The organism is Streptomyces sp. NPDC048436 (genome assembly GCF_043200355.1).
Classification (GTDB): domain Bacteria; phylum Actinomycetota; class Actinomycetes; order Streptomycetales; family Streptomycetaceae; genus Streptomyces.
In genome coordinates, this window is record NZ_JBICXP010000016.1 from 1 (window position 1) to 114,053 (window position 114,053).

General features: G+C 70.8%; 98 protein-coding genes, 1 rRNA gene and 3 pseudogenes (1 of these 102 running past the window's edge). 65 read left to right on the top strand and 37 right to left on the bottom strand.

The window, feature by feature from the left end; genetic code table 11:
- Positions 1–211: 211 nt before the first annotated feature.
- The 3 genes and pseudogenes from rrf to ACGFX9_RS35430 all read left to right on the top strand — a co-directional run bounded on the left by rrf (position 212) and on the right by ACGFX9_RS35430 (position 2,507).
- A 5S ribosomal RNA gene (rrf, locus tag ACGFX9_RS35420) occupies positions 212–328 on the top strand.
- 697 nt (positions 329–1,025) lie between these two features.
- Positions 1,026–1,685 (top strand): annotated as a pseudogene (locus tag ACGFX9_RS35425) (tetratricopeptide repeat protein); the annotation flags it as partial.
- Between the two features lie 21 nt (positions 1,686–1,706).
- A complete protein-coding gene (locus ACGFX9_RS35430; RefSeq protein ID WP_393483372.1) occupies positions 1,707–2,507 on the top strand; it encodes a hypothetical protein in 801 nt (266 codons plus the stop codon).
- 90 nt (positions 2,508–2,597) lie between these two features.
- Here the strand turns inward: ACGFX9_RS35430 and ACGFX9_RS35435 are convergent, their stop codons facing one another.
- Positions 2,598–3,875, bottom strand: coding sequence for a DUF1015 domain-containing protein (locus ACGFX9_RS35435; protein WP_393482966.1), 1,278 nt, complete (start codon positions 3,873–3,875; stop codon positions 2,598–2,600).
- 72 nt (positions 3,876–3,947) lie between these two features.
- Between ACGFX9_RS35435 and ACGFX9_RS35440 the strand changes: the two genes are divergently transcribed.
- The gene (locus ACGFX9_RS35440) at positions 3,948–4,976 is read left to right on the top strand and encodes an HAD hydrolase-like protein (RefSeq protein WP_393482969.1); all 1,029 of its coding nucleotides are present in this window, start codon (positions 3,948–3,950) and stop codon (positions 4,974–4,976) included.
- A 30-nt stretch (positions 4,977–5,006) separates the two neighbouring features.
- Here the strand turns inward: ACGFX9_RS35440 and ACGFX9_RS35445 are convergent, their stop codons facing one another.
- Positions 5,007–5,840, bottom strand: a complete 834-nt coding sequence (locus ACGFX9_RS35445) for a siderophore-interacting protein (RefSeq protein WP_393482971.1) — start codon at positions 5,838–5,840, stop codon at positions 5,007–5,009.
- A 60-nt stretch (positions 5,841–5,900) separates the two neighbouring features.
- Between ACGFX9_RS35445 and ACGFX9_RS35450 the strand changes: the two genes are divergently transcribed.
- From ACGFX9_RS35450 to ACGFX9_RS35460, 3 genes are read left to right on the top strand one after another with little or no spacing between them, the layout of a single operon-like run.
- Positions 5,901–6,944 (top strand): FecCD family ABC transporter permease, encoded by a 1,044-nt coding sequence (locus tag ACGFX9_RS35450; RefSeq protein WP_393482974.1) that lies wholly within the window; start codon positions 5,901–5,903, stop codon positions 6,942–6,944.
- Entirely contained in the window at positions 6,941–7,969 is a 1,029-nt protein-coding gene (locus ACGFX9_RS35455; RefSeq protein WP_393482977.1) for a FecCD family ABC transporter permease, read from the top strand. Before ACGFX9_RS35450 ends, ACGFX9_RS35455 begins: the two co-directional genes overlap by 4 nt.
- A gap of 35 nt (positions 7,970–8,004) precedes the next feature.
- Entirely contained in the window at positions 8,005–8,877 is an 873-nt protein-coding gene (locus ACGFX9_RS35460) for an ABC transporter ATP-binding protein (RefSeq protein WP_393483375.1), read from the top strand.
- Here the strand turns inward: ACGFX9_RS35460 and ACGFX9_RS35465 are convergent.
- Positions 8,861–9,208, bottom strand: a complete 348-nt coding sequence (locus tag ACGFX9_RS35465; protein ID WP_393482979.1) for an alkyl sulfatase C-terminal domain-containing protein — start codon at positions 9,206–9,208, stop codon at positions 8,861–8,863. The two genes, ACGFX9_RS35460 and ACGFX9_RS35465, sit on opposite strands and share 17 nt — an antisense overlap.
- Positions 9,209–9,250: 42 nt before the next feature.
- On the opposite strand from ACGFX9_RS35465, the gene ACGFX9_RS35470 reads away from it, so the two are divergent.
- The 3 genes from ACGFX9_RS35470 to ACGFX9_RS35480 are packed head-to-tail and all read left to right on the top strand — an operon-like array spanning position 9,251 to position 11,287.
- Positions 9,251–9,559, top strand: coding sequence for a hypothetical protein (locus ACGFX9_RS35470; RefSeq protein ID WP_393482982.1), 309 nt, complete (start codon positions 9,251–9,253; stop codon positions 9,557–9,559).
- A 7-nt stretch (positions 9,560–9,566) separates the two neighbouring features.
- Positions 9,567–10,382: a TlyA family RNA methyltransferase gene (locus tag ACGFX9_RS35475; protein WP_393482984.1), complete on the top strand. Its 816-nt coding sequence runs from the start codon at positions 9,567–9,569 to the stop codon at positions 10,380–10,382.
- A complete protein-coding gene (locus ACGFX9_RS35480) occupies positions 10,379–11,287 on the top strand; it encodes an NAD kinase (protein WP_393482987.1) in 909 nt (302 codons plus the stop codon). The genes ACGFX9_RS35475 and ACGFX9_RS35480 overlap by 4 nt, the downstream gene beginning before the upstream one ends.
- A gap of 69 nt (positions 11,288–11,356) precedes the next feature.
- Here ACGFX9_RS35480 and ACGFX9_RS35485 read toward each other — a convergent pair whose 3' ends face one another.
- Positions 11,357–12,739, bottom strand: a complete 1,383-nt coding sequence (locus ACGFX9_RS35485) for an FtsX-like permease family protein (protein WP_393482990.1) — start codon at positions 12,737–12,739, stop codon at positions 11,357–11,359.
- Between the two features lie 227 nt (positions 12,740–12,966).
- On the opposite strand from ACGFX9_RS35485, the gene recN reads away from it, so the two are divergent.
- The 3 genes from recN to ACGFX9_RS35500 all read left to right on the top strand — a co-directional run bounded on the left by recN (position 12,967) and on the right by ACGFX9_RS35500 (position 17,305).
- Positions 12,967–14,694, top strand: a complete 1,728-nt coding sequence (gene recN, locus ACGFX9_RS35490; RefSeq protein WP_393483379.1) for a DNA repair protein RecN — start codon at positions 12,967–12,969, stop codon at positions 14,692–14,694.
- A 184-nt stretch (positions 14,695–14,878) separates the two neighbouring features.
- On the top strand, positions 14,879–15,655 hold the full coding sequence (locus ACGFX9_RS35495) for a hypothetical protein (protein ID WP_393482993.1): 777 nt from the start codon (positions 14,879–14,881) through the stop codon (positions 15,653–15,655).
- Between the two features lie 510 nt (positions 15,656–16,165).
- A complete protein-coding gene (locus tag ACGFX9_RS35500) occupies positions 16,166–17,305 on the top strand; it encodes a glycosyltransferase family 4 protein (protein ID WP_393482996.1) in 1,140 nt (379 codons plus the stop codon).
- Between the two features lie 22 nt (positions 17,306–17,327).
- Here ACGFX9_RS35500 and ACGFX9_RS35505 read toward each other — a convergent pair whose 3' ends face one another.
- The gene (locus ACGFX9_RS35505; protein ID WP_393482999.1) at positions 17,328–18,971 is read right to left on the bottom strand and encodes a PucR family transcriptional regulator; all 1,644 of its coding nucleotides are present in this window, start codon (positions 18,969–18,971) and stop codon (positions 17,328–17,330) included.
- A gap of 159 nt (positions 18,972–19,130) precedes the next feature.
- Here ACGFX9_RS35505 and ACGFX9_RS35510 point away from each other — a divergent pair, with 159 nt between their 5' ends.
- Both ACGFX9_RS35510 and ACGFX9_RS35515 read left to right on the top strand, forming a co-directional pair.
- Positions 19,131–20,639 (top strand): APC family permease, encoded by a 1,509-nt coding sequence (locus ACGFX9_RS35510; protein WP_393483002.1) that lies wholly within the window; start codon positions 19,131–19,133, stop codon positions 20,637–20,639.
- A gap of 11 nt (positions 20,640–20,650) precedes the next feature.
- Positions 20,651–22,270, top strand: a complete 1,620-nt coding sequence (locus ACGFX9_RS35515; protein ID WP_393483005.1) for a flavin monoamine oxidase family protein — start codon at positions 20,651–20,653, stop codon at positions 22,268–22,270.
- On the opposite strand, the gene ACGFX9_RS35520 is transcribed toward ACGFX9_RS35515, so the two are convergent.
- Positions 22,267–24,078, bottom strand: coding sequence for a glycoside hydrolase family 15 protein (locus ACGFX9_RS35520; protein ID WP_393483008.1), 1,812 nt, complete (start codon positions 24,076–24,078; stop codon positions 22,267–22,269). The two genes, ACGFX9_RS35515 and ACGFX9_RS35520, sit on opposite strands and share 4 nt — an antisense overlap.
- A 414-nt stretch (positions 24,079–24,492) precedes the next feature.
- On the opposite strand from ACGFX9_RS35520, the gene ACGFX9_RS35525 reads away from it, so the two are divergent.
- The 11 genes from ACGFX9_RS35525 (at position 24,493) to ACGFX9_RS35575 (ending at position 37,248) form a co-directional block, all read left to right on the top strand.
- The gene (locus tag ACGFX9_RS35525; protein WP_393483011.1) at positions 24,493–26,175 is read left to right on the top strand and encodes a CTP synthase; all 1,683 of its coding nucleotides are present in this window, start codon (positions 24,493–24,495) and stop codon (positions 26,173–26,175) included.
- Positions 26,176–26,261: 86 nt separating this feature from the next.
- Complete coding sequence (locus tag ACGFX9_RS35530) at positions 26,262–26,888, top strand: NUDIX domain-containing protein (RefSeq protein WP_393483012.1); 627 nt, start codon at positions 26,262–26,264, stop codon at positions 26,886–26,888.
- A 198-nt stretch (positions 26,889–27,086) separates the two neighbouring features.
- Positions 27,087–29,177 (top strand): tetratricopeptide repeat protein, encoded by a 2,091-nt coding sequence (locus tag ACGFX9_RS35535; RefSeq protein ID WP_393483015.1) that lies wholly within the window; start codon positions 27,087–27,089, stop codon positions 29,175–29,177.
- Between the two features lie 145 nt (positions 29,178–29,322).
- On the top strand, positions 29,323–30,438 hold the full coding sequence (ald, locus tag ACGFX9_RS35540) for an alanine dehydrogenase (RefSeq protein ID WP_393483382.1): 1,116 nt from the start codon (positions 29,323–29,325) through the stop codon (positions 30,436–30,438).
- 366 nt (positions 30,439–30,804) lie between these two features.
- Positions 30,805–31,938 carry a ParA family protein gene (locus ACGFX9_RS35545; RefSeq protein ID WP_393483018.1) on the top strand — a complete coding sequence of 378 codons (1,134 nt, stop codon included), beginning with the start codon at positions 30,805–30,807 and terminating at the stop codon, positions 31,936–31,938.
- Positions 31,923–32,516, top strand: coding sequence for a hypothetical protein (locus ACGFX9_RS35550; RefSeq protein ID WP_393483021.1), 594 nt, complete (start codon positions 31,923–31,925; stop codon positions 32,514–32,516). Before ACGFX9_RS35545 ends, ACGFX9_RS35550 begins: the two co-directional genes overlap by 16 nt.
- 17 nt (positions 32,517–32,533) lie before the next feature.
- Positions 32,534–33,469: a segregation and condensation protein A gene (locus ACGFX9_RS35555; protein WP_393483024.1), complete on the top strand. Its 936-nt coding sequence runs from the start codon at positions 32,534–32,536 to the stop codon at positions 33,467–33,469.
- Positions 33,470–33,501: 32 nt separating this feature from the next.
- Complete coding sequence (gene scpB / locus ACGFX9_RS35560) at positions 33,502–34,170, top strand: SMC-Scp complex subunit ScpB (RefSeq protein WP_393483027.1); 669 nt, start codon at positions 33,502–33,504, stop codon at positions 34,168–34,170.
- 10 nt (positions 34,171–34,180) lie between these two features.
- Entirely contained in the window at positions 34,181–35,362 is a 1,182-nt protein-coding gene (locus ACGFX9_RS35565) for a pseudouridine synthase (RefSeq protein ID WP_393483030.1), read from the top strand.
- A gap of 153 nt (positions 35,363–35,515) precedes the next feature.
- On the top strand, positions 35,516–36,244 hold the full coding sequence (locus ACGFX9_RS35570; protein ID WP_393483033.1) for an NUDIX domain-containing protein: 729 nt from the start codon (positions 35,516–35,518) through the stop codon (positions 36,242–36,244).
- Entirely contained in the window at positions 36,241–37,248 is a 1,008-nt protein-coding gene (locus ACGFX9_RS35575) for an ADP-ribosylglycohydrolase family protein (protein ID WP_393483036.1), read from the top strand. The genes ACGFX9_RS35570 and ACGFX9_RS35575 overlap by 4 nt, the downstream gene beginning before the upstream one ends.
- Positions 37,249–37,258: 10 nt before the next feature.
- Here ACGFX9_RS35575 and ACGFX9_RS35580 read toward each other — a convergent pair.
- From ACGFX9_RS35580 to ACGFX9_RS35595, 4 genes and pseudogenes are all read right to left on the bottom strand, one after another.
- A pseudogene (locus ACGFX9_RS35580) lies at positions 37,259–37,351 on the bottom strand (nucleotidyltransferase); the annotation flags it as partial.
- Positions 37,352–37,377: 26 nt separating this feature from the next.
- Positions 37,378–37,839 carry a Rieske 2Fe-2S domain-containing protein gene (locus ACGFX9_RS35585; protein ID WP_393483039.1) on the bottom strand — a complete coding sequence of 154 codons (462 nt, stop codon included), beginning with the start codon at positions 37,837–37,839 and terminating at the stop codon, positions 37,378–37,380.
- The gene (locus tag ACGFX9_RS35590; protein WP_393483042.1) at positions 37,836–38,429 is read right to left on the bottom strand and encodes a DUF6529 family protein; all 594 of its coding nucleotides are present in this window, start codon (positions 38,427–38,429) and stop codon (positions 37,836–37,838) included. The genes ACGFX9_RS35585 and ACGFX9_RS35590 overlap by 4 nt, the downstream gene beginning before the upstream one ends.
- Before the next feature lie 28 nt (positions 38,430–38,457).
- Positions 38,458–39,138: a hypothetical protein gene (locus ACGFX9_RS35595; protein WP_393483044.1), complete on the bottom strand. Its 681-nt coding sequence runs from the start codon at positions 39,136–39,138 to the stop codon at positions 38,458–38,460.
- A 282-nt stretch (positions 39,139–39,420) separates the two neighbouring features.
- Here ACGFX9_RS35595 and aroH point away from each other — a divergent pair, with 282 nt between their 5' ends.
- From aroH to der, 5 genes are all read left to right on the top strand, one after another.
- The gene (gene aroH, locus ACGFX9_RS35600; protein WP_393483046.1) at positions 39,421–39,783 is read left to right on the top strand and encodes a chorismate mutase; all 363 of its coding nucleotides are present in this window, start codon (positions 39,421–39,423) and stop codon (positions 39,781–39,783) included.
- The gene (locus tag ACGFX9_RS35605; RefSeq protein WP_393483049.1) at positions 39,780–40,865 is read left to right on the top strand and encodes a prephenate dehydrogenase; all 1,086 of its coding nucleotides are present in this window, start codon (positions 39,780–39,782) and stop codon (positions 40,863–40,865) included. The genes aroH and ACGFX9_RS35605 overlap by 4 nt, the downstream gene beginning before the upstream one ends.
- 133 nt (positions 40,866–40,998) lie before the next feature.
- Positions 40,999–41,694: a (d)CMP kinase gene (gene cmk / locus ACGFX9_RS35610; protein ID WP_393483052.1), complete on the top strand. Its 696-nt coding sequence runs from the start codon at positions 40,999–41,001 to the stop codon at positions 41,692–41,694.
- Positions 41,652–42,338 (top strand): lysophospholipid acyltransferase family protein, encoded by a 687-nt coding sequence (locus ACGFX9_RS35615; RefSeq protein ID WP_393483055.1) that lies wholly within the window; start codon positions 41,652–41,654, stop codon positions 42,336–42,338. Before cmk ends, ACGFX9_RS35615 begins: the two co-directional genes overlap by 43 nt.
- 70 nt (positions 42,339–42,408) lie before the next feature.
- Positions 42,409–43,881, top strand: a complete 1,473-nt coding sequence (gene der, locus ACGFX9_RS35620; protein ID WP_393483058.1) for a ribosome biogenesis GTPase Der — start codon at positions 42,409–42,411, stop codon at positions 43,879–43,881.
- Between the two features lie 85 nt (positions 43,882–43,966).
- On the opposite strand, the gene ACGFX9_RS35625 is transcribed toward der, so the two are convergent.
- Both ACGFX9_RS35625 and ACGFX9_RS35630 read right to left on the bottom strand, forming a co-directional pair.
- Complete coding sequence (locus ACGFX9_RS35625; protein ID WP_393483061.1) at positions 43,967–44,266, bottom strand: hypothetical protein; 300 nt, start codon at positions 44,264–44,266, stop codon at positions 43,967–43,969.
- 148 nt (positions 44,267–44,414) lie between these two features.
- Positions 44,415–45,218 carry a hypothetical protein gene (locus tag ACGFX9_RS35630; protein ID WP_393483064.1) on the bottom strand — a complete coding sequence of 268 codons (804 nt, stop codon included), beginning with the start codon at positions 45,216–45,218 and terminating at the stop codon, positions 44,415–44,417.
- 528 nt (positions 45,219–45,746) lie between these two features.
- Between ACGFX9_RS35630 and ACGFX9_RS35635 the strand changes: the two genes are divergently transcribed.
- Together ACGFX9_RS35635 and ACGFX9_RS35640 are read left to right on the top strand one after the other, a co-directional pair.
- The gene (locus ACGFX9_RS35635) at positions 45,747–46,397 is read left to right on the top strand and encodes a transglycosylase family protein (protein ID WP_393483067.1); all 651 of its coding nucleotides are present in this window, start codon (positions 45,747–45,749) and stop codon (positions 46,395–46,397) included.
- Positions 46,398–46,559: 162 nt separating this feature from the next.
- Entirely contained in the window at positions 46,560–47,210 is a 651-nt protein-coding gene (locus ACGFX9_RS35640; RefSeq protein ID WP_393483070.1) for a transglycosylase family protein, read from the top strand.
- Here the strand turns inward: ACGFX9_RS35640 and ACGFX9_RS35645 are convergent.
- From ACGFX9_RS35645 to ACGFX9_RS35655, 3 genes are read right to left on the bottom strand one after another with little or no spacing between them, the layout of a single operon-like run.
- Positions 47,203–47,880 (bottom strand): ATP-binding cassette domain-containing protein, encoded by a 678-nt coding sequence (locus tag ACGFX9_RS35645; RefSeq protein WP_393483073.1) that lies wholly within the window; start codon positions 47,878–47,880, stop codon positions 47,203–47,205. The genes ACGFX9_RS35640 and ACGFX9_RS35645 overlap by 8 nt on opposite strands.
- A 47-nt stretch (positions 47,881–47,927) precedes the next feature.
- On the bottom strand, positions 47,928–51,161 hold the full coding sequence (locus tag ACGFX9_RS35650) for an ATP-binding cassette domain-containing protein (protein WP_393483076.1): 3,234 nt from the start codon (positions 51,159–51,161) through the stop codon (positions 47,928–47,930).
- A 4-nt stretch (positions 51,162–51,165) separates the two neighbouring features.
- Complete coding sequence (locus ACGFX9_RS35655) at positions 51,166–51,678, bottom strand: hypothetical protein (RefSeq protein ID WP_393483079.1); 513 nt, start codon at positions 51,676–51,678, stop codon at positions 51,166–51,168.
- 199 nt (positions 51,679–51,877) lie between these two features.
- Here ACGFX9_RS35655 and ACGFX9_RS35660 point away from each other — a divergent pair, with 199 nt between their 5' ends.
- The 5 genes from ACGFX9_RS35660 (at position 51,878) to ACGFX9_RS35680 (ending at position 57,106) form a co-directional block, all read left to right on the top strand.
- Positions 51,878–52,399 carry a hypothetical protein gene (locus tag ACGFX9_RS35660; RefSeq protein ID WP_393483082.1) on the top strand — a complete coding sequence of 174 codons (522 nt, stop codon included), beginning with the start codon at positions 51,878–51,880 and terminating at the stop codon, positions 52,397–52,399.
- Positions 52,374–53,654 carry an ABC transporter substrate-binding protein gene (locus tag ACGFX9_RS35665; RefSeq protein ID WP_393483084.1) on the top strand — a complete coding sequence of 427 codons (1,281 nt, stop codon included), beginning with the start codon at positions 52,374–52,376 and terminating at the stop codon, positions 53,652–53,654. The genes ACGFX9_RS35660 and ACGFX9_RS35665 overlap by 26 nt, the downstream gene beginning before the upstream one ends.
- A gap of 164 nt (positions 53,655–53,818) precedes the next feature.
- Positions 53,819–55,099 (top strand): glycosyltransferase family 4 protein, encoded by a 1,281-nt coding sequence (locus tag ACGFX9_RS35670; protein WP_393483087.1) that lies wholly within the window; start codon positions 53,819–53,821, stop codon positions 55,097–55,099.
- Positions 55,096–55,971 carry a hypothetical protein gene (locus tag ACGFX9_RS35675; protein ID WP_393483089.1) on the top strand — a complete coding sequence of 292 codons (876 nt, stop codon included), beginning with the start codon at positions 55,096–55,098 and terminating at the stop codon, positions 55,969–55,971. Before ACGFX9_RS35670 ends, ACGFX9_RS35675 begins: the two co-directional genes overlap by 4 nt.
- 64 nt (positions 55,972–56,035) lie before the next feature.
- Positions 56,036–57,106 carry a helix-turn-helix transcriptional regulator gene (locus ACGFX9_RS35680; RefSeq protein WP_393483092.1) on the top strand — a complete coding sequence of 357 codons (1,071 nt, stop codon included), beginning with the start codon at positions 56,036–56,038 and terminating at the stop codon, positions 57,104–57,106.
- 46 nt (positions 57,107–57,152) lie between these two features.
- Here the strand turns inward: ACGFX9_RS35680 and ctaD are convergent.
- Positions 57,153–58,679 (bottom strand): annotated as a pseudogene (gene ctaD / locus ACGFX9_RS35685) (cytochrome c oxidase subunit I); the annotation flags it as partial.
- A 439-nt stretch (positions 58,680–59,118) separates the two neighbouring features.
- Here ctaD and ACGFX9_RS35690 point away from each other — a divergent pair.
- Positions 59,119–59,334, top strand: a complete 216-nt coding sequence (locus ACGFX9_RS35690) for an I78 family peptidase inhibitor (RefSeq protein WP_393483094.1) — start codon at positions 59,119–59,121, stop codon at positions 59,332–59,334.
- A gap of 132 nt (positions 59,335–59,466) precedes the next feature.
- Here the strand turns inward: ACGFX9_RS35690 and ACGFX9_RS35695 are convergent, their stop codons facing one another.
- Positions 59,467–60,477, bottom strand: a complete 1,011-nt coding sequence (locus ACGFX9_RS35695; protein ID WP_393483097.1) for a phosphatase PAP2 family protein — start codon at positions 60,475–60,477, stop codon at positions 59,467–59,469.
- 238 nt (positions 60,478–60,715) lie between these two features.
- Positions 60,716–61,876, bottom strand: a complete 1,161-nt coding sequence (locus tag ACGFX9_RS35700; RefSeq protein ID WP_393483100.1) for a glycosyltransferase family 39 protein — start codon at positions 61,874–61,876, stop codon at positions 60,716–60,718.
- A gap of 229 nt (positions 61,877–62,105) precedes the next feature.
- On the opposite strand from ACGFX9_RS35700, the gene ACGFX9_RS35705 reads away from it, so the two are divergent.
- Both ACGFX9_RS35705 and ACGFX9_RS35710 read left to right on the top strand, forming a co-directional pair.
- Complete coding sequence (locus ACGFX9_RS35705) at positions 62,106–63,809, top strand: MFS transporter (RefSeq protein WP_393483103.1); 1,704 nt, start codon at positions 62,106–62,108, stop codon at positions 63,807–63,809.
- Positions 63,810–63,953: 144 nt separating this feature from the next.
- The gene (locus ACGFX9_RS35710) at positions 63,954–65,150 is read left to right on the top strand and encodes an acyl-CoA dehydrogenase family protein (RefSeq protein ID WP_393483106.1); all 1,197 of its coding nucleotides are present in this window, start codon (positions 63,954–63,956) and stop codon (positions 65,148–65,150) included.
- 13 nt (positions 65,151–65,163) lie between these two features.
- On the opposite strand, the gene ACGFX9_RS35715 is transcribed toward ACGFX9_RS35710, so the two are convergent.
- On the bottom strand, positions 65,164–65,607 hold the full coding sequence (locus tag ACGFX9_RS35715; RefSeq protein ID WP_393483108.1) for a cell division protein SepF: 444 nt from the start codon (positions 65,605–65,607) through the stop codon (positions 65,164–65,166).
- 289 nt (positions 65,608–65,896) lie between these two features.
- Between ACGFX9_RS35715 and ACGFX9_RS35720 the strand changes: the two genes are divergently transcribed.
- The gene (locus tag ACGFX9_RS35720; protein ID WP_393483111.1) at positions 65,897–67,171 is read left to right on the top strand and encodes a DUF5685 family protein; all 1,275 of its coding nucleotides are present in this window, start codon (positions 65,897–65,899) and stop codon (positions 67,169–67,171) included.
- A gap of 92 nt (positions 67,172–67,263) precedes the next feature.
- On the opposite strand, the gene ACGFX9_RS35725 is transcribed toward ACGFX9_RS35720, so the two are convergent.
- On the bottom strand, positions 67,264–68,223 hold the full coding sequence (locus ACGFX9_RS35725; protein ID WP_393483113.1) for a transporter substrate-binding domain-containing protein: 960 nt from the start codon (positions 68,221–68,223) through the stop codon (positions 67,264–67,266).
- A 499-nt stretch (positions 68,224–68,722) separates the two neighbouring features.
- Here ACGFX9_RS35725 and ACGFX9_RS35730 point away from each other — a divergent pair, with 499 nt between their 5' ends.
- The 8 genes from ACGFX9_RS35730 (at position 68,723) to ACGFX9_RS35765 (ending at position 76,666) form a co-directional block, all read left to right on the top strand.
- Complete coding sequence (locus ACGFX9_RS35730; RefSeq protein WP_393483116.1) at positions 68,723–69,580, top strand: amino acid ABC transporter permease; 858 nt, start codon at positions 68,723–68,725, stop codon at positions 69,578–69,580.
- Complete coding sequence (locus ACGFX9_RS35735; protein ID WP_393483119.1) at positions 69,577–70,455, top strand: amino acid ABC transporter permease; 879 nt, start codon at positions 69,577–69,579, stop codon at positions 70,453–70,455. The genes ACGFX9_RS35730 and ACGFX9_RS35735 overlap by 4 nt, the downstream gene beginning before the upstream one ends.
- Positions 70,456–70,460: 5 nt before the next feature.
- Positions 70,461–71,213 carry an amino acid ABC transporter ATP-binding protein gene (locus tag ACGFX9_RS35740; RefSeq protein ID WP_393483385.1) on the top strand — a complete coding sequence of 251 codons (753 nt, stop codon included), beginning with the start codon at positions 70,461–70,463 and terminating at the stop codon, positions 71,211–71,213.
- Between the two features lie 49 nt (positions 71,214–71,262).
- On the top strand, positions 71,263–72,240 hold the full coding sequence (locus ACGFX9_RS35745) for an ABC transporter substrate-binding protein (RefSeq protein ID WP_393483122.1): 978 nt from the start codon (positions 71,263–71,265) through the stop codon (positions 72,238–72,240).
- Between the two features lie 7 nt (positions 72,241–72,247).
- Positions 72,248–73,099 carry a DUF1684 domain-containing protein gene (locus tag ACGFX9_RS35750; protein WP_393483125.1) on the top strand — a complete coding sequence of 284 codons (852 nt, stop codon included), beginning with the start codon at positions 72,248–72,250 and terminating at the stop codon, positions 73,097–73,099.
- 251 nt (positions 73,100–73,350) lie between these two features.
- Positions 73,351–74,247, top strand: coding sequence for a S1 family peptidase (locus ACGFX9_RS35755; RefSeq protein WP_393483127.1), 897 nt, complete (start codon positions 73,351–73,353; stop codon positions 74,245–74,247).
- A gap of 156 nt (positions 74,248–74,403) precedes the next feature.
- Complete coding sequence (locus tag ACGFX9_RS35760; RefSeq protein WP_393483129.1) at positions 74,404–75,306, top strand: slipin family protein; 903 nt, start codon at positions 74,404–74,406, stop codon at positions 75,304–75,306.
- A gap of 274 nt (positions 75,307–75,580) precedes the next feature.
- Positions 75,581–76,666: a S1 family peptidase gene (locus ACGFX9_RS35765; RefSeq protein ID WP_393483131.1), complete on the top strand. Its 1,086-nt coding sequence runs from the start codon at positions 75,581–75,583 to the stop codon at positions 76,664–76,666.
- Positions 76,667–76,791: 125 nt separating this feature from the next.
- Here ACGFX9_RS35765 and ACGFX9_RS35770 read toward each other — a convergent pair whose 3' ends face one another.
- Positions 76,792–77,820, bottom strand: coding sequence for a DUF3533 domain-containing protein (locus ACGFX9_RS35770; RefSeq protein WP_393483133.1), 1,029 nt, complete (start codon positions 77,818–77,820; stop codon positions 76,792–76,794).
- A gap of 163 nt (positions 77,821–77,983) precedes the next feature.
- Here ACGFX9_RS35770 and ACGFX9_RS35775 point away from each other — a divergent pair, with 163 nt between their 5' ends.
- Together ACGFX9_RS35775 and ACGFX9_RS35780 are read left to right on the top strand one after the other, a co-directional pair.
- On the top strand, positions 77,984–81,448 hold the full coding sequence (locus tag ACGFX9_RS35775) for a DNA polymerase III subunit alpha (RefSeq protein WP_393483136.1): 3,465 nt from the start codon (positions 77,984–77,986) through the stop codon (positions 81,446–81,448).
- A complete protein-coding gene (locus ACGFX9_RS35780) occupies positions 81,445–82,428 on the top strand; it encodes a hypothetical protein (RefSeq protein WP_393483139.1) in 984 nt (327 codons plus the stop codon). Before ACGFX9_RS35775 ends, ACGFX9_RS35780 begins: the two co-directional genes overlap by 4 nt.
- 9 nt (positions 82,429–82,437) lie before the next feature.
- Here the strand turns inward: ACGFX9_RS35780 and ACGFX9_RS35785 are convergent, their stop codons facing one another.
- Positions 82,438–83,292, bottom strand: coding sequence for an ABC transporter permease (locus ACGFX9_RS35785; RefSeq protein ID WP_393483142.1), 855 nt, complete (start codon positions 83,290–83,292; stop codon positions 82,438–82,440).
- Complete coding sequence (locus tag ACGFX9_RS35790; RefSeq protein ID WP_393483144.1) at positions 83,289–84,209, bottom strand: ATP-binding cassette domain-containing protein; 921 nt, start codon at positions 84,207–84,209, stop codon at positions 83,289–83,291. Before ACGFX9_RS35790 ends, ACGFX9_RS35785 begins: the two co-directional genes overlap by 4 nt.
- Positions 84,210–84,342: 133 nt before the next feature.
- Between ACGFX9_RS35790 and ACGFX9_RS35795 the strand changes: the two genes are divergently transcribed.
- From ACGFX9_RS35795 to ACGFX9_RS35805, 3 genes are all read left to right on the top strand, one after another.
- Positions 84,343–85,644, top strand: coding sequence for a sensor histidine kinase (locus ACGFX9_RS35795; protein WP_393483147.1), 1,302 nt, complete (start codon positions 84,343–84,345; stop codon positions 85,642–85,644).
- A complete protein-coding gene (locus tag ACGFX9_RS35800; RefSeq protein WP_393483149.1) occupies positions 85,641–86,369 on the top strand; it encodes a response regulator in 729 nt (242 codons plus the stop codon). Before ACGFX9_RS35795 ends, ACGFX9_RS35800 begins: the two co-directional genes overlap by 4 nt.
- A gap of 148 nt (positions 86,370–86,517) precedes the next feature.
- Positions 86,518–87,375 carry an esterase/lipase family protein gene (locus tag ACGFX9_RS35805; RefSeq protein WP_393483152.1) on the top strand — a complete coding sequence of 286 codons (858 nt, stop codon included), beginning with the start codon at positions 86,518–86,520 and terminating at the stop codon, positions 87,373–87,375.
- 78 nt (positions 87,376–87,453) lie between these two features.
- On the opposite strand, the gene ACGFX9_RS35810 is transcribed toward ACGFX9_RS35805, so the two are convergent.
- Together ACGFX9_RS35810 and ACGFX9_RS35815 are read right to left on the bottom strand one after the other, a co-directional pair.
- Positions 87,454–88,443: a lytic polysaccharide monooxygenase gene (locus ACGFX9_RS35810; protein WP_393483154.1), complete on the bottom strand. Its 990-nt coding sequence runs from the start codon at positions 88,441–88,443 to the stop codon at positions 87,454–87,456.
- A 229-nt stretch (positions 88,444–88,672) separates the two neighbouring features.
- On the bottom strand, positions 88,673–89,359 hold the full coding sequence (locus ACGFX9_RS35815) for a response regulator (RefSeq protein WP_393483157.1): 687 nt from the start codon (positions 89,357–89,359) through the stop codon (positions 88,673–88,675).
- A 204-nt stretch (positions 89,360–89,563) separates the two neighbouring features.
- On the opposite strand from ACGFX9_RS35815, the gene ACGFX9_RS35820 reads away from it, so the two are divergent.
- From ACGFX9_RS35820 to ACGFX9_RS35835, 4 genes are read left to right on the top strand one after another with little or no spacing between them, the layout of a single operon-like run.
- Positions 89,564–90,547 (top strand): Bug family tripartite tricarboxylate transporter substrate binding protein, encoded by a 984-nt coding sequence (locus ACGFX9_RS35820; RefSeq protein WP_393483388.1) that lies wholly within the window; start codon positions 89,564–89,566, stop codon positions 90,545–90,547.
- Positions 90,544–91,083, top strand: a complete 540-nt coding sequence (locus ACGFX9_RS35825; protein ID WP_393483161.1) for a tripartite tricarboxylate transporter TctB family protein — start codon at positions 90,544–90,546, stop codon at positions 91,081–91,083. The genes ACGFX9_RS35820 and ACGFX9_RS35825 overlap by 4 nt, the downstream gene beginning before the upstream one ends.
- Before the next feature lies 1 nt (position 91,084).
- On the top strand, positions 91,085–92,593 hold the full coding sequence (locus ACGFX9_RS35830; protein WP_393483164.1) for a tripartite tricarboxylate transporter permease: 1,509 nt from the start codon (positions 91,085–91,087) through the stop codon (positions 92,591–92,593).
- Positions 92,590–93,039 (top strand): GNAT family N-acetyltransferase, encoded by a 450-nt coding sequence (locus tag ACGFX9_RS35835; protein ID WP_393483167.1) that lies wholly within the window; start codon positions 92,590–92,592, stop codon positions 93,037–93,039. Before ACGFX9_RS35830 ends, ACGFX9_RS35835 begins: the two co-directional genes overlap by 4 nt.
- A gap of 22 nt (positions 93,040–93,061) precedes the next feature.
- On the opposite strand, the gene ACGFX9_RS35840 is transcribed toward ACGFX9_RS35835, so the two are convergent.
- On the bottom strand, positions 93,062–93,202 hold the full coding sequence (locus ACGFX9_RS35840) for a hypothetical protein (protein WP_393483170.1): 141 nt from the start codon (positions 93,200–93,202) through the stop codon (positions 93,062–93,064).
- 109 nt (positions 93,203–93,311) lie between these two features.
- Here ACGFX9_RS35840 and ACGFX9_RS35845 point away from each other — a divergent pair, with 109 nt between their 5' ends.
- Positions 93,312–94,790 carry a trifunctional class I SAM-dependent methyltransferase/NUDIX hydrolase/VOC family protein gene (locus tag ACGFX9_RS35845; protein ID WP_393483173.1) on the top strand — a complete coding sequence of 493 codons (1,479 nt, stop codon included), beginning with the start codon at positions 93,312–93,314 and terminating at the stop codon, positions 94,788–94,790.
- Positions 94,791–94,812: 22 nt separating this feature from the next.
- On the opposite strand, the gene ACGFX9_RS35850 is transcribed toward ACGFX9_RS35845, so the two are convergent.
- Both ACGFX9_RS35850 and ACGFX9_RS35855 read right to left on the bottom strand, forming a co-directional pair.
- On the bottom strand, positions 94,813–95,331 hold the full coding sequence (locus ACGFX9_RS35850) for a DUF402 domain-containing protein (RefSeq protein ID WP_393483175.1): 519 nt from the start codon (positions 95,329–95,331) through the stop codon (positions 94,813–94,815).
- Positions 95,312–96,241, bottom strand: a complete 930-nt coding sequence (locus ACGFX9_RS35855; protein ID WP_393483178.1) for a GNAT family N-acetyltransferase — start codon at positions 96,239–96,241, stop codon at positions 95,312–95,314. Before ACGFX9_RS35855 ends, ACGFX9_RS35850 begins: the two co-directional genes overlap by 20 nt.
- A 70-nt stretch (positions 96,242–96,311) precedes the next feature.
- Here ACGFX9_RS35855 and ACGFX9_RS35860 point away from each other — a divergent pair, with 70 nt between their 5' ends.
- Entirely contained in the window at positions 96,312–96,710 is a 399-nt protein-coding gene (locus tag ACGFX9_RS35860) for a GntR family transcriptional regulator (protein WP_393483181.1), read from the top strand.
- Positions 96,711–96,754: 44 nt separating this feature from the next.
- Here the strand turns inward: ACGFX9_RS35860 and ACGFX9_RS35865 are convergent, their stop codons facing one another.
- A complete protein-coding gene (locus ACGFX9_RS35865; RefSeq protein ID WP_393483184.1) occupies positions 96,755–97,849 on the bottom strand; it encodes a DUF5925 domain-containing protein in 1,095 nt (364 codons plus the stop codon).
- Between the two features lie 152 nt (positions 97,850–98,001).
- Between ACGFX9_RS35865 and ACGFX9_RS35870 the strand changes: the two genes are divergently transcribed.
- Positions 98,002–99,426 (top strand): xylan 1,4-beta-xylosidase, encoded by a 1,425-nt coding sequence (locus tag ACGFX9_RS35870; protein WP_393483187.1) that lies wholly within the window; start codon positions 98,002–98,004, stop codon positions 99,424–99,426.
- A 40-nt stretch (positions 99,427–99,466) separates the two neighbouring features.
- Here the strand turns inward: ACGFX9_RS35870 and ACGFX9_RS35875 are convergent, their stop codons facing one another.
- The 6 genes from ACGFX9_RS35875 to ACGFX9_RS35900 all read right to left on the bottom strand — a co-directional run bounded on the left by ACGFX9_RS35875 (position 99,467) and on the right by ACGFX9_RS35900 (position 107,911).
- On the bottom strand, positions 99,467–103,312 hold the full coding sequence (locus tag ACGFX9_RS35875; RefSeq protein ID WP_393483190.1) for a lipopolysaccharide biosynthesis protein: 3,846 nt from the start codon (positions 103,310–103,312) through the stop codon (positions 99,467–99,469).
- Complete coding sequence (locus ACGFX9_RS35880; RefSeq protein WP_393483193.1) at positions 103,305–104,105, bottom strand: polysaccharide deacetylase family protein; 801 nt, start codon at positions 104,103–104,105, stop codon at positions 103,305–103,307. Before ACGFX9_RS35880 ends, ACGFX9_RS35875 begins: the two co-directional genes overlap by 8 nt.
- 31 nt (positions 104,106–104,136) lie before the next feature.
- Complete coding sequence (locus ACGFX9_RS35885; protein ID WP_393483196.1) at positions 104,137–105,168, bottom strand: glycosyltransferase family 2 protein; 1,032 nt, start codon at positions 105,166–105,168, stop codon at positions 104,137–104,139.
- The gene (locus ACGFX9_RS35890; protein ID WP_393483199.1) at positions 105,165–105,998 is read right to left on the bottom strand and encodes a glycosyltransferase family 2 protein; all 834 of its coding nucleotides are present in this window, start codon (positions 105,996–105,998) and stop codon (positions 105,165–105,167) included. The genes ACGFX9_RS35885 and ACGFX9_RS35890 overlap by 4 nt, the downstream gene beginning before the upstream one ends.
- Positions 105,999–106,377: 379 nt before the next feature.
- A complete protein-coding gene (locus ACGFX9_RS35895; RefSeq protein ID WP_393483202.1) occupies positions 106,378–107,478 on the bottom strand; it encodes a GNAT family N-acetyltransferase in 1,101 nt (366 codons plus the stop codon).
- Position 107,479: 1 nt separating this feature from the next.
- Positions 107,480–107,911, bottom strand: a complete 432-nt coding sequence (locus ACGFX9_RS35900; RefSeq protein ID WP_393483205.1) for a hypothetical protein — start codon at positions 107,909–107,911, stop codon at positions 107,480–107,482.
- Positions 107,912–108,145: 234 nt separating this feature from the next.
- Between ACGFX9_RS35900 and ACGFX9_RS35905 the strand changes: the two genes are divergently transcribed.
- A complete protein-coding gene (locus ACGFX9_RS35905) occupies positions 108,146–108,970 on the top strand; it encodes an SGNH/GDSL hydrolase family protein (RefSeq protein ID WP_393483208.1) in 825 nt (274 codons plus the stop codon).
- On the opposite strand, the gene ACGFX9_RS35910 is transcribed toward ACGFX9_RS35905, so the two are convergent.
- Positions 108,937–110,583 carry a serine/threonine-protein kinase gene (locus tag ACGFX9_RS35910; protein ID WP_393483391.1) on the bottom strand — a complete coding sequence of 549 codons (1,647 nt, stop codon included), beginning with the start codon at positions 110,581–110,583 and terminating at the stop codon, positions 108,937–108,939. The genes ACGFX9_RS35905 and ACGFX9_RS35910 overlap by 34 nt on opposite strands.
- 522 nt (positions 110,584–111,105) lie before the next feature.
- On the opposite strand from ACGFX9_RS35910, the gene ACGFX9_RS35915 reads away from it, so the two are divergent.
- Positions 111,106–111,378, top strand: a complete 273-nt coding sequence (locus ACGFX9_RS35915; protein WP_393483210.1) for a hypothetical protein — start codon at positions 111,106–111,108, stop codon at positions 111,376–111,378.
- Between the two features lie 266 nt (positions 111,379–111,644).
- Positions 111,645–113,315 (top strand): amidohydrolase, encoded by a 1,671-nt coding sequence (locus tag ACGFX9_RS35920; protein ID WP_393483213.1) that lies wholly within the window; start codon positions 111,645–111,647, stop codon positions 113,313–113,315.
- 67 nt (positions 113,316–113,382) lie between these two features.
- On the opposite strand, the gene ACGFX9_RS35925 is transcribed toward ACGFX9_RS35920, so the two are convergent.
- Positions 113,383–114,053, bottom strand: partial view of a type ISP restriction/modification enzyme gene (locus tag ACGFX9_RS35925; RefSeq protein WP_393483216.1) — the 3' portion only. The gene runs 544 nt beyond the window's last position; the window shows 671 of its 1,215 coding nt (coding positions 545–1,215); its start codon lies beyond the right edge, outside the window; the stop codon is at positions 113,383–113,385.

Below are 114,053 nucleotides of genomic sequence, written 5' to 3' on the forward strand. Positions count from 1 at the left end.
GTTGATAGGCCAGATCTGGAAGCCCGGTAACGGGTGGAGGTGACTGGTACTAATAGGCCGAGGGCTTGTCCTCAGTTGCTCGCGTCCACTGTGTTAGTTCTGAAACAACGAACAGTTGTGTCGGCAGAACGGCTACACCACTTAATTGAAGAGTGTGCTTGTTCGCTGCCCTGTTTGAGATCCCGCTTTGCGGCGGGATATTTCATAGGGTTTCGGTGGTCATAGCATGAGGGAAACGCCCGGTTACATTCCGAACCCGGAAGCTAAGCCTCATAGCGCCGATGGTACTGCAGGGGGGACCCTGTGGGAGAGTAGGACGCCGCCGAACAATCTTTGGAGGACCCTTGGTCCCAGCGTCCACGCTGGGACCAAGGGTCCTTTTTTGTTTTTGTCGAAGCGCGCCGGCTACCCGGCTGCGCGAGAATGACTGCGGTACCGAAGACTAGGAGTCACCGATGTCCACCAACTCTCCCGACGAGCGACCGGAGCGCGAGCAGCGCGGCCGGGACGGTGGCGACCGGGGCGGATACCGCGGCGGCGCCCCGCGTCGAGACGATCGCAGCGGCGGCGGGCGCCCTCCGTTCCGCCGCGACGACCGCTCCACCTCAGGTGGTCCGCGCCGCGACGACCGTGACCGGGGCGCTCCGCGCCGCGACAACGACCGTGGTGGCGCCGGCGGTGACCGCGGTGGCTTCCGCCGTGACGACAACCGTGGCGGTGGCGGTGGTGACCGCGGCGGGTTCCGTCGTGACGACCGTTCGACTTCGGGTGCTCCGCGTCGTGACGACCGTCGAGATGACAACCGTGGTGGCGACAACCGTGGTGGCGGCAACCGTGGCGGTGGCGACCGGCCGCAGTTCCGCCGTGACGACCGGCGTGACGACCGTGGCGGCTTCCGGCGCGATGACAACCGCGGTGGCAGCAGTGGCGGTGGCGGTTACCGCGGGCGGGATGACCGTGATGGCGGTGGGCGTCCTCCGTTCCGTCGTGACGATCGCTCCACCTCTGGCGCTCCGCGTCGTGACGACCGCCGTGACGGTGACCGTCCCGCGTTCCGTCGTGATGACCGTTCGACTTCGGGTGCTCCGCGTCGTGACGACCGTCGAGACGACAACCGTGGCGGGGGCGACCGTCCCCAGTTCCGCCGTGATGACCGGCGTGATGACCGCGGCGGCGACCGTGGTGGCGATCGCGGCGGGTTCCGTCGTGATGACAACCGTGGTGGCGGCGACCGTCCCGGCTTCCGTCGTGACGACCGTGGCAGCGGTGACCGCGGTGGCTTCCGCCGTGATGACAGGCGTGACGACCGGCGCGATGACCGCCCCCGTGGTGGCGACCGCCCCGCTTTCCAGCGCGACGACCGGCGTGACGACAACCGTGGCGGCGGCGACCGTCCGCAGTTCCGCCGTGACGACCGGCGCGACGACCGGGGTGGCGACCGCGGCGGTGATCGTGGTGGCTTCCGGCGTGACGATCGCGGTGGTGACCGTGGTGGCGCCGGTGGTGACCGTGGTGGTTTCCGCCGTGATGACAACCGTGGTGGCGGCGGTGGCGGCTTCCGCGGGGGTCGCGATGACCGTGGGCCGCGGCGTGACGACAGCCGTGGTGGGCGGCCCGGTGGCTTCCGTGGGCGCGATGACCGGCGTGACGACGACCGTGGTGGATACCGCGGGCGTGACGACCATGACCGCGAGCCCGTCAAGCGGCTGCCGATCCCGGAGGACGTCACGGGTCGCGAGATCGACAAGGACGTACAGCAGGAGCTGCAGAGCCTCCCCAAGGGGCTCGCTGAGGAAGTCGCCAAGAACCTGGTGATGGTCGCCAACCTCATCGACGACGACCCCGAGCAGGCCTACGCGTACTCGCGGATCGCGCTGCGACTCGCCTCCCGCGTCGCCGCCGTACGAGAGGCAGCAGGCTTCGCCGCGTACGCGACGCAGAAGTACAGCGAGGCCCTCGCCGAGTTCCGCGCCGCCCGCCGGATGACCGGCAGTGTCGAGCTGTGGCCCGTGATGGCGGACTGCGAGCGCGGTCTCGGCCGGCCCGAGAAGGCGCTGGACATGGCCGGTGCGCCCGAGGTGCAGAAGCTGGACAAGCCGGGGCAGGTCGAGATGCGTCTCGTCGCCGCCGGTGCGCGGCGTGACCTGGGGCAGATCGATGCCGCCATCGTCACCCTGCAGGGCCCGGAGCTGGGGTCGAACTCCGTCCAGCCGTGGACCGCGCGGCTGCGGTACGCGTACGCCGACGCGCTGCTCGCCGCAGGGCGTGAGGACGAGTCGCGTGAGTGGTTCGCGAAGGTCATCGAGTCCGACAAGGACGGCAGCACCGACGCCTCGGACCGCCTCGCCGAGCTGGACGGCGTCGAGTTCGTCGACGTCCTCCAGGACGACGACACCGTGGCGGCGCCGGTCTCGGAGCCCGAGGTCGACGACGTCACCCCCGTCCAGGAGGACGAGGATGACGAAGATGACGAGGAAGACGAAGCAGGTGACGACGGCAAGGTCTGAGTGTTGTCCTGCTGACCTGGTCGCGTAGGACAACGGGCGGGATCCCATCAGGGGTCCCGCCCGTTGTCGTATGCGCGTGTTGCGGAAGGTTCAGAAGTCGAGGCCGCGCAGGACCAGGCCCGATGCCGGCTTGGGGCCGAAGGATGTCGACTTGCGGGGCATCGTCACGCCCTGGCGGGCGAGGTCGCGGACGACCTCCTCGCGGACCGGGTGCATCAGGATGGCCGTGCCGCCGTCGCGCTCCGCCTTCTCCACGGTCGCCTCGGTGCTGTGGATGTACGCGATGTGCTCCGGGGCGTCCGGGATCCGCCAGATGTGATCGAGGAGCGTGGAGTGCAGGACCGTCGCGTCCAGGGTGCGCCATGCCTCAGGGGGCTCGGCCGGGATCGTACGGGCGAGGAGGTCGTGGGACGGGCGGTCGACGAGGTGGAAGGCGCCGTCACCCGCGAGGACGAAGGCGTTGCCTTCGGCGGCTGCCTCGGCCAGGGCTTCGAGGGCGCGCGGCAGGGGACCTTCGACGGTACGTACGCGGAAGGAGCCGTCGAGGGCGGCGAGGGCTTCGGACACCGGGAGCCGGTGCAGGTAGCGGTGGATGGAGCGGACCCGGAGCGGATAGCGCGCCGTGTCGACGAGGAGGACCAGGCCGTAGTCCCACGGGCTGGGGGAGGGGTTCTCGGTGCGCAGCCGGAGGTTGGTCGCCCAGCGGTGGTGGCCGTCCGCGATCAGGGCCTGATGGTGGGAGAGATCCGACCGGATCTGATCGAGGTCGGCAGGATCGGTGACGGCCCACAGGCGGTGGCTGAAGCCGTCCTCCGTGGTCGTCGCCAAGAGAGGCTTGTTCAGTACGGTCCGCTCGACGACCGCCGACGCGCCCCCGGCGTCGCCGTCGCTGCGGTACGTCAGGAGCAGCGGCTCCAGATTGGCCTTCGTCGCGCGCATCAGGGCCGCGCGGTCCTCCACGACGTCCGACATGACGCCCTCGTGGGGAAGGACGATGCCGTCCCGCGCTTCGGAGAGGCGCAGCGCGCCTATGATGCCGCGCTGCAGCATGTCGCCGTCACGCTGCTCGTAGATGTAGAGGCTGGGCTGCGGGTCGGGCGCGAGGATGCCTCGGGAGAGCCAGTCGTCCAGGGTTTCCGCGGCCTGTTCGTTGCGGGCCGCCGGCGTGGTGGCCTGCGGGAGGATCAGCCTGACGATGTTGTGCGGGTCGGCGGACTCCAGGTGGAGCAGGCCGTCGGGCCGTACGACCACGTCGTACGGAGGGGACGTCACGGCGGCAAGGCTGCCGACCCGTTCGGGGACGTAGCGCACGCCTCTGAACGGGATCAGGTCGAGGCCTTGGTCGTCGGTATGACCCGCTGTGTTCATTGCTGCATCGTATGTGTGTCAGTGGCATGAGCGATGATCGGGGGAGTGGGATCGAACTAGGAGCGATGCGTAATGAGCCAGACCGTCAGGACGCGGCCCGAAGGCAGCCGGAGTGTGCTGAGCGAGGCGTATGACACCGCGCTGCTCGACCTGGACGGTGTGGTGTACGCGGGCGGGCACGCGATCGTGCACGCCGTGGAGTCGCTCGAGACCGCCCGCGCGGGCGGTATGCATCTGGCGTACGTGACGAACAACGCGCTGCGTACGCCGGACGCGGTGGCCGGGCATCTGACGGAGCTGGGGATTCCGACCGGGGCGTCGGATGTCATCACGTCGGCGCAGGCGGCGGCGCGGCTGGTGAGCGAGCAAATCCCGGCGGGGGCGCGGGTGCTGGTGATCGGCGGGGAAGGGCTGCGGGTCGCGCTGCGGGAGCGTGGCCTTGAGCCGGTGGATTCGGCGGACGACGATCCGGCCGCGGTCGTGCAGGGGTACGGCGGTCCCGACATGGCGTGGGGGCGGTTCGCCGAGGCCTGTTACGCGATCGCGCGCGGGGTGCCGTGGTTCGCGTCCAACACAGATCTGACGATTCCGAGTGCGCGGGGCATCGCGCCGGGCAATGGCGCGGCCGTGGAGGTCGTACGCATCGCGACGGGCGCGGAGCCGCAGGTGGCGGGCAAGCCGTTGCCGCCGATGCACCGCGAGACCATCCTGCGGACGGGCGCGGAGCGGCCGTTGGTCGTGGGGGACCGGCTCGACACGGACATCGAGGGCGCGTTCAACGGTGCGGTGGACTCGCTGCTCGTCCTGACCGGGGTCACGGACGGCGCCCAGCTGCTCGCGGCCCCGCCGGAGCACCGCCCGACCTACGTGGACGCCGACCTGCGCGGCATGCTCACCGGCCAGCCCGAAGTGACTTCGGCGGAGGACGGCTTCGGCTGCGGTGGATGGACCGCGTCGGCGCGGGGGGACGGGCTTGTGCTCGACGGCGAGGGCGACGCCATGGACGGGCTGCGGGCGCTGTGCGCGGCGGCGTGGACCGAGGCGGGGGACGGGGTGTGCGAGCTGGACGGGGGGAAGGCGTTGTCGCGGCTGGGACTTTGAGTGGCCGGGGAGCCCCCGGCGGGGAGTAGCTCAGGCCGTTTCGTTGCGTTCGATCAGGTCGTCCGTGGTCGTGCCTTTGCGCCAGTAGCCGGAGAACGACACCTTCTTGCGGTCCATGCCCCGCTCCTTGACCAGATGGCGGCGGACGGCCTTGACCGTCGAGGACTCTCCCGTCACCCAGGCGTAGGGGTTGCCCGAAGGCAGCTCCGCGTCCCGGATCGCCGCCGCTGTCGCGCCCTCCTCCGTGAGCCAGGTGATCTCGGCGTCGGCCTTCGTGGGCAGCTCTTGCCTGTCCGCGAGATCGTGGACCTCGATCCAGACGCGGGCCGGCGTGGTCGGCGGGAGCGTCTCCAGGATGCTCGCCACAGCCGGGAGCGCCGACTCGTCGGCGGTCAGCAGGATCCAGTCGGTGTCCTGCGGCGGCCGGAAGTCGTAGGCGCCGTTCTCCTCCTCGATCGGCGCGAGTACGCCGATCCTGGCGCCCGGCGAAGCGGCCCGCGCCCAGCTGGTGGCCGGGCCGTCGGAGGGTGAGGGAGCCGCGCCGTGGACCGCGAAGTCGACGATCAACTCATCGGGATCGCGGCGCAGTTCACGGGTGGTGTACGTGCGCATGATGCCCCGCACATCGGGGTCGAGCGCGCACCAGTCGGCGTACCAACTGGCCGCGTCCCCGCCCGACGTGTCCGGCATGACGGGGGCGTCCTGCCCGGGATGCGGCAGGAACAGCTTGATGCGCTGGTCGCGGCCGGCCGAGGCCATCCGTGCCAGGTCCGCGCCGCCGAGGGCCACGCGGATCATGGCGGGCGTGACGTACTCGGTGCGCAGCACGTGGACGTCGAAGAAGTGGTAGGGGGATTCGGTCATGACGTCACCTCTGCGTAACCGGCGTCGAAGTCCAGTGCGAGGGTAGGCTAACCTAACCTGGTGTTGGTCGACAGCCCCCCAGAAGCCGGCGCGGAGACCGCGCCCGCGCCACCCAACCGCCGCGCGATACGCAGTGCCGGGCTCCTCGTCTCGGTCTGTGTGCTGCTGCTCGTCGTCGTGGCGAGCATCGCGGTCGGTGCCAAACAGATGTCTCTGGACCAGGTCTGGCACGGTCTTTTCCAGGACTCAGGGACGTACGGCGATGTCGTGGTCGGAGAGCGGCTCGCGCGCACGCTGCTCGGAGTGCTCGTCGGGGTGGCCCTCGGCCTCGCCGGCGCCGTCCTTCAGGCGCTGACGCGCAACCCGCTGGCCGACCCCGGACTGCTCGGCATCAACCTCGGCGCGTCGGCCGCCGTCGTCACCGCCATCAGCTTCTTCGGCGTAACCTCTCTGACCGGTTACGTCTGGTTCGCCTTCTTCGGGGCGGCGGTCGTGGGCGCGCTGGTCTACGCCCTCGGCGGCACCCGCAACGCGACGCCGGTGCGGCTCGCGCTCGCCGGTACCGCACTGAGCGCCGCCCTCTACGGCTATCTGCAGGCCGTGATGATCACGGACAACGCCGCGCTCAACAAGATGCGCTTCTGGACGGTCGGCTCGCTGGCCTCGGCCAAGAACGAGACCATCATGCAGGTCCTGCCGTTCCTCGTGATCGGCATCGTGCTCGCGCTCGGCCTCGCCCGGCCGCTCAACGCGATGGCCATGGGCGACGACACCGCCCGCGCGCTCGGCGCCCATCTGAACCGCACCCGCGCCCTGTCCATGACCGCCGCGACGCTGCTCTGCGGAGCCGCGACCGCGGCCTGCGGGCCCATCGTGTTCGTCGGCCTGATGGTGCCGCACATCGTGCGCTCCTTCACCGGACCCGACATGCGCTGGATCCTGCCGTACGCGGCGATCCTCTCCCCGGTTCTGCTGCTCGGCGCCGACGTCGTCGGGCGCGTGGTCGCGCGGCCCGCGGAACTGCAGGTCGGCATCATCACCGCGTTGATCGGCGCTCCGGTCTTCATCTTTCTCGTACGACGGCGGAGGCTGGCTCAGCTGTGAAGGCGATACGCACCCGGGGCGGGCTCAGCTTCCGTCTCGACGTCCGCACGGCCGTGGTCGTCGCCCTGCTCATCGTGGCCGCGCTCGTCGCGAGCGTCGTCCTGATCGGCACCGGCGACTTCCCCATCCCCGCCGCCGACGTCATCCGCACCCTGCTCGGCAACGGCGACGCCGGGCAGGAGTTCATCATCAACGACCTGAGGCTGCCCCGGGTCCTCGTCGGCCTCCTCGTGGGCGCAGCGCTGGGGCTCGGCGGCGCGATCTTCCAGTCCATCTCGCGCAATCCGCTGGGCAGTCCGGACATCCTCGGCCTCGGGCAGGGGTCGACGGCCGGGGCGCTCATCATGATCGTCCTCTTCCAGGGCAGCGCGGTGCAGGTCGCGGGCGGCGCGCTGGTGGGCGGCCTGATCACCGGGTTCGCGATCTACGTCCTGGCCTGGAAGCAGGGCGTGCACGGCTTCCGGTTCGTCCTGGTCGGCATCGGTGTCTCCGCCTTCGTCACCGCCATCAACGGCTATTTGCTCACCAAGGCGGACCTCGTCGACGCCGCGCGCGCCGTCGTCTGGATGACCGGCTCGCTCAACGGCCGGGACTGGGAGCAGGTCTGGCCGCTGCTCGTCCTGTGCGCGATCCTCGTACCGCTCGTCATGACGTACGCGCGTCCGCTGCGGATGCTGGAGATGGGCGACGACGTCGGCTACGCGCTCGGCGTCCCCGTCGAGCGCACCCGCATCGTCCTGATGGGCTCGGCCGTGCTGCTCACGGCGGCCGCCACCGCCGCCGCGGGACCCGTCAGCTTCGTCGCGCTCACCGCGCCGCAGCTGGCCAAGCGGCTCACGCGCTCGCCGGGGCCGAACCTCGTGCCCGCCATGTTCATGGGCGCCACCCTGCTGGTCGTCGCCGACTGGGCGTCGCAGCGGGCCTTCGGGGCCGATCAGCTGCCCGTCGGCGTCGTCACGGGCGTACTCGGCGGCATCTACCTGCTGTGGCTGCTCGTCATCGAGCGCAAGGCGGGACGCATATGAAGACGCATATGACGCAGATGAAGACACGCATCGCCATGAACACGAATACCTCTGAGAGCACCGACAGGCAGGAGCGTGCCGCCGTGAACCGGCTCATCGCGGACGACGTGACCCTTGGCTACGACCAGCGCGTCATCGCGGAGAAGTTGTCCGTCGAGATACCCGACAACTCCTTCACGGTGATCGTCGGCCCGAACGCCTGTGGCAAGTCCACGCTGCTGCGCGCCCTGTCCCGGATGCTCAAGCCGTCGGCGGGCCGCGTCCTGCTCGACGGGAACGTCATCCAGTCGATGCCCGCGAAGAAGGTGGCCCGCACGCTCGGTCTGCTGCCGCAGTCGTCCATCGCGCCCGACGGCATCACGGTGGGCGACCTGGTGGCGCGCGGGCGCTATCCGCACCAGGGGCTGCTGCGTCAGTGGTCGGGCGAGGACGAGCGGATCGTGGGCGAGTCGATGGCGTCGACCGGCGTCGCCGAACTGGCGGATCGCTATGTCGACGAACTCTCGGGCGGCCAGCGCCAGCGTGTCTGGATCGCGATGGCGCTCGCCCAGCAGACCCCGCTGCTGCTCCTGGACGAGCCGACGACGTTCCTCGACATCCAGCACCAGATCGACGTGCTCGACCTGTGCGCCGACCTCCACGAGGAGCAGGGGCGCACGCTCGTCGCCGTCCTGCACGACCTCAACCACGCCGCCCGGTACGCCACCCACCTCATCGCCCTGCGCGAGGGCGAGGTCGTCGCCGAGGGGCCGCCGTCCGAGATCGTCACGGCGGAGCTGGTGCGGGAGACCTTCGGGATGGAGTGCCAGATCATCGACGACCCGGAGTCGGGGACGCCGCTCGTGGTGCCGGCGGCACGGCGGGGACGGGCGAAGGCGACGGCTGCCGGGGCTAGAGCAGCGACCTGAGGCGGAGCAGATCGCGCAGGCCCGCCTCCAGCTTGACCCGGCCGGAGGCCCAGGCCTTCGCGAAGTTCAGCTCGCCGTCCACCATCGCGACCAGATCGTCGCCGGACAGGGCGAGGCGGATCTCGGCCTTCTCGCGCGGTGGGCCGGGATGCGTGTCGAGCACCGTGATCCGGCCGTTCTCGAGGCGGCCCATGAAGGTCACGTCGAGATCGGTGATGCGGCAGCTCAGCGAGCGGTTGAGCGCGGCGGCGCTGCGTACGCCGCCTTCGGCGTCCGCCAAATTGTCCGAGAGTCTGCCGAGCGCCGCGCGGCACTCTTCGATCGTCGCCATCGTGATCGACGGTACCGCAGCGCTTCGAGGTAGCGTCGGGGCATGAGCGACTCGATGCCGGGCCCCGGGCCTGAGCCGGTGGAGCCGGAGGCGTACGACCCCGCGGGGCCCGCGCCCCTCGGGGTGGAGCGCGCCCCGACCGGGGACGCGGAAGTGGACGGTCTGCTCCAGCGTCTCGGCGACGCCGACCACCTCGCCACGGACGGCCACATCGAGGTGTACGAGGATGTACACCGGGGACTGCGTGACGCGCTGACCGCGCTCGACGCACGCCCCGGGCCGCCGACGCCCTCACCCATGGGGTCGCCCGCGGCTTCGTCCCCGGACTCACCCCCGTACAACAGGAGCTGAACAGAACGTGGCAGGAGTGGCACGCCTTCGCCTCGACGCCGAACTGGTCCGGCGCGAGCTGGCGCGCTCGCGCGAGCACGCAAGCCAGCTGATCGCCGCCGGGCGGGTGACCGTCAACAAGAACATCGCGACGAAGCCCGCGACGCAGGTGGAGACCGCCGCGGCGATCGTGGTCGCGACCGATGACAGCGACCCCGACTACGTCTCGCGTGGCGGCCACAAGCTGGCGGGCGCGCTCGCCGCGTTCGTGCCGCAGGGTCTGGTCGTCGAGGGGCGGCGCGCGCTCGACGCGGGCGCGTCCACCGGCGGTTTCACCGATGTGCTGCTGCGCGCCGGTGCCTCGGGCGTCGTCGCCGTGGACGTCGGGTACGGCCAGCTCGCCTGGTCGCTGCAGAGCGACGACCGGGTCACCATCAAGGACCGTACGAACGTACGGGAGTTGACGCTGGAAGCCATCGACGGGACCCCGGTGGATCTGGTCGTCGGTGATCTCTCGTTCATCCCGCTCGGCCTGGTGCTGCCCGCCCTCGTGCGGTGCGCCGCCCCGGACGCGGACCTGGTCCTGATGGTCAAGCCGCAGTTCGAGGTCGGCAAGGAACGTCTCGGCAGCGGTGGCGTGGTGCGCAGCACGGAGCTGCGGGCGGACGCCGTGCGCGGTGTGGCGCGCCAGGCGTGGGGGCTTGGGCTCGGCGTGCGTGGCGTGACCGCGAGCCCGCTGCCCGGGCCTTCCGGGAATGTCGAGTACTTTCTGTGGCTGCGTGCCGGGGCGCCCGAACTCGACCCGGCGGACGTTGACCGCGCCGTGGCGGAGGGGCCCCGTTGACTCAGACCCGAGCTCGTACAGTTTTCCTTCTCGCGCACACCGGACGGCCTGCCGCCATCCGCAGTGCCGAACTCGTCGTCCAGGGGCTGCTGCGCAGCGGCATCGGCGTACGGGTCCTGGAGGCGGAGGCGGCCGACCTGCCGCAGCTGCCGGACGAGGTCGGCACGGTGAAGGAGGCGACTCCTCAGTGCCTTGACGGCTGTGAGCTGCTCGTCGTCCTCGGCGGCGACGGCACGCTGCTGCGCGGTGCCGAGTTCGCCCGCGCCTCCGGGGTGCCGATGCTCGGTGTGAACCTGGGGCGCGTCGGCTTCCTCGCCGAGGCCGAGCGCGACGATCTCGACAAGGTCGTCGACCGGGTGGTGACGAGGGCGTACGAGGTCGAGGAGCGGATGACCATCGACGTCGTCGTGCACAGCAACGGCGATGTCGTGCACCGCGACTGGGCGCTCAACGAGGCCGCCGTGCAGAAGATGTCGGCCGAGCTGATGCTGGAGGTCGTCCTGGAGATCGACGGGCGCCCGGTCACCGGCTTCGGCTGCGACGGCATCGTGTGCGCCACCCCGACCGGATCCACCGCGTACGCCTTCTCCGCGGGCGGGCCCGTGGTCTGGCCGGAGGTGGAGGCGCTGCTCATGGTGCCGATCAGCGCGCACGCCCTGTTCGCCAAGCCCCTGGTGACCTCGCCGGACTCGGTGCTCGCCGTGGAGGTCCAGCAGCACACGTCCCACGGGGTGCTGTGGTGCGACGGGCGGCGGACCGTGGAACTGCCGCCGGGGGCGCGGGTCGAGGTACGCAGGGGCGAGGTGCCGGTGCGGCTCGCGCGGCTGCACCACGCGTCGTTCACCGACCGGCTCGTGGCCAAGTTCGCGCTGCCGGTCTCGGGGTGGCGCGGGGCGCCGCACTAGCGCTCCGCTGGGGGGCGGCGGCAGTCGTCTGCGGGTCCGCTCCGGCTGGGCGCGCCCGCGCGGCGGAGGTCACGCCGCCTTCACCACGGAGATCGCCCGGCGCCGCATCACCGAAGCCACCGGGAGCCCGGTGGAGAGCAGCGTCAGGAGCAGGGTGCCCGCGGCGATCCCCGTCGGCACGCTCCACGGCAGGTGGGGGAGTGCGGAGCCGAAGGCCGATGCGAGGATCGGGGCCAGCGTGCCGAGCGCTGTCGCGGTGCCGAGCAGCAGCGAGGTCCCCGCGACGACCACGGCCTCCCAGGCCGCCATCGACCGCACCTGGGCGCGCTGACTGCCCACCACCCGCAGCAGGGCGACATCGCGGCGGCGCTCGAAGGAGATCATGGCGAGGGTGTTCGCCGCGGCGATCGCGGCGAAGCCCGCGTACAGACCCGTGCCCACATAGTCGAGCCAGACCTCGCCCTTGCTGCCCGCAGAGCCCGTGCAGTGCTCCGCCGTGGTGTGCATGCCGATCTTGGTGAGGCCGAAGCCCACGACGAGGACGAGCGGCACCACCGCCGCGGAGAAACGGCGGGGCTGGGTGCGGACGTTGAGCATCGCGAGGCGCGCGCTGCTGCCGAACCGGCCCACCAGAGCGGACACCAGCCAGGCCACGGGCCCGATGATCCGCGGGCCGAGCAGCCCCGCGCCGACACAGAACAGGATCAGGACGAGGAACGCCCCCTCGCTCGCCTCTGCCGCGGGCTGCTTCGACAGGAGTACCGAGACGGCGCATGCCCCCGCGACCGCTGCCAGGCCGAGCGGCGCCCGCAGCATGCCGAGCCCCCGCCGGCCCGTCGCCGCCTCGCTCAGGGCGAGGGCCGGGCGCAGCAGCGAGAACCGCAGGGCCGAGAGGAGTGCGGCGAGCGTCGTCGTCACCACGGCCACGCCGAGGCACACCGGCAGGGCGAGCCAGCCAAAGCGGAAGTGGGCCTCTGCGGGGAGCAGCCCGTGCGAGATCATGCCCGCGTGCCACCAGCGGGCGACGAAGCCGCCCATGACGAAGCCGGCGAGCGCGGCGGGGGTCGACGCGGCGAGGGCCTGGACCGCCACCGCGCGGCGGATCTGCCGGGGCTCGGCTCCGATCGCGCGCACCATCGCCAGCTCGCGGTGCTGTTGCGTGACCGCCGTGCCCATCGTCGAAACGACCACGAATATCGACATGTAGATGGAACCGATCAACAGGACGACGGCCATGTCGCCGACGCCGTTCTCGCTGATCTGCTCGCGTGCGCGTGCGGAGAGCCCGTCGGTGCCCGTGCCCGCCGTGCCCGTGCCCGTGTCCGTGCTCGTCGAGCCGAGCATCATCGTCGAGGCGCTCACCACCGTCGCCGCGAAGAGCGCGGCCACCGCCGTGCCCACGAACGCCGGGCGGTGCGCCCGCAGCGCCGCCTGTGCCAGTCCCGTTCCCATACCGATCATGGTGGGGTGCCAGGGCCCCCGGCCACCAGGAGGCCAGCAGGAAGATCCTCCTGGGGGAATCCCCCCAGGACCCCAGGATCCGCACCCCCCTGCGGGTGACAGCGTCCGTTCGGTCCGCGTTTGCCACCTGCGTCTTCGCCGAACGGAGGCGGAAGGAAGCCAGGGCCCGTCGCACACCTGGCCCATGACCTCGTAAGGTCGTGTCCGTGTTGGAGGAGATGCGGATACGGTCGCTCGGAGTCATCGACGACGCAGTGGTCGAGCTGTCGCCGGGGTTCACCGCGGTGACCGGCGAGACCGGTGCGGGCAAAACGATGGTGGTCACCAGCCTTGGCCTGTTGCTCGGCGGGCGCGCCGACGCCGCCTTGGTGCGAATCGGGGCCAAGGCGGCGGTGGTGGAGGGCCGGATCACGGTGCCCGCTGGTGCCTCGGCAGCCGTGCGCGCGGAGGAGGCGGGTGCCGAACTCGACGACGGGGCGTTGCTGATCAGCCGTACGGTCTCGGCGGAGGGGCGCTCCCGAGCGCACCTCGGCGGGCGGTCGGTTCCGGTGGGTCTGCTGTCCGAGCTCGCCGACGACCTCGTGGCGGTGCACGGTCAGACGGACCAGCAGGGGCTGCTCAAACCGGCCAGGCAGCGCGGCGCGCTCGACCGGTACGCGGGCGACGCGGTCGCCGTGCCGCTGGCCAAGTACACGGCGGCGTACCGCAGGCTGCGGGCCGTGACGACCGAGGTCGACGAGATCACCACGCGGGCGCGGGAAAGGGCCCAGGAGGCCGATCTGCTGCGCTTCGGGCTCGACGAGGTCGCGGGCGTGGAGCCGCGGGAGGGCGAGGACACCGAACTGGCCGCCGAGGCCGAGCGGCTCGGCCACGCGGAGGCGCTCGCCTCCGCCGCCACGGCCGCGCACGCCGCTCTCGCGGGCATCCCCGAGGACCCGGAGGGCGTCGACGCCACCACGCTCGTGGCGGGCGCGCACCGGGCGCTCGAAGCGGTGCGTTCCCATGATCCCGCGCTTGCGGCGCTGGCCGAGCGGATCGGCGAGATCGGGATCCTGCTGGGCGATGTGTCGGGGGAGCTGGCTGGGTACGCCGATGACCTCGACGCCGATCCGCTGCGGCTCGCCGCGGTGGAGGAGCGGCGGGCCGCCCTCACCCAGCTGACCCGGAAGTACGGCTCCGACATCGACTCCGTGCTGGCCTGGGCCGAGGAGGGGGCTGCACGCCTCACCGAACTCGAGGGCGACGACGACCGTCTTGGCGAGCTGACCGTCGAGCGGGACGCGCTGCGGGGTGAACTCGCGGGGCTCGCTCAGGCGTTGACCGACGCGCGTCAGGAGGCGGCTTCGCGGTTCGCGGCGGCGGTCACCGAGGAGCTGTCCTCGCTGGCGATGCCGCACGCGCGCGTGACGATCGACATCACCAGTACTGAGGTGGCCGAGGGTGCGGACGGGGTGCCGGTCGGGGACCGCTTCGTGGCGTACGGCCCTGCGGGCGTCGACGAGGTGGAACTCCTCCTTGCCCCGCATCCGGGCGCCCCGCCGCGGCCGATCGCCAAGGGGGCGTCCGGTGGTGAGCTGTCGCGCGTGATGCTCGCGGTCGAGGTCGTCTTCGCGGGCACGGATCCCGTTCCGACGTACCTCTTCGACGAGGTCGACGCGGGTGTCGGTGGCAAGGCCGCGGTCGAGATCGGGCGCAGACTCGCCAAGCTCGCCAAGTCCGCGCAGGTCGTGGTGGTGACCCACCTGCCGCAGGTGGCGGCGTTCGCCGACCGGCAGCTGCTGGTCGAGAAGACGAACGACGGGAGTGTGACGCGGTCCGGTGTCCTCGTGCTCGAAGGGGAGGACCGGGTACGGGAGTTGTCGCGGATGCTGGCGGGGCAGGAGGACTCGGAGACTGCGCGGGCGCATGCGGAGGAGCTTTTGGCTACCGCCCGGGGGGACGTCTAGGGGGTTCGGGGCGGCTGCGGGGCTTCCCGGCAGCCGCCCTGGCCCCTTCCTCCCCGCGGCTTTTGGCTCCACCGGGTGGGGCGCACCGCAGATCACCGGCTTCGCCGAGTTCGTCCTCAAACGCCGGACGGGCTGAATAAGCTCCGGGCCCGGCTCGGATCTTGGCCCCCGTACCCTGATCCGCATGATCAGCCGCAAGCCCGCCCCACGCCTCACCGCCCTCCTCTCCGCAGCCGCCGTGACCCGCGCCGCGACCGCCACGCTTCGTTCGTGTGCTCCCGGTGGCCCCGGTCGCTGGGAGCGGGAGAACTACGCGGGGCGGACCGTGGAGTTGTACGCCGGGCCCGCCGCGGCCGTCGGGGCGGTGGCCGGAGCCGTGGCGCTGCCCTCCCGGCACCGCGCAGCCGCCGCGCTGGCCGTGCTCGCCGCCGGGGCCTGTGGCGCGTACGACGACATGGCGGGGGAAGGCGATACCCGCCGGGGCTTTCGCGCCCACCTCTCGGCTCTGCGGGGCGGTGAAGTGACCAGCGGGGCCGTGAAGTTGTTCGGGGTCGGCGCGGCGGGTCTTGCCGCCGGTGCGCTGCTCAAGGAGCGGCCCCTGGACAAGTTCCTCGCCGGGGTCGTGATCGCGGGCACCGCCCATTTCGTCAACCTCGTGGACGTGCGCCCGGGAAGGGCCGCCGGAGCGGTGCTCGGCCTGGCGGCGCCTGGGCTGCTGCGCGAGGGCTCGGCCGGCGTCCTCGCGGCTGCTTCGGCGGGGGCGGCAGCGGCGGTGCTCCCGGAGGACATCGGGGAGCACGCCATGATCGGCGACGCGGGAGCGCATGCCCTGGGTGCGGCGCTCGGTGCGGCCATCGCCGCGGGCAACGGCCGCGCGGGGCTGGCCGCCCATGCCGCGGGGCTGGTGGCGGCTGCGGCGTACGGAGAGAAGGTCAGCGCGGTGGCGGGGGCTCAGGGATAGCTGGGCTTGGCGGGGCGGAAGGGGGCGGCCGGGGCTGGTGGGGCGGGGCAGAGGGGTTGAGGCTGCCGGGAGGCAGCGGGTGGCCGGAGCCAGTGGGGGTGGAACGGACAGGCCGGGGCTGGCGGGGCGGGACAGAGCCGGAGCTTGGCGGGGCAGGGTTGGGGGTCGGACGGACCCGGCGCGTGGACAAGGGGAGCCGAGCCTGTCCGGGTGGTGTGGGTGACCCGAGCCTTCCGCGAGGTAGCCCCCGTTTCCCCGTGGCCCGGTAAATCCTTCCGGCCACGCCGAGCTTTCCGAAAGCCTTTCGCGTGGTCGGCCCCCGCTGCGAAGATGCGGAGGCCGTAGGGTCATCCGCGGTGCTGAAACCCCGGCGTCCTCACCCGTGTGGGTGATCCGGGTCAGGGAGTTGCCCGTCCCGGTGCGGAAGAGACCTTTCGGCGGTGCCGGAACGTCCGTACGGACTGGCATCCTTGGCGCAGCCCCCGACGCCTACCCAGGAGCCCCCGCTACGTGAGCCACGTGAGCAGCCACTCACCGCACGGTCAGACCCCGCTGCACACCGTGCAGGTACTCGGCGGTGGCAGCGCGGGCAGCAGTGCCCACGTCAGATCGCTCGCCGCGGGCCTCGCCGCGCGGGGCGTGCGGGTCACGGTGTGCGCCCCTTCCGAGGCGGCCGGCGACTATGACCTGACGGGGACCGGCGCCCGGCACGTCCACGTGCCCCGCCGCGGCGACCCCGCTTCCGTCGCCTCCCTGCGCGTGGCCTGCGCCGACGCCGACCTCGTGCACGCGCACGGACTGCATGCCGCACTCCGCGCCGCCCTCGCGCTCGCCGGCCGCCGTACGCCCCTCGTCGTCACCTGGCACACCCGGGCGCACGCGGAAGGGGCCCGCGCCCGCGTCCTGCACCTCCTGGAGCGCCGCGTCGCCAAGGCCGCCGCCGTGGTCCTCGGCACCTCCTCCGACCTCGTCGACCGCGCACGCAGCAGGGGCGCGCGGGACGCCCGCCTCGCCCCCGTCACGCTTCCCGCGCCGCGCGCGGTGCCGGGGGCGGCCGAGGAGCCCGAAGGGCACCGGCACAAGGTCCGTGCCGAACTCGGTGCCGTCGACCGGCCGTTGATCGTCGCCGTCGGCGCCCTTGAGCGGCAGCGAGGCTATGACGTCCTCCTCGGCGCCGCGCGTACCTGGCGGCACCTCGACCCCCTGCCGCTCCTCGCCATCGCCGGTGAAGGGCCCGAACGCGGCGCCCTCCAGCGTCGTATCGAAGCCGAAGGGCTTCCTGCCCAGCTCGTCGGACGGCGCGACGACGTGCCCGAGCTGCTCGCCGCGGCCGACCTCGTGGTCCTGCCCAGCAGTTGGGAGTCCCGCTCCGTACTCGCCCAGGAAGCCCTGCACGCGCGCGTGCCGCTCGTCGCGACCGCTGTCGGCGGCATCCCCGAACTGGTCGGCGACGCGGCCGTGCTCGTCCCCTACGGCGACCCCGAGGCCCTGGCCACAGCCGTCGCACGCCTCCTCGCCGACCCCGCCCTCAGGGAGCGGCTCAAGGACAAGGGCACGGCCCAGGCGGCCACCTGGCCGACCGAGGACGAGACCGTCACCCAAGTCCTCAGCGTCTACGACGAGTTGACGCAGCGAATCATCGTGCACTGATCATGTAGCCCGCCGGTAACCCCTACGCCACATGCCTGCGCGCCCGCAGCGCCAAGCTCAGCGCCAGCACCGTCTGCGGGTCGTCAAGATCCGTCCCCAGGAGTTCACTGATCCTGGCGAGGCGGTTGTAGAGCGTCTGGCGGTTCAGGTGCAGTTCGCGCGCCGTCTCCGCCTTGCGCCCCGCATGCGCCAGGTACGTCTGCAGCGTCGGCAGCAGCGGTGGCTTCGAGCGCTGGTCGTGGGTGCGCAGTGGGCCGATCGCGCGGTCCACGAACGCCGCCAGGGCCGAGTCGTCGTAGTTGTGCAGGCGCCAGAGCAGCAGGTCGATGTCCAGGCGCCGCGCGTCGTACCACGGGCGGTCCGAGAGCCCCTGCGCCGCCGTCGCCGTCTCCGCGGCGTGCCGCAGCCCCGCCGAAGCCGCCGCCCAGCCGCCCGCGACGCCGACCACCACGACCGGCGGCAGCGCCCCGGCCCGCTGCATCCCCGCCCGCTCCACGCCTGCCCGCAGCGCCGCGGCGACCCGGTCGGCCACCGCGGCGCGCTCCGACTCCGTACGGAGGCCAAGGAGCAGCGGAACGCGCCCCTCCACCGGCCGCACGCCGAGCAGCACCGGCACCCCCACCGCCGCGAGCTCCTCCGCCACCGCCCGCGCGAGCACGGCCCAGCCGCCGCCCGGCGGCAGCCCGTCCGCGAGCCGCATCACGACCGGCAGCAGCGGGCTCTCGCCGGGCTTGAAGCCGAGGACCCGGGCCTGGGCGGGCGCGTCCTCGGCCCGGATCCGCCCCTCCGCCAGGTCGGTCAGGAAGTCGCCGCGGCCCCGCGCCGCGAGCTCCTCCTCCTGCCGGGCCTGCATCAGGACCACCGCGAGCGAGCCCGCCGCCCGCTCCGCCGCGATCCGGTGCACCGGAAGCAGCGCGGACTCCACGGCGAGCAGCACGAGCCGGGCGCGCACCGACCCCGAGCCCGGACCCCCGCCCGGCACATCGACGAGCAGCGCGCTCGCCGGCGGCCCGTCCCGGTCCACGGTCCGGCCCCGCAGCCCTTCCCACACCTGGAGAGGATCGGCGCACTCGGTGCCCGCCCCGGCGGCGTACAGAAGCTGTCCGTCCGCCGTCTCCAGGAACACCGGGTTGCCGCTGAAATCGGCGAGGACGTTCAGGACCTGGGGTACGCCGCCCCCGCCGAGCAGCGCCTCCGTGCAGCGGCGGTGGACCTCCTCGGCCCGCTGGAGCAGGGCGTAGTGGCCGTTGACGATCTCCGTGTGGACCTCCTCCGTGACCGTCACGAACGGCACCTCGCGATGCAGCTGCACCAGCGGAAGCCCGGCCGAGCGCGCCGTCTCCACGATCGCCGCGGGGAGCCGCGTGAAGCGCGGGCCCAGCTCGACGACGAGGGCCGCGATGCCGCGCTCGGCGAGCTTGCGCACGAAGGCGCGCTGCTCGGCGGGGCGTGCGCCGAGGCCGAGGCCCGTGGTCAGGAGCAGCTCGCCGCCCTTGAGGAGCGAGGCGATGTTCGGCACCTCACCCGCGTGCACCCACCGCACCGTGCGCTGCAGCCGCTCAGCCCCCGCGACCACTTCGGGGAGTCCGCCGCGCAGCCCCGGAAGTTCCAGGGCCCGCTGCACGGTGATGCCGCCCTGAGTGCTCTGCGTGCCCTGACTGTCCATGTGGCGGACGCTACCTGCGCGCACGTTCCTGGAACATCTCCGACCGGTTACGGGAGTGATCTCGTCCGGTCTTGACCCGACAACTCGTCGTGCCCGCACGCCCATTGCGCGACCCCCTGTCGGTTGTGGCGTACGTCACGCCACGGCAGGGTGCCCGCCATGCCAGAGCAACGAACCACACCCGAGGTCCACCGACTCAAGGCGAACTCCGTCGGTATCGTCGGCGTCGTCTTCATGGCGGTCGCCACCGCCGCGCCCATCACGGCGATGACCGGCAACCTCCCCATCGCCGTCGGCGCGGGCAACGGCACCGGAGCACCGGCGGGGTATCTCTTCGCGACCCTCGTCCTGACCGTGTTCTCGGTCGGATACGTGGCCATGGCCAAGCGGATCACCGCCGCCGGCGCCTTCTACGGCTATATCTCGCACGGCCTGGGCCGTATCGCGGGCATGGCGTCCGGGATGCTCGCCGTACTCGCGTACGTCGTCTTCGAGGCGTCGATCGTCGGCGTCTTCGCCTACTTCGCCAAGACCACCGTCCACGACCAGCTCGGCGCCGACCTGCCGTGGATCCTCTACGCGGCCGCGATGCTCGCCGTCACCGTCGTCCTGTCGTACTTCGACATCAACCTCACCGCGAAGGCGCTCGGCGTGATGCTGATCGCCGAGATCGCGGTCCTCTTCGCCGTCGCCACCGCCGTACTCATCCACGGCGGCGGCCCCGACGGCATCCCCCTCGAACCGGTCAACCCGAAGAACGCCTTCACCGGCACCTCCGCGGGGCTCGGCCTCTTCTTCGCCTTCTGGTCCTGGGTCGGCTTCGAGTCCACCGCCATGTACGGCGAGGAATCCCGCAACCCCAAGAAGGTCATCCCGCGCGCGACCCTCATCTCGGTCGTCGGCGTCGGCCTCTTCTACATCTACGTCTCGTGGATGACGATCGCGGGCAACGGCCTGGCAGGTTCGGTCAAGATCTCGCAGTCCACCAGCCCGCTCGACCTGTTCTTCGACCCGGCCCACACCTTCATCGGGGCCTGGGCGGTCGACACCTTCCAATGGCTCCTGATCACCGGCTCGTTCGCCTGCGGCATGGCCTTCCACCAGTGCGCCTCGCGCTATCTGTACGCGATCGGCCGCGAGGGATTCCTGCACCGCGGCCTCGGCCGCACGCACCCCACGCACGGCTCCCCGTACATCGCCTCCTACGTCCAGTCCGCGATCGCGGTGACGCTGGTCGCCGCGTTCTGGCTCACGGACCAGGACCCGTACATCCACCTCTACACGCTGCTCGCGATCCTCGGCACGATGGCGATCCTCATCGTGCAGACCCTCTGCTCGTTCGCCGTCATCGGCTACTTCCGCAAGAACCACCCCGAGGACCGGCACTGGTTCACGACCCTGGTCGCCCCGCTGCTCGGCGGCATCGGCATGATCGCCGTCGTCGTCCTGCTGGTGATCAACATGGACACCGCTGCGGGCACGGCGGCGGACTCGCTCTTCTTCAAGGCCATCCCGTGGATCGTCGGCCTCGTCTTCTTCGGCGGGCTCGGCCTCGGCCTGTATCTGAAGGTGAGGCACCCCGCCCGCTACGCGATCATCGGCCGGATCGTCCTGGAGGACGCGACCGAACGCACGACCGACACCGAGCCATCGTCCGCCACCGTCTGAGGAGATCTCCCATGTCGCGTACGCATCTCATGCACGCCCTGAAGAGACTGGCCGCAGAGCACGGCGAGGCCCGGCGCCTCCAGGTCCCCCTCGCCGAAGTCCGTGGCGCCGCGGGCTTGTCCAGCCGAAGAACAGTCCTCAAGGGGGCAGCGGCAGCGGGCCTCGCCACCGGCGTCGGCCTCGCGGCCGCAGCCCCCGCCAGAGCCGCCAAGGCAGCGCCCCGCATAGCCGTCGTAGGAGCCGGTATCGCGGGCCTCACCGCCGCCCTCACGCTCCACGACGCCGGCCTCGACTGCACGCTCTACGAAGCGAACCCGGACCGCGTCGGCGGGCGCATGTACTGCCAGCGCGACCACTGGGCGTACGGCCAGACCTCCGAGATCGGCGGTGAACTGATCGACACCAGCCACAAGAAGATCCTGGAACTCTGCCGCCGCTTCGGCCTCCCCGTCGAGGACTTCCTCGGCGGCGGCCCCAACGGAGCGGAGGAGATCCTCTGGTTCAACGGCGCCTACTACCCGCGCGCCCAGGCGGACGAGGACTTCAAGGAGGTCTATCAACTCCTGCACCGCGACCTGTCGGAGGCGGGCGAGGTCTACTGGAACCGGACGACGCCGACCGGCACGGCCCTGGACAACATGTCGATTTACGAATGGATCGACTCCCGGGTGCCGGGCGGGCACGGCTCTCCGCTCGGCCGCTGGTTCGACGTCGCCTACAACGTCGAGTACGGCGCCGACACCACCGATCAGTCCGCGCTCGCCCTCGTCCTGCTGATGGGCTACCAGACCAACCCGGGGCACTTCAACATCTGGGGCCTGTCCAACGAGCGCTACCACATCACCGGCGGCAACGACCAACTCCCGCACGCCATCGCCGACTTCCTGCCCGACGGCACCCTGCGCCCCGGCTGCTCCCTGACCGCCGTACGCGCCAACGCCGACGGCACCCAGACCCTCACCTACACCGAGGCGGGCGCCACCCGCACCGCCACCGCGGACCACACCATCCTGTGCGTGCCGCTGCCGGTGCTCAAGCAACTCGACCTCACCAAGGCCAAGTTGGACACCCGCATGACGAACCTGCTGCGCGACGCCCGCATGGGCCACTGCACCAAGCTCAACATGCAGTTCTCGAGCCGCCCCTGGCGCGGCACCGGCGCCTGGCCAGGAGTGAGCGCGGGTGACTGTTTCACCGACGCCGACTTCCAGCAGACCTGGGACACCACCAAGGTCCAGCCGGGCACCGGCGGCATCCTCATCCAGTACGGCGGCGGCACCCTCGCCAAGTCCCTGTCACCGGCGGGCCCGTTCAGCTTCGAGACGGACCCCTACGTACGCGACCTGTCATCCCGCTACCTCGGCCAGATCGACCGGGTGTTCCCCGGCACGAAGGCGGCCTGGACCGGCAAGGCCCAGCTCTCCGCCTGGCACAAGAACCCGTACGCGCTCGGCGCCTACTCGTACTGGCCCGTCGGCTATCTGCACCGCTACGCCGGCTACGAAGGCACCCCGCAGGGCAACCTCCACATCGGCGGTGAGCACTGCAGCTATGACTTCCAGGGCTTCATGGAGGGCGGCGCGACCGAGGGGGAACGCGCCGCCCGTGAGGTGATCGGGAAGCTGATCTAGCCTCCGTACGCCCCCGACGCCGTCAGCCGCAGTGCCGTGTCGATCAGCGGCACGTGGCTGAACGCCTGCGGGAAGTTGCCGACCTGGCGCTGCAGCCGCGGATCCCACTCCTCGGCGAGCAGCCCCAGGTCGTTGCGGAGCGCGAGCAGCTTCTCGAAGAGCTTGCGGGCCTCGTCCACCCTGCCGATCATCGCCAGGTCGTCCGCCATCCAGAACGAACAGGCCAGGAAGGCGCCTTCGTCACCCTCAAGGCCGTCCACACCCGCGTCGTCGCCCGTGGTCGGGTAGCGCAGGATGAAGCCGTCCGACGTCGACAGCTCCCGCTGGATCGCCTCGATGGTGCCGATGACGCGCTTGTCGTCGGGCGGCAGGAAGCCCATCTGCGGGATGAGCAGCAGCGAGGCGTCCAGCTCCTTGGAGCCGTACGACTGCGTGAACGTGTTCCGCTCCTTGTCGTAGCCCTTCTCGCAGACGTCCCGGTGGATGTCGTCGCGCAGCTCGCGCCACTTCTCCAGCGGGCCGTCGGCGTCGCCGGACTCCAGGAGCTTGATCGTCCGGTCGACGGCGACCCAGCACATCACCTTCGAGTGGACGAAGTGCCTGCGCGGGCCGCGGACCTCCCAGATGCCCTCGTCCGGCCGGTCCCAGTTCGACTCCAGGTAGCGGATCAGCTTGAGCTGGAGCAGCGAGGCGTAGTCATTGCGGGCCAGGCCCGTCATGTGCGCCAGGTGCAGGGCCTCGGTGACCTCGCCGTACACATCGAGCTGGAGCTGGTGGGCGGCGCCGTTACCGGCCCGGACCGGGGTCGAGCCCTCGTACCCGGGAAGCCAGTCCAGTTCGGCCTCGCCCAGCTCACGCTCGCCCGCGATGCCGTACATGATCTGCAGGTTCTCGGGGTCGCCCGCCACCGCGCGCAGGAGCCACTCGCGCCAGGCGCGTGCCTCCTCGCGGTAGCCGGTGCGCAGCAGCGAGGAGAGCGTGATGGCCGCGTCGCGCAGCCAGGTATAGCGGTAGTCCCAGTTGCGGGAGCCGCCGATGTCCTCGGGAAGCGAGGTGGTGGGCGCCGCGACGATGCCGCCCGTGGGGGCGTACGTCAGGGCCTTCAGCGTGATCAGCGAGCGGACCACGGCCTCGCGGTAGGGACCGTGGTACGTACAGTGCTCGACCCAGTCGCGCCAGAAGTCCTCCGTCGCCGTGAGGGCGTTCTCGGGCTCGGCCGGCGCGGGCGGCTCCTTGTGCGAGGGCTGCCACGAGATCGTGAACGCGACCCGGTCACCGGGCGAGACCGTGAAGTCCGAGTACGTCGTGAGGTCCTCGCCGAAGGTCTCCGCCGACGTGTCCAGCCACACGGAGTCGGGCCCCGCGACGGCCACCGTGCGGTCGTCGACCTTGTGCACCCAGGGCACCACACGACCGTACGAGAAACGCATCCGCAGCGCGGAGCGCATCGGCACCCGGCCGCTGACACCCTCGACGATCCGCACGAGCTGCGGGGCGTCCGTGTCGCGCGGCGGCATGAAATCGGTCACGCGGACCGTGCCGCGCGGGGTGTCCCACTCGGATTCCAGGATCAGCGAGTCGCCGCGGTAAGTGCGCCGCGCGGCTGTCGGCGGCGGCGCGTCGGGGGCGTGTGCGGGCCCCAGGCGCCAGAATCCGTGCTCCTCCGTGCCGAGCAATCCGGCGAAGATGGCGTGAGAATCGAAGCGGGGCAGGCACAGCCAGTCGACTGTGCCGTCCCGGCAGACCAAAGCAGCGGTCTGCATGTCTCCGATGAGTGCGTAATCCTCGATGCGCCCGGGCACGTGCATCTCCAGTCAAACGGCCACGTCGCCCTCTCGGGGCGCTCGCTCTACGGTCAAGGGTTCGCTGTAAAACGAACTGCACGAGCCTCTTGTTCCGCGGGAACGGACGGGGGTGGTGCCGTTAGTCGGTCTGGTCTGGCTCTGCAGCGAATGTCCGAGCAGGATACGACGCACCTCGGTGATCTGCGCGCCGCTCCCGGCAACGGAGCTGCGCCGAACGGGTGAGCGCCAGGTGAGGGAGGTGTGACGTGAGTGTCCGAGCGTGGCCGGAAGCAGCCTCGTCCCGTCGCTGATACCCTGGTAGCCCGTGAGCCGGTGGTCATTGAACCCCCGAACCGCAGCGACGGCACCTCCTCCAAAACCTTGGACGACGCCGGTACGCACCCTTCAGACCGCGACCACGGGAGCCCCCTCTTGGCCATGCAGCCCGCTGCTTTCCGAAACAGCACAGCCACGACGACCAAGCACATCTTCGTCACCGGGGGTGTCGCCTCTTCCCTCGGCAAGGGGCTGACGGCGTCCAGCCTCGGCGCGCTGCTCAAGGCCAGGGGTCTTCGGGTCACGATGCAGAAGCTCGACCCGTACCTGAACGTCGACCCGGGCACGATGAACCCCTTCCAGCACGGTGAGGTGTTCGTCACGAACGACGGCGCCGAGACCGACCTGGACATCGGCCACTACGAGCGCTTCCTCGACGTCGACCTCGACGGCTCGGCCAACGTCACCACCGGCCAGGTCTACTCGCAGGTCATCGCCAAGGAGCGGCGCGGCGAGTACCTCGGCGACACCGTGCAGGTCATCCCGCACATCACCAACGAGATCAAGCACCGCATCCGCCGCATGGCCGCCGACGACGTCGACGTCGTCATCACGGAGGTCGGCGGGACGGTCGGCGACATCGAGTCCCTGCCGTTCCTGGAGACCGTCCGCCAGGTCCGCCACGAGGTCGGCCGCGACAACGTCTTCGTCGTGCACATCTCGCTGCTTCCCTACATCGGCCCGTCCGGTGAGCTGAAGACCAAGCCGACCCAGCACTCCGTCGCGGCCCTGCGCAACATCGGTATCCAGCCCGACGCCATCGTGCTGCGCGCCGACCGCGACGTACCGACCGCCATCAAGCGCAAGATCTCGCTGATGTGCGACGTCGACGAGGACGCGGTCGTCGCCTGTGTCGACGCCAAGTCGATCTACGACATCCCGAAGGTCCTGCACACCGAGGGCCTCGACGCCTACGTGGTGCGCAAGCTGGACCTCCCGTTCCGCGACGTGAACTGGACCCAGTGGGAGGACCTCCTGGACCGGGTGCACAACCCGAACCACGAGGTCACCATCGCGCTGGTCGGCAAGTACATCGACCTGCCCGACGCCTACCTCTCGGTGACCGAGGCGCTGCGCGCGGGCGGCTTCGCCAACCGCGCCCGCGTCAAGGTCAAGTGGGTCACTTCCGACGACTGCAAGACCCCGGCCGACGCCGCCAAGCAGCTCGCCGACGTCGACGGGATCTGCATCCCCGGCGGCTTCGGGGACCGCGGCGTGACCGGCAAGGTCGGCGCCATCACCTTCGCCCGCGAGAACAAGATCCCGCTGCTCGGCCTCTGCCTCGGCCTGCAGTGCATCGTGATCGAGGCCGCCCGCAACCTCGCGGACATCCCCGACGCCAACTCCACGGAGTTCGACTCCGCGACCGCCCACCCGGTCATCTCGACCATGGCGGAGCAGCTGGACATCGTCGCGGGCGAGGGCGACATGGGCGGCACGATGCGCCTGGGCATGTACCCGGCGAAGCTCGCCGAGGGCTCCATCGCGCGTGAGGTGTACGACGGCAAGGAGTACGTCGAGGAGCGCCACCGCCACCGCTACGAGGTGAACAACTCCTACCGCGCCGAGCTGGAGAAGAAGGCGGGCATCCTCTTCTCGGGCACGTCCCCGGACGGCAAGCTCGTCGAGTACGTCGAGTACCCCCGCGAGGTCCACCCCTACCTGGTCGCCACCCAGGCCCACCCGGAGCTGCGCTCGCGCCCGACGCGCCCGCACCCGCTCTTCGCGGGCCTGGTGAAGGCGGCAGTGGCAAGGCAGGAAGAAGCACGCCAGACGGGTAAGTAACACAAGAGCGATACGGTTGCCGGGGTACGAGCCTTATGGGGCGCGTGCCCCGGTTTCTGTTTGCACGTGTGGGAGGACAGGGCGACATGACGATCAAGGACACTGCCGAGGAGTGGCAGGTCACGGCGACCACGACCCCGTTCGTCGGGAACAAGACCTCTGTGCGCACCGACGACGTGGTCATGCCCGACGGCACCGTCGTCCACCGTGACTACCAGGTGCACCCCGGCTCGGTGGCCGTACTCGCCATCGACGACGCGGGACGGGTCCTGGTCCTGCGGCAGTACCGCCACCCCGTCCGCCACAAGCTCTGGGAGATCCCGGCCGGGCTGCTCGACATCCCCGGCGAGAACCCCCTGCACGCCGCCCAGCGCGAGCTCTACGAAGAGGCGCACGTCAAGGCCGAGGACTGGCGCGTCCTGACCGACGTCTACACCACGCCCGGCGGCTGCGACGAGGCCGTGCGCATCTTCCTCGCCAGGGACCTCTCCGAGGCCGATGGGGAGCGCTTCGAGGTCTCCGAGGAGGAGGCCGACATGGAGCTGGCCCGCGTGCCGCTCGAGGAGCTCGTACGGGGAGCGCTCGCCGGAGAGCTGCACAACAACTGCCTCGTCGTGGGCGCCCTTTCGCTCACCGCGGTGCTGAGCGGCGACGGCGTGGACGCCCTGCGCCCGGCCGAAGCGCCCTGGCCCGCGCGGCCCTTCGAGGCCTGAGGGGGCCATCCGAGGCCCAAGGGAGCCATCCGAGGCCCAAGGGGCCATTCGAGCTCTCCGGTATGAAGATCTACTGATCCGATCGGGGGACTTGTGCGCGCCGCACGTCCGGGGAGGCCCCAGGGCCTGAACTAGGCTCTGGAAGCGTCCCGACCGGAGTCCCGGCGGGTTCGCGCGCAGGCGGACGGAGCATGGCCCGTGACGGATCAGGCGATCGACACGGACGGTTCGGCGGCGGGCGGCGCGGTGCCGCGCCCCGCTTCGGCCCAGACTTCCGGCGGCGGTCAATTCGTCGGCCGGCGCCGGGAGTTGAAAGAGCTCCGCGCCGACATCGGCCGTGCGGGGCTCGACACCATCTCGGGCCGCAAGGCGCCCCGCGCCCGCGTGCTCCTCATCGCGGGCCGCCCCGGCTCAGGCCGCACCGCACTCGCCGAGGAACTGGCGCGGCAGGTCGCCGACGACTACCCAGACGGGGTGCTCCGCGCCCACCTCACCGAACCCGACGGCACCCGCGTACCCACCGAACGCACCGCCCGTGAACTCCTGGACGCCCTCGATACCCCGGCGCCCGCGGGGGCCGACGAGGACGAGCTCGCCGAAGTCCTCAGGGAGGCGCTCGCAGGCCGCCGGGTCCTGCTCCTCCTGGACGGCGCCGTGGACGCCGAGCAGGTCGACCCGCTGCTTCCGGACGCGCCCGAATGCCTGGCCGTCGCCGTCTCGGAGGGCCCGCTCACCGGGATCCCGGACGTGCGGCCCTGCACGGTCGGCGGCCTGGACACCGCGGCAGGGGTCGAGCTGCTCTCCCGTGCGGCCGGCCCGGTGCGCATCACCGTCGACCCGCGGTCCGCCGAAAGCCTGGCCGAGGCCTGCGGAGGGCACCCCGCCGCGCTCGTCCTGGCCGGCGGCTGGCTCGCCGCGCGGCCCAAGGCCGCCGTCGCCGACCTGGCCAAGCAGGTGCACGACCGCCCCGGGGACGAGACCGCCCTGGCCCGCGTCTTCCAGCACTCCTACGCTTTGCTGCCGTCGGCGGCGGCGCGGATACTGCGGCTCCTCTCCCTCGCCCCGGTCGGCCACGTCGACCCGCACACCGCCTCCGCGCTCGCGGGCTGCTCGGTCTCCGCCGCCCGCAGGACCCTGGACGACTTCACCAAGCTCGGCCTGGTCAGGGAGGTGGGATCGCAGCTTCCGCAGTACGAGCTGCCGGGCTGTCTTGTGCCCCTACTGCGCGCCCTCACCGAGAGCGAGGACCGGCCGGGCGAGGTGCAGCTGGCGCGGGCCAGGATGCTGGAGCGGACCGTGCGCCTCCTCCAGTCCTGCCGGGCGGTCACGGAACCGGACGACACCGCGGCCCGCAAAAAGCTGGCGGGGATGCCGCGCGCCCTGCGTTTCCCCAGCCCCGGAGCCGCCGCCGAGTGGCTGCGCGTGCGGCAGCCCGCACTGCTCGGCGCCGCCCGCCTCGCGGTCGCCGACGGTGAGCTCGACACCCTCGCGCGACGCCTGATGGCGGCTCTGACGCGGGCCCTGGTCGCCCACCGCGGCACGGAGGACGCCGCCCCCGAGCTGTACGGCATCCACCAGCTCGTCCTCGATGTCGCCGAGCGCCGGAACCTGCCCCGCGAGAAGGCCGCCGCCCTCCTGAACCTCGCGGATCTGGACGCCCGCACGGGCCGCACGCACGAGGCGCTGGTGCGCTACCGGGCGGCTCTGGACGCCGGACGGGAAGCAAATGACCCGTACGCGACCGGCCGAGCGATGGAATCCGTAGGCGGTGCCTACCAGGAGCTGGGGGACTGGTCCCGGGCCTCGGACTGGTTCGGCCGCGCCCTCGCCCAGCGGCTCACGCGAGGCGAGCGCACGGACGCCGCCCGCCTCTACGGCCGCATCGGGACGGCGCACACCTACGCGGGCCGCTACGGGGAGGCGCTGCGCAACTGGAGTTCGGCCGTCACCGGGTACCGCAAGAGCGGTGATGTGGGGGGCCAGGCAAGGGCGTTGAGCGAACTGGCGCGGGTGCAGGAGTACGCGGGGCGGCCCGAGGAGTCGCTGCGTACCTGCGAGGAGGCCGTCGAGTGGGCGCGGCAGGCGGGCGACGTACGTCTCCAGGCCGCGCTGCAGCTCAGGCTGGCCGACACCCTGGACCGGCTCGGCGACCCGGCGGCGGCCCGGCTGCACCGCGCTGCCGCCGAGCGAATGCTGGGAACAGGGGCCGAGGAGGTCACAGGGCTTGCATCGAAAGCTGGAGTCGCACCTTCCGCCTACGAAATCCGTAGCACTTCCGCAGAAGATTGATGCATTGAAAGGCTAGACAGCGAGAAGTCCTTCATTAGACTGGCTCCGCCGCGTACTTCCGTGGTGTCTTCCGATGCGCCCTCTTGTGTGTCGGTACGTAGTGCATCGCCCCAAAAATCCCTGAGCCAAGAGGACCGTGATCGACGTGAAGGTCGGCATCCCCCGCGAGGTCAAGAACAACGAGTTCCGGGTGGCCATCACCCCCGCCGGTGTGCACGAGCTGGTGCGCCACGGCCACCAGGTCGTCATCGAGCGGAACGCCGGTGTCGGCTCCTCGATCACCGACGCGGAGTACGTCTCCGCGGGCGCCCGGATCCTGGACACCGCCGACGAGGTCTGGGCCACCGCCGACCTCCTCCTGAAGGTCAAGGAGCCCATCGCGGAGGAGTACCACCGCCTCCGCAAGGACCAGACCCTCTTCACCTACCTGCACCTGGCCGCGTCCAAGGAGTGCACGGACGCGCTCCTGGAGTCGGGCACCACCGCCATCGCCTACGAGACGGTCGAGACCGCGAACCGCGCGCTCCCGCTGCTCGCCCCGATGTCCGAGGTCGCGGGCCGCCTGGCCCCGCAGGTCGGCGCGTACCACCTGATGGCCGCCCAGGGCGGCCGCGGTGTGCTGCCCGGCGGCGTCCCGGGTGTCGCGGCCGGCAAGGCCGTCGTCATCGGCGGCGGTGTCTCCGGCTGGAACGCCGCGCAGATCGCCATCGGCATGGGCTTCCACGTGACCCTGCTCGACAAGGACATCAACAAGCTCAAGGAGGCGGACAAGATCTTCGGCACGAAGATCCAGACCGTCGTCTCCAACGCCTTCGAGCTCGAGAAGGCGTGCGTCGACGCCGACCTCGTCATCGGTGCCGTCCTCATCCCGGGCGCCAAGGCCCCAAAGCTCGTCACCAACGAGCTCGTCTCGCGCATGAAGCCGGGAAGTGTCCTTGTCGACATCGCGATCGACCAGGGCGGCTGCTTCGAGGACTCGCACCCGACGACGCACGCCGAGCCGACCTTCCCGGTCCACAACTCGGTGTTCTACTGCGTCGCCAACATGCCCGGCGCGGTGCCCAACACCTCGACGTACGCGCTGACCAACGCGACGATGCCGTACATCGTCGAGCTGGCGAATCGCGGCTGGGTCGAGGCGCTCCGCCGCGACCACGCACTCGCCCTTGGCCTCAACACCCATGATGGCCAGGTCGTTTACAAGGAGGTCGCCGAGTCGCACGGCCTCGAGCACGTCGAGCTGGAGACGCTCCTCGGCTGAACCTGACCGCTTTCGTCAACGAAAGTCGTCAATCTCACGCCAACGGCCGGACCTTGAGAGGGGTCCGGCCGTATGCGTATGTCCGTGGACATGGTCAACTCGCCTTGAACGTAACCCTTTAACCGATTCGCCCACCCCGTAATCGTGGTGATGACGCGCCGCACACCCTTGACATGGGGACGTTCGATTGCCGACACATCGGGCCGGGTCCGGCGGATTGTGTTGCTGCGGACCGGTGACACGCCATAGAGTCGCCAACCGTCGGCATGGTGCCACGCTGACCTATCGAGAAATTTCCTGGTCACCAAGGAGGTAAGACGACTTGTGAATGAGTCGACATTTGCTCCCGGGGGTGGTCAACCAGGAATGTCTGAGCGGGGCCAAGGACCCGTGGGACTCGAGGTTGTCGGCTCCGTCGCTGTCCGCACCTTCGAAGCCCGCCAGAAAACGCAGCCGACCCCGTCTGCACCCCAGAGCATGGATGGCCATCACGTGAACGCCATGGCCGGCGACCGGAGTGGCGAGAACACCACCCACACCCAACTCGCCGACTACGAGAAACTGCCCCAGGGGCACTTCTACGACCCTGACGCCGAGTACGAGCCCGATCCCGAGTACGCGGCCACGCTGGCCCCGGACGCGGCCCGTCAGCGCCGTGAGCGCGTCGGTCCCACCGGACGCCCGCTGCCGTACTTCCCGATCCCGGGCCCGCTGACCGATCACGGCCCCGCGAAGATCATCGCGATGTGCAACCAGAAGGGCGGCGTGGGCAAGACGACGTCGACCATCAACCTGGGTGCCGCGCTCGCGGAGTACGGACGCCGTGTCCTGCTCGTCGACTTCGACCCGCAGGGCGCCCTCTCGGTGGGCCTCGGGGTGAACCCGATGGAGCTGGACCTGACGGTCTACAACCTGCTCATGGAGCGGGGCATGTCGGCCGACGAGGTGCTGCTGAAGACGGCTGTCCCGAACATGGACCTGCTGCCCAGCAACATCGACCTGTCCGCCGCCGAAGTGCAGTTGGTGAGCGAGGTCGCGCGAGAGTCCACGCTCCAGCGGGCGTTGAAGCCGCTGATGCAGGACTACGACTACATCGTGATCGACTGTCAGCCCTCACTCGGCCTGCTCACCGTGAACGCCCTGACGGCGGCTCACAAGGTGATAGTGCCGCTGGAGTGCGAGTTCTTCGCGCTGCGCGGTGTGGCCCTGCTGACGGAGACCATCGAGAAGGTCCAGGAGCGGCTCAACCCCGACCTGGAGCTCGACGGCATCCTCGCCACCATGTACGACTCCCGCACGGTGCACAGCCGTGAGGTGCTCGCGCGCGTGGTCGAGGCCTTCGACGAGCACGTCTACCACACGGTGATCGGGCGCACGGTCCGCTTCCCGGAGACCACGGTCGCCGGTGAGCCGATCACGACGTACGCGTCCAACTCGGTCGGCGCCGCCGCCTATCGTCAGCTCGCCAGGGAGGTGCTCGCCCGGTGTCACGCCGAGTGAGTCTGCCGGGGGCCGACGAACTGTTCCGCACGACCGGGGGGATGGCGCTGACGTCGTCGTCCCCACGGCGCCAGGCGAACGGCGAGGCACGGGTGCCCCCGCCCGCGGGCGAGAGCGACGAGACCGCCGCCGGTGACGCACACGGCGGTGCCGTGGCGGGAGATGGCGGCGAGGCCGCCGAACACGGCGCCGCCGACGCGGAGTCGGGGGAATCCCGCAGCCGCTCGGCCGCCGATGCCGACAAGGACGGGCGCCGTCCGGCCCAGGGCCAGGAAGGCGCCGCCGCGCAGAGCGCCGGCGGCCGGTCCGCGAACGCCTCCACGGCGCAGGCGCGGCGGCGCGCACGGGCGGCCAACCGGCGCCCCAGCGGTCGCGAGCGGCACGACGAGAAGATCACCGTGTACGTCTCCGCGGAGGAGCTGATGGACCTGGAGCACGCACGCCTCGTGCTCCGGGGTGAGCACGGACTCGCCGTCGACCGCGGGCGCATCGTCCGCGAGGCGGTCGCCGTCGTTCTCGCGGATCTTGAGTCGCGGGGGGACGCGAGCATTCTCGTACGACGACTTCGCGGGCGGTAGCGGTAGCGTTCCCGCCGATGCCCCAGAACGACGATTCCGCACCGGCCGTCCGTCGGCGTGCGCTGGGGCGTGGCCCCGGGGAGGCGGTCGCGGAGCCGGAGCCGGAGGTCGCGGCTGCCGAGCCGGAGCCCGCGGAGCCCGACGACGGCAGGTTCAAGGTCCGGCTCGCGAACTTCGAAGGCCCCTTCGATCTGCTGCTTCAGCTCATCTCGAAGCACAAGATGGACGTCACCGAGGTCGCGCTGTCCAAGGTGACGGACGAGTTCATGGTGCACATCCGCGCCATGGGCCCCGACTGGGACCTCGACCAGACCACCGAGTTCCTCGTGGTCGCCGCCACCCTGCTCGACCTCAAGGCGGCCCGGCTGCTGCCCTCCGCCGAGGTCGAGGACGAAGCCGACCTGGCGCTGCTCGAAGCGCGGGACCTGCTCTTCGCGCGACTGCTGCAGTACCGCGCGTACAAAGAGATCGCCGACATCTTCAGCGCCCGGCTGGAAGACGAGGCACGGCGCTATCCGCGGACCGTCGGCCTTGAGCCGCACCACGCGGAGCTGCTGCCCGAGGTGGTCATCAGCATCGGCGCCGAGGGGTTCGCCCGGCTCGCCGTGAAGGCGATGCAGCCAAGGGCCAAGCCTCAGGTGTACGTCGACCACATCCATGCCCCGCTCGTCTCCGTGCAGGAGCAGGCCGGGGTGGTCGTGGCGCGGCTCCGTGAGCGGGGTGAGCTGAGCTTCCAGGTGCTCGTCGAGGACGCGGGGGACACCCTCACCGTCGTCGCCCGCTTCCTGGCGCTCCTGGAGCTGTACCGCGAGAAGGCGGTGGAGATGGACCAGAAGGACGCCCTGGGGGAGCTGATGGTGCGGTGGACCGGCGGGGACGGCGCCGATGAGCCGACGGTGACCGACGAATTCGACCGCGCCCCCGAGCCGGCGAGTGAGGAGAAGGCCCCATGAGCCCCATGAGCCCCATGAGTCCCATGAGTCCCATGAGTCCCATCGGCGCGGAGAGCCCCGCGGGAGACCTGGCGGGCGCCGTCGCCGATCTGGAGCTGCGGCCCGCCCTGGAAGCCGTACTCATGGTCGTCGACGAACCGGCCACCGAGGAGCATCTGGCCAAGATCCTCGACCGGCCCCGGAGGCAGGTCGCCGATGCGCTGCGGGATCTCGCCGACGAGTACACCGTGCAGAGGCGGGGCTTCGAGCTGCGGCTGGTGGCCGGCGGCTGGCGGTTCTACACGCGGCCGGAGTACGCCGCAGCCGTCGAGCGCTTCGTCCTCGACGGGCAGCAGGCACGGCTCACCCAGGCGGCTCTGGAGACCCTCGCGGTCGTCTCGTACCGCCAGCCGGTCAGCCGTTCCCGGGTCTCCGCGGTGCGCGGAGTGAACTGTGACGGCGTGATGCGGACGCTTCTCCAACGGGGTCTGGTGGAGGAGGCGGGCGCGGAACCCGAAACAAGTGCGATCCTGTACAGGACGACGAACTACTTTCTGGAGCGGATGGGCCTGCGCGGCCTTGACGAGCTCCCGGAGCTGGCGCCCTTCCTTCCCGAGGCGGAGGCGATCGAGGCCGACACACTGGAAGGCGTTCCGTCGTTCGACCCGGACGCGCCCGACGCACCGGGTTACGGGTACACCGAGGGCACAACAGTCGACTAACGGAAATTTGATGCGAAGCAGCAACGGCAGGAACAGCAGCGGAAACAACGGCGGGAGCCGTGGTGGCAACAGCGGCAGCCGTGGCAGCAGCGGTGGGCGCGGAAGCGGTGGCGGTCGCGGAAGCGGCGGCGGCCGTGATTACCGGGGTTCCGGTAACAGCCCCCAGCAGGGACGCGGCGCCGGTGGCGCGCGCGACGACCAGCCGCCGAAGCGGGAGAGCAGGCCCCGTCCCGAGGAGCGCCGCTACGACGTAGGCGGCGACGCCTCGAAGAAGGGCCGCGGCGCGGCGGCGCGCGGTGGTGCCAAGGGCGGCCCCAGGGCGCCCCAGAGCGCGGACAGGGGCACCCGGCGCGGCGCGGGAGCTCCCGCGACGTCCCGTGAGTACGACGCACGTCAGGAAGAGCGCAACCGCGAGCGGTACGCGGGCAAGCCGAAGGTCAGCCCGCCCAAGACCTTCCCGGGCGCCGAGCAGGAGGGCGAGCGGCTGCAGAAGGTCCTCGCCCGCGCGGGCTACGGCTCGCGCCGTGCCTGTGAGGAGCTGGTGGAGCAGGCGCGCGTCGAGGTCAACGGCGAGATCGTGATGGAGCAGGGCCTTCGGGTCCAGCCGGAGCAGGACGAGATCAAGGTCGACGGCCTCACGGTCGCCACCCAGTCGTACCAGTTCTTCGCGCTGAACAAGCCCGCCGGTGTCGTCTCCACCATGGAGGACACCGAGGGGCGCCAGTGCCTGGGCGACTACGTGACCAACCGCGAGACGCGGCTGTTCCACGTCGGTCGGCTCGACACGGAGACCGAGGGCGTCATCCTGCTCACCAACCACGGTGAGCTGGCCCACCGCCTCACGCACCCGAAGTACGGCGTGAAGAAGGTCTACCTCGCGCACATCGTCGGCCCGATCCCGCGTGACCTGGGCAAGCAGCTCAAGGACGGCATCCAGCTCGAGGACGGGTACGCCCGCGCGGACCACTTCCGCGTCGTCGAGCAGACCGGCAAGAACTACCTGGTCGAGGTGACCCTGCACGAGGGGCGCAAGCACATCGTGCGCCGCATGCTCGCCGAGGCCGGCTTCCCGGTCGACAAGCTCGTGCGGACGTCCTTCGGCCCGATCGCGCTGGGCGACCAGAAGTCGGGATGGCTGCGACGGATGTCGAACACCGAGGTCGGCATGCTGATGCAGGAAGTCGACCTCTAGGCCTTACCGCCGAACCGAGGTCAGCGAAGGCGGCCGGTCCCCGCGAGTGCGGGGACCCGGCCGCCTTTTCATGTCTTGCGGAGTGCCCTGTCTTGCGGAGCGCCCACCCCTCTCTTTATAGTCGAGTTGACCATAAAGAGAGGGGGCCGGGCCATGCAGGGCTACGACAAGTACGCCTTCGAGCCGTTCGCCGTCACCGTCGACCTCGCCGTCTTCACCGTCCGCGAGACCCGGCTGCACGTCCTGCTCGTCGAGCGCGGCCAGGAACCGTACGCGGGACGCTGGGCACTGCCCGGCGGATTCGTGCTCCCCGACGAGTCGGCGGAGACCGCCGCGGGGCGCGAGCTGGCCGAGGAGACCGGCCTCGCGGACAGCGCCGGACTCCACCTGGAGCAGCTGGCCACCTACAGCGAACCGGACCGTGACCCGCGCATGCGCGTCGTCTCGGTCGCCTTCGCGGCGCTCGTCCCCGACCCGCCCGAGGCACGCGCCGGAAGCGACGCGGCTCGCGCGGAGTGGCTGGCGTACGGCACCCAGGGGCCGCTCGCCTTCGACCACGACCGGATCCTCGCCGACGCCCACGACCGCGTCTGCGCCAAGTTCGAGTACACCGGCCTCGCCACCGCCTTCTGCCCGCCCGAGTTCACCCTCGGCGAGCTGCGGCAGGTCTACGAGAGCGTGTGGGGCGCGGAGCTCGACCCCGCCAACTTCCGGCGCAAGGTGCTCGGCACGTCCGGCTTCGTCGAGGCGATCCCGGGCGGCGCGCGTCTGACGGGCGGCCGGGGCAAACCGGCGGCCCTCTACCGCGCGGGACCGGCCGCCGCCCTGCACCCGCCGCTCCTGCGCCCCTCGACGAACCCCTCGGAAGGACAGACCTCATGAAGCGTGCCGCCACCGGATCCCTCATCGGGCTCGCGCTCGGGGACGCGCTCGGCTTCCCGACCGAGTTCAACGACGTACCCTCGATCCTCGCCAAGTGCGGGCCCTGGCGGGAGATGGAGCTGCCACGGCCCGCGATCGTCACGGACGACACGCAGATGACGCTGGCCCTTGCGCGCGGTCTGCGGACCGCCATGGACCGCGGCCCGCTCGGTCCGAAGCGGATGGAGCGGCCGGTACGTGAAGAGTTCGTCGAGTGGTACCAGTCGCCGGAGAACAACCGGGCGCCGGGCAACACCTGCCTGGAGGCCTGCTACCTCCTGAAGACCGGGAAGCCGTGGGAGGAGGCGAGCCAGGTGCACTCCAAGGGCTGCGGCGCCAACATGCGGGTCGCGCCCCTCGGGTTCATCCCGGGGCTGAGCGATGAACAGCGGGCGGGCGCCGCGCAGTTGCAGTCCGGGCTCACACACGGCCACCCGACGGCGCTCGCCGCGTCCGACCTGACCGCGCACGCCGTACGGCTGCTCACCCAGGGAGTCGAGCTCACGGGGCTCGTGGGGCTGCTGCGCTCCTACGCGTACGACAACCGGGAGACGTACCACCACCGCTGGCTCGGCGACCTGTGGACGCGCGCCGGGGCGACGGCCCCGGAGGCCTTCATCGCCCAAGGCTGGGACGAGTGCCTCGCCGTCCTGGAGCGACTCGAAGCCGCCCTCCGTGACGCCAACCCCGAGACCGACCCCTGCCTCGCCACCGGCGCGGGCTGGATAGCCGAGGAAGCGCTCGCCACCGGCCTGCTGTGCCTCCTGATGTTCCCCGGCGAACCCCTCACCGCCCTGCGCAGGGCCGCCTGCACCTCGGGGGACTCCGACTCGATCGCCTGCCTGGCCGGGGCCTTCGCGGGCGCTCACCTGGGCGCGGACGCCTGGCCCGCCGAGTGGGCCGAGCGGATCGAGTACCGGGGTGAGCTTCTTGAGCTCGGGGCGCTGTGGGACGGGGAGGCCTAGGCCCGGCGGGTCACGCCGCGGCGGCCGACGCGCGGCGGGTACGAAACAGGAAGTCCTCGACCCGGCGGCGGTCCGGCTCCGGGGGCAGGGGCGTGCGCGTGGAGCATGCGGGGAGCGTACGGGGACGGGCTAGCCGAGCGTGATCGAATTTCCGGTGACGTTGATGTTCCGCGGGGGGAGCGGGCGTGGCGCCGGGCCGTCCGCCACGGAGGCGTCCGCCACGCGGTACTTGCTGCCGTGACAGGGGCAGTTGATCGTGCCCCCCTCGACCGCGCTGACTGTGCAGCCCGAGTGGGTGCAGACCGCGGAGAATGCCTTGAAGTCACCTTTCTCCGGCTGGGTCACGACGACCTTCTTGTCCTTGAAGATCTTCCCGCCGCCGACCGGGATCTCGGAGGTCTTGGCCAACTCCTCGCCTTTGGGCGGCGGTTGCTTCTTCCCGCCCGATTTCGACGGCTCGGAGGAGGAGGCCTCCGACTTCGGCGGCTCCGGTTCCGCGCCCTCGTCGCCGTACTTGCTGCACCCGGCGGTCAGCGCGACCGCGCCGCTCGCGGCGATGACCGTACGCCGCGTAGGTGTCGCGCCGCTCATGTCGTCACCCCGAACGTGCGGAAGAACCACAGCGCCGACGTCAGCCAGACCACCGTGAGGACCACGAAGACCAGGCCGCCGACCAGCGGAAGCAGCCAGCCGGGCAGCTTCTGGGTGCGCAGCAGCAGCATCTTGGCGCTGAACGCGCCGAAGAAGAAGCAGCCGAGCAGCGAGTGCCACATCACCCGGGACGAGTACGTCTGATAGCCCAGCGCGTAGAGACAGTGGACAGCCACCGGGACCGCCACCAGGAACGCGATCCTGCCGGACCAGCGGTGCACCACCGCCGACCAGGACGGCCCCGGCAGACGGCCGTACACCATGAGCGCCGATACGACCTGGACCAGCGCGAAGGCGAACGCCGTCGTGCCGAGCCAGGCCTTGACCGCGCTCGTGCTGCTGAACCCGGCGAGGTTGAACGCCGTGCCCCCGGGGTCGTGCGTCTTGCCGTACACGCCTAGGCCCACCGCGACCGCCGCGGCGACCAGAGCGGGGACGAGATAGCGGGCTGGGTGCGGGCGGCGGTGGTCGCCCATCGCGGGTGGCGGGCCGAAGCCGCCCTGTGTCGCGGCGTTCGGGTCGACGCTCATGGCGGCTCCCTGGTCGGGGCGGAGCGAATCAGGGCACGACGGGGCTGGCGGTGAGTCGGTCGCCGTCGACCATGACGGCGCCGGTGTCCGGGTCGAGGCGGGGGGCCTTTTGGGGCTTGCCGTCACGCTTGAGGATGCCGACCTGCCGCCCGTCGGGCAGGACGATCCAGCCGCCGTCGATCTTCGCGCCCCGCACCTCGGTGGTCGCGCGGTACAGGCCGGACGGCTTCTTCGCCCTGGCGGCGGTGAAGTCCCGTGCCTGTTTGTCGATCTCGACCTTGCCGCGGACCGCGTTGCCGGCGAGGGTGCCGTTCAGCTTCGCGCCATGTTTGCCGGTGAGGCGCATGGAGCCGTCGTCCTCGACATTGCCCTTCAGCCAGGACTCCGCGTCGTGGCCGTCGCAGTAGTACGCGATGGCCTTGCCGTCACGGATCGAGACGGAGACCGCTGCGGCGTCGTCGGCGGTGCGGCCCGCGTACTCGGCCTTGGCGGGCGGTTTCTTCGACGGGCTCTTCGTCGCGCTCTTCGTGGGCGTCGGGGACGCTTTGCCCTTGCCGGGCGCCGAGGACGTGGGCGCGGGCGAGGCGGCGCCGGGTGAGTCCCCTCCGTACGACGAATTGCCGGTCCCTGTGGTCGCGTTGAGCGACAGCATGAACAGGGCGAGCAGCAGTCCCCCCAGAAGCGTGTACAACGGGCCTGAGCGCTTCATGCGGCCTCCCCCGAGGCGTGGGCCTTGCAGGCCCCTCCATGCAAGCGGACCGTGCCCCCGGCGTCCATAGGTGAACGCTCACCAATCGGCCCAAGTGGCGACAGGCTGCGATTGGGGCGACATTGTCATGGTCTGAGGTCCGCGCCCCTTCGAGGTGCCGATCCCGCCCCGGTGAGACACTCGACGTCCGTCTCGGCAGGCGGGCGCCGCGCGCTCGTCCCCGGGGCCCTGACTACCCTTGTCGGTACATCAGTCATACGTACGCGAGCGAGGAGCAGCACTGTGGCGGTACGAGCGGTCCGGGGCGCCGTCCAACTGGAGCGGGACGCGGCCGACCACATGGACGAGCAGGTCAGCGAGCTGCTCACCGCCATCCTTGAGCGGAACGAGCTGACCCAGGAGAACCTGATCAGCATCTGGTTTACCGCGACGCCCGATCTGCACAGCGACTTCCCCGCCGCCGCGGCCCGCAAGCTCGGCATCGTCGACGTCCCGCTGATCTGTGCCCAGGAACTGCAGATCGAGGGCGCCATGCCGCGGGTCGTCCGTGTCCTCGCGCACATAGAGTCCGACCGGCCCCGTAACGAGATCACGCACGTCTACCTCGGCGCCGCGGCCACCCTGCGCAAGGACATCGCCCAGTGAGAACCGCCCTCGTCATCGGCACCGGCCTGATCGGCACCTCCGCCGCCCTGGCCCTGGCATCCCGCGGTGTGACCGTGCACCTCGTCGACCACGACCCCGGCCAGGCCCGCACGGCCGCCGCGCTCGGCGCCGGCACCGACGAGGAGCCCGAGGGCCGCGTCGACCTGTGCGTCGTCGCCGTGCCCCCCGCACACGTCGCCGCGACGCTCGCGGACGTCATGCGGCGCGAGGCGGCCCGCGGCTACCTCGACGTGGCGAGCGTCAAGGGCGGCCCGCGCCGGGAGCTCGAGGCGCTCGGCCTCGACCTGGCCCCGTACATCGGCACGCACCCCATGTCGGGCCGCGAGCGCAGCGGCCCCCTCGCCGCCACCGCCGACCTCTTCGAGGGGCGGCCCTGGGTCCTCACGCCCACCCGCGACACCGACACCGAGGTCCTCAACCTCGCCCTGGAGCTGGTCGCCCTCTGCCGTGCCGTGCCGGTCGTCATGGACGGCGACGCGCACGACCGCGCGGTCGCGCTCGTCTCGCACATGCCGCACCTGGTCTCCAGCATGGTCGCCGCCCGTCTTGAGAACGCCGAGGAGACGGCGGTCCGGCTGTGCGGGCAGGGCATCCGTGACGTCACGCGCATCGCCGCGTCGGACCCGCGGATGTGGATCGACATCCTGTCCGCCAACCCCGGCCCCGTCGCCGATCTGCTGGCCGACGTCGCCACCGACCTCGACGAGACGGTGACGGCGCTGCGGGCGCTTCAGTCGGCCGACGACACCAAGCGGCGCGAGGGCGCCGCGGGCGTCGAGAGCATGCTGCGGCGCGGTAACGCCGGGCAGGTGCGGGTACCCGGCAAACATGGGACCGCGCCCGCGACGTACGACGTCGTCGCGGTGCTCATCGACGACCAGCCGGGACAGCTGGCGCGGATCTTCGCCGACGCGGACCGGGCCGGGGTGAACATCGAGGACGTACGCATCGAGCACGCCACCGGCCAGCAGGCGGGTCTCGTCCAGCTGATGGTGGAGCCGAAGGCCGTGCCGGTGCTCACCGCGGCGCTGCGGGAGCGGGGCTGGGCCATCCGGCAGTAGACGCCGCGAAGCGGGCGGGACAGGGGCGTCCCACCGGGCAGTAAGAGACGTCCGTGGGAGCCAGTAACCTTATCCGGGGCAGGAAGGCCGCCCCTGCTCCAGCCCTGTGCACACAGAAAGGTGTCCGCACCCCGTGGAAACCGTGGAAACCGCCGCCCCGGCAAGCGTGATCGTCGCCATCGACGGACCCTCCGGCACGGGCAAGTCGAGCACCTCGAAGGCCGTCGCCGCCCAGCTCGCCCTCAGCTACCTGGACACGGGCGCCCAGTACCGGGCCATCACCTGGTGGATGGTGAGCAACGGCATAGACCTGACGGACCCGACCGCCATCGCCGCGGTCGCGGGCAAGCCCGAGATCATCTCCGGCACCGACCCGCTCGCCCCGACCATCACGGTCGACGGCACGGACGTCGCGGCGGCGATCCGCACCACCGAGGTCACCTCCAAGGTCAGCGCCGTCAGCGCCGTCCCCGAGGTGCGCGTGCGCATCACCGAGCTGCAGCGCTCCATCGCCGCTTCCGCGGAGAAGGGCATCGTCGTCGAGGGACGCGACATCGGTACGACCGTCCTGCCCGACGCCGACCTGAAGATCTTCCTCACCGCCTCGCCCGAGGCGCGCGCCGCCCGCCGCAGCGGAGAGCTCAAGGGCGCCGACGTCGCCGCCACGCGTGAGGCGCTCATCAAGCGGGACGCGGCCGACTCGAGCCGCAAGACGTCCCCGCTGGCCAAGGCCGACGACGCCGTCGAGGTGGACACCACCGAACTCACGCTGCAGCAGGTCATCGAGTGCGTCGTCACCCTCGTCGAGGAGAAGCGGGCAGCGAAGTGAAAACGGCGCCATCGGAACGGGGAGCGGAGGTCGGCCGCCGCATCGGCGTCGGCCTCATGTACGGGCTGTGGAAGCCCCGCGTCCTTGGCGCCTGGAAGGTTCCCGCGGCCGGCCCGGTGATCCTGGCCGTGAACCACTCGCACAACGTGGACGGGCCGATGGTGATGGGCACGGCGCCCAGGCCGACGCACTTCCTCATCAAGAAGGAAGCGTTCATCGGGCCCCTTGACCGTTTCCTGCACGGCATCGGGCAGGTGAAGGTGGACCGCGAGATCGCCGACCGCACGGCGATCACCCGCGCCCTTGGCGTGCTCGACGACGGCGGCGTCCTCGGGATCTTCCCCGAGGGCACCCGGGGCGAGGGCGACTTCGCCTCGCTGCGGGCGGGCCTCGCCTACTTCGCCGTACGGAGCGGCGCGCCGATCGTCCCGGTCGCCGTGCTGGGAAGCACGGAGAAGCGCGGACGGTTGTTGAAGGGGCTGCCCCCGCTGCGCAGCCGGGTCGACGTCGTCTTCGGTGATCCCTTCGAAGCGGGCGACGACAGCGGACGGCGTACGCGCAAGGCGCTGGACGAGGCGACCGTGCGCATCCAGGAGCGGCTCACCGCCCACCTGGAGAACGCCAGGCGCCTGACCGGGCGCTGAGCGAGACTTTCAGTAGTGGCCCGTCGTGAGGCGGCCCACCGATCACGAACACGACAGAGGTACGGACTTCATGAACGACCAGATCCAGCCCGAAGGCTCGGCTGAACACGAGCACGGGGCGCTTGGCGATGCCGAGTACGCGGAGTTCATGGAGCTCGCCGCGGAGGAGGGCTTCGACCCCGAGGACGTCGAAGGCGCGATCGGGGAGGCGGGCCACGGCCCGCTGCCCGCCCTCGCGGTGGTCGGCCGCCCCAATGTCGGCAAGTCGACTCTCGTCAACCGCATCATCGGCCGCCGCGAGGCCGTCGTGGAGGACCGCCCCGGCGTGACCCGCGACCGCGTGACGTACGAGGCGGAGTGGGCGGGCCGCCGCTTCAAGCTCGTCGACACCGGCGGCTGGGAGCAGGACGTCCTCGGCATCGACGCCTCCGTGGCCGCCCAGGCCGAGTACGCGATCGAGGCGGCCGACGCGGTCGTCTTCGTCGTGGACGCCACGGTCGGCGCCACCGACACGGACGAAGCCGTCGTGCGCCTCCTGCGCAAGTCCGGCAAGCCGGTCGTCCTCTGCGCCAACAAGGTCGACGGCCAGTCCGGCGAGGCCGACGCCACCGCCCTGTGGGCCCTCGGCCTCGGCGAGCCGCACCCCGTATCCGCGCTGCACGGCCGTGGCACCGGCGACATGCTCGACGCCGTCCTTGACGCGCTGCCCGAGGCGCCCGCCCAGACCTTCGGTACCGCGCTCGGCGGTCCGCGCCGCATCGCGCTCATCGGCCGCCCGAACGTCGGCAAGTCGTCGCTGCTCAACAAGGTGGCGAACGAGAACCGCGTGGTCGTCAACGAGGTCGCGGGCACCACCCGCGACCCGGTCGACGAGCTCATCGAGCTGGGCGGCATCGTCTGGAAGTTCGTGGACACCGCGGGCATCCGCAAGCGCGTCCACCTCCAGCAGGGCGCCGACTACTACGCCTCGCTGCGCACGGCCGCCGCCGTCGAGAAGGCGGAGGTCGCGGTCATCCTGATCGACGCCAGCGAGCCGATCAGCGTCCAGGACCAGCGCATCGTCACGATGGCCGTCGAGGCGGGCCGCGCCATCGTCGTCGCGTTCAACAAGTGGGACACCCTCGACGAGGAGCGCCGCTACTACCTGGAGCGGGAGATCGAGACCGAGCTCCTCCAGGTCGCGTGGGCGCCCCGCGTCAACGTCTCCGCCGAGACCGGCCGCCACATGGAGAAGCTCGTCCCGGCGATCGAGACGGCCATCGCGGGCTGGGAGACGCGCGTCCCGACCGGGCGGCTCAACGCCTTCCTCGGCGAGCTCGTGGCATCCCACCCGCACCCGATCCGCGGCGGCAAGCAGCCCCGCATCCTCTTCGGCACGCAGGCGGGCACGAAGCCGCCGCGGTTCGTGCTCTTCTCCTCCGGCTTCATCGAGCACGGCTACCGCCGCTTCGTCGAGCGCAGGCTCCGCGAGGAGTTCGGCTTCGAGGGCACGCCGATCCACATCTCGGTGCGGGTGCGGGAGAAGCGCGGCCGCAAGAAGTAGGCACGGACGCACGCGTCAATGGGCTGGGCCCCGCCTTCATTAAGAAGGCGGGGCCCAGCCCATTGCTGTCGGCGCTTCAGGCGCTTCAGCGCTCCCTGCGCGGCCCCGGCGGCAGCGCCGCGGGGACCTGCTGGTGCCCCGTGCCGTACTGCTCCTGGCCGTACCGCGTGACGTGCAGCTGACCGAAGGTGTTGTACCGCGGGTCGTGCCGGTCGACGCCGCGGCGCGAGCTGTACGCCGATGCGCCGAAGGACCTGAACCCCAGATCCTCCTCGCCGGTCCGGTCTCCCGGGAGGGCCTTGAACGACCTGCGGTACTCCGAGTAGAGCGCGTCGTAGATCGGCGTGGCCGAGTGGTCGCCCCCGGTGTCCTGCGGCGAGCGCATGGACGGGATGGGGGTCTGGTACGCGGGCCGGGGGCGGGAGGGGTCGTATGTGTGCACGTATGTGCCAACGACACCATGCGCGTACGGATGCGGGGGCCGCGTCGCTTTCACGGGGCGCCGGGGTTGTGACCGGCGCGCCCGCTCGGGCTCAGGTGCCGGCCAGCGGCATCGCCGCCGCGACCAGGCGCCCGTGCTCCGCGGCCCTGTCCAGGGCGCCGCGCAGCACGTCCTCGCGGGGCTGGCGGCCGATGGAGCCGACCGGCGCCGCGAACAGGAGCACCGTCTGCAGCTTGTTGGCCGCGGCCCGCCAGGCGTCGGTGACCTGGAGCGGGTGGTGCGCCTGCCACCAGGCGACGGGGGCGCCGCCGCCGGTGCCGGGCTGCAGCACCGCGTGCAGCTGCCCCATGGCGAGCAGCACCGACCAGCCGTGCAGCACGGGCGGTACGCCGTCGAGCGAGGCCACCGGCGTGAAGCCCTGCTCGACCAGGAGCGACAGGAAGTCGTCGCCGCCGCCGGGCGCGGAGCCGGGGCGGGCGATGGCGCCGGTCGGCTCGACCACGAGCGCCGGCCGCAGCTCGCCGTCGATGAGGACGAGTCCGCTGGTCACGCCCAGGACCGCCTGGTCGGGGGTTCCTTCGCCGGGGCCGGGGATCCCTTCGGCGAGGCCGGTGCCGTCCTCGCCGGTGATCGAGCGCACGGCACCCTGCAGCTGCTCCTCGGAGACCTGGACGATCTGGGAGGGCAGGCAGGTGGCGTGGGCGAAGGCCAGCACGGCGGTCTCGTCGCCGATGAACAGGACCGTGCTGGTGCGTTCCTGCTCCGAGTCGCCGGGGGTGCGGCAGGAGGTGCAGTCGTAACTGCCCGGGGCGTTTTCTCCGGCGAGCAGCCGGTCGGCTTCTTCGTCGCCGATCTCGGCGCGTACGTCGTCGCCGACGTCGAGCATGCGCGGCACGGGGGGCTCCTCGGATTCGTTGCGTGGGGACCGGGGGGTGCCCGGCTCATAAAGAAGACAACGGGCGATCAGTGGCGCAAGTCACGCGCGAAGGCGAACGGAATCGAACCATCCGCAGCAGAGGGTGAGTTGCCCGGCGGAATGTGTCACTCCGCGCCAACAGCTGCTGGGGGCAAGGAAGTTGCTCCGGTGACCCGAGTCACAGATCGCTGTGGCGACAGGTCGACAAATATGGAAATCAGCGTATTAAGTGGCTGGCTGAAATTCGCCGATACTCCCGGTAACAGTCAACTGGCCTGGAATGACAAGGAGTTGGTTGATATCGGGCTGAGCGGGCGCCTAGATTCCACCGCTGTGTGCAGCGAGCACCGCTCGGGTACGTCCGCCGGCCGCACCAGCAGCCAGCTCGAGCACCACGGCACGAACGCGTGCCGAACCCCGGCGGACGGGGTGGACGGGCCTTCGGCGTCAGATGCGCCAGGGGCCCGGGACACCTGGGGGAGCCCGGGTCCTTCGAGAGGGATATTCATGTCCGCACGTCCCAAGTACGTTCGCAGGACAGCAGTGATCGGCGGAGCGGCGTTGCTCGCCCCGCTGGGACTGCTCACCGCCACAGGCCAGGCCCAAGCGGCGGACAGCGGAGTATGGGATCGCATCGCCCGGTGCGAGAGCGGCGGAAACTGGCAGATCAACACAGGTAACGGCTACTACGGAGGGCTCCAGTTCTCCGCCGGTACCTGGCGTGCTTACGGCGGAGGCGCCTATGCGGCGACCGCCGACAGGGCGTCCAAGGCGCAGCAGATCGCTGTCGCCACGAAGGTCCAGCGTGCTCAGGGGTGGGGCGCGTGGCCGAGTTGCTCGGCGCGGGCCGGGGCGTCCGGCGGTGCGCCGGGGGCAGCGGCTCCCAAGGCGGCGCCTGCCGCTCCCAAGGCGGCTCAGGCCGCCCCCAAGGCCACGAAGGCGCCCAGGGCGCCCAAGGCCGTGCAGCAGCCCCGCAGCGCGCCGGGTCATGCCGACCGGGGTTCGGGGCGCGGTGACTACACCGTCCGGCAGGGGGACACCCTCAGCCGGATCGCGTCGGCGCACGGCGTCAACTGGCACAAGGTCTACGCCGCCAACAAGGCGGTCGTCGGCGGCGATCCGAACGTGATCGTGCCGGGGCAGCGGCTCGAACTCTGAGTTCCGCTGTGTGCGGCTGACGCCTTGGGGCGCTGTACGGCTCAGGGCCGGCCGCTGTATGGCTCAGGGCTTGGCCCCGCCCGGTCGTCCGACCGGGTGGGGCCGTGTCCGTCGCGGCGCGGCACGGCTAGGCGGCGCGGCGGCGCTGCCTAGCTTTGCCGGATGTATCCGATGCCGATCAAGAGTCCTCGGTCGTTGTGGCCCGCTGGTCTGGTCGTCGCGGCCGTCTCCTCGCTGCTGCTGCCGTTCTCCGCTTCCGCTTCCGCTTCCGCGTCTACGTCTGCGTCCGCGGCCGCGGTGCCGCCGCTGCCCTCGCCGGGGCCCGGCAAGGCCTCCGCCGCGTACGACTGCTCCCGGACGGAGGGGCCGTGGAGCTGCCTCGCGCAGTGCGAGAGCAACGGGCGGTGGCATGTGAACACCGGGAACGGCTTCTACGGAGGGCTGCAGTTCCGGCAGTCCACCTGGGAGGAGTACGGCGGCCTCAAGTACGCGCCGCGTGCCGATCTCGCCACGCGCAAGGAACAGGTCAAGGTCGCCGAGAAGGTGCTGCGTGTGCAGGGCTGGAAGGCTTGGCCCACGTGTTCGAAGAAGATCCCCAAGGACATCCGTGAGGGCTGGGGCGTGGTGCACGTGGTGAAGGCCGGGGAGACGCTGAGTTCCATCGCTCGCGAGTACGAGCTGAAGGGCGGGTGGAAGGGCCTGTACGAGGTCAACCGCGAAACTGTCGGAAGCCGTCCCGGCGAGCTGGGTGTCGGCACCCGGCTGGTCATCCCGAAGAAGGCGGCGCGGACCGAGGCCGATTCTGTCAGCTGAGTTCACTCGCCTCGCCGCTGAATGCCACTGCGCCGCGGCGCAGTTCGTGCACCACCACTGCCGTCCGGCTCGCGTGTTCACGCAGGCCGGGCGGCAAGCGTTGTTCTGCGGTGACGACGCAGGTGTGGGCACTGAGGGAGGTGAGGAGTTCGTAGGTGCGGGCCGCGGTGGTGGGGGACATGGCCTGGACGGGTTCGTCTATGAGGGTCACCCGGGCGTGGGCCGCCAGGAGGGTGCGGGTCAGGGCCAGCATGCGTTGTTCTCCGCCGGAGAGGGTGCCTGCTCGGCGGGGGAGGAGGGGGCGTAGCTCGGGGTACGCCTTCAGGGCTGGGGTGATGTCGGCCTTGGGACCACCACCGCCGTACAGATGGAGGTTCTCGTCGACCGTGAGGTGGCCGAACACCGCTTGCCCCTCCGGTACGAAGGCCAGGCCCCGCCGCGCGCGTTCATGCGCGGAGAGGTGGGTGACGTCGGTTCCGTCCCAGGTGACGGTGCCGGTGGTGAGGGGGGCCGTGCCGGCCAGGGCGCGCAGGGCTGTGGTGCGGCCCGAGCCGTTGCGGCCCAGGAGGATCGTGAGGCCGGGGGAAGGGGCGGCGAGGGTCACTCCGTGCAGGGCTTCCAAGGGGCCGTAGTGGACGCGGGCCTGGTGGAGTTCGATGCCGGTTCTCATGGATGCGTTGTCGTCATGGGTGCCGTGTCCTCGTGGGTCTCTTGTCCTCATGGGGTCGCCCTGTGGAGAACCTCGTCCGCCGGGCCCGACGCGATGATGCGGCCCGCCGTCATGACGTGGACCGTGTCGGCAAGGTCCGCCACCAGGTCCAGGTCGTGCTCGACCACCAGGAGGGCCATGCCGTCGGCTGCGAGGGCCTTCAGGATGCGGGCCAGGGCGGATACTTCGGCGGTGTCCAGGCCTGCGGTGGGCTCGTCCAGGAGGAGGGTGTGGGGGTGGCCTGCCAGGGCTCGGGCCAGTTCTACGCGTCTGAGGGTGCCGGTGGGGAGGTTGGCTGCGGGGTGGTGGCGGGTGTCGTCGTGGAGGGAGAGGAGGCGGAGGGCCTGGGTGGTGGCTTGGGGGTGTTGGCATCTGCCCTGTTCCGCGCCTACTTGGACGTTCTCCGTGATCGTCAGGGACGGGAAGACGGCCAGTTGCTGGAACGTGCGGGCTATGCCGAGCCGGGTTCGGGTGTGGGCGGGGGCGTGGGTGAGGTCGCGGCAGCCGAGGGTGATGCGGCCGGAGTCGGGGCGGAGGGTGCCGGCGAGGCAGTGGAAGAGGGTGCTCTTGCCTGCGCCGTTGGGGCCTACTACCGCGGTGATGTGGCCAGGGGGTACGTCGAGGTCTATGCGGTCCAGGGCTGTGAAGCCGTCGTAGGTGGCGGTGAGGTGGTGGGCGGTGAGGGTGGCGGGCTCGTGAGGGTCGTGAGGGTGCGGGTCTTCGCCTCGGGTCCGTCTTGGGGGCGGGGCCGCGCCGGTATGTCCGTCCTCGCCATCGTCCGGTGGCCGCGTTGCCACTTCGCTCCCGGAGTGCCACGAACCGTGCTCCGGGCGGAAATACCGCCACGTCCCCTCGGGCCGCGTCGGCGACTGCGGGCTGTCGTGGGTGGCTCCGCTACCGGCCCCGTCGCGTCGCGTGGGCGCCTGCGGGCCGTCGTGGGACGCCCCGTCGCGTCGCGCTGGCGTCTGCGGGTCGCCATGGGGGGTGCCGCTACCGGTCTCCTCGCGTCGCACGGGCGTCTGCGGGCCGTTGTCGGTGGTGGCGGTGCCGGGCATTGGGCCGGGTGGGCGGGATGGCTCGTTCGGCCGCTCGCGTCGCGTCGGTGACTGCGGGCTGTCGTCGGTGGTGGCGGTGTTGGGCATTCGGTCGGGTGGGTGGGGCGGGTTGTTCGTCCGCTGCCGGTGCGTCGGTGTCTGCGGGGCGCTGTCGGAAAGCTCGTTCGTTGAGGTGGTGCTGTGGGGCAATCGGGTGGGTGGGTGGGAAAGCTTGTTCGTTGAGGGGGTGCCGCGGGGTGAACGGGCGGGTGGGTGGGGGAGCTTGTTCGGCCACGGTGTGATGCGGGCGCGGCGGGGGAGTCCGTTCGGCCGTGGCGAGGGACGGCGGGACCCCGGCCCAGGCTGGGGCAGAGCGCCGCGGACCCCCCTGCCCAGGGGGGTGAGCGAGGGGCGGCGGGCCAGGCCGGCCGCGGCCAGCCGCAGCGCCTCGTACAAGCCCCCGGGAAAGCGGCCCAGCAGCACCGCAAGGACCCCGATCAACGCCGCGGCCACCCCGCCCCGCGCCCCCGCATCAAGCCCCACAAGCAGCGCCGCCGCCACCAACGCCCCCAGGAGACTGTCCGCGCCAAGGACCACTACCGCCGCGAACCACAGGAGCCCGCGCACGGGGTCGTACGCGGTGGGGTCGAAGGCCCGCAGGCCCATCGCCAGCATCCCGCCGCCGAGCGCGGCAAGCGCGGCCCCGGCCACGAAGGCCGTGAGCTTCAGGGTGCGTACCGGAACGCCGGCCGCCGCCGCCCCCGCCTCGTGATCCCGCATCGCGGCCAGCGCGCGCCCCATGCGGCCCCTGCGCATGCCGGCGGCGAACAGCAACGCCGCGGCGAGCAGGACCAGTTCCAGTACGTAGTACGCGCGGTCGCCGCCGAAGCCGGCGGGCCGCTCCAGGGCCAGGCCCGACGTCGCGTACGGCTGGGCGAAGACGAAGCGGCTGACGCCGACGCCGACCGCGAACGTCGCCAGGGCGAGCGCGAGGCCGCGGCGGCTGATCGCGGGCCAGCCGGTGAGGAGGCCGAGGGGCGCCACCAGGAGTACGGCAACGGCCAGGGCGGGGAGGTGGGGGAGCGGCGGCAGGCCGGGGAAGCGGCCCGCCGCCAGGAGCGCCGTGAACAGGGCGCCGAGACCCGCGTACGCCGCCTGGCCGAGGGAGATCTGGCCGCCCCTGCCGGTGACGATCACCAGCGAGAGGAGGATCACCGCAAGGGCCGGGACCTGCACGGACGTAGTGAGGTCCGAGCCCGCGAAGCCCAGCGGGATGAGGAAGAGGACCCCCGCCACGATCCACGCCCCCGGCGGCACGGACACCCGCGCAGTCGCCGTGCGGGGCAGCATGTTCCGCGAGCCGATGCCCGGGAGCGCGAGCGCGGTGACGAGCAGGGCCACCACGAAGAGGTTGGCGCCCAGCGCCTGGAGGAGGGGTTCTGCCCGGCCGCCCGGGTGAAAGCGTGTCAGCTGGCTCTGGGCCACCCCCAGGCCGAGTGCCGCCACCACCGCCACGAGCAGGCTCCGCATGCGGGCCGCCACGGCGACGGCCACCACCTCCATGACAAGGAGCGGCATGCCGTAGGGGTCGAGTCGTACGAAGGGGGCGAGCAGCGCGCCGGTGAGGCCCGCCGTGAACGCGCCGAACGCCCAGCCCGCCGACGCCACCCGGTCCGCGTCGATTCCGCTGAGGACCGCGAGGGGCCGGTTGTCGACCACGGCCCGCAGCTCGCTGCCGAAGCGGGTCCAGCGCGTGACCGCCCAGACCGTCGCGGCGAGGACGATCGTCACTGCCAACGGCGTCCAGGGGTCCGCCGATACGAGGGTGGGGGCGTCGGCCCGCGCTCCTTGGCCCCAGATCAGGGCGGCGCCCCCGACCAGGAGGATGAAGACGCCGATGGACGCCACCAGGGTCTGGGCCGGGTCGCTGCCCAGGACCGACAGGGGGCGGAAGACCGCCTTCTCCAGGAGGAGGCCGATGGCCGGGGCCACCAGGAGGAGCGTGACCGCTGTGGCGAGTGGAAGCGGCCAGTTCCAGTCCACCGTCAGCTGGCGCAGGACGTACGCGCAGACCATCGCGATCGCGCCGTGCGCGAAGTTGAGCACACCGGTGGCGCGGTACGTGACGATCAGGCCGATGCCGGTGAGGGCCGCCGCGCTGCCGATCGCGAGCCCGGCCAGTGTCAGGTCGTAGCTCAGGGAGGCCACCGGGTCATCGCTCCGGCGACGGGTCGGCGGGGGCCTGCCGGGGTTCGCAGATGGGGCAGGGGCTCAGGTCGCCCGTCGCGAGGATGCGGGCGTCCGCAGGGACCGCTTCCGGTTTTCCCGCCACCAGGGGGCAGTCCGCCCGGTGCCAGAGGGTGCCGCCGGGGACCATCAGGAGGTCGCCGCTGGTCGCCATGGGGGGCGGTTGGTGCGGGGTGGCGGTGGGTGTGCCCGCCGTCACCAGGAGCTCGTACAACTCCTCCACGCGGGAGGCGGCCAGCGTGCTCCGGCCGTGAGTGAGGAGCACGGCCCCGGCGATGATGAGCGCCGCGCCCGGCACCGTGCACGAGGCCAGATACGGGAGTTGGCGCTCGGCGAAGCGTTCGCCCGACATGCCGTACCAGCCGATGACGCAGAGCACCGCCCCGGTGGCGAGAGCGGCGAAGGCCGCCCACAACAGGGGTCGCACGGCGCGCAGTTGAGACGTGTGAGTTGTCTGAGCCGATTGAGCCGTCCGCATCTGGGCCCCCTGGGACGTCCGTAGCGTCGGTGGGCTGTCCATGTCAGCCGATGGCTTGCACTATGCCTTCTGCAAGCTGACCCTGAAAGCTCCGGGCCCTGATGGTCCGGACCGAGACCCGGTGGTGAGCCAGATGGTTCTCTGGACCAACCCCAAGCGGGGGAGCGATCTCAGGCGGGGAAGGGTGCGGAGCGCGGCGATGGCGGCTGCCGCGGTCCTGCTCGTCGCCCCGGCCGCCGTGGCATGCGGTGACGACAGCGGCGGGGGCGGGGACAGCGATCCGCCCAAGCCGTCCGCGGAGAAGTCGACGCAGGAAGCCCCTTCGGACTCGGAGGCGCCCTCGGACGATGCGACCGCGCCCGCGGACCCCGCCGCCGCCGAGAAGCAGGTCAAGGAGAACTGGGAGAAGTTCTTCGACCCCGCCGTCTCCTTGAAGGAGAAGGAGACGGTGCTGGAGAACGGGGCGAAGATGCGTGGCGTCCTGAAGAGCTTCAGCGGCGACGAGCGCGGCAAGCAGGTCAGCGCCGACGTCGGCAAGGTCGAGTTCACCTCCGCGACCGAGGCGGACGTGACGTACGCACTCATGCTGAAGGGAGCCACCGCGCTGCCCACCGCATCGGGGACCGCCGTCAACGAGGACGACACCTGGAAGGTGTCCGTCAAGACCCTCTGTGCGCTGGTGAAGCTGAGCGGCAATGAGTCGCCAGGTCCTGGCTGCTGAGGCCCTCGCCGCGGCCGCGCTGCTCGTGGCGGTGGCGGGATGCGGCAGCCGGCTCCCCGAGAGCGACTTCGGGGGCCGGAGCACGGCGCCCGCCTCGCCGGGGGCGCCGGTCCGGGTCGGCGTCATCACCAGTGCGACAAGCCCGGTCGGCGGCTCCGCGTTCACGGGGCCGCGGGACGGAGCCAAGGCGTACTTCACGCGCCTGAACGCGCGGGGCGGGATCGACGGCCGCAAGGTCGAGGTGCGCACGTGCGACGACGGCGGCAGCGGCGTCGGCAACAACGAGTGCGTGCACAAGCTGGTCGACGAACAGCGCGTGGTCGCACTCGTCGCGACCTCCTCCCTCGACTACGCCGGCGCCTCCCGCGTCTCCGGCGCGGGCGTGCCCGACATCGGCGGGCAGCCCATCGGCGCCGCCTACGACACGTATCCGCATCTGTACGGGATCTACGGCAGCCTCGCCCCGCGGAACGGGAAGCCGGGCTGGGGCGGCACGCTGTCCGGCGGTACCGAGATCTACCGCTACTTCAAGCGGGAGCAGGGGGCACGCACCGCCGCCGTCGTCTCCTACAACCAGGCCGCCTCCGCCGCGTACGCCCGTCTCGTCACCCGGGGCCTGAAGGCAGAGGGCTACAAGGTGGTCACCGAGCAGGTCGACTTCGCGCTGCCCAACTTCCGCGCCGCGGCGGCCGACCTGAAGGAACAGGGCGCCGACCTCGTGTTCGACGCGATGGACACCCACGGCAACGCCCAGCTGTGCGAGGCGATGGACGACGTGGGGGCCGAGGTCACCGCCAAGGTCACCAACGTGCAGAACTGGACCTCCTCCGTGGCCGACGACTACAAGGACGCGCCGCACTGCCGCAACGCCCTGTGGGCCACCGGCGCGAGCCGCAACTACGAGGACACGGGCCACCCGGCCGTACGCGAGTTCCGTGCCGCCATGAAGGGGTACAAGGCGCTCTCCCAGTGGCAGCTGGAGGGCTGGGCCGCCGCCATGTGGTTCACGGACGCGGCGAAGTCCTGCCGGGGCGACGTCACGCGCGCGTGCGTCGACCGCTTCATGAACCGCGGCCGGCCGTATGGCGCGCGCGGGCTGCTGCTCCCGGTGACGTTCGAGAAGCGGGCCGAACCGCCCGGGTCGCGCAGGACCTGTGTGTCGGTGGCACGCTGGAAGGACGGTGAGGGCTGGGTCACACAAGGAGACATGAACCGCAACTGCTTCGAGGTGCCCCAGCTCTCCTACCAGCCATGATGGGTGTAGCCAGCAAGAAAGTTCCCGAAACCGTCTTTCAATGGCACAACTGTTCAGAAACAAGATGATGATGAAACCCAACCCTCTGGCCGGAATCCCCGTCTAACCCTGCGGTAGGCGGACGAGAGGGACTGTCCGCGCGGAAGCGTGGGATACGGGGTCGCATGCACATCTCTTTCCTTATTCACAACGCGTACGGAATCGGCGGGACGATCCGGACGACGTACAACTTGGCGAACACCCTCGCCGAGCAGCACGACGTCGAGATCGTCTCCGTCTTCCGCCACCGTGACCACCCCGTTTTCTCCCCCAGCGCCCGCGTCAGGCTCAGCCACCTGATCGACATGCGCAAGGACAGCCCGGGGTTCGAGGGGGAGAGCACCGACGCGCTGCGGCCCGCCAGGACGTTCCCGAGCGCGGAAGGCCGCTACGACCAGTACAGCGCCCTGTCCGACCGGCGCATCGCCGAGCATCTCGCCTCGGTCAGCGCCGATGTCGTGGTCGGCACACGGCCGGGCCTGAACGTGCACATAGCCCGCGAGACCACGCGCGGCCCGCTGCGCGTGGGCCAGGAGCACCTCACGCTCGACAGCCACTCCAAGGAACTCCGCCGCCAACTGCGCAGCGTCTACCCCCGCCTCGACGTCCTGACCACGACGACCGAGGCCGACGCCCGCGACTACCGCCGCATGATGCGACTGCCCGGCGTCCACGTCCAGGCCGTGCCCAACCCCGTCCCCGCGCCCGGCATCGAGCCCGCGGACGGCTCCCAGAAGTGGGTCGTCGCGGCCGGCCGGCTCGCGCCCGTCAAGCGGTACGACCTGCTGATACGGGCCTTCGACAAGGTGCGCGCCGAGCGCCCCGACTGGCGCCTGCGGATCTACGGCGGCGGCAAGCAGAAGGACAAGCTGCGCGCCCTGATCGACGAACTCGGCCTCTACAACCACGTCTTCCTGATGGGACCCGCCCACCCCATCGAGCCCGAGTGGGCCAAGGGCTCCATCGCGGCCGTCACATCGAGCCTGGAGTCCTTCGGCATGACGATCGTGGAGGCGATGCGCTGTGGCCTGCCCGTCGTCGCCACCGACTGCCCGCACGGTCCCGGCGAGATCATCGACAACGGCGTCGACGGCCGTCTCGTCGAGGTCGGCAACCCCGACGCGATCGCGGGCGGACTGCTCGAACTGATCAACAACGACAGCCTGCGGCACCGGATGGCGGGCGCCGCCCTTCAGGACTCCGAGCGCTTCGACCCGGCCCGCATCGCCGAGCGCTACGACGCGATGTTCACCGGCATGCTCGACCGCGGCAGCTCCTTCGGCGGCCGGATGCGTGGCTCACTGCACCGCACCCGGGGCGCGCTGCTCGGCGGGGCGTACGCCGTACGGGACATGGGACAGGGTGCGGCGAACAGCGGCATACCGACGAAAGGATCTCCCGCATGACGGCCTTGGCCACCTCGGACGCCGCATCGCCCTGCGACACCGGTGCCGATCAGCACGTAGCCGCGGCACCCCGCGCCGACTGCATAGCCGACTCCGCCGGCGGCCTGACCTTCGACGTCACCGACCCCGGCGGTGAGGGCGCGGCCTATCTGCTGCTGCGCCGCCGCGAAGCCACCTCCTCAGAGGACTACGTACGGCTGCCGCTGTCCCCGGCGGCCGACGGCAGGCTGCGGGCCGCGCTGCCCAGCAGCGTCGAGCTGCCCGAGGGCCGCTGGAACGCCTACGCGGAGGTCGCGGGAGGCACCCCGCGCCGTCTGGCGCCCGGCGTCAACGACCTGCGCTCCCTGGTCGACCGCGCCCCCAGCGGCGCCCGCGGCCACATCGCCGTACGCATTCCGTACGCGACCAAGCAGGGCAACCTCTCCGTACGAAGCTGGCTGCGCGCCCCGCACGCCGAGGTCGGCGAGATCCGGATCGACGGCACCTCCGTGACCGTGCGGGGCCGCGTCTACGGCACCGAGCTGACCGGCGCCGCGTACACCGAGGCGACCCGCCGCGCGGAGCCCGACCGGATCGAGCGCTACGAACCGACCGCCGACGGCGTGGAGTTCAGCTTCACCCTGCACTGCGATGTGCTCGCCGAGAGCGGCCCTGGGCCCTGGGACCTCTGGCTGCGTCCGGCGGGGGAGAGCGGCCCGCGGGTGCGCCTCGCCCGGCTCCTGGACGACGTACCGGACAAGAAGACGATCTTCACCTACCCGGCGACGCGGACCGGGACGGCGGCGTACGGCCCGCTCGAGGCGGGGCCGTACTACACGAACGACAACGACCTCGCGCTGCGGATCCGTGAGACGGGCGCGGTCGAGGACTGACGCCCGTCCTCGCCTGCGTTATCGCGGACCGTGGCTGTCCGCGACGGCAGGCACAATCAGGCCCATGTTGGAGACCTCCGCACGACTGCTCCGCCTGCTCTCGCTGCTGCAGGCCCACCGCGACTGGTCGGGGGCGGACCTGGCCGACCGGCTCGGCGTCACCCCGCGCACCGTGCGCCGCGACGTGGACCGGCTGCGCGAGCTCGGCTACCCCGTCAACGCCAGCCCCGGCACCGGCGGCGGCTACCAACTGGGCGCGGGCGCGGAGCTGCCGCCGCTGCTCCTGGACGACGACGAGGCGGTCGCCGTGGCCGTCGGCCTGCGCACCGCCGCCGGACAGGGCATCGAGGGCATCGGTGAGACGTCCGTACGCGCCCTGACCAAGCTGGAACAGGTGCTGCCGGGCAGGCTGCGCCGCCGGGTCGGCGCGCTGACCGCCTTCACCGTGCCGATGCTCCGGACGCCGCAGCCGCAGGCGGTCGACCCCTCGGTCCTGACCGAACTCGCCCACGCCTGCCGGGACGCGGAGCGCCTGCGCTTCGACTACCGCGACCACGGCGGCAGTTCGACCCGCCGTACCGTCGAACCGCACCGCCTCGTCTGTACCGAGCGCCGCTGGTACCTGGTCGCCTGGGACGTCGACCGCGACGACTGGCGCACGTTCCGCGCCGACCGCGTCACCCCGAGGCCGCCGCACGGCCCGCGCTTCGCGCCGCGCACCCCGCCCGCAGAGGATCTCGCCGCGTACGTCTCCAAGGGCGTCTCCACCCGCGCCTACGCCGCCCAGGCCGTGGTCCGCCTCCTGGCACCCCTGGATGTCGCGGCCCAGCGGATCTCGCCGTCGGACGGCACCCTGGAGGCCGAGAGCGAGCACACCTGCCTGCTGCGCACGGGCGCCACGAGCCTGGACGTCATGGTGATCCATGTGCTGCTGATGGGCTTCGAGTTCGAGGTCGTCGAGCCCGCGGAGTTCACCGAGCGGCTCAGCCGGGCGCGGGACCTCCTCAGCCGGGCCCTGGACCGGGGTGCTCGGCCTGCGGATCCGGCTGCTGCGTCTTCGACGGCTGCAGGGCCGCGTACCGCGGATGGTGCAGGTCGAACGCCGGGGACTCGGAGCGGATCCGGGGCAGCGTGACGAAGTTGTGGCGCGGCGCCGGACAGGCCGTCGCCCACTCCAGGGAGCGGCCGAAGCCCCAGGGGTCGTCGACGTCGACCTTCTCGCCGTACTTGGCGGTCTTCCAGACGTTGTAGAGGAATGGCAGCGTGGACATGCCGAGCAGGAACGCCCCGATGGACGAGATGGTGTTGAGCACCGTGAAGCCGTCCGCCGCCAGATAGTCGGCGTACCGCCGTGGCATGCCCTCCGCGCCCAGCCAGTGCTGGACGAGGAACGTCGTGTGGAAGCCGACGAAGAGCGTCCAGAAGTGGATCTTGCCGAGCGTCTCGTCGAGCATCTTCCCGGTGAGCTTCGGCCACCAGAAGTAGAAGCCGCCGAAGGTCGCGAAGACGACGGTGCCGAAGACGACATAGTGGAAGTGCGCCACGACGAAGTACGAGTCGGTGACGTGGAAGTCCAGCGGCGGCGAGGCCAGGATGACGCCGGTGAGCCCGCCGAAGAGGAAGCTCACCAGGAAGCCGATCGCCCAGAGCATCGGTGTCTCGAACGACAGCGAGCCCTTGATCATCGTCCCCGTCCAGTTGAAGAACTTCACGCCTGTGGGCACCGCGATCAGGAAAGACATGAAGGAGAAGAAGGGCAGAAGCACCGCCCCTGTGGCGAACATGTGGTGAGCCCACACGACGATCGACAGTCCGGTGATGGTCATCGTCGCGCCGATCAGGGACAGATAGCCGAAGATCGGCTTCCTGCTGAACACCGGGATGATCTCGGAGATGATCCCGAAGAACGGCAGCGCGATGATGTAGACCTCCGGATGCCCGAAGAACCAGAAGAGGTGCTGCCACAGCAGTGCACCGCCGTTCTCCGGGGCGAAGACCATGGATCCGAAGCGCCGGTCCGCCTCCAGGACGAGCAGCGCCGCGGCAAGCACGGGGAACGCCAGCAGGACCAGGACCGAAGTGAACAGGACGTTCCAGGTGAAGACGGGCATCCGGAACATCGTCATCCCCGGTGCCCGCATCCCGATGATGGTCGTCAGGAAGTTCACCGAGCCGAGGATCGTGCCGAACCCGGAGAGCGCGAGCCCCATGATCCACAGGTCGGCGCCGACCCCGGGCGTCCGTTCAAGGCTGTTGAGCGGGGCGTAGGCGAACCAGCCGAAGTTCGCCGGGCCGCTGGGCACCAGGAGCGAGCCGAGCACCATCAGGCCGCCGAACAGGAACAGCCAGTACGAGAGCATGTTGAGCCGCGGGAAGGCGACGTCGGGGGCGCCGATCTGCAGCGGCATGATCTCGTTGGCGAAGCCCGCGAAGGTCGGCGTCGCGAAGAGCAGCAGCATGATCGTGCCGTGCATGGTGAACATCTGGTTGAACTCGTTGTTCGACATCAGCTGCAGCCCTGGGCGGGCGAGTTCGGCCCGCATCATCAGGGCCATCAGCCCCGCGATCAGGAAGAACGCGAACGATGTGATCAGGTACAGATGGCCGATCTTCTTGTGGTCGGTGGTGGTCAGCCAGTCCACGAGGATCCGCCCCGGGCTCTTCTTCCGGACCTCTCGCGCCTGCGCCGCCGCGGTATCCGTCCCCATCGCTCGCCCCTTCGCCGTCGCGCGCCCTGGGCCTGTCTGCCGTGCCCCGGGGTAACTCCCGGACCGGGGCCATGATGCTCGCGTCACACCCGACTCCGACAGGGGGCGTACGGGGCCCGCTGTGCTGGAACGGTGAATTCCCTATGCGGCGTCACATCCCGTCAGGCGTCGAGGATTCCGAAATGCGGGGCCCGTGTAAAGGCGACTCGCCCGCTTTTCCGCCGTGCCAAGACGGTCGTTTCGGGACACCGTAGGGGAGCCTTCGATAAATGCGGTAATGGCGTCGAGACAACTGGGGAACCGCCCGTACGTGTGACGGAGTTAGGGCGAAACGCGCGTCGAGAGGCTGTGACAAAAGCGTGACCGGAGGGGGACCGGTGACCCATGGTGTGCGGCTACGGCCTTCCGTGGCCGGGCCGCGCCGCCTAACGTGGCGCCCATGGCACCTATCCCGACCCCTCCGCCCGAACCCCAGGACACCCCGGACGCCTACGTCGGCCTCGCCGCCGAGGGCGCCGAGGAGCAGGCCCGCGCGCGCGGCTGGTCCACGGTCAGGTCGCTGCCGCCTGGCGCGATCATCACCATGGAGTACCTCGCGGGGCGGCTCAACTTCGAGGTCAAGGAAGGCGTCGTCATCCGCTGCTGGAAGGGCTGACTGACCGCGCCCCTGGGCCGACGTACGACGGCACGGCGGAAGGCCCCGGTTCCTGGACGGAACCGGGGCCTTCCGCCGTGCGGGGGGCTGGCCTGTGCGTACCGACCCCCGCGGTCTTCGCCGCCTGTGGGGCTAGCCGCCCGCCACGGGGCGGGGCGACGTGGCGCGTGAGGCCCGCTCGGAGTGCGGTGGGCGGCGGCTGCCCGCCGGGGTGACCGGGCTGCGCTCGGAGCGCGGTGTGTGCGGGCCCGGAGCGAGGTAGGCGGGGGCGCGGGCGGGGCGTGCGGCGCCGACCGGCTCGCGGACCTGGGGCCCGCCGGCCGGTGCGGCGACGGGTTGCGTCGGCACGTTGGGGACGGGGGCGACAGGGGCGGCGACGCCAATGCGGCGGTCGCGCCACAGCTCGCGCAGGTCGAAGATCCAGCCCTCGACCCGGGTGAGCAGCGGCTCCACCCAGGGCAGCGCGAGGAGGACGAGCAGCCCCGCGGCCCAGCCGAGGAGGACATCGCTCAGCCAGTGCGTGCCGAGGTAGACGGTGGTCAGGCCGACGCTGAGGGAGACCACGGCCGAGAGCGCGGAGAGATACCGGCGGGTGCGCGGGGTGGAGGCCATGTAGGCCAGGATTCCCCAGGTCACCACGGCGTTCGCGGTGTGGCCCGACGGAAATATATCGCCGCCGAGCCACATCTCGTTGGCGCCGATCGTGGTGGCGTAGTGCGGGCCGAGGCGACCCATGCCGATCTTGGCGGCGCCGACCGTGAGGTTGAGCAGGAGCAGGGCCGCGCCGAACGTCAGGAGCGGGCGGATCGTGTGCTGACGCCAGGAGCGCCAGCCCAGCCAGGCCGCGACCATCACCGCGGTCGGGCCGCGCTGGCCGAGGACCACCCAGTAGTCGAGGAAGGCGTGGATCTCGGGCCACTGCTGGTAGGGCCGGAAGAACATGACCTGCCAGTCGAACCGCACCAGCCACGACGTGGCAAGCACGGCGACCACGATGGCGAGGTAGAAGGCCAGGGTCGCGCTGAAGAGCACGATCCTGTGCCTGCTCATCCTCGGCACATCGAGGCCGGCCGGTCGTTCCGGCTCACGGTCAAGACGGGCGAAGACCCGGTCCAGACGGGTGAGGTTTCGTTCGGTACGCACCCAATCGACGTTACAGCGAGTGAGTGAGGGACTAGGCCGAATCAGTGGCTTTGTGATGACGATGTGATGTGGCATTGATCTCAGAACGGGCCTTATTCCGCCGCGATTTATTATTCGGCGACGAGCCCCATACCCAATTCATTGATCATTGCCGCGGCCGTTTTATGGCACTTATGAATTCGTTCACCGGGGCCTGGTGCGGAATTTCCCTCGCGCTCACCGGGCCCGCCGGAAACGATCATGGCGGACCCGAGCCGTTCAGCCAGAACGCCCCGTACACCGCGCTCGCCACGGCCACACCCCCGAGCACCAGCGCCGACCTGGACGTTCGCAGCCGGGCAAGGCCCACCGCGAGAGGCAGGAGCAGCGGGAAGGCGGGCAGCAGGAGGCGCGGCTTCGAGCCGAAATAGCCCGCGGCGCACAGGGCAAGGGCCACGACGATCCCGGAGTAGGCGAGCAGCGGCAGCGGCTGCCTCTTCCGTACGCAGATGACGTACAGCCAGACCACCAGTGCGACCCCGACGATCAGGCCGGCCCCCGCGAGGGCCGCGGGGAAGCCGGTGAACTTCTCGCCGACGAAGCGGGCGAAGGCGTAGCCGAAGTCGAAGCCGTTGCCCCAGCCCGCCTGGACGTCGAGATAGCCGAAGAGGCCGTCGCCGGTGCGGTGGCCGACCCACAGGACATAGCCCGCGGCGCCGAGCGGCGCGAGGACCACGCCGAGGATCACGCGCCGCTCGGCCTTCCGCTCGCGGTACAGGCGGACGGCCGCCGTCACCCAGATCGCGGCGACGACCGCGGCGCCGACGGGCCGGGTCAGGCCCGCGAACGAGGCGAGCACACCCGCCCACACCCAGCGTCCGGTGAGCACCGCGTACAGCGACCAGGCCGCAAGCGCCGTGAACAAGGACTCGCTGTACGCCATCGACTGCACGATGCCGACCGGCAGCACCGCCCACAGCGCGACCGCGCAGACCCCCGCCCGGCGCCCGTACAGATGGTCGGCGATCGCGAAGATCCCCGCGGCGGCGCAGAGCGAGGCGAGCCAGCTCACCACCAGACCGGCATCGGCGTACGACAGGGGACTGATCGCCGAGACGAGTCGCTCCAGCCAGGGCAGCAGCGGGAAGAACGCGAGGTTGGAGTGGACGCTGCCGTCCGGGAGCCGCACCTCCCAGCCGTAGCCGGACTCGGCGACGCGGGTGTACCAGAGTGAGTCCCAGCGGGCGGTGAGCAGCGTGTGCGGGCTCTTGCCCGCCGCCGCGCTCCACACCGCGAGCACCGCCACACCCAGGGCGCGCACCCCGGCGTAGGCCAGGAGCGCGGGCGCCATGCGGCGCAGCGCGGCGCTCGCACGGGCGCCGTACGACGGCGGCGGCAGGCGTTGATCAAGGTCGGTCACGGGCTCGATTATCGGCGTCGGCGGGAACCGCGCGCCCGCCGGGTGCGTGGTCCAGACGTGGAGAGCGTGGCGCACGCCACACTGTCTCGGCACAACCATGAGAGGTCCGCCACGCGCCACAGCCGTGAACTCGCGTACTCTGACGGCTCACTCGCCTATAGCCGCCGCCAGCTGGGAGATCACGTTCCGCGGGGCCGCCGATGCGAGGGATCACTGGGAGGTATCGCACATGTCGGGTTCAACCACGGCCACCGCTCCTTCCCCCGGCCGTCGGGTACCCGGGTCGCAGGGTGGCGCCAACCGCTGGCTGGTGCTCGTCGTTCTCTGCGTAAGCCTGCTGCTCGTCGCCGTCGACGCCACCGTGCTGCACGTGGCGGTGCCCGCCGTCACGGAGGACCTGAAGCCCGGCGGCATCGAACTGCTGTGGATCGTGGACGTCTATCCACTGGTCTGCGCCTCGCTGCTCATCCTCTTCGGCACCCTCGGTGACCGGGTGGGCCGCAGACGGGTCCTGCTGCTCGGATACGCGCTCTTCGGTGTGGCATCGGCCGTGGCCGCCATGGCGGACAACGCCCAGATCCTCATCGCGGCCCGCGCCCTGCTCGGTGTCGGCGGCGCGATGATCATGCCCGCGACCCTCTCGATCCTCCGCCAGGTCTTCCCCGACCGGCGTGAGCGCGCCGTCGCCATCGGTGTGTGGAGCGCGGTGGCCGGCATCGGCGCCGCGGGTGGACCGCTGCTCGGCGGGTTCCTGCTCGAACACTTCTGGTGGGGCTCGGTCTTCCTCATAAACATCCCGCTGATGCTGGTCAGCCTGCCCATCGGCCGCCTGGTCCTGCCCGAGTCGACGGGCGACCGCGACGGGCCGTGGGACGTGGTCGGCGCGCTGATGGCCGCGGGCGGTCTCTTCGGGCTCGTCTTCGCGGTGAAGCGGGCGGGCGGCGGCGAGTCGCCGTTCGGCATGACGACCCTGCTCTCCTTCTTCATCGGCGCGGCCCTCCTGGTCGGCTTCGTCCGCAGGCAGCGGCGGCGCAAGCACCCGCTCATCGACCTGTCGATGTTCGCGCGCCCCGCGTTCAGCACCTCGCTCGGCTGCATCGTGCTCGCGATGCTCGCCCTGGTGGGTCTGGAACTGGTCGCCGCGCAGTATCTGCAGCTGGTGCTCGGCCTCTCCCCGCTGGAGACCGGCCTGCGGCTCGTGCCGCTCACCGTCGCCGCGATGGCCGCGGGCCTCGCCGGATCGAAGCTCCTGCACCGCTTCGGCCCACGCGCGATGGTCGCCTCCGGCTTCACCCTCACCGCGGTGGCCGTCCTGGTGCTCACCGGCCTGGGCGAGCAGGTCAACGACCCCCTCCTGCTCGTCAGCTTCGTGCTGCTGGGCCTCGGCCTGCAGACCACGCTCTTCGGCTCGTACGAATCGATGCTCAGCGAGGCGCCCCCGGCCCAGGCGGGCGGCGCCGCCGCGATCGGCGAGACGTCCTACCAGCTGGGCGCCGGCATCGGCATCGCGCTGCTCGGCAGCGTCATGAACGCGGCATACGCGCCGGGTCTCTCGTCCGTGCGGGGCGTGCCGGCAGAGGCGAGCGCCGCCGCGAGCCACTCGCTGGGCGAGGCGTACGAAGTCGCGTCGGGCCTGGGTGGCGGGGCGGGGGAGGCGCTGCGGGACGCGGCGCGCGAGTCGTTCGTGCACGGGCTGCACGTGACCCTGCTGGTCAGCGCCGGGCTTCTGCTGCTCGGCGCGCTGATGGCGCTGAAGCTGCCGCGGGTCATGGAGTGCGGGGCGCCTGCGGAGCAGCTTGAGCAGGGGGCGTCCGAGCAGGGGGCGTCCGAGCAGGCGGCGGGCGAGTCGGGGGCGTCCGGGTCAGGGGCGGCCGAGCAGGGGATCCCGGCGCCCCGTGACGCGGCGGGGGTTCCCGCGGAATCCGTCCGCTGAGGCGAACCCGGTCGGCGGTCGGGGTGGCGGCCGGGGCGGCGGACGGGGCGGCGGGCCACTCTGGACGTGCGGGATGCTGCGTCGTAACGTCAGCCGAGCCGTAGCTAACTACCACTGCTAGTTTTCGTGTCGCCGGAGGCCCGCATGTCCGCAAGCGCCCGCACCCCTCTGCCGCCCTTCGACCCCGCCGACCCCCTCGGCATCGACGATCTCCTGGAGCCTGAGGACCTCGCGATCCGCGAGACCGTCCGCTCCTGGGCGGCCGACCGCATCCTGCCGCACATCGCCGAGTGGTACGAGAAGGGCGAGCTGCCCGGCATCCGTGACCTGGCCCGCGAGCTCGGTTCGATCGGCGCGCTCGGCATGTCCCTTGAGGGCTACGGCTGCGCGGGCGCGAGCTCCGTCCAGTACGGGCTCGCCTGCCTGGAACTCGAGGCCGCCGACTCCGGCATCCGTTCCCTCGTCTCCGTGCAGGGCTCCCTCGCCATGTACGCCATCCACCGCTTCGGCTCCGAGGAGCAGAAGCAGCGCTGGCTGCCGGGGATGGCCGTGGGGGAGATCATCGGGTGCTTCGGGCTCACCGAGCCCGACCACGGCTCCGACCCGGCGTCCATGCGCACCTTCGCGAAGAAGGACGGCACCGACTGGGTGCTCACCGGGCGCAAGATGTGGATCACAAATGGGTCCGTGGCCGGGGTCGCCGTGGTCTGGGCCCACACCGACGACGGGATCAGGGGCTTCGTCGTCCCCACCGGGACGCCCGGCTTCTCGGCGCCCGAGATCAAGCACAAGTGGTCGCTGCGCGCGAGCGTCACCAGCGAGCTCGTCATGGACGAGGTCCGGCTGCCCGCCGACGCCGTGCTTCCCGAGGTCACCGGGCTCAAGGGCCCGCTGAGCTGTCTCTCCCACGCGCGCTACGGCATCGTCTGGGGAGCCATGGGCGCCGCCCGCTCCTCCTTCGAGGCCGCCGTCGAGTACTCCAAGACCCGCGAGCAGTTCGGCAGGCCCATCGGCGGCTTCCAGCTCACCCAGGCCAAGCTCGCCGACATGGCGGTCGAACTGCACAAGGGCATCCTGCTCGCACACCACCTCGGCCGGCGTCTCGACGCCGGAAGGCTCCGCCCCGAACAGGTCAGCTTCGGAAAGCTCAACAACGTACGAGAAGCCATCGAGATCTGCCGCACGTCCCGGACGATCCTGGGCGCGAACGGGATCTCCCTCGAGTACCCCGTGATGCGGCACGCGACGAACCTCGAATCGGTGCTCACCTATGAGGGCACCGTCGAAATGCACCAACTCGTCCTGGGCAAGGCGCTCACCGGCCTTGACGCTTTCCGGTGAGCGGCCTCGCCCGCTAGCTCTGGTTGAAGAATCCGTCCGATGGGCGGCTCGTGGCCTCGCCGTTGACAATCAGCGTGTCGGCGGGGGTGAGCAGGAAGACCCGCGTCGCCACGCGCTCGATGGAGCCCCGCAGACCGAAGGTCAGGCCCGCCGCGAAGTCCACGACGCGCTTGGCGTCGCCGGGCTCCATCGACGTGAGGTTGATGATGACCGGGACACCGCTCCGGAAGAGTTCACCGATGCCGCGCGCGTCCCGGAAACTGTCCGGGGTCACGGTCCCGATCCGGCGCCCCTCCTCCTGCGCGGACTCGGCCGCCACCCGCACCCGCGGGTCGGTGACCCAGGCCTCGCCGGGTCCCTCGGCCTCGTCATCGTCGTAGCCGTCGTAGTAACGCTCGTCATTGTTGTTGTCGTCGACGAGGCCAAGCCAGGCACTCGCCTTGCGCACCGATCCCATGGACGCCTCCTCTCACAGCGGGCTTTCTGCGTTCCCTGTCCCCATGTTCGTCCATGATGCGGATGGGGCGCCAAGTGGATAGTCGCCGCGCGGGGTTTTCGTGACGGTACTGGTGCAGAGTCAACACGCTGACTCTCGTTGCTACCCAAGGGTCGTACAGAGTATGGCTGCTGACAGTGAGTGAAATATGATTTCTCACGGCGTATGGGTGACGACAGGTGCGTCCGGGTGAACGGAACCCTCGATACGATGCCCGAGTTGATCAGCGGAAGGCTCACGGGGGAGTCGTATGTTCGGAATCGTCAGGCCCTGCAGTCATCGTCTCGGTGAGGGGCTGAAGACGCAATGGATGGCGCACCTCTGCGGGCTCTGTCTCGCCCTGCGCAGTGACCACGGGCAGTTCGCCCGGGTCGTGACCAACTACGACGGCCTGATCATCTCGGTTCTGACGGAGGCTCAGGCCGCCAAGTCGACCGGCTGGCGGCGCACCGCGGGGCCCTGCCCGCTGCGCGGCATGCGGACCGCGTCCGTCGCCCAGGGCGAGGGAGCGCGGCTCGCCGCCGCAGTCTCCCTGGTCCTGGCCTCGGCGAAGGTGCGCGACCACGTCGTCGACGGGGACGGGCTCTTGGCGCGCAGGCCGGTGGCCGCCGCCGCGCGCAAGGTCGCGAGCAGCTGGGACCGGGCGGGCGCGCGGACCGGCGCCGATGTGGGATTCGACACGGCGGTCCTCCTCGACGCCGTCGAACGGCAGGTCGGCATCGAGACCTTGGCCGGCCCCGGCACCTCTCTGCTCACGGTCACCGAGCCGACCGAGACAGCCACCGCCGCGGCCTTCGCGCACACCGCCGTCATCGCGGGCAGGCCGGGCAACGCCGCGCCGCTCGCCGAGGCGGGGCGGCTCTTCGGCAGGCTCGCGCATCTCCTGGACGCCGTGGAGGACAAGGAAGCTGACGCCGCGTCGGGTGCCTGGAACCCGCTCACGGCCACGGGCACCGGCCTCGCCGAGGCCCGGCGCCTGGCGGACGACGCCCTGCACGGCATCCGGCTCGCGCTGCGGGACGCCGAATTCACCGACGGCAAGCTGGCGCATGTGCTGCTCGCGCATGAACTGGGGCGCTCGGTGGACCGGGCCTTCGGGACCGGTTCGTGCGGGCACTCCCATGAGGTGACGGCCCATCAGGGCGGTTCCTTCGGGCCTCCGCCGCCGTCGTCGCCCGGACAGGGCGGGCCGTACGGACCTCCCTCCAGCGGTCCGTACGGCCCGCAGTCCCCGTACGGAGGTGGCAATCCGTACGGAGGCGGGGTGCCGGGTGGCCCTGGTGGGCCTGGCGGTTTCGGGCCCGGCCCCGAACCCCAGCCGCCGAAGCCGGGCAAGCGGGGCTTCTGGGCGGGATGCGCGGTCGCCATCGGGCTCTGCTGCACCTGCAAGGTGTGCTGTGCCGATTCCTACGAGGGCCCCTGGTCCCGCAAGAAGCGGGAGGGATGCTGCAACAATTGCGGCGATTGTGACTGCGGGTGCTGCGGTATCTGCGAGTGCTGCTCCTGTTGCGACTGCGGGCTGTAGGAACGCTGCGGGACTGCTGTCGTCCGCGGGTGCGTGGGGGCTTGTCGCGCAGTTCCCCGCGCCCCTTCGGGGGCGCTACCGCTGACGGGCGGTCAGTCCTTGATCTCCGGCGGTGAGATCTGTGACTTCTCGATCGCCGAGTCCTTGGTTCCCCACTTCTTCAGGATGCGGTCGTACGTCCCGTCCTCGATCAGCCGGTTCACCGCCGCCCGGAACGCCGGCGCCAGCTTCGTGCCCTTCTTGAAGGCGAAGCCGACGTCGAGACGGTGGTACTCGCCGAGGAACTTCAGGCCCTCCTGATGGGCGACCGCGTACCGCAGGCCGTTGATGGTGGACATCACCACATCGGTGCGGCCCTGCTGGAGCGAACCCCAGATCGCGCCCTGTTCCGCGTAGGTCTTCACGCTGTACGGCTTCTTGCCCGCGTCCTCGCACACATGCTTGTTGTCCTCAAGGGTGACCTCGAAGGTGGTGCCGGCGCCGGTCGCCACGTTCAGGCCGCACAGCTGCTCGAAGTCCGTGACCTTCTTCAGCTTGCTGTCCTTACGGACGGCGAAGCCTTGGCCGTCGTTGATGTACGTGACGAAGTCGATGGTCTTGCGCCGCTCGTCCGTGACGCCGAAGTTTCCGGTGCCCAGGTCGTACTTGCCGCTGTCCAGGGCGGGCAGGATCGCCTCGAAGCTCGCGGCCTCGCGCTTCAGCTTCAGGCCGAGCGCCTTGGCGACGGCATCCGCGAAGTCGGCGTCCTGGCCGACGATCGTTCTGCCGTCCTCCAGATAGGTGTTGCCCGGCGGGCTGCCGCCGACGGCGGTCGCCAGATTGAGGGTCCCCCGTTCTCGTACGTCCGAGGGGAGCAGCCGCGCCGCCGCCTCGTCCTTCTTGACCGAGGACACCACGTCGGCGGTGGGGATCTTGTCGCTCTTGCCCGCGGGCGCCGCGCCGACCGTGGTGTCGGCGGAGCCGCCGGAACCGCAGGCGGTGAGCGTGAGTGTGGCGGCGGTGATCAGGGCGAAGGCCGCAGGGATACGGCGGGAATACGGGGACTTGCTCATGGCGTGACGTTCTCCATCAGGCGGCAGGGCAGGGCGGAGCGGACGTACGAAGGCATGACGAGGGAGGGGTGCCGGCGTGCGCAGGGGCGCGGCGGCGGGAGGCGCGTGTGAAGGCAGGGGTCAACGGCGCGTGGGCGCCGGGCGATGCAAGGCGGAAGAGCCCTCGGGAAAGAGAGGCTCAGCGCGCAGGGGGTCGGCTCAGAGAGTCGTCGAACAAGACGCCGACCACACTCGACCGAAGTCGATGTGGGAGCGCGTGACCAGCCACTGCTGCGGATGCATGGGGCAAGTGGAACAGGCATCCGTTTTTCCGTCAACTGCCGTGAGACGTACCGCTCAGATCCTGGACACCCTTGACAGCGGGCCGAAAGCGCCCCGTACTCTCAAGGCGGATCGTGCTGAGGGGCTCGGTCCGTGTGAAGGCACCACCCGTGTGTGATCTCCCGCCGCGCGTTCCGACGCGTGCCCGGGGGTCTCCTGTATCCACGGAGCCTTCGCCATGTCTTCCGACACGCTCACCAAAGCCGCGACCGCCCCTCCCCACGACCCTCCTCCCGACGCCCCGCGCATCGTGCCGCGCCGCCGCGCCGGTCAGTGGGTGGCCGCCGCCGCGGTCCTTCTCCTTCTCGCGCTCGCCGCCAACTCGGTCGTACGCAATGACGCGTTCCAGTGGGACGTGGTCGGCGACTACTTCACCTCGGCGTCCGTGCTGCGCGGCCTGTGGCTCACGCTCTGGCTGACCGCCGTCGTCATGGTGCTCGGCTTCGCGCTCGGCACCGTGCTCGCCATGGGGCGGCTCTCCTCCAACCCCGTGCTGCGCGCCGTCAGTTGGGGCTATGTCTGGCTCTTCCGGTCGATGCCGATCCTGGTGCAGCTGCTGTTCTGGTTCAACATCGGGGCGCTGTACCCCTACCTCTTCGGCGTGAAGACGGTGAACCTCCTCGGGCCGATCACCATCGCCGTCATCGGTCTCACCCTGCACGAGGCCGCGTACGCCGCCGAGGTGGTGCGCGGCGGCATCCTCTCCGTCGACCGTGGACAGATCGAGGCCGCACAGGCCATCGGGCTCAGCCGGTGGCGCAGATGGCGGCGGATCGTGCTTCCGCAGGCCATGCGCTCCATCGTGCCGCCCGCGGGGAACATGCTGATCGGCACGCTCAAGGGCACCTCGATCGTCAGCGTCATCGCGGTGCAGGACCTGCTGTACTCCGTGCAGCTCGTCTATCACCGCACCTATCAGGTGATCCCGCTGCTGCTGGTCGCCACCCTCTGGTACGTCGTGGTCACCTCGCTGCTCAGCGTCGGCCAGTACTACGTGGAGCGGTACTACGCGCGCGGATCGGAGCGCACCCGATGAGCGTCACGGAACGCCCGGTGGCCGACGGCCTCGCCAAGGACGACGACTACAGCGCGCTGAAGGTCGTCCCCGTGCGCCACCCCTGGCGCTGGGCGGCCGTCGTCGCGACAGCCGTCCTGGTGGCCCAGTTCGCACACGGACTCGCCACCAACTCCGGCTGGGAATGGGAGGTGTTCGCCGAGTTCTTCACCGCCGACGTGATCCTCAAGGCGGTCTGGGTCACCCTCCAGCTCACCTTCTACGGCACGGCCGTCGGCTTCGCGCTCGGCATCGTGCTCGCCTTCATGCGGCTCTCGGCGAGCCCCTTCCTCAAGGCGGTGGCCTTCGCCTACATCTGGGCGTTCCGCTCGATCCCGCTCATCGTGCAGCTGCTCTTCTGGTTCAACCTGGCCTATCTGTACAAGGAGTTGCAGTTCGGCATCCCCTTCGGGCCCGGCTTCTTCTCCTTCGACACCATGGGGCTCGTCGGCGCGATGAGCGCGGCGGTCCTCGGGCTCGCACTCCACCAGGCCGCGTACGCCGCCGAGATCGTACGGGCGGGCGTACTGGCCGTCGACAGCGGCCAGTTGGAGGCTGCGGCAGCGCTCGGCATCCCCCGCCTGAGGCAGATCCGCCGGATCGTCCTGCCGCAGGCGATGCGCTCGATCCTGCCCAACGCGGCCAACGAGATCATCTCCCTCTTCAAGGGCACCTCGATCGTCTCCGTGATGGCGATCGGCGAGCTCTTCTACCAAGTCCAGGTCATCTACGGCCGCAACGGCCGCGTCGTGCCGCTCCTGATGGTCGCCACCGCCTGGTACGTCCTGCTCACCACCGCACTCTCCGTCCTCCAGCACTACGTCGAACGTCACTTCTCAAAGGGGGCATCGCGATGAGCGCGATGGTCGAACTCCGGTCCGTGCACAAGTCCTTCGGATCCCTGGAGGTACTGCGGGGCCTTGATCTGGAGGTGCGCAAGGGGGAGGTCACCGTCATCCTCGGCCCCTCCGGATCCGGCAAGTCCACACTGCTGCGCGCCATCAACCACCTGGAGAAGGTGGACAAGGGCTGGATCAGCGTCGACGGCGCGCTCGTCGGCTACCGGCGCTCCGGCGACAAGCTGTACGAGCTGCGCGAACGCGAGGTGCTCAAGCAGCGCACCCAGATCGGCTTCGTCTTCCAGAACTTCAACCTCTTCCCGCATCTGACGGTCCTGGAGAACATCGTCGAGGCGCCCATCTCGGCGCTGAAGAGGCCACGCAAGGAAGCCGTCGCCGCCGCCGGGACCCTGCTCGACCGGGTCGGGCTCGCCGACAAGGCGGACGCCTACCCCAAGCAGCTCTCCGGCGGGCAGCAGCAGCGCGTCGCCATCGCCCGCGCGCTCGCCCTCGAACCGAAGCTGCTGCTCTTCGACGAGCCGACGTCCGCGCTCGACCCCGAACTGGTCGGTGAAGTCCTCGACGTCATCAAGGACTTGGCGAGCCAGGGCACCACGATGATCGTCGTCACCCATGAGATCGGCTTCGCGCGTGAGGTCGCCGACACGGTCGTCTTCATGGACGAGGGACTGATCGTCGAACAGGGCGCCCCCGGCGACGTACTCGACCGGCCGCGGCACGACCGCACCCGCACATTTCTCTCCAAGGTCCTCTAGACCAAGGTCCTCCAGGTTCTCCCAGCCACGGTTCTCCAGGAGCTCTCGCATGCTTTCCCGACGTACCCTCTCCGCCTCCATCGCCGCCCTGGCCCTCGCACCCCTGCTCAGCGCCTGCGGCGGGGACAGCGACGCCGCGACCGGCTCAGGCAAGCCCGGCACCAAGAAGGTCGGCAACATCAACATCGGGCCCGACCAGAACCGCGTACGCGGCAAGAAGGTCGACGCCATCGCCGCGCTCGTACCCGAAGAGGTGCGCGGGCGCGGCACGCTGCGGCTCGGCGGCGGCGCCGACTCGACCGCGCCGCTCGGCTTCTACGCCACCGACGACAAGACGCGGATCGGCTCCGAGGTCGACATCGCGATCCTGGTCGCCGACATCCTCGGTCTGAAGCCGAAGTTCGAGCAGGTCTCCTGGGAGAACCTCTTCGTCGGCCTGGACAGCGGGAAGTTCGACGGCGTCTTCGGCAACGTCACGGTGACCGAGGAGCGCAAGGAGAAGTACGACTTCGCCACCTACCGGCTCGACAACATCGCCTTCGAGGCACGCAAGGACGCCACGTGGACGGCGAAGAAACCCGCGGACGTCGCGGGCAGGACCATCGCGGTCTCCTCGGGCACCAACCAGGAGAAGATCCTCGTCGACTGGAGCAAGGAGAACGAGAAGGCAGGGCGTGAGCCGGTCGACATCAAGTACTTCCAGAAGGACTCCGACTACTACCTGGCCCTCCAGTCCGGGCGCATCGACGCATACCTCGGCCCGAACCCCTCGGCCGCGTACCACGTGGCGTCGGCGGGACAGACGAAGATCATCGGTACGTTGTCGGGCGGGGGAGCCGCCGTCCAGGGCGAGATCGCCGCCACCACGAAGAAGGACAGCGGCCTGGTCGACGCCTACGCCGCCGCGCTCAACCACGCCATCAAGGACGGCAGTTACGCCAAGGTCCTGGGGCGCTGGGGTCTGGCGAGCGAAGCCGTGAAGAAGTCGCGCGTCAACCCCGAGGGCCTCCCCAAGCAGAAGGGCTGAACAGCACATGACGACGGACACGCCTACGGGCACGTCTACGGACGCGGCACGCGACTGGAAGCACTGGCACGAGCAGCGGACGGAGACGGTGTCGGCGCCCTATGGCCCACTGGCTCTCACCGGCACGCACTGGCTCGCCGACCATCCGGACGGCCGGCTCCCGGGCATCCCCGGGCGCTGGACCGAGGCGGGCGACGAGATCGTTCTGACCGCCGACGCCGACGCCGACGCCGACGACGGACTGACAGTCGACGGGCGGCTCCTCAGCGGAGAGGTCCGGCTGGGCGCCGACCCCGGCCAGGTCGCCGCGGCCCGCGTCGCCCTGGGGGAGCGCCGCCTCGTCGTGCTGCGGCGCGAAGGGCTCTGGGCGGTACGCGACTTCGACCCCGAGTCCGCCGCGCGCCGCGCCTTCCAGGGCATCGAGGCCACGGAGTACGACGCGCGCTGGGCGGCGGTGGGGCGCTTCACGCCGTACGCCGCCGACGGCACCGGCAGCGGGGTGCGCACCGTACGGGTCGGCAACGCGGACGGGGTGGAGCGCGGGCTCGGCCTCGGCGGTGAACTTGCCTTCACCCTGGCCGGAAAGGAGCACACGCTCCAGGTCTCGGTGGAGGGCGACGGCTCATTGTGGGCGGTCTTCGCCGACACGACCGGCGGGGTGTCCAGCCACCGGTTCCGGTTCCTGCGTCCCGCAGCGCCCGACGCCGAGGGGCGCACGACGGTGGACTTCAACCGTGCGCTGCTTCCGCCGTGTGCCTTCGCCGACCACTTCCTCTGCCCCTTCCCGCCCCCGGGCAACACGCTTGACGCCGAGATCGCCGCCGGTGAGCGGAACCTTCTTGCCCGCCGACACGTCTGAACGAGCGCCGATGACCCCAGCCCCGGTGGCGTACGAGAGATACGACAGCCGCCGGGGCCGGTCGACATGTATCCGGCTGACGGCTGAAAGACGCCCTTGTGCGTGCTGTCCTTGGCCCGAATACTCCCGAGCAGCGCTTGTCAGGGGCACGGCGTATCCGGAACCCGGACCGTCTTTTGTGCTCTATGGCTGCGCCTCACGGGCCTGCAACCCACACGGGCCCACTGACTTCCCCTCGGGAGGAACAACAAGTGAGGAACAAGCGCACCACCCCCCGCAGCGGCATAGCGAGACGTACTCGTCTGCTCGCCGTGGCCACCGGACTTGTGGCCGCCGGCGCGCTCGCCGTCCCCGCTGCGAACGCCAACGACGTCACCACCTTCAGCTCGGCGCAGCTCACCAAGGCGGGCGACGCGGTACTCGACGCCAATGTGGCGGGCACCGCGTGGAGCGTCGACAAGGCGACCAACCGTCTGGTCGTCACTGCCGACAGCACTGTCTCCAAGGCCGAGATCGCCAAGATCAAGGCGGCGGCGGGCAGCAACGCGGGTGCCCTCAAGGTCGAGCGGACCCCGGGCAAGTTCAGCAAGCTGATCTCCGGCGGCGACGCCATCTACGCATCGAGCTGGCGCTGCTCGCTGGGCTTCAACGTCCGCAGCGGCAGCACCTACTACTTCGTCACCGCCGGTCACTGCACCGACGGTGCGGGCACCTGGTGGTCCAACTCGGGGCACACCACGACGCTGGGGACCACGACGGGTTCCAGCTTCCCGACCAACGACTACGGCATCGTCAAGTACACCGGCTCGGCCAGTCACGCGGGCACGGTCGGCAGCCAGGACATCACCAGCGCGGGCAACGCCACCCTGAACCAGACCGTCACCCGGCGCGGCTCCACCACCGGCATCCACAGCGGTAAGGTCACCGGCCTGAACGCGACCGTCAACTACGGCGGCGGCGACATCGTCTACGGCATGATCAAGACCACGGTCTGCGCCGAACCCGGCGACAGCGGCGGTCCGCTCTACGCGGGCACCAAGGCACTCGGCCTGACCTCGGGCGGCAGCGGCAACTGCTCCTCGGGCGGCACGACCTTCTTCCAGCCGGTCACCGAGGCGCTGAGCGCGTACGGCGTGAGCGTCTACTGATCCACGTACGACCCGTTCTGCAGCCAGCGGCTGAGAGCCCCCGCCCGGAGTCACGGGCGGGGGTTCTCCCCTGTCTCCCGTCTCCCTTTGTGCGTCGTGCGGCGCTACCTTCGAAGTGCACGCCCAACACGCCCAATTCGGACCCTGGGGGCCGGCATGGTCGAGGAGCTGGTGGTGGCGGGAGCGACCGTCGGGGCTGTCGGAGTGGTCTATGTGATGGCCGCGGCGCGTGTCGTCAAACAGTACGAACGGGGTGTCGTGCTCCGGCTCGGACGGTTGCAACGCGCGGTGCGCGGGCCCGGGTTCACGATGGTCGTGCCGGGTGTGGACCGGCTCCGTAAGGTCAACATGCAGATCGTGACGATGCCGGTGCCCGCGCAGGACGGCATCACGCGGGACAACGTCACCGTCCGGGTGGACGCGGTCATCTACTTCAAGGTGGTCGACGCGGCCGAGGCCGTCGTCCAGGTGGAGGACTACCGTTTCGCGGTCTCGCAGATGGCACAGACGTCGCTGCGCTCGATCATCGGCAAGAGCGACCTCGACGATCTGCTCTCCAACCGGGAAAAGCTCAACCAGGGCCTGGAGTTGATGATTGACTCGCCCGCGCTCGGGTGGGGTGTACAGATCGACCGGGTCGAGATCAAGGACGTATCCCTTCCGGAGACGATGAAGCGGTCGATGGCCCGGCAGGCCGAGGCGGACCGTGAGCGGCGGGCGCGTGTGATCAACGCGGACGCCGAGCTGCAGGCCTCCAAGAAGCTCGCTGAGGCCGCGCACGAGATGGCGGCCGAGCCCGCCGCCCTCCAGCTGCGGCTCCTGCAGACCGTCGTGGCGGTCGCCGCGGAGAAGAACTCGACGCTCGTACTGCCCTTCCCCGTGGAGCTGTTGCGCTTCCTGGAGCGGGCCCAGCCGGCGCCGCAGCCGCCCGCGGCGGCGCCCCAGCCCTCCGTCGCCACGCCACCACCGCCTGCCGTCGCACTGCCGGATTCCGGTACGGCGGATTCGGAAGGCGGAGAGCCGGACGCGCCCGCAGGGTCGAGAACCGGACAGGACTAGTCCTTACCCGCTGCCGATCGTCCGCTCGCACGCGGTGTTTGCAGCGGGAACCGACGTGGTGCGACCCGCAGCGGTGAAGAGGTGGGGGGCGCACGGTGGTTGTGGCGTGCGCGTCCTGAAGTAGACCTTGTGTGCTACCCGGCGGTATCGGGATAGTGGGCCCAACCTTTGGCATGGACGCGGCTTTTGCAGCGTGAGCGACTCCGTGCTGGTACGCCTTCCGGCCCTCAGGTCCCCACACCGAACGGGCCGACCCCCCACAGGAGGACGTGACGTGAAGCACCGACGCATATCCAAGCGACGTGCCGCCGTGGCAGGTGCGGGCATCACCGCACTGATCGCCGCCGGAATCACCTTCCAGACTGCGAACGCGAGTGAGAGTGCCCCGACCCCCACGCCGGACACCCTCTCGGTCGCGAAGGCCGGAAAGCTCGCCTCGTCCCTCGGCAAGGGCCTCGGCGCGGACGCCGCGGGTACGTACTACGACGCCAAGGCCAAGAACCTGGTCGTGAACGTCCTCGACAAGAGCGCGGCGGACGCCGTCGAGTCGGCGGGCGCCAAGGCCAGAATCGTCGAGAACTCCCTCGCCGAACTGAAGAGCGCGCGCTCCACGCTCAGCGACAAGGCGACCATCCCCGGCACCTCGTGGGCGGTCGACCCGGCCACCAACAAGGTCGTCGTCACGGCGGACCGCACGGTCAAGGGCGCCGCGATGGACAAGCTGGACGCGGTCGTGAAGGGGCTCGGTTCCAGGGCCGAACTCCAGCACAGCAAGGGGGAGTTCAAGCCCTTCATCGCAGGTGGCGACGCCATCTGGGGTGGCGGCGGCCGCTGCTCGCTCGGCTTCAACGTGGTCAAGGACGGTGCGCCGCACTTCCTGACCGCCGGGCACTGCACCGAGTCGATCACCAGCTGGTCCGAGGAGGAGGGCGGCCCGGTCATCGGTGAGAACGCGGGCTCCAGCTTCCCCGACAACGACTACGGAATCGTCAAGTACAGCGGTGACACCGCGCACCCGAGTGAGGTGAACCTCTACAACGGCTCGACGCAGGCCATCACCAAGGCGGGCGACGCGACCGTGGGCCAGAAGGTGCAGCGCAGTGGTTCGACCACGCAGGTGCACGACGGGACGGTCACCGGTCTCGACGCCACCGTGAACTACGGAAACGGCGACATAGTCAACGGGCTCATCCAGACCGACGTCTGCGCCGAGCCGGGCGACAGCGGCGGCTCGCTCTTCGCGGGCGACACGGCGCTTGGGCTGACCTCGGGGGGCAGTGGTGACTGCTCCGCCGGCGGGGAGACGTTCTTCCAGCCGGTGCCGGAGGCGCTTGCCGCTTTTGGGGCGGAGATTGGTTAGGCCCTCCCGGCAGGGGTAGCAGTACGGGGTCGGTTCGCCTTGGGTGGGTCGGCCCCGTTTGCTTTGATTCCTGCGGGCCGTATGTGGCTGGGCGCGCAGTTCCTCGCGCCCCTATGGGGCGCCTCTTACGGGGCGCCCAGCGTTTTATCCCTGCCCGGCTGGCGGTCCCCCCGTAGTGCTGACATGACCAGGGTGATGGCGGTGCCCAGGACCGCCCAGGCGGCGAGTACCAGCATGGGGCCGGTGATCGCGTTGCCCTTGAAGTACGCGATGGAGCGCGCCGCCCAGGTGCCCGCGCCCGGCGGCAGCCAGGGGCCGATCGCCTTCCAGAACGGCGGCAGCATCGGCAGCGGGAAGGCGCCGCCCGCGCTCGGGTTGCCCGCGATCACGACGAGCAGGACGGCGAGGCCGATGCCCACGATGCCGGTGAGCGACTGCAGGGCGAGCGTGATCATGCCGACCGAGAAGACGACGAGCGAGCCGAGGCCCCACAGGCCCATGATGCTGCCGGGCAGGGCGCCGAGAATGGGCCCGATGATGAGCGCGCCGCCCAGGCCCCCCGCGATCGAGTAGAGCGCCATGGCGCCGGTCCTGATCAGTGCGCGCTGGCGGTTCGTGGCCCGGGAGCCCGCGCTGATCGCCAGGATCGAGGCGCACAGATAGCCGCCGACGCACCAGCCGACGACGAGGTAGAAGGACGAGAGCCCGTTGAAGTCGTCGGGGGACGCCGGGGCCACGTCCACGGCCTTGACCGTCCGCTGCTGGTCCGCTTCGACCTGGGTGGCGATCTTCTCCAGGGCGGTGGCGAGGACGGTGCCGCCGCCGGAGCCGACAAGGAGGGTGTCGTCGGTGCCCCGGGGGTCGAGGAGCAGGGCGCCGTCGATGTCGCGGTTCATGATCTGGTCGCGGGCCGTGGCCTCGTCCTTGAGTACGCGGGGGTCGAGCGGTTCACCGGGGAGTTTCCTGAGCTTGGCCGCGGTCTCCTTCGCAGCGGGCCCCGGAGCGACGACCCCGAAGGGTGCGTCCTTCAGCTTCGGGTCGTGCAGGGCACCCACGTAGGAGGCGATGAACAGCAGCTGCAAGGCCAGTACGCCGATGACCAGCAGGGCTGCTCGTGGAGTGACGGCGCTCTTCAACTCATCGGTGAAACTCATGCCCCCACGCTCCGTGGCCCCTGCCGTTCCCGCAGGTGGGCGGGTCCGAATGGGCGAAGCGGGGTGTGGTCCGGCCCGGGTGTCGTACGTACGTTCGAAACTTGGTCTATGGTGGAGGCGGGGGATGTGAGGTCGGATCGGTTCAGGGTTCCAGGAGGTGCGTGTGCCAGGGTTCACGCATCTGCACACCGTCTCCGGGTTCTCCCCTCGGTACGGGGCCTCGCACCCGGAGCGGCTCGCCGAGCGCGCCGCCGAGCGGAACATGGACGCCCTCGCGCTCACCGACCGGGACACCCTCGCGGGGACGGTCCGGTTCGCCAAGGCCTGCGCGAAAGCGGGGGTGCGGCCCCTGTTCGGTACCGAGCTCGCGGTGGGGGAGCCCGCCCCGGCGCGCGGTGAGCGGCGCCGGGCCCCGGTGCGCGGAGGTGCCTTCATCGACGAATCGACCCCGCGCGTGACCTTCCTCGCCCGCGACGGCGCCAGGGGCTGGGCCGCGCTGTGCCGCCTGGTCACCGCCGCCCACCGGAGCGGCGAGGGGCAGCCCGTGCTTCCGTGGGAGGAGAACCATGGCGAGGGCATGACTGTGCTGCTCGGCCCCGCGTCCGACGTGGGGCGCGCGCTCGCCGCCGGACGCCCCGACCGGGCCGCCCGCCTCCTCGCCCCCTGGCGCGAGCGCTACGGAGACGCGCTGCGCCTGGAGTCCGTATGGCACGGCCGTGAAGGCACAGGCCCCGGCTCGCTCCGCCTCGCGGCCCGCACCGTCGGCTTCGCCGCCGAGCAGGGCGTGCGCCCCGTCCTGAGCAACGCCGTCCGCTACGCCGACCCGGGGATGGGCCCGGTCGCCGACGTACTCGACGCGGCCCGCCGCCTCGTCCCCGTCGACCCGACCAAGGAACTCGACGGCGGGGAACGGTGGTTGAAGGGCGCCGACCTCATGCTGGGCAACGCCGAGCGGATCGTGGAGGCGGCCGGCTTCCGCCGCGACACCGCGCGCCGCCTGGTCGAGCAGACCCAGACGGCCGCCGCCGAGTGTCTCGTCGACCCCGAGGACGACATCGGCATCGGCTCCGTCCGCTTCCCCGAACCGCACCTGGTGGGCGCGGGGCGCCGCAGCGCGCAGCGCGTCCTCGCCTCACGCGCGACGGCGGGCATGGTGCTGCGCGGCTACGACCGCTCCCCGGGGGCCCGCGGCTACTGGGAGCGGATGCACCACGAGCTGGACATCATCGCGTACCACGGCTTCGCCTCCTACTTCCTCACCGTGGCCCAAGTGGTGGACGACGTACGGGGCTTGGGCATCCGGGTCGCGGCGCGCGGCTCCGGTGCCGGGTCCCTGGTCAACCACCTCATCGGCATCGCGCACGCCGACCCCGTCGAGCACGGCCTGCTGATGGAGCGCTTCCTGTCCACGCGGCGGGCCGTCCTGCCGGACATCGACATCGACGTGGAGTCGGCCCGCCGCCTTGAGGTCTACCGCGCGATCATCGGCCGCTTCGGCACCGACCGGGTCGCGACCGTCGCCATGCCCGAGACCTACCGGGTCCGCCATGCCATACGTGACGTGGGCGCCGCCCTCTCCATGGACCCGGCCGAGATCGACAAGATCGCCAAGTCCTTCCCGCACATCCGCGCGCGCGACGCCCGCTCGGCGATGGAGGAGCTGCCCGAACTGCGGGCGGTGGCGGGGGAGATAGAGAGACACGGCCGCATGTGGGAGCTGGTCGAGGCCCTGGACGCGCTGCCGCGCGGGGTCGCCATGCATCCGTGCGGGGTGCTGCTCTCCGATGCCTCGCTGCTCGCGCGTACGCCCGTCGTGCCCACCAGCGGCGAGGGCCTTCCCATGTCCCAGTTCGACAAGGAGGACGTGGAGGATCTCGGGCTGCTCAAGCTCGACGTGCTCGGCGTGCGGATGCAGTCGGCGATGGCGCACGCGGTGGGGGAGGTCGAGCGGGCCACGGGCGAGCGGGTGGACGTGGACGCGGTACCGCCGGGGGACCCGGCGACGTACCGGCTCATCCAGTCGACCGAGACGCTCGGCTGCTTCCAGATCGAGTCGCCGGGCCAGCGTGATCTGGTCGGGCGCCTGCAGCCCGCGACCTTCCACGACCTGGTCGTCGACATCTCGCTCTTCCGTCCGGGGCCGGTCGCCGCCGACATGGTGCGGCCGTTCATCGAGGCCCGGCACGGCCGCGCGCCCATCCGCTATCCGCACCCGGATCTGGCGGGTCCGCTGAAGGAGACGTACGGCGTCGTCGTCTTCCACGAGCAGATCATCGAGATCGTGGACATCATGACCGGCTGCGGGCGCGACGAGGCGGACCGGGTGCGGCGCGGGCTCTCCGACCCCGAGTCGCAGGGGCGGATCCGGTTCTGGTTCGCGCAGCAGGCGGCGGCGAAGGGGTACGACGCCGAGACGATCGGCCGGACCTGGGAGATCATCGAGGCCTTCGGGTCGTACGGCTTCTGCAAGGCGCACGCGGTGGCCTTCGCCGTGCCGACCTATCAGTCGGCGTGGCTGAAGGCCCATCACCCGGCCGCCTTCTTCGCCGGGTTGCTCACGCACGACCCCGGGATGTACCCGAAGCGGCTGCTGCTCGCGGACGCGCGGCGGCGGGGGGTGCCGATCCTGCCGCTGGACGTGAACCGGTCCGCGGTCGCTCACCGTATCGAACTGGTGTCTGGTTCTGGCTCGGCCGGCACCGGTCCGGCTCCGGACCGGTGGGGCCTGCGCCTCGCCCTCTCCGACGTGCACGGCATCAGCGAGGCCGAGGCTGAGCGGATCGCCGACGCGCAGCCCTACGCCTCGCTCCTGGACTTCTGGGAGCGGGCAAGGCCCAGCAAACCGGTCGCCCAGCGGCTCGCGCAGGTCGGCGCGCTCGACGCGTTCGGCGCCAACCGCCGCGATCTGCAACTGCACCTCACCGAGCTGCGGCGCGGCTCGCGCGGCGGATCCTCCGGGGCCCAACTCCCCTTGTCCGGCGGGCGGAAGACGGCACCCGCCGGGCTGCCCGACCTGGACGACGCGGAACGGCTCAGCGCCGAACTCGGCGTCCTCGGCATGGACTCCTCGCGCCATCTCATGGGCGACCACACGGAGTTCCTCCGGGAACTCGGCGTACTGACGGCGCGCCGCCTGCGGGAAGCCGAACACGGGGCGACCGTGCTCGTCGCGGGCGCCAAGGCGGCCACCCAGACCCCGCCGATCCGCTCCGGGAAGCGGGTCATCTTCACCACCCTTGACGACGGCACGGGCCTGGTCGACCTCGCCTTCTTCGACGACGCCCACGAGCGGTGCGCGCACACCGTCTTCCACTCCTGGCTGCTCCTTGTCCGCGGGGTGGTGCAGCGGCGCGGGCCGCGCAGCCTCAGCGTGGTGGGCGCCGCCGCCTGGAACCTGGCGGAGCTGGTGGAGCTGCGGCAGGAGGGCGGGCTCGACGCGGTGGGGGCACGGCTCGCCGAACCTGGCAGCCCCGAGGGGGCCGATGAGGTGGCCGATGCGGGCGGCGGTCGGCGCATCCGGATGTCCACGGGGTACGAGATGCATCCCTGGGCCGACCTCCAGCCGCCCGGCGAACGTGCGGCAACGGGGCGGAAGTTGTGGCACCAGAGCCCGGGGAGTGCGGGATGAGCACTCTTTGCATACGGTTCCTGCTGCCTCCCCTGTACGAGGCCGCCCTGCCCCAACTGATCTCGCTGGTCGGCGAGTTCAGTCCGGTCGTCGAGGCACTGCCGCCCGATGGTGCGCTCGTCGACGTACGGGGGGCGATGCGTTACTTCGGGTGGGACGCCGCCGAACTCGCCTCGGTGATCCGGGTGCGGGCGCTCGCCCTGTACGGGGTGGACTGCGTGATCGGCGCAGGGCCGGGCCCGATGCTGGCGCGGATGGCCGTGCGGGGGGCCGCGCCGGGAGTGACCCTGGCCGTGGGCCCGGAGCCGGAGGCCGCCCTGGAGTTCCTCGGCCCGAAGCCGGTCGGCGAACTGCCGGGGGTCGGCCGCGCCACCGCCCGCTCCCTCTGCTCGTACGGACTCGACACCGTCGGCAAGGTGGCCGCCGCGCCGCTGTCCACGCTGCAGCGCCTCGTCGGCGCCCGCGCCGGCCGCGAACTGCGCGAGAAGGCGCACGGAATCGACCGTACGCAGGTCGTACCGAACGCGGCGTCCCGCTCCCTCGCATCCGAACGGCCCTTCCCTCGCGACGAGTTGGACCCCACACGGCACCGCAGGGCGCTGCTCTCGCTCACCGAGGAACTCGGCGCGCGGATGCGCGGCGAGGACCAGGTGTGCCGCTCCCTGTCCCTCACCGTGCGGTACGCGGACCGCACCGGCTATTCGACGATCACCCGCACCCGCACGCTGCCCGAACCGACCGCGCACTCCTCCGCGCTGACCACCACCGCGTACCGCATGTACGAGGCGCTCGGCCTCCAGCGGGCCCGGGTGCGCGGCATCTCCCTGCGCGCCGAAGGGCTCGGCCCCGCCGAACAGGCCGCCCACCAGCTGATGTTCGACCCGGCGGACGACAGGGCCCGCCGGATCGAGGAGGTGGCCGACCGGGCGCGGGCGAAGTTCGGGCCCGGCGCGATCGTGCCGGGGACGCTGGCGGCGTAGGCGCGGGGTTCACAGATCCCGGCGGTGCACGGTCACCACCGTGACGGCCACCGCGACCAGCGGCCACACCGCGAACACGATCCACGCCTCGGTGACCGACACCGGATATCTGTCCTGGGGGAAGGGGATCGAGGGGTTCACGACCAGCTCCTGCCACGCGGTGAGCGGCATCGCGTTGCCGATCTCCTTGACCCACCGGTAGGTCTCCCCCTGGAAGAGCGCGGGCAGCAGAAGCAGCGTCACCAGGGTCGTGACGACGGTGCCAGTGGCGTGCCGCACCAGCGCGCCGACCGCCATCCCGACCAGCGCGCACAGCGGCGCGAGCAGCGCGCCCGCAGCGACGGCCCGCAACGCGCCCGGATCGCCGAGCGAGAGCCCCCCGTGCTCCCGCAGGATCGCCTGCGTCACGCCGAACGACGCACCCGAGACGACCGTGCCGAGCACGAGCATGACCGCCACCACGACAGTCACCTTGGCCAGCACCACCGCGCGCCGGTCGGGGACGGCCGCGAACGTCGTACGGGCCAGACCGCTGGTGTACTCGCCGAAGACCGCGATGGCGCCGACACTGCCCGCGATGACCATGAAGATCTGCCAGGCGGGATCGACGAAGGCGGTCTGCAGGGGATCGAACCGCATATACGGTTCCAGGTCGTCCGGGGGCGGCGGCAGGTGCGCGAGGCGGTCGGCGTTGGACTGTGCGGAGTTCACATTGATCCCGATGACGACCAGCGCGCCGATGCCGAGAACCCAGTACGTGGAGCGCAGCGACCAGAGTTTGATCCACTCGGCGGCGATGAGGTCGCGGAAGCGGGCGCGGGGTTCCGCGGCGGCCGCGGATGCCGCGAGGGTGAGCGTCGTCATCGGGGCTCTCCTGCCAGGTATTCGGCGCTGTCGGCGGTGAGTTCCATGAACGCCTTCTCCAGGGAGGCGCCTCTGGTGGCCAGCTCGTGCAGCAACAGCCGGTGCTGGTGAGCGAGTTCACCGATGCGTGCCGCAGGAAGGCCGGTGACGGTGAGGACAGTGGACGCGTCACCGCCGTCCGTCTCCACCGACGCGCCCTCGGCCGTCAGCACGTCCCTCAGCCGCACGCCGTCCGGCGTACGCACGCTCACGCTGAGCCGGGTGCCCCGCGCGGCGAAGTCGGTGAGGCTCTCCGCCGCGATCAGCTCGCCCCGGCCGATGACGATGAGCTCATCGGCGGTGTTCTCCATCTCCGACATGAGGTGACTGGACACGAAGACGGTGCGGCCCTCGGCGGCAAGGCGCCTGAAGAGCCCGCGTACCCACAACACCCCCTCCGGATCAAGGCCGTTGAGGGGCTCGTCGAAGAGGAGCACCGGAGGGTCGCCCAGCAGCGCGGTGGCGATCCCCAGCCTCTGCCGCATCCCCAGCGAGAAGCCACCGGTGCGCCGCCGGGCGACCCCGGCGAGGCCGACCTCTCGCAGCACCTCCTCGACCCGGGCCCGCGGAATGCGGTTGCCGCGGGCCAGGGCGGCCAGGTGGGCCGCCGCCGTGCGCCCGCCGTGTACGTCGCCCGCGTCCAGGAGCGCGCCGACGTGGCGCAGGCCGCGGGGGCGGTCCCTGAAGGGGCGGCCGTCGATGGTCGCGGTTCCGCCGCTGGGGTCGACCAGGCCGAGCAGTATCCGCAGGGTGGTCGTCTTGCCCGCGCCGTTCGGGCCGAGGAACCCGGTGACCTGGCCGGGGCGCACGGTGAAACTCAGGTCCTTGACGGCGCTCTTGTCGCCGTACCGCTTCGTCAGTTCGTTGACTTCGATCACCCGGACCACGGTGCCGCCGACCGGGGCCGCGGAACATCGGGCCGTCGGCCACACCGGCGCGGGCTCCGGTAGCCCAAGGGTGTACGACCGTGGGCCAATACCCCCGCCGGGGAGAGGCACATACGATCGGCGCATGGACATCAAGCCAGGTCAGACGCTGCCCGCGGCGGGCCGGAGCAGGCTTGCGCCCAGGCGTCTGTGGTCGCCCGTGCGTACGGGCCTGGCCTGGAGCGGGGCCGCCATCTATCCGTTCGTCACGTACGTGACGTTCGACCACGGGAGGCAGGGCTTCGACGTCCCTATGGTCCTCGCGTCGAGCGCGCTCACGGTCGTGGTCGCCTCGCTGCTGCGGCGCAGACCACTGCCCGCCCTGGCCTTCCTGCTCCTCGGCGGGGTCGGGGCGACGATGGAGATGCGCACGACGGAAGTCAGCTATCTGCAGATCCTGGCCGGGGTCTGCGCCGTCGGCTATCTCGCGGCCACCCGGCCGCGCCGCACGTCGGTCACCGCCGCCCTCATGGCGTACGCGACACAGATGCTCTCCCTCTTCGGCTTCCCGGCCGACGACGGCTGCCACCCCGAGCAGTACGGGACCGCGGGTCAGTACGGGCCCGCCGGCCAGTACGGGCCTCCCAGCCAGTACGACATGAGCAGTTGCGCACCCTCCGAGTGGACCAGCAACAACGGCCAGACCGCCGTGTTCGTCGCCGTCGCCCTCATCGCCGCCTGGATGGCGGGCAGTTCGGCCCGCGAGCGCCGCACACACGCCGAGGCCCTGCGCGCCCAGGCCACCGCCCGCGCCGTCACCGCCGAACGACTGCGCATCGCGCGGGAGTTGCACGACATGATCGCGCACAGCATCGGCGTCATAGCCATCCAGGCGGGCGTGGGCAGCCGGGTCATCGCCACCCAGCCCGCCGAGGCCCGCAACGCGCTCACCACCATCGAGGCCACCAGCCGGGAGGCCCTCGCGGGGCTCCGCAGGACGCTGGTCGCGCTGCGGAAACCGGAGACCGAGGGCCCCGCGGACGCCGCGCCCCGTGAACCGGCGCCGGGGCTCGCCGACTTGGACCGTCTCGTGAACTCCGCATTGGATGCCGGGGTCCGCGCCGAGGTCCGGTGGCAGGGGGAGCGGGGGCCGCTGCCCGCCGACATCGACCTGGCCGCGTTCCGCATCCTTCAGGAGGCCCTCACCAATGTCGTACGCCACGCGGGAACGGACACCTGCCGGGTGACCGTCGAGCGGCGGGACGGCGAGCTGTCCCTGGGGGTCGAGGACGAGGGCCGCGGGGGTCTGCCCGCGGGCACCGGGTTCGGTCTGGCCGGGATGCGCGAGCGGGTCGCCCTGCTGGACGGCCGGTTCACCGCGGGACCGCGCCCTGAGGGCGGCTTCCGGGTGACGGCGCTGTTGCCCGTACCGAAGGAGGAGCGATGACCGACCACGCGGCTCACGCGGCTCGTGCTGTCCGCGTCGTCCTCGCCGACGACCAGCCCCTCGTCCGCGCGGGCCTGCGCGTCCTGATGGCCGACACCCCCGACATCGAGGTCGTGGGGGAGGCGGGAACGGGCGCCGAAGCGGTCCGTCTTGCCCGCGACGTACGCCCCGATGTCGTCGTGATGGACATCCGCATGCCCGGCATGGACGGCATCGAGGCCACCCGGCTGATCACGGCCGAGACCGGCACCGAGCCCGGCACCGACGCGACCCGCGTCCTCGTGCTCACCACCTTCGATGACGACGACTGCGTCTACGGAGCGCTGCGGGCGGGCGCGAGCGGATTCCTCGTCAAGGACATGGCACTTGAGGACATCCTCGCGGCGATCCACGTGGTGGCCACCGGCGACGGCCTGATCGCGCCGAGCGTCACCCGGCGCCTGATCGAGGAGTTCGCGGCGCGGCCCGAACCTGACCCCGCGCCGACGGCGCGCTCGACGGTCGACGGCATCACCGACCGCGAGCGCGAGGTGCTCACGCTGGTCGGCCGGGGACTGTCCAACGCGGAGATCGCGGCCGAACTCGTCATCGCCATGGCCACGGTCAAGGCGCATGTGGCGCGCCTCTTCACCAAGCTCGACTCCCGTGACCGCGTCCAACTGGTCATCATCGCGTACGAGTTGGGGCTCGTCGCACCGCCAGGCGGTAACACCCGGCGCGGCTGACCGTGCCAGTGGTCACTGGAAGTTTTACCGACGCGTAACTTCACACTTTCACTACTGGCTCGTAATTTGGCGTGTGCACGGCAACCTCGTGATCCGGATCACAGGGCTCACTCATCGCAACTCCCTTGAGCCGCAAGGAGATCACCCGATGCTGCCCTGGAGACGACCGCTCAGAGCGCTCGCCGCCGCCCTGCTCATGACGGGCGCGCTCACCCTCACCCCCGCCGCCACCGCGTACGCAGCCCCCTCGGTCACGTCGAGCGGCTGGAACGACTACGACTGCAAACCGTCCGCCGCCCACCCACGACCCGTGGTCCTCGTCCACGGCACCTTCGGCAACTCCGTCGACAACTGGCTCGTCCTCGCGCCCTACCTGGAGAGGCGCGGCTACTGCGTCTTCTCCCTCGACTACGGACAGCTGCCCGGCGTGCCGTTCTTCAACGGGCTCGGACCGATCGACAAGTCGGCCGAGCAGCTCGACGGCTTCGTCGACAAGGTGCTCGCCTCCACGGGCGCCACGAAGGCGGACCTCGTGGGCCACTCGCAGGGCGGCATGATGCCCCGCTACTACCTGAAGTTCCTCGGCGGCGCCCAGAAGGTGAACGCCCTGGTCGGCCTCGCCCCGGACAACCACGGCACCACGCTGCTCGGCTTCACCAAGCTGCTGCCCTACTTCCCGGGCATCAAGGACCTGCTCACCACCAAGACCCCGGGCCTCGCCGACCAGGTGGCAGGATCGCCGTTCCTGACCAAGCTCAACGAGGGCGGCGACACCGTCCCCGGCGTCCGCTACACCGTCATCGCCAGCAAGTACGACGAGGTGGTCACCCCGTACCGCACGCAGTTCCTGGACGGACCCGGCGTACGCAATGTGCTCGTCCAGGACCTGTGCTCCGTCGACCTCTCCGAACACGTGGCGATCGGGATCCTCGACCGGGTCGCCCACCACGAGGTCGCGAACGCCCTCGACCCGGCGCACGCGACACCGAGTACGTGCCTGTCCTGACCGGCGCGCGACGCCGGGCCGCCGCCTCCCGCTGACGCGCGGGGAGACGGCGGCCCGTGTGTGCTCTGCCGGTTCGGATCAGCGGCCGTGCCGCGCGCTGCGGCGGCGGGCCGTGCCGAACATGGCCGCGGCACCGATCGCGAGGGCGGCGGCGCCACCGATCGCGATGTACGGGGTGGTGCTGTCGCCGCCGGTCTCGGCGAGGTTCTCGTTCGCGGCCGCGGCGGGCTTCTCGGCGCCGCCGTTCACCTCGGGCTGATTGGCGGCGGCGTCGTCAGCGGCGGCCGGGGCCGCCTCGGAGGCGCCCGTCTTGGCGTCGCCGTCGCCGTGGCCGTGGTGCTCGACGGTCGACTTGTCGGCACCGGCCGCGATGTCCTTCTCGGAGGGCGCGGACGCGGTCGGCGCCGGGGCAGCGGCCTCGCCACCGCCGCTGTCCTTGCCGAAGACCACGTCGGAGCAGGTGTAGAAGGCCTCGGGGGAGTCCGAGCGCTGCCAGACCGAGTAGATCAGGTGACGGCCCGACTTGGCGGGGACCTTGCCGTCGAAGACGTAGTCGCCGTTCTCCATCTTCGGGTCGGCGACGTCCACGAAGGGCTTCTCCTCCAGGTCCGACCACTTCAGGGGCTTGGACGGGTCGTACGAGTCCTTCGTGATGTACAGCTCGAAGGAACCCTTGTGCGGGGCGGTGCCCTTGTAGCGGAAGGTGTGGTTGCCGCCGGACATCTTGCTGGACGGCCAGTCGGCGCGCGGCAGGTCGAGGCCCTTGTACTTGTCGTTGCCCGCGCTGCAGAGCTTCCCGTCGGGGATGATCTCCTTCGACTTGCCCGCGGCGTTGGCGATGTTCACGCCGTTCCAGTCGTAGAAGGCCTGCGCCCCGCTGGCCGCGACAGCCGCCTTGCAGGCAGCCGACTTCGGCGCCTCAGGGCCCTCCTGGAAGCACGCGGAGACACGGCTCACCGGGTCCGTCATCGAACCGTGCGCGGCGGCGGGGGCGGCCGACAGGGCGGTCAGGGCGAGCGGGGCGATGCCGGCGGCGGCGATCGCGGCGACTGTGCGACGTGCGGTCATGAGTGGTTCTCCTCAGCGGCGGTTCTGGGGGTGGGGGACACGAGACGGTTGCGAACGGCCGGTGCCGCCCCCCGAGTGCGTGCGGCGCCGACGGTTCGTAACCGGCCCGGCGACGAGAAAGCTAGCCGCTGAAATCCCCGAATTCGCCTGCTGGGAGGGGGTGATGGCGATCTTTATGGTCGACTTAAGGGAGCCCTCAGGCTCCCCTCAGGTCACGCCCGAATTGCCCTCACCTGATCCACCGGTAGCGCCGCTCCGGCCGCCCCGTCCCCCCGTACCGCAGCGTCACCTCGACCCGCCCCGTGTCCGCGAAGAACTCCAGGTAGCGGCGCGCGCTCACCCGGGAGAGGGCGCCCTCCTGCGCGCACTCCGATGCCGACAGCCCGCCCGGATGGCCCCGCAGCGTCTGCTCCACCAGGTCCGCGGTGTGCGCCGCGAGGCCCTTCGGGAGCTCCCTCGAACCGGGCGGCCGGGTGCCGAAGATCTGGTCCACGTCCTCCTGGCGCGCCTCGTCAAGCCCGTCGAGGCGGGCCCGCACCGCCGCCACGTGCCGCAACTGCTCCCGCAGCGCCGCCTGGTTGAACGGCTTGATCAGATAGTGCAGCGCGCCCGCCCGCAGCGCCGCCCGCACGATCTCCGCGTCCCGCGCCGCCGTGATGAACAGCGCGTCCAGCGGCTGCCGACCGCGGTCGCGCTCCTCGAAGGACCGCAACTGCCGCAGCACCTCGATGCCATCCATATCGGGCAGATACACATCAAGGAGTACGAGATCAGGGCGCGCCCGTTCCACCGCGGCCAGCGCCTCCGCACCGCTGTGCGCCACTCCCACCACCGAGAACCCGTCCACCGCGGACACATAACGGCTGTGCAGTTTGGCGACCATGAAGTCGTCGTCCACGACCAGCACCCTTGTCATCGCCGCAGGCTATGGGCGCGACCACAACGACCACAACGTCCGTTGATTCCGGAAGAGAGACAGCTTCTTAACGCGCAGGCAACATGTGGGCCACCTCACAGGTATCCCCGTCCCCGCGGACCGCCGGGTTCCCGCCCCCACAGGGAGCCCGGCCCCCCTCGGTCCGCCCCGTCAACCCCTACGTACCGACAGGTGGTGGCACACGTGCGCCTGCGCACACCCATGGCCCTGCTCGGGGCCGCACTGCTCGTGCTCGCGGGGCCGCCGCTGCTCACGACGGGCAGCGGCGCCGAGACCGGCACACAGATCCCCGGCCTGCGCCTCATGGTCCCCAACACACCGGGCGGCGGCTACGACATCACCGCCCGCACCGCGGCGAAGAACGCCGAGGACGCCGGACTCACCCACAACATCGAGGTGTTCAACCTGCCCGGCGCCGGCGGCACCGTCGGCCTCAGCCGCCTCGTCGGCGAACACGGCAACGGCAAGCTCGCCATGTCCATGGGCCTGGGAGTCGTGGGCGCCGCCCGCTCCAACCACTCGCCCAAGACCCTCGCCGACACCACCCCCATCGCCCGCCTCACCGAAGAGCCGGACGTCGTCGTGGTCGCCAAGGACTCCCCGTACAAGAACATCAAGCAGCTCGTCACCGCCTGGAAGAAGAACCCCGGCAAACTCCCCGTCGGCGGCGGCTCGTCCCCCGGCGGCCCCGACCACCTCGCCCCGATGCTGATGGCACGCGCCGCCGGAATCGCCCCGAAGAAGGTCAACTACGTCCCCTTCGACGGCGGCGGCGAACTCCTCGCGTCCATCCTCGGCAAGAAGGTCGCCTTCGGCGTCTCCGGCGTCGGCGAGTACCTCGACCAGATCAAGTCGGGCGAACTGCGGCTGCTCGCGTCCACCGGACCCGAACGGGTCGAGGGCCTGGACGGCCCCACCCTCAAGGAGTCCGGCTACGACGTGGACTTCACCAACTGGCGCGGCATCGTCGCCCCGCCCGGCCTCTCCGACGCGGAACGGAAGAAGCTCACCGTCCTGGTCAGGAAGCTCCACGACTCCCCTCAGTGGCGCAAGTCCCTCAAGACCAACCGCTGGGACGACGCCTTCCTGACCGGTGACAAGTTCGGCGACTTCCTGGCCGCCCAGGACAAGAGCGTGGTGTCCGTGCTGAAGGAGCTGGGACTGTGACGACGACGACCGAAACCCCGCCCGACGAGCACGGCGGCAGCCGCCGCACCTGGCTGCGCGAACACTCCGAACTCGGCGTCTGCGTCATGCTGCTCGCCCTCGGCGTCCTCGTCCTCACCGACGCCCTCACCATGGACGTCGAGATCACCCAGCGCGGCCCCATCGGCCCCAAGACGGTCCCGATCGCCGTCGGCATCGGGCTCCTGGTCGTCGCCGTGCTCCTCGCGATCGACGTCCTGCGCGGCGGACGCGGCGAAGCCGAGGGCGGCGAGGACATCGACCTGTCCGAACCCGCCGACTGGCGCACCGTGCTGCTCCTCGCCGGAGTCTTCCTCGGCGCCGCCGTCCTCATCGAACCGCTCGGCTTCCCCATCGCGGGCGCCCTGCTGTTCTGGGGCGCGGCGTACGCCCTCGGCAGCCGTCATCTGGACCGCGACCCGCTCATCGCCGCCGGGCTCTCCCTCATCACGTACGTCGTCTTCAACAACCTGCTCGGGGTGCCGCTGCCCGGCGGGCCGCTGATGGGAGTGCTGTGACATGAACGCCTTCAACTCCCTGATGGACGGCTTCGGCACGGCCCTCACCCCGATGAACCTGCTCTGGGCCGCCGTCGGCGTGCTCCTTGGTACCGCGATCGGCGTCCTGCCCGGCATCGGCCCCGCGATGGCGGTGGCACTCCTGCTCCCCGTGACGTACGGCCTGGAACCGACCGGCGCGTTCATCATGTTCGCCGGCATCTACTACGGAGCGATGTTCGGCGGCTCCACCACCTCCATCCTCCTGAACACCCCGGGCGAGAGCGCGGCGGTGGTGGCGGCGATGGAAGGCAACCCGATGGCCAAGTCCGGCCGGGGCGCACAGGCGCTCGCGGCCGCGGCCATCGGCCACTTCGCGGGCGGCATCATCGGCACGACCCTCCTCGTGGCGCTCGCGCCGACGGTCGCCGACCTCGCGGTCGACATCGGGGCACCCGACTACTTCGCCATCATGGTGCTCGCGTTCATCGCCGTGACGTCGGTACTCGGCTCCTCCCGCGTACGAGGACTGGCCTCACTCCTCATCGGCCTCACCCTCGGCCTGGTCGGCCTCGACCAGATGACCGGGCAGCAGCGCCTGACCTTCGGATCGCTCCAACTCGCCGACGGCATCGACGTGGTGATCGTCGCCGTGGGCCTCTTCGCGATCGGCGAGGCCCTGTGGGTCGCGGCCCACCTGCGGCGCACCAGCGGCGAGGCGATCCCCGTCGGCCGCCCCTGGCTCGGCAAGTCCGACCTGAAGCGCACCTGGAAGTCCTGGCTGCGCGGCCCGCTCATCGGCTTCCCCTTCGGCGCGATCCCCGCCGGCGGCGCGGAGATCCCCACCTTCCTCTCCTACGTCACCGAGAAGCGCCTGTCCAAGCACAAGGAGGAGTGGGGCAAGGGCGCCATCGAGGGAGTGGCGGGCCCGGAATCGGCGTCCTCGGCATCGGCCGCGGGAACCCTCGTCTCCATGCTGACGCTTGGCCTGCCCACGACAGCGGTGGCGGCAGTGATGCTCGCCGCCTTCCAGCAGTACGGAATCCAGCCCGGCCCGCTCCTCTTCGAACGCGAACCGGACCTGGTCTGGGGCCTGATCGCGTCCCTCTTCGTGGGCATGGTCCTGCTCCTGGCCCTGAACCTGCCGCTGGCCCCGGTCTGGGCGAAACTGCTCCGGATCCCAAGGCCCTACCTCTACGCGGGAATTCTCTTCTTCGCGGCGGTGGGCGCGTACGCGGTGGGCGGCGAGGCACTGGACCTGGTGATCCTGCTGATCATCGGCCTGATCGGCTTCGGCATGCGCCGCTACGGCCTGCCGGTCCTGCCCGCGGTCATCGGCGTCATCCTCGGCCCGAACGCCGAACAACAGCTGCGCCGCGCCCTGCAGATCAGCGACGGCAGCGTGCGGGGCCTGTTCGACACGCCCTTCTCGATCACGGTGTACGCGATCATCGCGCTGATCGTGCTCTGGCCGCTCCTGAAGAAGGTACTGGTGCGGGGGCGGGGCGGTGACGTAGACGTAAAGGCATGACCGAGCCTGACGACATCCGCCCCGCCGCCACCGCCGACGTCCCCGCCGTGAAGGCGGTGACGGACGCGGCGTACCACCCCTACATCGAGCGCATCGGTGTCGTGCCCGTCCCCATGGAGGCGGACCACGCGGGGGAGGTGGCGGCGGGGCGGGTGTATGTCACAGGGGACCCGGTCGTGGGCGTCCTGGTCCTCGTCCCGCACGAGGACCACCTGTTCCTCGACAGCATCGCCGTCCACCCCGAGGCTGCGGGCCAGGGCGTGGGCCGCCGCCTGCTGGCGTTCGTGGACGCACGCGCGCGTGCGCTGGGCCTCCCCGAGGTGCGTCTCTACACCAACGCGATGATGTGGGAGAACCAAGCGATCTACCCGCGGTACGGATACGAGATGGTGGAGCGCAGGGTGGACGGCCCGTACGACCGCCTCCACTACCGGAAGAGGCTCTGAATCGTCCCTCGCCCCCGGGCTCTCACCCGTCCGGCCACCAGGTCCGCTGGATGTCCTTGCGGACCTCGGGTCGTTCACGGGGCTTCTCCTCGCCCTCGCACTTCTCCCGGATCTGCCGATTGGTGGGCTTACCGACGGTCTTGTGCACGGTCACACGGCGCATGGCTGCCTCCCTGTACTACCGATGTCCAAGGTGGGACGGCTGTAGACCTCTGCGGGGAGGGTTTCTCATCCGAGATGGGATTGTCAGTGGCGGATGTCACGATCGGGGCATGGGGATCGATTGGGACAGAGCCGCGGCCACCTTTGACGACGAGCCGGACCACGGACTGCGGGACCCCGCGGTGCGGGAGGCGTGGGCGGAGCGGTTGCGGGACTGGTTGCCCGAGGCCGCGGGCGACGTTCTCGACCTGGGCTGCGGCACCGGGAGCCTCTCCTTGCTCGCCGCCGAGCACGGTCACCGTGTCACGGCGGTCGACCTGTCGCCGGACATGGTGGAACGGGCCCGCGAGAAGCTGTCCGGGCACGAGGCGGAGGTCCTGCTCGGTGACGCGGACACGCCTCCGGTGGAGGGGCGGCGCTTCGACGTGGTCCTGGTCCGGCACGTGCTGTGGATGCTGCCCGACCCGGAGGCGACGCTGCGGCACTGGTGCGGGCTCCTGAGGCCGGGAGGGCGGCTGGTCCTGATCGAAGGCGTGTGGGGCACCACGACCCTCTCCGGCATCCCGGCGGACCGACTGATCCGCGCGCTGACCCCGATGGTCACCCGGCTCCACTCCGAGCGCCTCTCGGGCGACGCGCGGCTGTGGGGGAGGCCCGTGGAGGACGAGCGGTACGCCCTGGTGGGCGTGGTCCCGACCGCACCGCCGCGGCACAAGGAGATCGTGGACGTCCACCTCATCCTCCGCCGCGGCGACGAGGTGCTGCTGGCTCGACGAGCCAACACGGGTTACGCGGACGGCCTGTTGCACGTCCCCTTCGGCCACGTGGAGGCCGGCGAGGACGTCCGCGCCGCCCTCATCCGCGAGGCGAGGGAGGAGATCGGCCTGGCCCTCACCCCGCAGGACGTCAGCGCCGAACTGGTCCTCCAGCACCGGGGCCCGTCCGAGAACCCCCGCATCGGCTGGTTCTTCGAGGCGGAGTACGGAGCGGGCGGCGAACCGTTCAACGCGGAGCCCGACAAGTGCGAGGAGCTCGGCTGGTACGGGATGGACGCCCTGCCGGACGACATGGTGGCGTACTGCAGGGCGGGGCTCGAGGCGTGGCGGGCGGGGGAGCGGTTCGCCCTGCACTGGCAGGAGGAGGGGGACCGCGTCGCCCATGATCCGGGGGGTGCGGGGCGGGCGGCTTCTCTCGGGGCGGCGCGAGGGGTCCACCACGTGGAGCTCTGGGTGCCGGAATTCGCCGAGGCGGAGAGGTCGTGGGGCTGGCTGCTCGAAGAGCTGGGACACGTCCCCGAGCAGAGGTGGGCGCGGGGGCGCAGCTGGCGGCGAGGCGCGAGCTACGTGGTGCTCGAGCAGTCGCCGGACATGCGGAGCGGGGCGCATGACCGGCGGTCGCCCGGGTTGAACCATCTGGCATTCCACGTGGCGAGCCGGGCGGAACTCGACCGGCTGGTGGCCGAAGGCCCCGACCACGGCTGGTCCTTGCTGTTCCCGGAGAGGCATCCGCACGCCGGCGGCGCGGGGCACCGCGCGGCGTACTTGGAGGACGCGGCCGGATATGAGGTGGAGCTCGTGGCCGGGGGGTGATCCCCCCGGCCAGTGTTCGTTGTCAGTGGCCTTCGGGGGGTTCGAGGTTCGTGGGCGGCGGGGAGAGGGGGAGGCCTTTGTGGGCTCGGTGTTCCAGGTCGTCCAGGGCCGACAGTGCTGCCTTCGCCGCCGCCGGGTCGCGTTCGGTGAGGCCGCTTTCCGTGAACTCGTCCTCGTCCAGGCGGATGATCGTCGTGGCGTCAGCCGAGCACCACAGGTCCAGGTCCAGGTCCTCCACCGTCACCGTGGAGCCGTCCCGTACCGCGGGGCGCGTGATGTCGCAGTACCAGCCCTTCAGGGTGCCCGTGGACGTGCGGACCTCCTTCACGGCGTACCAGCGATCTCGCCAGTAGTGCTCCGTGAAGACATCGCCGGGCTCGAAGCGTACGAAGCCGAAGTCCCGTACTCCGGCGGCCGCCCATGGCGCGCGGACCGTCACCACGATGCCGTCGTCAGAGAGGACTTCCGCCGGGTAGCGGATCTTCGTGCGGCCCGCCTTCATCAGGACGACCTCCACCGTGTCAGCCGAGGCTTCGTACATGGCGTACCTCCGTCGCGCAGATCTCGTAGCCGAACCACTTGTTGATCGCCAGCATCGGCTCGTTGCCCGCGTCGTTGCCGGTGAACGCCTCGGTGCAGCCGGCGGCCCGTGCCCGGTGCAGCGAGTCGTTCTTGGCGAGCTTGGCAAGGCCGCGTCCGCGGAAGGCGCGTCCGGTGCCGGTCATGCCGCTCGCGTAGCGCGACGCGTCGTCCGTGCGGGCCAGGGTGAAGGCGGCGGGGCGGCCGTCCACCACGGCCACCGTGGTCAGCTCGCGGTTCACCAAGGGGTGGCTCCAGGTCTCGGTGAGCCAGTGCTCGTAGTCCGTGAACTCCGATGCCACATCGCTCGGTTCGTCCGCTACGGTCTCCGCGTCCAGCTCGAAGAGCGCGCGTGGGTCGTCCCCGAACGACGCTCCCGTGCGCAACTCCACGCCAACCGGCGGCTCTTGGCGGTGCGGGAGCGCGCCGTCCGCCAGGTCGAGGCGGAGGAAATGGGCGCCGCGGCTCGCGCGGTAGCCGCGTGCGGAGGCGAAGGCGCGGTTCTCGGGCTCGTCCAGCACCCAGGAGAAGACCGTAGAGACCCCCTCGGCCGCCAGATACTCCTCCGCCGTCCGCAGGATCAGGGATCCCGCGCCGATTCCGCGCCCGTCGGGCAGTACGTAGACGTTGGCGAAGCCCTGGCCCGGTTCGGGGCTGTCATGGGCGACGCCCACCTGCGCCGTGCCGATGATCTCTCCGTCGCTCTCGGCGACCAACTGGCTGTAGCGGGAGGCTGGATGGGCGTGTGCCAGGTCGAACATGACGGAGTCGGCGGTGGAGAGCATGGCGGGTACGCAGGCGCGGCGGACTACGGCGAACGCCTCGGCGTCCGGTCTGTGGCCGGGGCGCAAGGCGCGGACTAGGACGGTCATGGGGCCGCACGCTACGCGCGGAGCATGCCTGGGTGCCTCCGATTTTCCGCGGGTGCGGGACAATCGCCGCGTGACGTTGAAGATCGAGATCGAGAGCGACGGGGCCGGTGCGGGCGCGAGTGGCGTGCCGGTCTACGAGCAGGTGCGGGCCCAGATCGCCGGACAGGCGCGGGGCGGAACGCTGCCGGTGGGCTACAAGCTGCCGACCGTGCGGGGGCTTGCCCAGGAGCTGGGGCTCGCCGCCAATACGGTGGCCAAGGCGTATCGGGCGCTTGAGGCGGACGGGGTGATCGAGACGCGGGGGCGTCATGGGACGTTCGTCGCCGCCGCGGGGGACGCTGCCGCGCGGGAGGCTTCGGCTGCCGCCCAGGCTTTTGCCGAGCGGGCTCGGCGGCTCGGCCTCTCCGAGGCGTCGGCGCTGGCCGCTGCGCGGGAGGCTTTGCGGGCTGCTTATGGGGACTCGGGGTGAGTGGCCCCCCCCGGGGGCGGCGGGTCCGCCCGCAACAGGAGCGCCTACAGATAGAGCCCCGCGTCCGCCCCCTCCCGGGGATCCGGGACCGACGTAGGTGATGTCCCGCGCCGCAGCGCGTACAGCTCCGCCAGCGTCGCGCCCTCGCGAGGAATCCCCTCCTCCGTGCCGAGCCAGTCCACCGACTCGGCCCGGGTCAGGGACCCGACCTCGATCCGGGCGAGGCAGCGGCCGGGGCGGACCACCGCGGGGTGGAGGCGTTCCAGGTCTTCGTTGGTGGTCACGCCGACCAGGACGTTGCGGCCCTGCCCGAGGAGTCCGTCCGTCAGGTTCAGGAGCCGCGACAGGGCCTGCCCCGCGGTGTGCTTCGCCTCGCCGCGGATCAACTCGTCGCAGTCCTCGAGGAGAAGCAGCCGCCAGCGCCCCTTCGTCGTACCGTCGTCCTCGCCGATCGCGATGTCCATCAGATAGCCGACGTCGTTGAACAGCCGCTCCGGGTCAAGGACACAGTCCACCTGGCACCAGTCACGCCAGGACCGCGCCAGCGTCCGCAGCGCCGACGTCTTGCCCGTGCCGGGCGGGCCGTGCAGGAGCAGGAGACGGCCCGAGATGTCCTCGGGGCCCGTCTTCATCAGGGAGTCCATGGCCTCGGCGACCGGCTCCGTGTAGTTCTCCCGCACCTCCTCCCACGTACCGGCGGCGATCTGCCGCGTGGTGCGGTGCGGGCCGCGCCGCGGGGAGACGTACCAGAACCCCATGGTCACGTTGTCCGGCTGCGGTTCGGGCTCGTCCTGCGCGCCGTCCGTGGCCTGCTTCAGGACCTTCTCCGCGAGGTCGGAACTCGTCGCCGTCACGGTGACGTCCGCGCCGCGGTTCCAGCGGGAGATCAGGAGCGTCCAGCCGTCGCCCTCGGCCAGCGTCGCGCTGCGGTCGTCGTCGCGGGCCGCCCGCAGCACCGTCGCACCCGGTGGCAGCAGCGTGGAACCGGACTTGACGCGGTCGATGTTGGAACTGTGCGAGAAGGGCTGCTCGCCGGTGGCGAAGCGGCCGAGGAAGAGGGCGTCCACGACATCCGACGGGGAGTCGCTGTCGTCTACGTTGAGCCGGATCGGCAGGGTGTCCTGAGGGTTCGCAGACATGCCGCCATGATCCGGCACACAAGTGCCCTTGTGCATCCTTGTTTCCGTACTCGGTCCTGCTCCGTTCAGGTACCGGCCCGCGTACGCCCTGTTGCAAAGCTGTGGTACGGAACCTGTCCCACCGCCAACCGCCCCCGATACTCTTGCCCCTGATGGGACGTCATGGGTGGAATTCGGGGGCACTGCGGTGGCGGCTCACCGCGCTGCTCGGAGTTGGTGTGGCCGCACTGGCCCTGGTCCTGACCGTCATCACCACGCTTCCCGGTGACGGCACGGGCACCAAGGGCACCACGCGGGACGGGGACAAGGTGCACGGCACCCCCGCCGTCCCGCCCGACGAGGCGAAGCCGGCCGTGGGCTGGGGCTTCACCCACACCCAGTTCAGCGCGGACGAGGGTGGTACGGCCGCCACGGAGCGCGCCGAGGAGATGCTCGCGGACCGCTCGCGCCCGCTGCCGCAGATCCAGCACATCATGGGCTGGGGTGCGGGCAACCCCGAGCCGGTCAAGGGCCGTTACGACTTCGCGGAGATGGACCGGCGACTGGACTTCATCCGCGCCACCGACGGGACGCCGGTCGTCACCCTGTGCTGCTCCCCGGACTGGATGAAGGGCGGCGAGCCCGGCTCGGGCAAGACCGACTGGAGCCAGCAGGCCCTGGAGACGGCCCCGGACCGCGCCCACTACAAGGACTTCGCCAAGCTCGCGGCGACCGTGGCCAAGCGCTATCCGGACGTACGCCACTTCATCGTCTGGAACGAGTTCAAGGGCTTCTGGAGCAACGAGAAGGCCCGCTGGGACTACGAGGGCTACACCGAGCTCTACAACCTGGTCTACAAGGAGCTCAAGAAGGTCAACAAGGACATCATGGTCGGCGGCCCCTACCTCGTCATGGACAGCCTCGACCCGCGCCAGACCGAGGATGCGTCCACGGAGGTCAAGGGCCCCTGGGGCCGCATGGACCAGCGGGTCCTCGACGCCTTCGACTACTGGAACAAGAACAAGACGGGCGCGGACTTCGTCGTCGTGGACGGCTCCAGCTACACCGCCGACGACGAGATGCTGCCCGACGAGTTCAAGGCCACGGACAAGCTCACGGCCGTCGGCAAGTGGGTGCGCGGGCGTACCGGCGACCTGCCGCTGTGGTGGGCCGAGTACTACGTGGAGCCGGGCGACAGCAACGACGACCGCGACGGCTGGTCCGAGCCGCACCGCGTCGCCGTGCAGGCCGGCGGCCTGATGGCGATGGCGCGCGGCGGCGCGAGCAGCGGCTTCTACTGGAATCCGCAGAACAAGGGCGAGCGCTGCGCGGGATGCCTGTGGCGCTCCACCCAGCTCTCCGACGGCGGCACCGAGTTGCCGATGCTGAAGTTGCTGGCGCGGTTCAACGAAGAGTTCACGCCCGGGAGTACGTACGAGAAGGTCTCCGTCGCCGCCGACGACGTACCCAACGTACGGGTGCTGGCCGACGAGAAGACGGTGCTCGTCGTGAACACCCTCGACCGGCCGATCAGCGCGAAGGTCGACGGGAAGCGGTTCGGGATGAAGGGGTACGAGGTGAAGTGGCTGAAGCGGTGAGCCGCTTCAGCCACTTGTCGCCTCTCCCGGCGCTGAGGCGTTACGCCATCGTCAGGAACCGCTGGATCAGCGAAGCGAGCAGCACCGCGAGCAGCGGCAGCGAGAACCAGAAGCTGCTCTGCAGCCACCGCAGCTGCCGCACACCGGGCGCCGCCGCCACCCGCACGATCTCGCGGGCGGCGAGGAGCAGGACCAGGGCGATCGCCGCGAGCGCGCCGACCACCGACCAGGGAGTCCAGGTCACCTTCGGGCCGATCGGTCCCGGCTCGGCCTTCTCCACCTTGCCGTCGGGCTGCTTGCGCAGGGTGTAGAGGGTCGCGTCGTCGTTCGTGAGGACCTTCTTCAGCTCCTGGCGGTTGTCGAGGTGCTTGATCAGCCGGGTGTCCCAGCTCCTCGGGTAGCCCACGTCCATCTGGAGATAGACCGTCTGACTCTTGTTGATCAACAGATACGAGTTGGGGCCCGCGTCCTTGAGCGCCTTCACCAGGCTGGAGACCAGGACCGGGTCGCCGGGGGCGAGGGTCGGCACGTACTGGACCTTCTCCATGTCGCGTGTTCCCCAGGGAAGCGCCGGCGTGACGTTGTCGAGCGTGTCGTTGCTCATCCACAGCAGCCGCACCGTCGGGTCGTCGTGTTCGTACACATAGTCCATCGCGGCCACTTCGCCGGCCCGGGTCCGCTCGAAGGGCTCGTTGCCCCAGCGCGCCACGAGGAAACCGCCCATCAGGATGAGCCCCACCATCAGCGCGGCGAGCGGCGCGAGGCTCACCCGGTCGCGGTCCCGTTCCTTCGCGGTGATGCCCGCGCGCGGGAAGAGCGCGAGACCGGAGAGGAGCGCGGCGCCCGGCAGCGCGAACATGAAGACCCGCAGGGCCATCTCGCCGCCGTACGACTGCATGCCGAAGCCCAGGAACGGCACGAAGGTCAGGACGAGCAGCGAGCGCTCCGTGTACTTGTGGTCGCGCCGCCGCCACCAGCCCCAGCAGGCGAGCGCCATGACGATGCCGGCGAGCGCCACGCGCGCGTACAGCACGAGTTGATGGGTCGAGCTGCCGCCCTCGATGCGCCCGGACACGGACGAGGACACGTTGCCGCCGACGCCGCCGATCCCGCCGAACAGCTCGTCGAAGTGCCCCGACCAGTACGGCTCCGCGAGGAAGCCCACCCAGACGGCGACGAAGACCGCGAACAGGATCGGCAGTCCGCGCAGTTCCGAGCGGCCCACCAGGACGAGCGCGGCCAGGACACCGAGCATCACGAACGGCGTGAGCTGGTGCGCCGGGACGGTCGCCGCGAACAGGGCGATCAGGACCATGAGCAGCACCGCGCGCTGGCGCCGGTCGGCGGGCTCGACCTCCAGCTCTCCCGGGCGCCGCTTGGCCCACAGCATGCGCGGGGCGCGGAACCACACCAGGAGCACGGCCACGAACACCAGATAGAGCAGATACGTGAAGCCCTGCGGGGAGAAGTAGTCCTGACCGACCCAGCCGCTCAGCGCGAAGATCCACAGGCCGCTCCACTTGGCCCGCCAGGACGCCCGCATCGACCGCACGAGCAGCAACAGCGGGGCCAGATAGAGCAGTTGCATGGCCAGCGGCCACCAGCGGATCACCTCGGTCATGTCCGAGACGCCGCACGCCTTGGCCACGAAGGTGGCCGCCGCGAAGAACCCGGGCCAGCTCCAGCGCGCGTCCAGGTCCGGCACCGCCGTGCCGGTCCTGTCGATGTACTCCATGAAGCCCAGGTGCTGCCAGGCCGTCGCGAACCGCGGCTCGTCCTCGAGGACCGCGGGCAGCGCGTGCAGACAGATCACCGTGGCGATCAACGTCACCAGGAGCAGGCCCCTGTGCTGCTGGTCCATCCAGAGCAGCGAGGCGAAGACGACGATGAGCAGCGCCGCCCCGAGCAGGGTCGGCGCGGGCAGGACGGAGATGAGCCCGAGCCCGCCCATCGCGTCCAGGTCCGCCTCGGTGAAGCCCACGACCGGCAGCCAGTACAGGGCAAGCGCGAAGGTGAGGAGCAGCGCCATGAAGACGGTGCGGCGGCGCGGGAACGGTTCGGGCGCGGCTACGGGTCCTGGCGGGACCTCGGGCATGCGCGGGGCGGTCTGCGGCTCCTCGGCGGGCGCCGTGACCGCGGAGGACACCGAGGCGGGCAGCGGCGAGGACGGCGCCGCGTCGTCCGGTGCCTTCAGCGGTGATCTCAGCGCCCAGGTTGGCCGGTGATCCATCTTCTGGTCCCCCTCGTCCCCCGCGCCCGCGAGCCGCACGGCCCTCCCCAGGGCGGGCGTCCCGGCGGCCGGCGTCCCCGGCCCCGGACGCATGTCGGGCCTGCGCTCCGGATGTTCGAAGTCGGGCTGCACCGCCAGTTGCAGCGTGTCCGAGTCGAGCGTCTCGCGCAGCGCCCAGGCAGGACCGCGCCGCTCCTTCTGAGGCCCTATGGCGGCGGGCGCGGGCCGCGAGTCGGTCGCCCCCAGGTCGGCCAGGTCGCCGTCCGGCGCCCCGCTGCCGTCCTGAGGCTCGGACGGGGGAGCCGCCCGCGCCACCCTGTACAGCTTCGGCGCCGCGATCGCCACGATCACCGCGAGGCTGCAGATCTCCGCGACGCCCGCCCCCGTAAGACCCATCCGCGGCAGCAGAATCAGCGTCAGACCGAGCACGAGGACGCACAACAGGCCCTGCATCCAGGCGATCCCGGACGTACGGCTCTGCGCGCGCTGCACCGCGAAGTAGGTCTCCATGACGACCCGCAGCGCCGCGCCCACCGCGAACCAGCGAAGCAGCGGCGTCGCCGCGTCCGCGTACCCCTGACCGAAGACGCGCAGGATGAACGGCGCGCCGAGGAAGAGGAGCCCGCACACCGGCAGCATGATCCGGACCATCCGGCGCAGCGCGGCCCGGGTGTTGGCCGCGAGCCGCGCGGGGTCGTGCGCGCCCTCGACGGTCAGCGAGGCGCCCATGTTGATGGCGAGCAGGTTGACCGTGCCGCCGATCGTGGTGGTGATGTAGAAGTACGCGTTGTCGACGGAGCTGACCTGTGAGGCGACGATGACCGGTACGAGATAGACCACGGCGAGCGAGAAGAGCGAGCCCGTGTAGTCGCCGGCCAGGAAGCGGCCCATCTCGCGCAGCGTCGGCGGCTTCGTGGTGTCCTTGGTCGCCTTCACATGGCGCGGCACGAGCCGCCGGAACACCAGCCAGCCCAGCGGGATGACGGACACGGCGATCGCGGCGACCCACGACACGAAGACGCCCGCAGTCGGGATGGCCGCGGCCACCGCGATGAGCAGCCCCAGTTTGACGACCGAGAAGATCGTGTTGCCGACCGGCACCCACAGCGCGTTGCGCAGCCCCGTGAGCACCCCGTCCTGGAGGGTGAGCACCGACCAGGCGACGACCGCGGCGATGAAGCCGAGGCCGTTCAGGGGACCGTGCAGGAAGCGGTACGAGGGCCCCCACAGGTCCAGGGTGAGCAGGAAGATCAGCGCGGCGCACGCGACGACCAGCGAACTCCCCGCGTACGTACGGAAGATGAGCCTGCCCGTGGCGCGGCCCGCGATGGGGATGAAGCGGGCGAGGGCCCCCGTCAGGGTGACGGCGGTGAGCCCCGCGAGGAGCTTCATCGCGGCGATCGCTGCCGAGCCCTGGCCGACCGCCGACTCGGAGTAGTACCGGGCGGCGGCCAGCCAGAAGCCGACGCCGAGCACGCCGGAGATGCCGGTGTTCAGCATCAGGGCGTAGGCGTTGCGGAACAGCGGGCTCCCGCCACCGCCGCCCCTGATGGGCAGGCGCAATCTGCGCGGCCTGCCCGGCTTGCCGGACGGAGGCTGCTGTTCGGTGCTCGGCGCCCCGGACTTGCCTGCCTGGGCGGTCGTCGTGTCAGACACGGGTACGGGTTGCCTTCCGGCGGGCCTGTCGGGCTCTGCGGACCACGGTGTATCCCTTGGTGAGGACGCGGTCCCTGGCGAAGTTGCGGGCGATCGCGCGGCCCTCGACGAGCCGCTCGAACTCCTCGATGTCCGTGGAGCGGCGCACGGTCACCCGACGCAGGGCGTAGGGCCCCTGCCCGCGCCGTGCGAGGCCGTTGCCAACCGCGAGCGACTGGGTGAAGCCGGCGGTGCGCACCGTGCGCCGCACCCGGCGGTTCGAGTAGCCGTAGGGGTAGGCGAAGGAGGCCGGAGCGGTGCCGAGTTCGTCGGTGACGATCTCCTTGCAGCGAAGGAGTTCGAACCAGAGGTCGCCGTCGTCCAGTTGGTCGAGCTGTGGGTGCGTGTGGCTGTGGCCGCCGATCTCCGTGCCCGCGGCGGCCAGTTGGCGCACCTGGTCCCAGTCGAGCATGAGGTCGGGGCCGCCCCCGGTGTCGTGGGCTCCGCGGAGCCAGCCCGTGGAGACGAAGAGCGTCGACGCGAAGCCGTGCTCGGCCAGCACGGGCAGCGCGTGCCGGTGTACGCCCTCATAGCCGTCGTCGAAGGTGATCAGGACGGGCCTGGCCGGCAGCGTCCGGCCGGGAGTGCGCCAGATCGCGGCGAGCCCGGCCGTGCTGAGCGGAGTGAACCCGCGCTCCCCGAGCAGCCCGAGCTGCTCGGCGAACGCCCCTGGAGACACGGACAACTCCCGTGTGTCCAGGGTCGGTTCATGCGCGATCGAGTGGTACATGAGGATGGGCACGGGGGCGTTCATCGCTGCCCCCGTGCGTCGATCGGTGCCGTGCTCATGCGGCAGCCCCCTCACCGTCCGCGTCCTTCTCGATCCGGACGACCGAGAAGGTGGCGCCTCCCCTGCGCGCGCGAACGCTCCCCAGGACGTACCCACCGGCCGCCGTGACCACTCCGGCCACGATGGCGCCCGCACGGCCCGCGCCGCCCGGGCGGGCGAGCAGCGCGTCCCGCAGCCCGCGGCCCACCCCGGCGGGCAGCACCCGCGTGGCGTACCGCCGTTCGGACTCAAGGCCCTTGCCCGCGCCGACGCTCCTGGCCACGAGCGCCTTGGAGAGCCCCTCCGCGTACGTCCGCGTACGGAAGTAGTGGAAGCGCTCCCGCGCCGCGGGCACCCGGTGGTGGATCACCGCGCGGTCGTCGATGAGCAGGATCGCGTCGGGCCTTTCCCGGGTGAGGCGGATGCACAGCTCCGTCTCCTCGCCGCCGAGGGGACGCTTGTCGCCGTCGCGCCCGATGCCGGTCGCGAAGCCGCCCGCGGCCTCGAAGGCCGTGCGCCGGAAGGAGGCGTTGCCGCCCAGGACGTTGCGCACCCGCACGCGTCCCTCGGGCAGCCCCTTGTACGTACAGCCGACGACCCAGTCGAACTCCTCGGGGAACCACGGCGGCCTGCGCCGGGACTCCCAGATCGGCATGGTGCGCCCGCCGACCGCGAAGACCGCCGGATCGGCGTACCCCTCGGCGAAGTGGTGCAGCCAGTCCCGCTCCGCGACGGCGTCGTCGTCGAGGAACGCGATGATCTCGCCGCTGGAGGCGGCGATCCCGGTGTTGCGGCCCGCGGAGAGGCCGCGGGGGCCCGCGTTCGCGAGCACCCGCACCCCTTCGGTCTCCTTGTACTCCTTGGCGAGCCGGTCGAGGAGCGAGGCGTTGTGGTCCACCACGAGAAGCGTTTCGAGAGCCGTCAGGGACTGTGTCCGCACCGAGGCGACCGCCGCGAGGATGTCCTCCCAGCGGTCTTCGGTGTAGACGCAGATGACGACGGAGATCCCCGCGACCGTGCTTCCCCCGTGGTGGCCGGGAGCGCTCAAGACACCTCTCCCTGACGCGTGCGGAAGGGGACACCGCGGGAGCGGCGCCGGCCGTCGCGGCGGTTCGAGCGCTCCGAGAGGATGACCTTCAGGACCCGCAGACCGTCGCGTACGGCCCTGAGGTTGCTGGCGCCGTGGATGCGCAGATACTCATGGCTGGGTATCTCCTGGACTTTCAGGCCCGCCTTGACCACCCTGATGTTCATCAGGGTCTCCACCTCGAAGCCCGTGCAGTCGAGCTCGATCTTGTCGAGGCAGTGCCGCCAGAAGGCGTTGTAGCCGTAGCACAGGTCGGTGTAGCGGGCGCCGAACTTGGCGTTCACCACGGAGCACAGGACGTGGTTGCCGAGCTTGCGGATCGGCGTCATGTCGTCCGTGGCACCGCCGTTGGCGAACCGCGAGCCCTTGGCGAAGTCCGCGCCCGAGACGAGGGCGGAGACGTAGCTGACGATCTCGTGGCCGTCGGCCGAGCCGTCCGCGTCGACCATCACGATGATGTCGCCGCTGCACGCCTCGAATCCGGTGATCAGGGCGTCACCCTTGCCCTTGCCGAGCTGGCGGACGACTTTCACGTCCGGCCACAGCTCTCTCGCCACGGCAACCGTGTCGTCGGTGGAATTTCCGTCCACGAGAACGACCTCGTGGATCCAGTCGGGCAGTGTCTTGAAGACGTAGGGAAGATTCTCCGCTTCATTCATCGCGGGAATCACCACGCTCACCGGCGGAGTGATCGCCAGGTGACTGGATATCGGCCGGTAGTACGCGGACGGCGTCGGCTTGCTTAACGCATCCGGTCCCGGCTCGGTGGCCGGGCGCACAACGGAACTCATGAGTCTGATCCCTCTCGTCCGGTGGACCGCCCGCCCCTGGGCGGTCCGGTTATGTATCCGGTTCGAAAGGGGGGTTCTCACTTGCGCATGACGAAATAGATCTCCGTGCATGCCGAGTGAGCTGGCATCGCGCGGGTCGTGACTCGGCACCATTTCGGCCGCCGAACACGGCACCCCCCTACCGCGCCCCGCGCCGGAGCCACCGCGACCTTGAGCCCTCCCCTAGATCGCATTGCGTGATGGACCGATGCGGGTGGATGTACGACGGTATTGATGATTGAGACCGTATGGCAAGACCTGGAACGTGGCCTCACGTTTTTGATGATTTGAGCCATCTCGGCGGGCACATGCGGAGTGCCCTGTTCCTTTCCCCGGCCCCTTATTCCTTCTTTCTTGATCGAATTCTTCCCATCCGTTTGAGCAGCTTGTCGGCCGGTTCAAAGAATTCCGGCCGTGACAGGACGGTATTGCGGAGCGCCCTGACCGGGGCGTGCCGCACCCGGTGGCCGATCGCCGCCGGATGGCGAAGCGCCACCCACCCTTCGGACACGGTGAGTTCACGTGTCTTCAGGGAGTCCTTGTACTCCTTCTGGCCCCGCCCCAGATCGAGATACGCGATGCCGTCGGCGGCAGCCGCCTCGGCCATGCGCAGATGCAGGATCAGGCCGGGCGAGTACTTCGAGAACGCCGGGTCGTACGCCGGAAACCAGCAGGCGAAGACCCGCTCGGAGCGCAGCCCGAAGTGTGCGGCGATCGGCACGTCACCGGCGTACAGCACGGAGAGCACGCCGGCGAACTGATCGGACCTGCTGTGGAAGAGCTGGCGCACGAGCTGGCTGATCCAGGCGTGCGCGAAGCGGTCGCTGCGGCCGGTCCTGCGGTACTGGGCCGACTTCCACTCCATCAGGATGCGCAGCACCTCGGGATCGCGCTCGTCGTGCACATAACGCACGGTCCCGTGATCGCGGCCGAGTTTGCGCTCCTTGGCCAGCGTCGTGCGGGTGAACTTCGGCGACTGGTCGCGGAGCTGGCCGAGATAGGTTTCGTACCCCTGGTCGACGTCCATCACAGGGGAAGCGAAGGAGCCGGAGGCGCTCGCCTCGAACGGCTCCTGGCCGCCGGCCAGATGGTCGAACTCGTACATCACGAGCCCGCAGGCCCGCAGCAGCTCACGCGCGTCCCAGGTGAAGCCGGGCCGGTGCACGACGCCCTGGCAGTCGGAGACGCCGAGGCCGATGGCCCGGCCGACGCCGGTGATGGATCTCTGGAAGGCGAGGAACGCCGCCGGCTCACCGTCTTCGCGTACGACCGCGATCCGCACCCCGTGCCTCCAGTGACCCACCGCGAGGGCGAACTCCGGGGAGAGGAAGGGATTGGCGAGCTCGGGCGAACTGTTGAGGTGGGCCTTGGACTGCAGCGCCGTCCAGGCCAACCGGTCCGCGGCGGTGAGTTCTCCGGGGCGGTGCACGGTGATGTCCACGTCAGGAGGTCCGCCTCGTCGGGGTACGGCTTCGCAGCCGCCGTACCAGTACCAGCAGATAGATGAGTGAGCCGATCGCGGTGATGGTGACGACTCCGCCGCGCACCGACCACATGTGCAGGGCCAGCATCGCCTGGGCCGTCAACAGGTTGACGGCCACGGCACCGGAAACGGAAGCCACGATCCGGCCCCATGATTCAAGTCCCCGCAGGGCGGCGCCGATCGCCGCGCCCGGAGCGGCCAGCAGGAAGAACAGGGTGAAGGGACCACGCAGCGGCGATTCGATGTCCGTGAGCGCGAGCATCGCTCCGACAGCGCCGACCGCCACAGCCATGCCCGCGAGCAGCGGCAGCGCGTCTCCGTGCCGGCTCGAACGGCTCTCCGGGGTGCGCCCGGTGTCTGATGACGGTGCCTTGATCCTGATGGTCTGCATTGGCGACTTTGCCCCCCGACGCGCCGGATGCCGGGCTTCAATGTCGCGCAGTCGACGGCAGCGCGTCAAGATGCGGAGGGAGTGTGGAGATGTTGGCCACGGGGGCCTCGAAGCGGCAGTGAACGCCCTCTGTGGGCAAGGGAATTGCAGGTGAAGTCATTGACATGAGCACTACCGATGCCTTGAGGGGAGTGGTACCACAGTCGAGGCAGAAATCCTGCTAAGGGAGGTTCCATGAGATTGTCCCGAATCACGGCATACGCTTCCTCACTCCTCCTCGCCGCCACCTTCGCCCTCACCGGGGCATCAGTGGCTCAAGCGGACCAGAACAGCGACCAACAGGCCGCGGCCACCGGCTATGTGGCGCTCGGTGACTCCTACTCGTCCGGCGTCGGAGCCGGCGGATACGACAGCGGAAGCGGCGCGTGCAAGCGCACCTCGCGCGCGTATCCCGCGCTCTGGGCCGCCGCCCACTCACCCTCAAGCTTCAACTTCACGGCTTGCTCGGGCGCTCGTACGGGTGACGTGCTCGCCAACCAACTCGGCCCGCTCGGCTCCGGCACGGGCCTGGTCAGTCTCTCCGTGGGCGGCAACGACGCGGGCTTCTCCGACGTCATGACGACCTGCGTCCTGCAGTCCGAGTCCACCTGTCTCTCGCGCATCGCACAGGCGCGCAGCTACGTCGAGACGACGCTCCCCGGCAACCTCGACAAGGTCTACACGGCGATCAGCGCCAAGGCACCGGCCGCCCAGGTCGTCGTGCTCGGATACCCCCGCTTCTACAAGCTCGGCGGCGGCTGCCTCGCCGGCCTCTCCGAGAAGGAACGCGGCGCCATCAACAGCGCCGCCGACTTCCTCAACTCCACGACGGCCAAGCGCGCCGCCGACCACGGCTTCACCTTCGGCGATGTGACCTCCACGTTCACCGGGCACGAGATCTGCTCGGGGAACGCGTGGCTGCACAGCGTCAACTGGACCAACATCGGCGAGTCCTACCACCCCACGGCCGCGGGCCAGTCCGGCGGCTACCTCCCTGTGTTCAGCGCGGCAGCGTCCTGACGAGCTGAGCTCGGATCGTAGGGGGAGGAGGCCCCGCCCGTCGGGGTCTCCTTCTCGCATGTCACCGAGTACGCGACCGAGTTCGACGTGACCGCCTTGGGACTGCGCACCTCCACACTGATCTCGTTCTGATACGTCGAGCCCGGCTCCCCGCCGACCGTCTCCGTGTGATGCACCTGCTTGGTCTTCTGGCCGCCAGAGGCGAAGCTGAGCGACTTCCAGCCGGGATCGCTAGGCTCGCCCGACTTGGTCACCCAGCGGTAGTCGACGGTCACCGGGACCCGCCCCACGGTGAACGTCGCGGTGAACGAGGGGGCTTGACCGGCGGCCGGGGGACAGGCGCCGCTGTACTGCGTGTGCGCGCCGGCGACGGAGACCTTCACGGACTGGGGCGGGGGAGTGGTCTTGCCGCCGCCGTTGCCGCCTCCGCCGCCGTCCGTGGAACCACCGCCGTTGGAACCATCACCGGTGGAACCACCGTCCTTGCCACTGTCGGTGCTCGACCCGCCTCCGCCGCTGCCGCCGGACGTACTGCCGCCTCCGTCACTGCCCGCGTGGGAGCCGCCGCCGCTGGCGCTGCCCGCGCCTTCGGAGGAGCCACCGCTGCTGCCGCCGCCCCCGTCGTCGCGGTTGACCAGGGCGTACACGAGTCCGCCCAGGGCGAGCGCGAGGGCGACGAGGCCCGCGACGAGGGCGAGGACGCCGCGGCGAGAACGCGTCGGCGATGTGGTGGTGGTCGTGGCGACCAGAGGTTCCTGCCCGGGCGGCGGGAGCGGGGGCGGCATGGGTGACTGATGTTGCTGTTGCTGCTGTGAGGTGACGGTGGGCATAAAGGCGGGGGCCGCCTCGGTCCGGGGCGCGGCGCCCGCGGCCACGAGCCGCAGATCGCGTTCGGCGTCGGAGGCGGAGATCCGGTCGCCCGGGTCCTTCCGCAGCAGCCCTTCGATGACCGGAGCCAGCGGCCCCGCGTTGTACGGCGGCGGCAACTCCTCGTCGACGACGGCACGCAGCGTACTGAGAGGGGTGTCCTGCCGGAACGGCGAGACGCCCTCGACGGCCGCGTAGAGCAGCACGCCCAGCGACCACAGATCGGACTCGGGCCCTGGCCGGCGGCCCAGCGCCCGCTCGGGCGCGAGGAATTCGGGAGACCCCACCACCTCACCCGTCATGGTCAGAGCCGAACTGCCCTCCACCATGGCGATCCCGAAGTCGGTGAGGACCACACGCCCGTCATTGGAGATGAGTACGTTGCCGGGCTTGACGTCGCGGTGCAGGACCCCCGCGTCGTGGGCGGCCCGCAGAGCGGCGAGCACCTCGGCGCCGATGTGGGCGGCGCGCTGCGGTGACATCGGCCCCTCCGCGTCCAGGACATCGGAGAGCGAGAGACCCCGCACGATCTCCATGACGATCCACGGCCGCCCGTCCTGGCTCGCCACGTCGTAGACCGTCACCACATTGCGGTGCGGGATGCGGGCGGCGGCCCACGCCTCGCGCTCCAGACGGGCGTACAGCCGGTCGACGTCGGCGCCGGGGAGCCCGGCGGGCGCGCGCACCTCCTTGACGGCCACCTCGCGTCCGAGGACCTCGTCACGGGCCCGCCAGACCGTGCCCATGCCGCCTTCGCCCAGAGGCGCGAGCAGGCGGTAGCGCCCCGCGATCACACGCTCGTCGTCGCTCACGGGCGTCCCCCATCCGCAGCCGTACGATTCTCCACAAAACTAGCTCAACCGAGCGCTGTTGCCGCCCCCTTGAACACCAATCCGCACCCGGGCCCCCGCGCCGGTGACCAGGACTCCGCTGAGCACTCCCGGCCAGGCGATGACGGAGGGTGAGACGTGACCTCCGTCACCGGCCCGGCGGCGCCACTCGAAGGGACGACGAAGCGCCGTCGGCGTCACGGGCCTGCGTGTGCCTCCGGGCTCACTGGCTGTGACGACGGAACCCGATGCCGGACCAGGGAGGCCCGCTTCCGCCCCTCTTGTCCAACTCGCCCTGGAATCAGTTGGATTCGGAGAGTAATCGTCAACCTCCTTTCTGGGTAGGTGAATCCTGCGACCGGGATACACGAGTGTCACGGCGGAGCGATAGGGTTAACCTGCCCTGGGCCGGGTGCCCTCGTACGGGTGGGGAGTGACATGGAACAGATAACGGTGCGCAGCAGGGCGCGTGTCCCTGCGATCACCTGCGGGAGCAGCGCGACCAGCTCGCGTCTCGACCGCCATCTCTCAGTGCTGGGCGGCCCCGCCGTCCCGCAGCGCGAGACGGTGGAAGCGACGTTGCTGATGCGTGAGCTCACGTCACGTGGCGCCGCGCACAACCGCAGCGCGCGCGGTGCGCGCGTGCGGCGAGTTTCGCTTTTCGCGCCGCTGCGCAGGCTGCGGCGGACGCTTTTCGGGGGTCGTCGCTGACCACGGGTGGTCGGGGGCCGGACCGTCGTTTCCACGGCGTATCGCTCCCACCCACCCACCCGTTCACTCCACGCGAATGCGTAACACTTCCCGCATAACGTCACGCCCGTAACACCTTTGTCATGCGCACCTGTTGACGCCAAAACTTTCCAGCCGCAGTGTGGCTGATCGATTGGCCGATACACCCATCCTCACCCCCGGAGGTGCGCGTGTGTGACCTGCACGATCAGCATGAGCATGAGGCAATCGCCGCGAACGGCCCGCCGATGAGCAGGCGCCGCATCATGCAGCTGCTGGGCGCGGCCGGTGTGACCACCGGCGTCATGACCGCCGAAGCGGACCCGGCGATGGCCGCGGGAGCCGACGACAGTCCCGCCGAGTACGAACCGCCCGAAGGACTCGCGGCCGACACCCCCGCCAAGCGGGCCGCGCTCGACTGGATCACCTCCCACGACGACCGGATCACCGGCCTCAACGCCGAGATCTGGGACCACGCCGAACTGTCCCTGCGCGAGTGGAAGTCGTCCATCGCCGAGGCCGATTTCCTCGAACTGGCCGGATTCGACGTGAAGTTCGGCACCGCCGGCTTCCCCACGGCGTTCACGGCGACGTACAAGCAGGGCAAGGGCGGGCCCGTCCTCGGCTTCAGCGGCGAGTACGACGCGCTGCCCGGCCTCTCGCAGAACAAGGGCGTGGGCCACCACGATCCGCGCGAGTACGTCCATGACCCCTTCGCGCCGAGCTACGGCCCCGGGCACGGCTGCGGCCACAGCGCACTCGGCACGGCCGCCGCCGCTGCCGCAGCGGCCGTCGCCCAGGCCGCCGAGAAGCACAAGATTCCCGTCACGGTGAAGTTCTTCGGCTCCACGGCCGAGGAGGCGCTCATCGGCAAGACCTACGCCGTCAGCAAGGGCGTGTACGACGGCCTCGACGCGTTCCTGGACTGGCACCCCTCGACGGCCAACGCCACCGGCTGGGGCACCACCACCGCGATGACCGCCGTCACCTTCACCTTCCTCGGCGTGGCCGGGCACGGCGGCACCCCGCTCGGCAACAAGTCGGCGCTCGACGCCGCCGTGATGATGGCGACGATGTCGGAGTTCCTGCGCGAGGAGAACCTCGCCCCGAGCGGCCGTCTGCACTGGGTGATCAACAACGGCGGCGACATCCCGAACGTCACGCCGGAGATCGCCGAGATCTCCTACTACGTACGCGAAGGCAGCCCCGCCCGCGTCAAGGTCCTCCTGGACAAGGTGATCGCGGTCTCCGAGGCGGCGGCGAAGGCCTCCCAGACCACCGTCCGCCACCGCGTCACGTCGGCCTGCTGGAACCAGCTCCCGGCCAAGGCCTTCGCGGAGCTGCTGCACGCGAACATGCGGGAGATCGGCCCTCCCGCATTCAGCGACAGGGCTCATGAACTGGCCAAGGAGCTCCAGGAGTCCCTCGGCCTCCCACGGAAGGGCATGCACGACAAGATCGGTGAACTCACCCCGCCCAACCCGGTGTTCATGGGCGGCGGCTCGACGGACGTCGCCGACATCAGCTGGAACGTCCCCACCGTCTCGATGGGCGCCGCGCTCGCCCCCATCGGCACCAAGATGCACACCTGGTCCACCGCCGCCTGCGCGGCCTCCGACCCCGGCCAGGCCGCGGTGATCGCCGCCGCGAAGTATCTGGCGGCGACCGCGGTCGACCTGATCACGCAGCCCGAGCGCCTGAAGGCGGTCAAGGACGAGTTCAAGGAGCGTACGAAGGACATCAGTTGGAAGACCGCGCTGCCCGACGGCTATGAGCCGCCGATGTACGAACCCCCGGCGTGGTTCCTGAAGAAGACGGGCCAGAAGTGGCCGCCGCCGAACATCACCTGGCCGCCCAAGCGCATCGTGTCCCAGGAGAAGTTCTCCTCACTGGGGCCGGAGCTCGAACCCCAGAAGTAGGAGCGGGCTCTCCGCTCACCGTCCGCCGCGCTCTCGGAGGGCCCCTTCGCCTGAGGCGTACGGCGACTCAGATCAGGGCGAACTGGCCGCCGGGGCCTTCCTCGTGGTGGTCGAGGACGGACGCGGGGCGCCGGGCGGCGTCGGGCACGGGCAGCACGCCTGCCCGGCGCAGCTCGTCCGCCGTGATGCCGGAGCCCGTGCTGCCGGGGCCCGTCTCCTTCGTCAACTCGTCCTGAAGTGGGGCGAGTTCCGCGAGCAGCGTCAGTACCGTGATCAGTTCGAGCAGCTCCGAGGTCCACGCCTGCGGCCACTCGGCGGGCCGGATCGCCTCCAGGGAGCCCGCCTCGCCCGCGGCCATGCGCCGCTCGCACCACAGTCCGAGCACCCGCACCCCGCTCACCTCGAACTCCCACGCCTCCCGCGGTACCGGCGAGATGCGGCCCGCGTCCAGGCAGAGCGCCTCCGCCTCGGCGTCGTACGAGAGTTCCGCGGGGCGGGCGGGCAGCGGAGCCCGTACGTAGGGCCGCCGCCCCCCGGGGAGCTTCGGCCGAGCGCCGTCGCCGCGGGCTTCGAGCCGAAGGATCCGGCGCCCGAGCTCCGTACCCCGCGCCCAGGCCTCCGCGTCCGACGTCAGGGGCACCCGGCACCCCGCCGCCGACGACCGCGCGACGGCCAGCGTCCAGGCCAGCAGATCGACGGCGCCGACGTCCTGGCCGAGCGCCGTCGAGAGGTGGGCGA

Bases quoted from the DNA above. Each gene is read 5' to 3' on its own strand.
- ACGFX9_RS35675 (WP_393483089.1), top strand. From the start codon at position 55,096: ATGACGGCCTTGGCCACCTCGGACGCCGCATCGCCCTGCGACACCGGT.
- ACGFX9_RS35795 (WP_393483147.1), top strand. From the start codon at position 84,343: ATGGACATCAAGCCAGGTCAGACGCTGCCCGCGGCGGGCCGGAGCAGG.
- ACGFX9_RS35690 (WP_393483094.1), top strand. From the start codon at position 59,119: ATGGCACCTATCCCGACCCCTCCGCCCGAACCCCAGGACACCCCGGAC.
- ACGFX9_RS35635 (WP_393483067.1), top strand. From the start codon at position 45,747: ATGTCCGCACGTCCCAAGTACGTTCGCAGGACAGCAGTGATCGGCGGA.
- ACGFX9_RS35840 (WP_393483170.1), bottom strand. From the start codon at position 93,202: ATGCGCCGTGTGACCGTGCACAAGACCGTCGGTAAGCCCACCAATCGG.
- ACGFX9_RS35915 (WP_393483210.1), top strand. From the start codon at position 111,106: ATGGAACAGATAACGGTGCGCAGCAGGGCGCGTGTCCCTGCGATCACC.
- ACGFX9_RS35665 (WP_393483084.1), top strand. From the start codon at position 52,374: ATGAGTCGCCAGGTCCTGGCTGCTGAGGCCCTCGCCGCGGCCGCGCTG.
- ACGFX9_RS35435 (WP_393482966.1), bottom strand. From the start codon at position 3,875: ATGAACACAGCGGGTCATACCGACGACCAAGGCCTCGACCTGATCCCG.
- ACGFX9_RS35460 (WP_393483375.1), top strand. From the start codon at position 8,005: ATGAACACGAATACCTCTGAGAGCACCGACAGGCAGGAGCGTGCCGCC.
- ACGFX9_RS35660 (WP_393483082.1), top strand. From the start codon at position 51,878: ATGGCGGCTGCCGCGGTCCTGCTCGTCGCCCCGGCCGCCGTGGCATGC.
- recN (WP_393483379.1), top strand. From the start codon at position 12,967: ATGCGGATACGGTCGCTCGGAGTCATCGACGACGCAGTGGTCGAGCTG.
- ACGFX9_RS35640 (WP_393483070.1), top strand. From the start codon at position 46,560: ATGTATCCGATGCCGATCAAGAGTCCTCGGTCGTTGTGGCCCGCTGGT.
- ACGFX9_RS35445 (WP_393482971.1), bottom strand. From the start codon at position 5,840: ATGACCGAATCCCCCTACCACTTCTTCGACGTCCACGTGCTGCGCACC.
- ACGFX9_RS35485 (WP_393482990.1), bottom strand. From the start codon at position 12,739: ATGGGAACGGGACTGGCACAGGCGGCGCTGCGGGCGCACCGCCCGGCG.
- scpB (WP_393483027.1), top strand. From the start codon at position 33,502: ATGAGTCCCATCGGCGCGGAGAGCCCCGCGGGAGACCTGGCGGGCGCC.
- ACGFX9_RS35595 (WP_393483044.1), bottom strand. From the start codon at position 39,138: ATGAAGCGCTCAGGCCCGTTGTACACGCTTCTGGGGGGACTGCTGCTC.
- ACGFX9_RS35440 (WP_393482969.1), top strand. From the start codon at position 3,948: ATGAGCCAGACCGTCAGGACGCGGCCCGAAGGCAGCCGGAGTGTGCTG.
- ACGFX9_RS35770 (WP_393483133.1), bottom strand. From the start codon at position 77,820: ATGAGTTTCACCGATGAGTTGAAGAGCGCCGTCACTCCACGAGCAGCC.
- ACGFX9_RS35495 (WP_393482993.1), top strand. From the start codon at position 14,879: ATGATCAGCCGCAAGCCCGCCCCACGCCTCACCGCCCTCCTCTCCGCA.
- ACGFX9_RS35780 (WP_393483139.1), top strand. From the start codon at position 81,445: ATGAGCACTCTTTGCATACGGTTCCTGCTGCCTCCCCTGTACGAGGCC.
- ACGFX9_RS35760 (WP_393483129.1), top strand. From the start codon at position 74,404: ATGGTCGAGGAGCTGGTGGTGGCGGGAGCGACCGTCGGGGCTGTCGGA.
- ACGFX9_RS35555 (WP_393483024.1), top strand. From the start codon at position 32,534: ATGCCCCAGAACGACGATTCCGCACCGGCCGTCCGTCGGCGTGCGCTG.
- ACGFX9_RS35515 (WP_393483005.1), top strand. From the start codon at position 20,651: ATGTCGCGTACGCATCTCATGCACGCCCTGAAGAGACTGGCCGCAGAG.
- ACGFX9_RS35545 (WP_393483018.1), top strand. From the start codon at position 30,805: ATGTCTGAGCGGGGCCAAGGACCCGTGGGACTCGAGGTTGTCGGCTCC.
- ACGFX9_RS35920 (WP_393483213.1), top strand. From the start codon at position 111,645: ATGAGCAGGCGCCGCATCATGCAGCTGCTGGGCGCGGCCGGTGTGACC.
- ACGFX9_RS35570 (WP_393483033.1), top strand. From the start codon at position 35,516: ATGCAGGGCTACGACAAGTACGCCTTCGAGCCGTTCGCCGTCACCGTC.
- ACGFX9_RS35720 (WP_393483111.1), top strand. From the start codon at position 65,897: ATGTTCGGAATCGTCAGGCCCTGCAGTCATCGTCTCGGTGAGGGGCTG.
- ACGFX9_RS35805 (WP_393483152.1), top strand. From the start codon at position 86,518: ATGCTGCCCTGGAGACGACCGCTCAGAGCGCTCGCCGCCGCCCTGCTC.
- ACGFX9_RS35510 (WP_393483002.1), top strand. From the start codon at position 19,131: ATGCCAGAGCAACGAACCACACCCGAGGTCCACCGACTCAAGGCGAAC.
- ACGFX9_RS35835 (WP_393483167.1), top strand. From the start codon at position 92,590: ATGACCGAGCCTGACGACATCCGCCCCGCCGCCACCGCCGACGTCCCC.
- ACGFX9_RS35905 (WP_393483208.1), top strand. From the start codon at position 108,146: ATGAGATTGTCCCGAATCACGGCATACGCTTCCTCACTCCTCCTCGCC.
- ACGFX9_RS35505 (WP_393482999.1), bottom strand. From the start codon at position 18,971: ATGGACAGTCAGGGCACGCAGAGCACTCAGGGCGGCATCACCGTGCAG.
- ACGFX9_RS35625 (WP_393483061.1), bottom strand. From the start codon at position 44,266: ATGCGCTCGCCGCAGGACACCGGGGGCGACCACTCGGCCACGCCGATC.
- ACGFX9_RS35730 (WP_393483116.1), top strand. From the start codon at position 68,723: ATGTCTTCCGACACGCTCACCAAAGCCGCGACCGCCCCTCCCCACGAC.
- ACGFX9_RS35565 (WP_393483030.1), top strand. From the start codon at position 34,181: ATGCGAAGCAGCAACGGCAGGAACAGCAGCGGAAACAACGGCGGGAGC.
- ACGFX9_RS35815 (WP_393483157.1), bottom strand. From the start codon at position 89,359: ATGACAAGGGTGCTGGTCGTGGACGACGACTTCATGGTCGCCAAACTG.
- ACGFX9_RS35530 (WP_393483012.1), top strand. From the start codon at position 26,262: ATGACGATCAAGGACACTGCCGAGGAGTGGCAGGTCACGGCGACCACG.
- ACGFX9_RS35880 (WP_393483193.1), bottom strand. From the start codon at position 104,105: ATGAACGCCCCCGTGCCCATCCTCATGTACCACTCGATCGCGCATGAA.
- ACGFX9_RS35705 (WP_393483103.1), top strand. From the start codon at position 62,106: ATGTCGGGTTCAACCACGGCCACCGCTCCTTCCCCCGGCCGTCGGGTA.
- ACGFX9_RS35590 (WP_393483042.1), bottom strand. From the start codon at position 38,429: ATGAGCGTCGACCCGAACGCCGCGACACAGGGCGGCTTCGGCCCGCCA.
- ACGFX9_RS35890 (WP_393483199.1), bottom strand. From the start codon at position 105,998: ATGAGTTCCGTTGTGCGCCCGGCCACCGAGCCGGGACCGGATGCGTTA.
- ACGFX9_RS35715 (WP_393483108.1), bottom strand. From the start codon at position 65,607: ATGGGATCGGTGCGCAAGGCGAGTGCCTGGCTTGGCCTCGTCGACGAC.
- ACGFX9_RS35845 (WP_393483173.1), top strand. From the start codon at position 93,312: ATGGGGATCGATTGGGACAGAGCCGCGGCCACCTTTGACGACGAGCCG.
- ACGFX9_RS35575 (WP_393483036.1), top strand. From the start codon at position 36,241: ATGAAGCGTGCCGCCACCGGATCCCTCATCGGGCTCGCGCTCGGGGAC.
- ACGFX9_RS35645 (WP_393483073.1), bottom strand. From the start codon at position 47,880: ATGAGAACCGGCATCGAACTCCACCAGGCCCGCGTCCACTACGGCCCC.
- ACGFX9_RS35800 (WP_393483149.1), top strand. From the start codon at position 85,641: ATGACCGACCACGCGGCTCACGCGGCTCGTGCTGTCCGCGTCGTCCTC.
- ACGFX9_RS35785 (WP_393483142.1), bottom strand. From the start codon at position 83,292: ATGACGACGCTCACCCTCGCGGCATCCGCGGCCGCCGCGGAACCCCGC.
- ACGFX9_RS35740 (WP_393483385.1), top strand. From the start codon at position 70,461: ATGGTCGAACTCCGGTCCGTGCACAAGTCCTTCGGATCCCTGGAGGTA.
- ACGFX9_RS35855 (WP_393483178.1), bottom strand. From the start codon at position 96,241: ATGACCGTCCTAGTCCGCGCCTTGCGCCCCGGCCACAGACCGGACGCC.
- ACGFX9_RS35910 (WP_393483391.1), bottom strand. From the start codon at position 110,583: ATGGGCACGGTCTGGCGGGCCCGTGACGAGGTCCTCGGACGCGAGGTG.
- ACGFX9_RS35900 (WP_393483205.1), bottom strand. From the start codon at position 107,911: ATGCAGACCATCAGGATCAAGGCACCGTCATCAGACACCGGGCGCACC.
- ACGFX9_RS35465 (WP_393482979.1), bottom strand. From the start codon at position 9,208: ATGGCGACGATCGAAGAGTGCCGCGCGGCGCTCGGCAGACTCTCGGAC.
- ACGFX9_RS35830 (WP_393483164.1), top strand. From the start codon at position 91,085: ATGAACGCCTTCAACTCCCTGATGGACGGCTTCGGCACGGCCCTCACC.
- ACGFX9_RS35680 (WP_393483092.1), top strand. From the start codon at position 56,036: ATGTTGGAGACCTCCGCACGACTGCTCCGCCTGCTCTCGCTGCTGCAG.
- ACGFX9_RS35710 (WP_393483106.1), top strand. From the start codon at position 63,954: ATGTCCGCAAGCGCCCGCACCCCTCTGCCGCCCTTCGACCCCGCCGAC.
- ACGFX9_RS35735 (WP_393483119.1), top strand. From the start codon at position 69,577: ATGAGCGTCACGGAACGCCCGGTGGCCGACGGCCTCGCCAAGGACGAC.
- ACGFX9_RS35810 (WP_393483154.1), bottom strand. From the start codon at position 88,443: ATGACCGCACGTCGCACAGTCGCCGCGATCGCCGCCGCCGGCATCGCC.
- der (WP_393483058.1), top strand. From the start codon at position 42,409: ATGAACGACCAGATCCAGCCCGAAGGCTCGGCTGAACACGAGCACGGG.
- ACGFX9_RS35870 (WP_393483187.1), top strand. From the start codon at position 98,002: ATGGGACGTCATGGGTGGAATTCGGGGGCACTGCGGTGGCGGCTCACC.
- ACGFX9_RS35750 (WP_393483125.1), top strand. From the start codon at position 72,248: ATGACGACGGACACGCCTACGGGCACGTCTACGGACGCGGCACGCGAC.
- ACGFX9_RS35470 (WP_393482982.1), top strand. From the start codon at position 9,251: ATGAGCGACTCGATGCCGGGCCCCGGGCCTGAGCCGGTGGAGCCGGAG.
- ACGFX9_RS35745 (WP_393483122.1), top strand. From the start codon at position 71,263: ATGCTTTCCCGACGTACCCTCTCCGCCTCCATCGCCGCCCTGGCCCTC.
- ACGFX9_RS35525 (WP_393483011.1), top strand. From the start codon at position 24,493: ATGCAGCCCGCTGCTTTCCGAAACAGCACAGCCACGACGACCAAGCAC.
- ACGFX9_RS35585 (WP_393483039.1), bottom strand. From the start codon at position 37,839: ATGAGCGGCGCGACACCTACGCGGCGTACGGTCATCGCCGCGAGCGGC.
- ACGFX9_RS35670 (WP_393483087.1), top strand. From the start codon at position 53,819: ATGCACATCTCTTTCCTTATTCACAACGCGTACGGAATCGGCGGGACG.
- ACGFX9_RS35725 (WP_393483113.1), bottom strand. From the start codon at position 68,223: ATGAGCAAGTCCCCGTATTCCCGCCGTATCCCTGCGGCCTTCGCCCTG.
- ACGFX9_RS35865 (WP_393483184.1), bottom strand. From the start codon at position 97,849: ATGTCTGCGAACCCTCAGGACACCCTGCCGATCCGGCTCAACGTAGAC.
- ACGFX9_RS35520 (WP_393483008.1), bottom strand. From the start codon at position 24,078: ATGCACGTGCCCGGGCGCATCGAGGATTACGCACTCATCGGAGACATG.
- ACGFX9_RS35850 (WP_393483175.1), bottom strand. From the start codon at position 95,331: ATGTACGAAGCCTCGGCTGACACGGTGGAGGTCGTCCTGATGAAGGCG.
- ACGFX9_RS35655 (WP_393483079.1), bottom strand. From the start codon at position 51,678: ATGCGGACGGCTCAATCGGCTCAGACAACTCACACGTCTCAACTGCGC.